We start from the raw sequence: 115,343 nt of genomic DNA on the forward strand, positions 1-115,343 counted from the left end.
CGCTGTGAGCTGTAACATAGTAATGTGAAATTGCACTGACAACCCCTGTGCGCCCACCAGTTCACGCCGTCCCGAGGGAGCCACCGTGACCGACACCCCCTCCGCGCCCCGCCCCGGCGCCCCCGCCCCGCTGCACACCGGCAGCCACGACCTTCCGGCGTCACCGGAGTTGTCCCGCTTCATGGCGGGCGGCTGGAGCCCCTCGCCCCTGCCCGGCTCCGACCGCGTCGGCGCGTACGCCGTCACCCCGGCCCGTCGCGCCCGGCTCTCGGCGCGCTTTCCCGGCGAGCGGCTGATCGTCCCGGCGGGCGGGCTCGCCGTCCGCTCCAACGACTGCGACCACCGCTTCCGCCCGCACAGCGCGTACGCCTGGCTGACCGGCCTGACCGGCGAGGACCAGGCCGGCCACGTCCTCGTCATGGAGCCCTCGGGCCCGCACGCCCACGAGGCGGTGCTGTACCTGAGGCCGCGCTCCCCCCGCACCGGCGGGGAGGAGGAGTTCTACCGCGACCGCCGGTACGGGGAGTTCTGGGTCGGCCGCCGCCCGGACCCGGCCGAGGCCGAGCGCCTCACCGGCATCCGCTGCGCCCCCCTGGCCGCCCTGGGCGCCGCGACGGGCCGCGACGCGGCATCCGATCCGGAGCTCGCCTCCGTGCTCTCGGAGCTGCGGCTGGTGAAGGACGCGTGGGAGGTCGGCCAGCTCCAACTGGCCGTCGACCACACCGCGGCGGGCTTCGAGGACGTCGTACGCGAACTCCCGCGCGCCCTGGCCCATCCGCGCGGGGAGCGCTGGATCGAGGGGGTCTTCGGCCGGCGCGCCCGGGCGGAGGGCAACGGCACCGGGTACGAGACGATCGCGGCCTCGGGCGCCCACGCCTGCGTCCTGCACTGGATACGCAACGACGGCCGGCTGGACCGCGGCGACCTGCTGCTCCTGGACGCGGGGGTGGAGGCCGACTCCCTCTACACCGCGGACATCACCCGCACCCTGCCGCTGTCCGGCCGCTTCTCCGCCGTGCAGCGGCAGGTGTACGAACTGGTGCTGGCCGCACAGGAGGCGGGCATGGCGGCGCTGCGCCCGGGCGCCGGATTCCGCGACTTCCACCGGGCCGCCATGGCCGTGATCGCGGACGGGCTCGCGCAGTGGGGCGTCCTCAAGGACGCCGGCGGCGACCTGCACCGGCGCTACACCCTGTGCGGCAGCGGGCACATGCTCGGACTGGACGTGCACGACTGCGCCAAGGCCCGTTCGGAGACGTACCTCGACGGGGTGCTGGAGGAGGGCCAGGTCCTGACGGTGGAGCCGGGGCTGTACCTCCAGCCGGACGACGAGACCCTCCCGCCGGAGCTGCGCGGCATCGGCGTGCGCATCGAGGACGACCTCGTCGTCACCGCGACCGGCGCCCGTCTGATGTCGGGCGGGCTGCCGCGCACGGTGGCGGGCATCGAGGAGTGGATGGGCACGCTGCTGGAGGACGCCGCGCGGTAGCGGGCCGGGCGGCGGGCGGGGCCGGGCGCTCCGGCGGCCGGGCGGACGCGGTCTGGCAAGATCAGAACGGGACGGCCTAGCCTCGGATGCCGAACGGTCCGACCGACAGCACGAAGAGGATTCCCGTGACTCTCAGCCGACGTGCCTCACTCGCCGCCCTGTCCGCCCTCGCCGCCGCCCCGCTCGTGGCGGGCGCCGCGGCGCCCGCCGGCGCCGCGCCCCGGCCCTCGACGGACCGGCCCTCGACGCACCGGGCGCTGCGCGATCTGGAGGAGGAGTTCGGCGCCCGGCTCGGCGTCTACGCGATCGACACCGGCAGCGGGCGGTGCGTCGCCCACCGCGCCGACGAGCGGTTCGCCTACTGCTCCACCCACAAGGCGCTGACCGCCGCCGCCGTGCTGGACCGCAACTCCCTGGCGGAGCTGGACGAGGTGGTGCGCTATTGCGCGGCCGACCTCGTGGCCAACTCCCCGATCACGGAGAAGCACGTGGACACCGGCATGACGCTGCGCGAACTGTGCGACGCCGCCGTCCGGTTCAGCGACAACACCGCCGGCAACCTGCTGTTCGCCGAACTCGGCGGCCCCAAGGCGTTCCAGGCCGCCCTCGCCGCCCTGGGCGACCGCACCACCCGCGCGGACCGCGTGGAGACCGCCCTCAACGAGGCCGTCCCGGGCGACCTCCGTGACACCAGCACCCCGCGCGCGCTGGTCGCGGACCTGCGCGCGTACGCCCTCGGCGATGTCCTCCCGGCCGACAAGCGGGCCGTGCTGGTCGACTGGCTCAGGCGCAACACCACCGGTGGCCGCCTCATCCGGGCCGGCGTTCCGGCCGACTGGCAGGTCGGGGACAAGACCGGCGCGGGCAGCTACGGGACCCGCAACGACATCGCCGTCGCCTGGCCCCCCGCCGCCGCCCCCGTCGTCCTCGCGGTCCTCTCCAGCCGCCCGGCCCGGGACGCCGCGTACGACGACGCCCTCATCGCCCGCGCCGCCCGCGTGGTCGTGTCCGCCCTGGCCTGACGGCGGGCGGCGGTACGGGCCCCGGCCGGGACGGGCGCCGGCAACCGCTACGGCAGCACCGCGATGCCGTCCAGTTCGACCAGGGCCTGGTCGTCCCAGAGCCGGACCACGCCGATGACCGCCATCGCCGGGTAGTCTCGGCCCGCCAACCGGCGCCACACGCGCCCCAGTTCGGCCGCGTGCTCCCGGTACGCCGCCACGTCGGTGGCGTACACGGTCACCCGGGCCAGGTCCACCGGCGCACCGCCCGCCGCGGCGAGGGCTGTCAGCAGGTTGGCGAGGGCGCGCTCGAACTGCTCCGGGAAGGTGGTCCCGACCACCTTCCCGGAGCCGTCGAGCGCGGTCTGGCCCGCCAGGAACACCAGGCGGCCGCCGGTCGCCGACACGGCGTGCGAGAAGCCCGTCGGCGGCGACAGCTCGCCGGGGTTGATCCGCTCCAGGCTCATCGGGCGGCCACCGCCCCGGCCGGCCGTACGGATCCGGGCCGCGACCCCGGCTCCGGCTTCGACCCCGGCTCCGGGAGCCGGGCGGGCAGGTCGCGGTACAGCTCCTTCGCGATGATCGTGCGCTGCACCTCGCTGGCCCCTTCGTAGATGCGCGGCGCCCGCACCTCCCGGTAGAGGTGTTCGAGCAGGTGGCCCCGGCGCAGCGCGACCGCCCCGTGCAGTTGGACCGCCTGGTCCACCACGTACTGGGCGGTCTCGGTGGCCAGCAGTTTCGCCATGGCCGCCCGGCGCGGCACGTCCGGGGCGCCGTCGTCGTGGGCCGCGGCCGCCGCGTACACGAGGAGCCGGGCGGCCTCGGTGCGGGTGGCCATGTCGGCCACCCGGTGCGCCACCGCCTGGAGGTCGCTGAGGGTCCCGCCGAACGCCGCCCGGCCCGCCGTGTGCGCGAGGGTGGCGTCCAGGGCGGCCCGGGCCATGCCGACGGCGAACGCGCCGACGCTCGGCCGGAAGAGGTTCAGGGTGTCCATCGCGACCCGGAAACCCCGCCCGGGCTCGCCCAGCAGGTCCTCGGGGCCCACCGGCACGCCGTCGAAGGCCAGGGAGCCGATCGGGTGCGGGGACAGCATGTCGAGGGCCTCGCCGGTCAGGCCGGGCCGGTCCGCCGGCACCAGGAAGGCCGATACGCCCTTCGCTCCGGCCCCCTCACCCGTACGGGCGAAGACGGTGTAGAAATCGGCCTCCGGGGCGTTGGAGATCCAGCACTTCTCCCCGTCGAGCCGCCAGCCGGTACCGTCGCGCGTCCCGTCGCGCGTGGCGGCCAGCGCCAGCGCCGCCGCGTCCGAGCCCGCCCCCGGCTCGCTGAGCGCGAAGGCGGCCACCGACCGGCCGGCCCGCACCGGCGGCAGCCAGCGCTCGCGCTGGGCGGCGCTGCCGAACCGCAGCACCGGGTGGGCGCCGAGGCCCTGGAGGGCGAGCGCCGTCTCGGCCTCCGTGCAACCGTGGGCGAGGGACTCGCGCAGCAGGCACAGGTCGAGCGCCCCCGAGGTGAACACCCGCTCCAGCAGGCCCAGCCCGCCCAGTTCCGCCAGCAGCGGGCGGTTGACCCGCCCCGGCTCGCCCCGCTCGGCCAGCGGCCGCAGCCGTCCGGCCGCCAGGGCGCGCAACTGGCCGCACCACTCCTCCTGGTCCGCCCCGAGCGCGAATCCGGTCATCCGAACACCCCGCATCTATCGCGTCCTGTTGACTGCCGTCACCGTCACGATACGCTCGTGCGGAGGCATCTCCCAGCGGTCGCCGGGGCGACCACACGGCCGGCTCCACCCCCATCCGGACCGTCTCAAGGGGGTCAACCCACCTTGGATCTCAAGCCCTCCGCCCACGTCGACACCTTCGCCCGGGACCATCTGCCTCCCGCGGACAGCTGGCCGGAACTCCTCTTCGAGCTGCCCGAACTGGCCTACCCGGACCGCCTCAACTGCGCGGCCGAGCTGCTGGACGCGACCATCGCCCGTCTCGGCCCCGACCGGCCTGCCGTGCGCGGCGGCTCCGGCGAGGCGTGGACGTACGGCGCCCTGCGCGAGCGAGTGGACGCCGTCGCCCACGTGCTCAGCGTCGACCTCGGGGTGGTCCCCGGCAACCGGGTGCTGCTGCGCGGCCCCACCGGCCCCTGGCTCGCCGCGTGCTGGCTCGCGGTGGTGAAGGCGGGGGCGGTCGCGGTGACCGTCCTGCCCCGGCAGCGGTCCCGGGAGCTGGCCGAGGTCTGCGCGCTGGCCCGGGTGCGGCACGCCCTGTGCCATGCGGACGTGCTGGACGACCTGGCCAAGGCCGAGGTGCCGGGCCTGCTGGTCACCCCGTACGGCGGCCCGGCCCCCGACGACCTGCTGCGCCGCGCCGAGCGGTACGCGGGCACGCCCTACCCGGCGGTGGAGACCTCCGCGGACGACGTGGCGCTGATCGCGTTCACCTCCGGCACCACCGGGCGGCCCAAGGGCTGCATGCACTTCCACCGCGACCTCCTGGCGGTGGCCGACACCTTCTCCCGCGGCGTGCTGCGGCCGGGCCCGCAGGACGTCTTCGCGGGCAGTCCGCCGCTCGGGTTCACCTTCGGCCTGGGCGGGCTGGTGGTGTTTCCGCTGCGGGCGGGGGCCTGCGCGCTGCTGCTGGAGGAGGCGGGCCCGCGGCACCTGCTGCCCGCCCTCGCCGAGCACCGGGTGACCGTGCTGTTCACCGCGCCGACGGCGTACCGGGCGATGCTGGACGCGCTGGGCCCGTACGACGTGGGGACGTACGACCTCTCCGCGCTGCGCCGTTGCGTCTCGGCCGGGGAGAACCTGCCCGCGGCCACCTGGCGGGCCTGGTACGAGCGGACCGGGCTGCGGATCATCAACGGGATCGGGGCGACCGAGCTGCTGCACATCTTCATCTCGGCCGCCGACGAGGACGTCCGGCCCGGTACGACCGGCCGGGTGGTGCCGGGGTGGCGGGCCCGGGTGGTGGACGCGGCCGGGCGGCCGGTCGCGGACGGCGAGCCGGGGCTGCTGGCCGTGCGCGGCCCGGTCGGCTGCCGCTACCTGGCCGACCCGCGGCAGGCGGAGTACGTCCGCGACGGCTGGAACCTGACCGGCGACACCTACGTGCGCGATCCGGACGGCTACTTCAGCTACGTCGCCCGCGCCGACGACATGATCGTCTCGGCGGGCTACAACATCGCGGGCCCGGAGGTCGAGGAGGCGCTGCTGCGCCATCCGGACGTGCTGGAGACGGCGGTGGTGGGCCGTCCCGACGAGCGGCGCGGCCAGGTCGTCGTGGCGTACGTGGTGCTCCGCGGGGGGTCGGCCCCGACCGAGGAGGCCCTGCGGGACCACATGGGGGCGGAACTGTCCCCGCACAAGTGCCCGCGGTCCTTCGTCTTCGTGCCCGCGCTGCCCCGCACGGCGACGGGCAAGCTGCAGCGCTTCCGGCTGCGCGATCTAGAGTGAACCCGTGGTCGAGCAGCACACCCCGCGATCCCTGATCGTCACGTTCTACGGCGCCTACGGGCGGTCCTTCGAGGGCCCGGTCCCGGTCTCCGCGCTGGTCCGGCTGCTGGGCGCGGCCGGCGTGGACGCCCCGTCCGTCCGCTCGTCGGTGTCCCGGCTGAAGCGGCGGGGCTTCCTGCTGCCCGCTCCCGCGGTCGACGGCGCGGCGGGGTACGCGCTCTCCGACGAGGCCCGCCAGCTGCTGGACGACGGCGACCGGCGGATCTACGGCGGCCCCAGGCCGTCCGACGCGTGGCTGGTGGCGGTGTTCTCCGTCCCGGAACAGGAGCGGCACAAGCGGCACCTGCTGCGCTCGCGGCTGGCCCGGCTGGGCTTCGGCTCGGTGGCGCCGGGCGTGTGGATCGCCCCGGCGGCGCTGGCGGAGGAGACCGGGCACACGCTGGAGCGCCTGCAGCTGACCCCGTACGTGGAGCTGTTCCGCGGCGCCCACCTCGGCTTCGCCCCGACGGCGGAGGCGGTGGGCCGCTGGTGGGACCTGGCGGCCCTGGCCAAGCAGCACGAGGAATTCCTCGACCTGCACGAACCGGGCCTGCGGGCCCTGCGGTCCGGCCCGGAGCCGACGCCGGAGGAGGCCTATCGGCGCTACCTGCTCGCCCTGGACACCTGGCGCCGCCTGCCGTACGCCGATCCCGGCCTGCCCCGCGCGCTGCTCCCGGCGGACTGGCCGGGTGAGCGGGCGGCGGCCGTCTTCGCGGAGCTGCACGCGCGGCTGCACGGGGCCGGGTCCCGGTTCGCGCGCGCCTGACCTGGCGCGGCTGACCGGGCGGTCCGGTCAGCCGCGCCCGGTCGGCGGGGGACGGCTGCCGGCCCGGTAGGGCGCGGGCCAGGGCGCGGCCGGCCCCGCGTAGGACTGCTCGGCGGCCGCGTGCAGGGTCCACTGGGGGTCGTACAGGTGCGGCCGGCCCAGGGCGCACAGGTCCGCGCGCCCGGCCAGGAGCAGGGAGTTGACGTCGTCCCAGGAGGAGATCGCGCCGACCGCGATGACGGGCACGCCGAGCGCGTTGCGGATGCGGTCGGCGTACGGGGTCTGGTAGGAGCGGCCGTACTCGGGGGCCTCGTCGGCGACGACCTGGCCGGTCGAGACGTCGATGGCGTCGGCTCCGCGGGCGGCGAAGGCGGCGGCGATCTCCACCGCCTCCTCGGCGGAGGTGCCGCCGGGGGCCCAGTCGGTGGCGGAGAGCCGGACCGTCATCGGCCGGTCCGCGGGCCAGGCCGCGCGGACGGCGTCGAAGACCTCCAGCGGGAAGCGCAGCCGGTTCTCCAGCGGGCCGCCGTAGGCGTCGGTGCGGTGGTTGGTCAGGGGCGAGAGGAATCCGGAGAGCAGGTAGCCGTGGGCGCAGTGCAGCTCCAGCAGGTCGAAGCCGCAGTCCGCCGCGCGGCCGGCGGCGGCGGCGAAGTCGGAGCGGACGGCCGCCCGGCCGGCGGCGTCGAGGGCGCCGGGGACGGCCGAGACGCCCGGCCGGTAGGGCAGCGGGGAGGCCGCGACCAGCGGCCAGTTGCCCTCGGGGAGGGGGTCGTCCATGCCCTCCCACATCACCCGCGTCGAGCCCTTGCGGCCGCTGTGGCCGAGCTGGACTCCGAAGGCGGTGCCGGGCGCGGAGGCGTGGACGAAGCGGACGATCCGCGTCCAGGCATCGGCCTGCTCCTGCGCGTACAGGCCGGTGCAGCCGGGCGTGATCCGGCCCTCGGCGCTGACGCAGACCATCTCGGTCATCACCAGGCCGGCGCCGCCGAGCGCCCGGGCGCCCAGGTGCACGAGGTGGAAGTCGCCGGGCACCCCGTCCTCGGCGGCGTACATGTCCATCGGGGAGACGACGACCCGGTTGCGCAGGGTCAGCCCGCGCAGGGTGAAGGGGGTGAACATGGGCGGTGTGCGCGGCTGGTCCGGGCCCTCTTCGGGGCAGCCGAAGTCCCGTTCCACGGCGCTGGTGAACCGCTCGTCGCGCAGTCTCAGGTTCTCGTGGGTGACCCGTCGGCTGCGGGTGAGGAGGTTGAAGGCGAACTGCCGGGCCGGCTGCGCGGTGTATCCGGCGAGCTCCTCGAACCAGCGCATGCTGGCGGCCGCGGCGCGCTGGGTGCTGGCGACGGCCGGGCGGCGGGCCGCCTCGTAGGCCGCGAGCGCGGCGGGCAGGTCGTCCGGTCCGGCACCGACGGCTTCGGCGAGGGCGAGCGCGTCCTCCACCGCCAGCTTGGTGCCGGATCCGATGGAGAAGTGCGCGGTGTGGGCGGCGTCGCCGAGCAGGACCACGTTCCCGTGGGACCAGCGGGTGTTGACGACGGTACGGAAACGGGTCCACGCCGAGCGGTTGCCGCGCAGCGGGCGGCCGCGCAGGGCCTCGGCGAAGACCTTGGCGCAGCGGGCCGCCGACTCGGCCTCGTCGCACAGGTCGAAGCCCGCCGCCCGCCACACCTCCTCGCGCATCTCGACGATGGCGGTGGAGGAGCCGGACGGGTCGTGGGGCCCGGGGCGGGCGTACGGGTAGGCGTGCAGTTGCATGACGCCGTGCCCGGTCTCGGCGATCTCGAAGCGGAAGGCGTCGAGGGCGAAGTCGGCGGCGAGCCAGATGTACCGGCACCGGCCGCTGGTCAGCGTCGGCCCGAAGTGCGCGGCCCCCGCCTCGCGGACGGCGCTGTGCACCCCGTCCGCGGCGACCACCAGGTCGAAGGAGTCGGCGAGGGTCCGGGGGTCGGGCGCGGGGGTGCGGAAGCGGAGCCGGACGCCGAGCCCGGCGCAGCGTTCGTGCAGGATCTCCAGGAGCCGGCGCCGGCCGAGGGCGGCGAAGCCGTGGCCGCCGGAGGTGAGGAGCCGTCCCCGGTGCACGACGTCCACGTCGTCCCAGCGGACGAACTCGGCGCTCAGGGCGGCGTGGACGGCGGTGTCGGCCCGCTCGATGCCGCCGAGGGTCTCGTCGGAGAGGACCACGCCGAAACCGAAGGTGTCCTCGGGCGCGCCCCGTTCCCAGACCTCCACACCGTGGCCCAGCCGGGCCAGGAGCGCGGCGGCGTACAGTCCCCCCGGTCCCCCGCCGACGACGGCCACGCGCACGGCGCTACCTGCCCTTCCACTCGGGCGGCCGCTTGCCGGTGAAGGCGGCGTGGAACTCGGCGTAGTCCCGGCCGTTCATCAGCAGCGCCTGGGTGGTGGCGTCGAGTTCCACGGAGGCGGCGAGCGGCATGTCGAGTTCGGCGGTGAGCAGGGCCTTGGTCTGGGCGTGGGCGAGCGCGGGTCCGGCGGCGAGGCGCGCGGCGAGTTCGGCGGCCCGTACGTGGGCCTTGCCCTCGTCGGTGAGCTCGCTGAGCAGGCCGATCCGCTCGGCCTCGGCGGCGCGCACGGGTTCTCCGAGCATCAGCAGCCGGGTGGCGTGGCCGAGGCCGACGACGCGCGGCAGCAGGTAGGCGGCGCCCATGTCGCCGCCGGAGAGGCCGACGCGGGTGAAGAGGAAGGCGAAGCGCGCGGTGGGGTCGGCGATGCGGAAGTCGGCGGCGAGCGCGAGCACGGCTCCGGCGCCGGCGGCGACCCCGTGGACGGCGGCGATCACCGGGAAGGGACATTCGCGGATGGCCCGGACCACCTGGCCGGTCATCCGGTTGAAGTCTAGGAGCTCGGCGGTGTCCATGGCGAGGGTGGCGCCGATGATCTCGTCCACGTCGCCGCCGGAGCAGAAGCCGCGGCCCTCGCCGCCGAGGACGAGGGCGCGCACGGACCGCTCGCGGGAGAGCTCGGCCAGCAGATCGCGCAGGTCGGCGTAGGCGCCGAAGGTGAGCGCGTTCAGCTTCTCGGGCCGGTCGAAGGTGACGGTGGCGACGCCGTCCTGCCGGGTGACCCGGAGGTGGTGCCACCGTTCGGTCGCTGTTGTGGAACCGGTGAAGGGACTCACCCGACCGACGGTATCACCGACCCGTGACTTCCGTCACAGAAACGCGACACGCGCGGTGCGGCCGATGGCACGGCCGGGCGGCGGTCGGGCGGCCCGGTGCGAAGGTCCCGGCGCGACGGGTCGGGCGGCCCTGTCCGGTTCCGCCGGGGTGCCCTACGGTTCGACATTTTGACTTCGTATCGTTGAATACGAACCCTTTGCCCGCGCCCCTGCCCCCGCGCCCCGCGCGCGCCGCCTGCCACGACCCCCCGGAACGGACGGACCCCGTGCCCGACGCCTCCGCCTGGCGGATCGCACTGCCCCACACGGCAGCCGCCGTCCCCCTGGCCCGCGCCCTCGTCCGCGCCGCGCTGGCCGAGGGCGCGGCGCCCTCGGCCGACGCCGACACGGCGGAGCTGCTGACCGCGGAGCTGGTGGCCAACGCGGTCGAGCACACCGCCGGCGGGGACCCGATCGAGCTGGTCGTGGAGCTGCTGGGCGGCGGCTGCCAGGTCGAGGTCCACGACGGCGACCCGCGGCCGCCGGGCGACCTCACGGCCCGCCCGGACGACACCCATCCCGACCCGTGGCAGGAGCACGGCCGGGGGCTGCTGCTGATCAGGGCCCTGAGCTCGGGCTGCGGGCACCGGCGCACCGCGCGCGGCAAGGCGGTGTGGTTCACCCTGCCGGCGCGGAGGGCGGCGGTATGACTATGCGGCCCCGGCCGCCGCGTCCGCGGCGCCGGGCCGGGCGAGGGTGGCGACGAGCACGGCCTTGATGGTGTGCAGCCGGTTCTCCGCCTCGTCGAAGACCACGGAGTGCTCCGATTCGAACACCTCGTCCGTCACCTCCAGGGAGTCCAGACCGTGCCGCTCGTGGATGCCCCGGCCGACCTCGGTGCCCAGGTCGTGGAAGGCCGGCAGGCAGTGCAGGAACTTCACGTCCGGGTTGCCGGTGGCGCGCAGCACGTCCATGGTGACGGCGTACGGGGACAGGGCGGCGATCCGCTCGTCCCAGACTTCCTTGGGCTCGCCCATCGAGACCCACACGTCGGTGGCGACGAAGTCCGCCTGGGCGACCCCTTCGGCCACGTCCTCGGTCAGCGTGATCCGCGCCCCGCTGGCGGCCGCGAGCTCGCGGGCCCGGGCGACGACGGAGACGGCCGGCCAGTAGGCCTCGGGCGCCACGATCCGTACGTCCATGCCCAGCAGCGCGCCGGTGACCAGGTAGGAGTTGCCCATGTTGAAGCGTGCGTCGCCGAGGTACGCGAAGGCGATCCGCTCCAGCGGCCTGCCGCTGTGCTCGCTCATCGTGAGCACGTCGGCCAGCATCTGGGTGGGGTGCCAGTCGTCGGTGAGGCCGTTGAAGACGGGCACGCCGGAGTGGGCGGCGAGCTCCTCGACGACCTGCTGGCTGTCGCCGCGGTACTCGATCCCGTCGAACATCCGGCCCAGGACGCGGGCGGTGTCCTTGACGGACTCCTTGTGGCCCATCTGGGAGCCGGAGGGGTCCAGGTAGGTGGTGTGGGCGCCCTGGTCGGCCGCGGCGACCTCGAAGGCGCAGCGGGTGCGCGTGGAGGTCTTCTCGAAGATCAGGGCGATGTTGCGGCCCTGGAGCGAGCGCCGCTCGGTGCCCGCCTTCTTGGCGGCCTTGAGCGTGGCGGCGAGCTCGATCAGGCCGCGGAACTCGGCGGCGGTGAAGTCGAGCTCCTTGAGGAAACTGCGGCCGACGAGGTCGGTGGCCATGGGGTCGCTCCAGCGTCACGGTGACAGGGGATGCTGGAAGTCTATACGATCCTCCGTATTGATATACAGGCCTGGGGTGCGCTCTTCACACCGACTGCGCTCTTCACACCGGGCGCATCTCCTCACACCCGGCGCGCCTCCTCACACGGCGTCCCGCTCGACCGGGCAGCTCATACAGCGCGGACCGCCCCGGCCCCGGCCCAGTTCGCTGCCCGGGATCTCGATGACCTCGATGCCCTGCTTGCGCAGGTGCGTATTGGTCGTCACGTTCCGCTCGTACGCCACCACCACGCCCGGCTCCACCGCCAGCACGTTGCACCCGTCGTCCCACTGCTCGCGCTCGGCCGCGTGCACGTCCTGCGTGGCGGTGAGCACCCGGATCGCGTCGAGGCCGAGGGCGGCCGCGATGGCCCGGTGCATGTGCTCCGGCGCGTGGTCGGTGACCTTGAGCTCCTGAGCGCCCGGCCCCGGCTCGATGGTGTAGGAGCGGAGCATCCCGAGCCCCGCGTACTGGGTGAAGGTGTCCGCGTCGACCATCGTCATCACCGTGTCCAGGTGCATGAAGGCCCGCCGCTTGGGCATGTCGAGCGCCACGATGGTGGTCGCCGACCCCGCGGCGAACAGCCCGCGGGCCAGCATCTCCACCGCCTGCGGGGTGGTCCGCTCGCTCATGCCGATCAGCACCGCGCCGTTGCCGATGACGAGCACGTCCCCGCCCTCGATGGTCGAGGGGTAGTCCGCCTGTCCCTGCGACCAGTAGTGGAAGGCCCCCGAGGAGGTGAAGAGCGGGTGGTGGCGGTAGATCGCCTCGAAGTGGACGGTCTCGCGCCGGCGGGCCGGCCAGCGCATCGCGTTGATGGACACCCCGTCGTAGATCCAGGCGGAGGTGTCGCGGGTGAAGAGGTGGTTCGGCAGCGGCCCCAGCAGGAAGTCGTCCAGGTCCAGGGCGTGGAAGCGCACCGACACCGGCTCGGCGTGCCGGTCCAGGTACTCGCGCTTGGTCATCCCCCCGACCAGCGCCTCGGCCAGCGCGGCCGAGGTCAGTCCGTCGAACGCGGCCCGCAGGTGGCCGGTGGCGAGGGGGCCGTACTCCTTCTCGTCGAACACCCGGTCGAGGACGAGGTGGCGGGCCTCGGGGATCTCCAGGGCCTCGCACAGCAGGTCGCCGAAGAGGTGGACCTCGACCCCCCGGTCGCGCAGCACGTCCGCGAAGCCGTCGTGCTCCTGCCGGGCCCGGCGGACCCACAGCACGTCGTCGAAGAGGAGCGCGTCCTTGTTGCTCGGTGTGAGCCGCTTCAGCTCCAGGTCCGGCCGGTGGAGGATGACGCGGCGCAGCCGCCCGGTCTCGGAGTCGACATGGAATCCCATGCCCTACACGTTCCCAGACCGAACGGCCTTTTGACCGCGCGTCGGCGCAGCGGTCTCACCGCACCGGTCTCAGCGCAGGCCGAGGAGGGCGGACGGGGCGCCGGTCAGTTCGGGCGCGATCAGGCCCAGCTTGGGGGCGGTCAGGTGCGGCAGCCCGAAGTCGGAGCCGTCCGGCATCGTCAGCGGGGCGCCGACGACCGCACCCGGGGTGCGGGTGCGCAGCGTGGTGGCCGGCGCGTCCAGGGTGCCCTCGCCGTCGGTCTCCGGTGTGCCCGCCAGGTTCGGGACCGGGGAGGCGATGAGGGTGTTGCCCAGCTCGGTGCCGATCGGGACCGAGGGGAGCAGGGGCGTCGGGAGCATGTCGCCCCGGTGGTGGCGGGGTACGTCGGGCGCTCCGACGACCGGCACCGGCACCCCCGTCGCCACGCGCGGGGTGTCCACGCCCAGCGTCGTCTCGACGGCGTCCAACGGGACACCGACCGGGACCGAGTCGGCCACGGCCGGGGTGGCCGCGCCGGCCGCGGCCATACAGGTCATGAGTACCGCAATGCTGCCGCGCGCGGTCATCTTCATAAGTGACGTTCCGTCCTTCCGGGGTCGCGGACATTCCGCTGCCCTGGATGAACGATCCCGCCGGTGGTTTTCCCGGCGTTCTCCGCGAAAGTTCCCCCATACGACCTAATTCGCGGCCGTACGGGGGCCCTTGCTTTACGTCACGTGCTGCGCGCGGCCGGGGCCGGGCTCACAGCCGCGGGTCCACCGGCTCCGACTCCAGGGCGAGCACCGCGAAGACGGCCTCGTGGACCCGCCACAGCGGCTCCCCGGCCGCCAGCCGGTCCAGCGCCTCCAGCCCGAGCGCGTACTCGCGCAGGGCGAGGGAGCGCTTGTGGCCCAGGAACCGGTCGCGCAGCCGCTCCAGGTGGTCCGGCCGGGTGTACTCCGGGCCGTAGACGATCCGCAGGTACTCGCGGCCGCGGACCTTGATCCCGGGTTGGACGAGCCGGCCGCGGCCGTCCCGGGCGTAGGCCTGGAGCGGTTTGACGACCATGCCCTCGCCGCCCGCGGCCGTCAGCTCCGACCACCAGCGCGTGGCCGCCCGCACCGACTCCGCGTCCCCGGTGTCGACCAGGACGCGGGCGGTGCCGCGCAGCAGGCCGGTGCCCGCCGCCGCGTCCGCCGCGACGAGGCGGTCCAGCCAGAACAGCTGCTCGTCGTGGGGCACGGCCGCCAGCGACCGCCCGGTCGCGGCGAGCAGTTGGAACGGCGCGAACCGTACGCCGTCGAGCCCGTCGGTGCTCCAGCAGTAGCGGCGGTAGGCGTCGGTGAAGGCGGCCGTGTCAGCGGACCGCCCGCGCTGGCGCTCCAGCAGCGCGCCCGTGTCCACGCCCCTGGAGGCCGCGGCCTCCAGGGCGCCGATGGCGCCGGGGAGGACGGAGCGGGCGGCCGCGCCGACGGCGGCGTACTGGTGCCGCAGCAGCCCGCCGGACTTCAGCGACCAGGGCAGGAGCTCCCCGTCGAGCAGCAGCCAGTCGGTCCCCAGCTCCTCCCAGAGGCCGGCGTCGGTGACGGCCGAGCGCAGCCGGGCCAGCACCTCTTCGGTGACCTCGGCGTCGGGGAAGAAGGCGCGTCCGGTGCGGGTGTAGACGGAGCCGGTCGGCCCGTCGACCCCGAAGCGCTCGCGGGCCGCGGCGGCGTCCTTGCAGACCAGGACCGTGGCGCGCGAGCCCATGTGCTTCTCCTCGCACACCACTTGGGCGATGCCGTCCTCGCGGTAGCGGGCGAAGGCCTCGGCCGGGTGTTCCAGGTGGCCGTCCTCCCGCGAGGTGGCCGTCGGCGCCATGGTCGGCGGCAGGTAGGGCACCAGCCTCGGGTCCACGGCGAAACGGCTCATGACCTCCAGGGCGGCGGCCGCGTTCTCCTCGCGCACGGTGACGTTGCCCAGGTGCCGGGTCTCGACGATCCGGCGGCCGTGCACGTCGGCCAGGTCGAGCGGGCGCCCGTCGTGGCCGCCCGGGGTCGCGGCGGCGAGCGGTGCGGCCGGTTCGTACCAGACCTTCTCGGCCGGTACGTCGACCAGTTCGCGCTCGGGCCAGCGCAGGGCGGTCATCCGGCCGCCGAACACGGCGCCGGTGTCGAGGCAGATGGTGTTGTTGATCCAGGTGCTGTCGGGCACCGGGGTGTGTCCGTAGACCACGGTGGCCCGGCCCCGGTAGTCCTCGGCCCACGGGTGGCGGACGGGCAGGCCGAACGCGTCGGTCTCGCCGGTGGTCTCCCCGTACAGGGCGTGCGAGCGGACCCGGCCGGAGGTGCGGCCGTGGTACTTCTCGGGCAGCCCGGCGTGGCAGACGACCAGCCGGCCGCCGTCGAGCATGTAGTGGCTGACCAGCCCGCGGATGAACTCCCGGACCTCCTCGACGAACTCCGCCGGCTCCCGCTCCAGCTGCTCGACGGTCTCGGCCAGGCCGTGGGTCCGCTGGACCTTGGCGCCCTTGAGATGACGGCCGAGCTTGTTCTCGTGGTTGCCCGGCACGCACAGCGCGGTGCCGGACTTCACCATGCCCATGACCCGGCGCAGGACTCCGGGACTGTCCGGGCCGCGGTCGACGAGGTCGCCGACGAAGACGGCCGTGCGGCCCTCGGGGTGGGTCCCGTCCGCGTAGCCGAGCTTGGCGAGCAGGGCCTCCAGCTCGGAGGAGCAGCCGTGGACGTCCCCGATGATGTCGAAGGGGCCGGTGAGGTGGGTGAGATCGTTGTAGCGCTTCTCCAGGACCACCTGGGCGCGCTCCGCCTCCTCGGCGGTGCGCAGGACGTGCACCGTGCGGAAGCCCTCCCGCTCCAGGCCGCGCAGCGAGCGGTGCAGGTCGCGGCGGTGGCGCCGGATGACGGCGCGCGGCAGCCCGGCCCGCTCGGGGCGGGCCGCGTTGCGTGCGGCGCAGACCGCCTCGGGCAGGTCGAGGACGATCGCGACGGGCAGGACGTCGTGGTCGCGGGCCAGCTGGACCAGGCCGCGGCGGGCGTCGGCCTGGACGCTGGTGGCGTCGACGACGGTGAGGCGGCCGGCGGCCAGGCGCTTGGCGGCGATGTGGTGGAGGACGTCGAAGGCGTCCTTGCTGGCGCTCTGGTCGTTCTCGTCGTCGGCGACCAGGCCCCGGCAGTAGTCCGAGGAGATCACCTCGGTCGGCTTGAAGTGCCGTCGGGCGAAGGTGGACTTGCCCGAACCGGTGGCGCCGATCAGCACGACGAGGGACAGGTCGGTGACGCGGAGCACCCGGGGGCGGCCGGCCGGGCCACCGGCGTCGGTGGCGGTGGCGGTGGCGGTGTCGGAGTGGGTGTCGCCAGGAGTGGCGGTCTCTGCGGTGGTCATGCGGCCTCGCCCTCCTTCGGGGTGTCGGTGGTGCGGGTACCGGTGGTGCGGGTGCCGGTGGTGCCGGAGTCGGTGGTGCCGGAGTCGGTGGTGCCGGAGTCGGTGGTGGCGTCGGAGTCGGTGGTGGCGTCGGAGTCGGCGTCCGCGTCGGCGCGGGTGAAGACGGCCATCTGGGTGGGCGGTCCGACCTCGGGGTCCTCGTCCCCGACGGGGACGAACACCACCCCGTACCCGTACCGCGCCGCGACCTCCGCGGCCCAGGCCCGGAACTCGTCTCGGGTCCACTCGAAGCGGTGGTCGCCGTGCCGGACGTGCCCGGCGGGCAGCGATGCCCAGCGGACGTTGTACTCGACGTTCGGAGTGGTCACCACGGCCGTGCGGGGCCGCGCGGAGCCGAACACCGCGTACTCCAGGGCAGGCAGCCGGGGCAGGTCCACGTGCTCGATGACCTCGCTGAGCACGGCCGCGTCGTAGCCCGCCAGCCGTTTGTCGGTGTAGGCGAGCGAACCCTGCAGCAGGCGGACGCGGGAGCGCTGCCGCTCGCCCATCCGCTCCGGACGCAGCCGCCCGGCCGCCAGGTTCAGGGCCCGTACCGACACGTCGACGCCCACGATCTCGGTGAACGCGGGGTCCCCCAGCAGCGCCTGGACCAGCTGGCCCTGTCCGCAGCCGAGGTCCAGGACCCGCCGGGCGCCGGCGGCGCGCAGGGCGGCGAGGACGGCCTCGCGGCGGCGCAGGGCCAGCGGAACCGGGCGCTCTTCGGTGTCGCGGTCCGCGTCGACGGCGTTGTCGAGCTCCTCGACCTCGCTGCCGTCGGCCTCGGCGAGCCGGACCAGTTCGAGGCGCTCCAGGGCGTCCTTGGTGAGCCGCTTGTGCCGGGCCAGGTAGCGGGCGGTGATCAGGCCGTTCTCGGGGTGGGCGGCGAGCCAGCCCTCACCGGCCCGCAGCAGCTTGTCGACCTCGTCCGGGGAGATCCAGTAGTGCTTGGCGTCGTCGAGCACCGGCAGGAGCACGTACAGCTGGCGCAGGGCGTCCGCGAGCTTCTGCTCCCCCTCCAGCACGAGCCGTACGTAGCGGGAGTCGCCCCACTCGGGGAAGTGCTCGTCGAGCGGGAGCGGCTCGGCCCGGACGAGGTCCCAGCCGAGCGGGCCGAACAGCCGGTGCACGAGCCCGGCGCCGCCGCGGGCCGGCAGGACCGGTATCTCGATCCGCAACGGACGTGCCTGTTCGGGCAGTTCGGGCCGGGCGGCGCACCGGCCGGCGAGCGCGGAGCGGAACACCGCGCCGAGCGCGACGGCGAGGAGCGAGGAGGCGGCGTACGGTCGGTCGTTGACGTACTGGGCCAGCGCCGCGTCGGGAGCTCCGCCCCGGCCCTTGCCCCGGCCGCGCCGTACGAGCGCCACGGGGTCCACCTCCAGCAGCAGCGCCGCCGTGCACCGCAGGTCCGTGGCCTCGGGGTAGAAGACGTGGGCGGTGCCGTGGGAGGTGGAGAACTCCTGCGCCTTGCCGGGATGCTTGTGCAGCAGGAAACCCAGGTCGGACGCGGGTCGTTCGGGGGAGCCGGTGGTGGAGATCGTCAGGAACACACGGCCGATTGTGGCTGGCCACCGGCCGTGTCTGCCCCCTATTTTCCGGCGGCCCCGAGCCGCGGGCCGCTCGCGGCGCCCGGCCCGGCCGGGGGCAGGCGGCCGCCCAGTCGCGCGATGTCCGCCGGGGTGACGCGGCAGCAGCCGCCGAGGAGGCGGGCGCCGGCGCGGTACCAGTCGGCGAGGGGCCACGGCGGGGACGGGGCGGCCGGGGGGTGCCAGGTGGCGGTGGCCGCGTCCCAGACGGAGCCGTCGTTGGGGTAGGCCAGCAACGGCTTCGCGGTCACGGAGGCCGCGGCTTCGAGGGCGGGCAGCACCTGGGCCGGGTCACAGCAGTTGACGCCGACCGCGACGACCTGCGGTGACCGGGCGGCGAGGGCGAAGGCCTCGTCGAGCGGGGCGCCGGAACGGGTGCGGCCGTCGGCGACGGTGTAGCCCAGCCAGGCCGCGGCCCCCGTCTCGGCGAGGACCAGCAGCAGGGCCTCGGCCTCGTCCGGGTCGGGCACGGTCTCCAGGGCCAGCACGTCGGGGCCCTCGGCGAGCAGCGCCTCGATCCGCGGGCGGTGGAAGTCGGCGAGCCGGCGCACGCTCAGCCCGTAACGGCCGCGGTACTCGGACCCGTCCGCGAGCACCGCCCCGTACGGGCCCACCGAGGCCGCCACCCACACCGGGTGCGGCGCCGCGTCGGCGACGCGGGCGGCCAGGCGCACGCTGCGCCGCAGCAGCCCGGTGGTCGCCGCCCGGTCGAAGCCGCGGGCGGCGAAGGCCTCGTAGCCGACCTGGTAGGCGGCGGTGGTGAGCACGCGCGCGCCGGCCCGCGCGTACGCGCTGTGGGCGGCCGCCACCTGTTCGGGCCGCTCGGCGAGCACCCGGGCGGTCCACAGGTCGCCGGAGAGGTCGCAGCCCTGGGCGGCGAGCTGGTTGCTCAGCCCGCCGTCCAGCAGCACGGCCCCCCGGCCGAGGGCCTCGGCGAGCGGGCCGGACGCGCGTGTCATCGGTGGGTTCCCTTCGGTCGGGTCAGCGCAGCTGGGACAGGACCGAGGCGGAGATCAGCTCCAGGTGGTCCAGGTCGTCGAGGTCCAGCAGCTGGAGGTAGACGCGGGAGGCGCCGACCGCCTCGTAGGCGCCGATCTTCTCGACGACCTCGGCCGGGGAGCCGGCCAGGCCGTTGGCCTTGAGCTCGTCCACGTCGCGGCCGATGACGGCGGCCCGGCGGGCCACTTCGGCGTCGTCCTTGCCCACGCACACCACGAGGGCGTTGGAGTAGACGAGGTCGCCGGCGGCCCGCCCGGCCTCGGCCGCGGCCTCCCGGACCCGTCCGAACTGCCGCTCGGTGTCCGCGATCGACGCGAACGGCATGTTGAACTCGTCCGCGTACCGCGCGGCGAGCCGCGGGGTGCGCTTGGCTCCGTGGCCGCCGATGAGGACGGGCACCTTGGCCTGGGCCGGCTTGGGGAGCGCCGGCGAGTTCTCCAGCCGGTAGTGCCGGCCCGTGTAGTCGAAGGTGGCTCCGGCCTCGGTGGCCCACAGGCCGGTGACGACGGCCAGCTGCTCCTCCAGCCGGGCCATCCGCTCCGCCGGGAAGGGGATGCCGTACGCCTTGTGCTCCTCCTCGAACCAGCCCGCGCCGAGGCCCAGCTCGACGCGGCCGCCGGACATCTGGTCCACCTGGGCCACCTGGATGGCGAGCACCCCGGGCAGCCGGAAGGTGCCGGCCGTCATCAGGGTGCCCAGCCGGATCCGGCTGGTCTCGCGGGCCAGGCCCGCGAGGGTGATCCAGGCGTCGGTGGGGCCGGGCAGGCCGTCCGCCGATCCCATGCGCAGGTAGTGGTCGGAGCGGAAGAACGCGTCGAAGCCGAGGTCCTCGGTGGCCTTGGCCACGGTCAGGAGGGTGTCGTAGCTCGCACCCTGCTGGGGCTCGGTGAAAATGCGGAGATCCATACCCCCATCCTGCCTTCCCGCCCCGGCCGGGTGAATCCGCGCCCACCGGACGGGCCGCCACCGGGCCCGCCAGTGACCAGCCAGGACACGGCTCGTTTCTCGGACGGAGCCGGACCGCCCGGCCCGCGCGCCGCGGCCTCCCGCCGGTGCGTCCACCGCCCCCTTCCGTCCCGGAAGGGCCAGGGCCGAGGAGGCCGCCATGTCCCACGAGGCCGTGTCGCAGACCCCCCGCACGACAGCACAGACCGGACAGCCCGGACACGATCACACGGGCCGCGCCTGCGTGGTGCCCGTCCAGGGCGGTGCGCCCAAGGGCCTGCTGCAGCAGATGGAAGAGCTGATGGCGGCGCTGAACGCCGACCTCTCCCAGCTCGACGCCGACCTGCAGTCCTCCACGGACCGCACCATCGAGAGCAGCAGCCCCTCCTCCCCGTCGTACTGACCGCTCCCCAGGTCCCGTCGCGCGCGGCGGGACCACGCCCCGCCGGGCACCGCGGCACCACCCGCCCGCCGGCCCGGCGACCCGCCTGCCCTGCCACCGCCGGCGCCCGCACCGCACCGCACCGCACGCACCGGCCCACGCCGCCCCGCCGCTCAGAGCACGCCCGAGGCCGAACCCCGTTCCCGTACCGTCATCTTGCGCAGGATCGCCCGGACCCGGTCGCTCGACTCGTCGGCCGCGTCGATCGACTCGATGCACTGCCAGTACAGGGCCTCGTCGTCCGTCCCGCAGGCCACCCCGACCAGCGCTATCCCCACTTCACCGAGGAGTGCCTGGAGTCCGAGCAGTGCCTGCCGGACGTCGGAGACCCCGGCCAGCTGCGCCGCTCTCGGCGGCCGCTCCGGGGCGCTGCCCTCGCCGCGCAGCGCGGCCCGGTCCAGCACCCCGCACCCTCTGCCTCCCGCTTCGCCCAGTCCCCGTGCCTCCGCTCTCAGCTCCGGCGGTCCGGTGACCGCCAGATAGCCGCCTATGCCCTGCGCGAGCGCCTGTGCCTGCCAGGCCTCGCTCACGATGTCCCACGCAGCCCCGCTCTGTGCCAGCGTGTGCCGGCCGGCCGCGATGAGCCGTACCGCATCCATATGCCGTCCCCCGTCCGCACGACATCCGCCGTTCTCATCACTACCCAGCGTGAGGGCAATGCGCCAGTAAAGCCAGGGGTATTCGGAAATTGTGGACACAAACGTGATTGTGGACGAGTCCATCACTCCGAAGAGTGACGATTGAGGCCCTGACCATCCGTCACCGGGAAGCGGAGCTCGTTCCTTTCGATCTTCGCGGCGAGCGCATCCAGCACATCCACCCCGAGAACCTCACAGAACTGCAGCAGATACGCCAGTACGTCGGCCACCTCGTCGGCGACCCGGTGAGCGCTCTCCGGCTGCTCCATCACCCGCGCCGACTGCTCCGGCGTCAGCCACTGGAAGATCTCGACCAGTTCGGCCGCCTCCACACTGAGCGCCACCGCCAGGTTCTTGGGCGTGTGATAGGGGGCCCAGTCGCGGGCGGCCGCGAAGTCGGCCAGCCGCCGCTGGAGCCGGTACAGCCGCTCCTCGTCGCGCGGCCCGGACCGGCCGTCGCGCGGCTCGGGCCCGTCGCCACCCGGCCCGGACCGGTCGGGGTGCGGCGCGGGGTGATCGTGGTGCGGCAGGTCGGACTCGTCGTTCATGGGGACAGGTCTACCACCGTGACGCCCGCGAGCCCGCGCGCCGTCGCGGCGGTGGTCTCCCCCACCGCCGCGGCCAGCCGCACGTGGCCCCGGCCGCAGCACAGCAGGGCCAGCCTCAGCAGCTCCGCGCTCTGGCCGCGGTCCATGTCCCGGTCGAGACCGTCGGCCAGCACGGTCATCGCCTGCTGCGCGGAGAGCAGTTCGGCAGCCGGGTCCATCGCCAGCACCCCCGGCCCGGTCAGCAGGACGAGGGCGAGCGCGAGGAACCGGAGCTCACCGGAGCCGAGGCGGCCGAGCTCCGTGGCGGGCCGGCCGTCACCCCGGTCCAGTACCGCGCGGAGCAGCCCGTCCCCGGCGGCCCGCACCTCCAGCCCGGCGACGGGTCCCGCGCAGGCCGTACGGGCGGCCTCCGACAGCAGCGCGTGGCGGGTGCCGCACTCGTGCCGCGTCCGGCGCAGTACGTCGGCCAGGTTGGCGCAGTCACCCCTCAGCAGGCCCTCCCCCGCAGGCACGGGCGCGCGCATCCGCTCGGGGCGCGGGTCGCAGGGGAACACCGAGCGCAGGGCCACCACCACCTGCTCGGCGGCGGCCAGCACCTGCCGCTGCCCGACGGTGGAGCCGGCCACCCGGAGTGGGAGCAGGGCGGTGCCCAGCCGGTCGTCGGGGAGCGGGGCCCTGGTGACGCCGATCGCGCCGCCGGTCAGCCAGGCCGCCTGGACCGAGCGGCGGCCCGGGTCGCGCAGGGCGGTGCCGAGCAGGACCTGGCCGTCCTGCGAGAGCCGTTCGCCGACGATGCGCAGGGCGGGCTCCGCCTGGACGGCGAGGTCGAGCCGGACCGGTCCGGCGGGGCCGTCCACCGTGCATCCGATGCGGAAGCCGCGGCGCTGCTGGGCGTCGGGGCGGGCCCGCTCGGGGACGCGGGCGGCCGGATCGGGGAAGGCCTCCTCCAGGGTGGCGCCGGAACCGAGCGCGGCCAGCGCGGCGTATGCGGCCAGGACCTGGGACTTGCCGCTCCCGCTCGGGCCGGCGAGGAGGGTGACGGGGCCGAGCGGGAAGGAGGCCGACCGGTGCACACCGAAGGCGGAGAGCCGTAACCCGGTCACCACGGGCCGGTGCCGCGCCCCCGCGATCAGCTCGCGCACCTGACCGGCGGCCGGGTCCGCGCCCGGCCCGGCAGCCCGGCCGCTCGCCTGCGCCGGCACCCGCCCGGCCCCCGCAGCGGAACCGGCAGCAGCGGCTGAAGCCCTGGCTTCAACCCCCGTGGCGGCGGCCACAACGGGGTCGGCGACAACGGCTTCGGTCAGGACAGGTTCGGTGACGGCAGGTTCGGTGACAACGGGGTCGGCGACAACGGGGTAGGCGACAACGGGTGCAGGGTCGATCACGGCCGGGGCGGAGCCCGGGGCGGTGTCCAGGGTGGCGTCCATGCGCGGACGGTACGGGCCGTCGGGCACCACCCGGACCCGGCGAACCGTTCCGTCGTGGCGACCTTCCTACGATCGGGGGACGGCCGCGGCCGCGATCCCCTCGACCTCGGTGCCGACCGGTGCCAGCAGGAAGACGTTCCGGTCCACCCGGTGCATCCCGCTGCCCAGTCCGAAGACCACGCCGCTGCTGAAGTCCAGGATGCGCTTGGCCACTTCGCCGTCCGCCCCCGTGAGGTCGAGCAGCACCGGGATCTGCGCGATCAGGTACTCCGCCACCTCCCGCGCGTCCGCGAAGATCTGTACCCGGATCACCACGAAGCGCCGCTGCTCCGCCGCCGACGCCCCGGGCGCCGTGGGGATCGTGCGGTGGTCCACCCGGGAGGGCCATTCGTTGCGACTGCGCAGGGGGACCACCTGCGCGAGCCCCTCCCACTGTTCGTCGGTGACGTCGTACCTGCTCACCGGACCGCCCCGGCCGTGCGCTTCATGTGCATCCCGCCATCCTCTCGCGTTTCACCCGTTCAGCCCAACAACGACACGAACCGGCCGCACTGTCCCCGGCGGGGGCTGTAGGTTAGGTTAGGCATACCTAACCCACTCGGGACGATGGAGAGATCCGCATGCGCATGTCCGGTGCATCCGCCACCCCGGCCGCCGACCCCGCACCCGCCGCCGCACGGCCCACCGACGCCGAACGGGTGCGGTCGGTCCTGGCCGCCGCTCACTCCATGACCGTGGTCGTCGACGGCCTCCGGACCGAGGTGCGCCACCTCGACGACAGCGACGTCCTGGGCCGGCTGCACCTGCACCCCGCCGCCCCGGCGGCGGGCAACCCGCTCGCCGCCCTGGACGACGAACGCCCCTCGATCCGGCTGGAGTTCACCGACATCGCACCGACCCCCGCGCGCGACCGGGTGCGCGCCCGGGTCGCCGTCCTGGGCCGCCTGCTCACCCCGTACGCCGAGGCGAGCAGCGGCGACAGCACCTGCATGGAGTACGGCCAGGCGATCCTGGAGACCTCGGAGGGCTTCTCGTCCATCGACCTCGCCGAGCTCGACGCCGCCTGCCCCGACCCCCTCGCCCCGTACGAGGCCGGGATGCTCACGCACCTCCTCGACGACCACCCCGACCTGGTCACCCTGCTGCTGCGGCTGGTCGACCCGCTGCCCGCCACCGGTATCCTGCGCGCACTGCCCGTGGCCCTGGACCGGTACGGGATCACCCTGCGGCTGGAGGAGCGGCGCGGCCACCGCGACGTACGGCTGCCCTTCCCCTCGGCGCTCGACCACGTCGAGCAGTCCGGCGCCCAGATCCAGGCCCTCTTCAGCGCGGCGCGGCGGCGTTCGCACCGCAACACCCTGCCCGCCTGAGCGGCTGCCGGGAAATAGCCCCACGACGCGCCCCGTTGACCGTGATCATGAAGGCCATTGCGTACGACGCGAACGGAACTCCCGCCGGTCTGAGGCTCGTTGACGTCCCCGATCCCAAGGTCGGGCCGGACGAGGTGCTCGTCCGGGTCAAGGCCGCCGGGGTCAACCGGTGCCGGGGGCCGGCGCCAGGCGGGCCCGCGGCGCCCCGGGGCCGGCCGTTACGGGGCCGCGCTGAGCGCGGCGGTGCCGTGCGCGGCCCGCAGGGCGCCGGCGAACTCGTCGACGGCCTGGAAGAGGTCGAGCTCGGCCTCGGGCCGCAGCCGGTCGGGGCCGGCGCCGCGCTCGACGGAGGAGTCCAGCACGAAGCGTCCGGCGGTGACGTGCCCGGCGCCGAGGGCGGCGAGCACGGGTCGCAGCGCGTAGTCGATGGTCAGGACGTGGGCGAGGCTGCCGCCGGTGGCCAGGGGGAACACCGTCTTGCCGGCCAGTCCGTCCTGCGGGAGCAGGTCGAGGAAGGCCTTGAGCAGGCCGGAGTACGCGGCCTTGTAGACCGGGGTCGCGATGACGAGGCCGTCGGCCTCGGCGACCGCCTCCAGGGCACGGCGGATCTCGGGCTCGCCGCGCCGGGCCGAGAGCAGGTCGGCGGCGGGGAGCTCGCGGACGGAGAGGTGCGCGGTCGTGAAGCCGGCGTGGGAGAGGCGGCGCAGCACGTGGTCGGCGACGACGGCGGTACGGGAGTTGAGGGAGGGACTGCCGGTGATGGCGAGCAGCTGGGGCACGGTGGGTCCTCGGGTGTCGTACGGGGTGGGACAGGGCGGGCCGGGCGGGTGCGGGTCGCACGGGCCGGCGGCACGGGGCCGCCGACGGGCCCGGGGTCAGGCGTCCGGGCCGGTGGAGGCGCCGGAGGGGATGCCGAAGGCGGGGGCCGGAACGGTCTCGGGGCTGATCAGCCGGGACGGCCGGCCGTCGGGGCCGACCGGGACGTCGCCGTCGACGGTGACGCGGCGCAGGGTGCGCTCGTGGTCGTCGGAGTCGTCCACGCCGTAGTGCTGGGTGGCGCGGTTGTCCCAGATCGCGACGTCGCCGGCCCGCCACTGCCAGCGCACGGTGTTCTCGGGGCTCTCGACGTGCGCCTGGAAGAGGTCCTGGAGGATCCGCGAGTCCCGGCCGGTCAGGCCGCTGATGCGCTGGACGAAGTTGCCCAGGAGCAGGGTGCGTTCACCGGTCTCGGGGTGGACGCGGACCACCGGGTGCTCGGTGAGGAAGGTGGTCGAGGTGAAGACCTCGCGGTACTGGGCCAGGGCCTCCGCGGGGGCGTCGGGCCGCAGGGCGGCGTAGTCGTAGGCGTTCGAGTGCACGGCCCGCAGTCCGTCGGCGAGGGCGCGCAGCGGCTCGGGGAGGTGGCTGTAGGCGGTGGCGGTGTTGGCCCACAGGGTGTTGCCGCCGTACGGCGGTATGGTGACGGCCCGCAGGATGGAGAAGGCGGGGTAGGCGGGGACGAAGGTGACGTCGGTGTGCCACTGGTTGGCGCGGGCACCGTGCTCCGAGTCGATGCCGAGGGCGTAACGGCCGTCGGCGGACGGCACGGTGGGGTGCGCGACCGGCGCTCCGAGCAGCCGGGCGAAGGCCTCGTGCGCGGCCTCGTCGAGGTGGCCCTGGTCGCGGAGGAAGACGACCTTGTGGGCGAGGAGGGCATCGCGGATCTCTGCGACCGTCCCCTCGGACAGGTCGCCGCCGAGCCGCACGCCACCGATCTCGGCGCCGATGCGGCCGCCGATCCGGGTGACGGTGGTGGTGGTCTGGGTGGCGGTGGCCATGGGTGCTCCCCGGGCAGGGCTACGGCATGTTTCCGCAGCGGAAGGAGTGGGCCGCGCGTGCGGGCCGCGGAAGGGCGCGCGGCACGCGGGACGGACGGAGCGGGCGGAGCTCAGACCCGGCGCGGGGCCGGACAACGGCCCTGACACCCGCCCGGCGCGCTACCGCTGCCGAGGGTGTGGAGCCGCGGGGCGAGGTGCTCGAACGCGGACATGTCGGGAGCCTGTCAGCGCCCCCACCCTCGGTCAACCCCTCCCGCCGGCCCCGCCTAACACCCCCCGCACCCCCTGCGACCAGGCATTTTCCCTCCATCCACCTCCGCCGGACGGCCGAAACCAGTGGCCTGATTTCACAGCCCCGCAACGCCCCGGCCACGCACCCGCGAACCACCCCCGCCACGGCCGTGAACCGCGCCGGCCCACCGCGGACGACCCGGCCCGACCGGGGCCCACGCTTCCATCCGCTCTTCCGTGCCCCCTCCCCCCTCACCTGAGAGGGGGAGATCACATCCGGTGGTTCTGGTCGTTGCCCGGGCACCCCCCTAGCATTCGAGCCATGACGGTCCTGCCTGATGACGGGCTCTCCTTGGCCGCCGAATTCCCTGACGCGACGCATGAGCAGTGGCAGCGCCTGGTAGAAGGCGTGCTGCGCAAGTCGGGCAAGGAAGTTTCCGGCGGGGCAGCGGAGGACGCGTTGTCCACCACGCTCCAGGACGGGCTCATCACCCGTCCGCTGTACACCGCGCCCGAGAAGGCTCCCGACACCGGCTTCCCCGGTTCCGCCCCCTTCGTCCGGGGAGGCAGGGCCGAGGGCAACGCCGTCGGGGGCTGGGGCGTGCGCCAGCGTCACCTCGGCACCGACCCCGTACGGGTGAACGAGGCCGTCCTCGCCGACCTGGAGAACGGCGTCACCTCCCTCTGGCTCGTCCTCGGCCGCGGCGGCCTGCCCGTCGACGGCCTCGCCCGCGCGCTGGAGGGGGTCTACCTCGACCTCGCCCCGGTCACGCTGGACGCCGGAGCGGAGCACGCCGACGCCGCCACCGCGTTCCTGGAGCTCTGCGCGGCGCGCGGCACCGCCCCGGCGGACGTGCGCGCCCGGCTCGGCGCCGACCCGCTGGGCCACGAGGCCCGCACCGGCGAGGCCCTCGACACGGCGGCCGCGGTTGCCTTGGCGCGCACCGCCGCCGAGGGGTACCCGCAGGTCCGGGCGGTGACCGTGGACGCCCTGCCGTACCACGAGGCCGGCGGTTCGGCCGCCGAGGAGCTGGGCCTGTCCCTGGCCACCGGCGTGGCGTACCTGCGCGCCCTCACCGGGGGCGGGCTGAGCACCGAAGCCGCCCTCGGCCAGCTGGAGTTCCGCTACGCCGCGACCGCGGACCAGTTCCTCACCATCGCGAAGCTGCGCGCGGCCCGCCGGCTGTGGGCCCGCGTCGCCGAGGCCTCGGGGGCCCCGGAGGCGGGCGCCCAGCGACAGCACGTCGTCACCTCGCCGGTGATGACGACCCGCCGCGACCCCTGGGTGAACATGCTGCGCGCCACCGTCGCCTGCATGGCGGCGGGCGTGGGCGGCGCGGACGCGGTGACCGTGCTGCCCTTCGACCACGCGCTGGGCCTGCCCGACGCGTTCGCGCGCCGCATCGCCCGCAACACCTCCACCATCCTGGTGGAGGAATCGCACCTGGCCCGGGTGATCGACCCGGCCGGCGGCTCCTACTACGTGGAGCGCCTCACCGACGAACTGGCGCACGCCGCCTGGGCGTTCTTCCAGACCGTGGAGAAGGCGGGCGGCCAGGCCGCCGCCCTGCGCTCGGGCCTGGTCGCCGAACGCCTCGCCGCCACCTGGGCGGAGCGGTCCCGGAAGCTGGCGCAGCGCCGCGAACCGATCACCGGGGTCAGCGAGTTCCCGCTGCTGTCGGAGAAGCCGGTCGTACGCGAGCCCGCGCCCCCCGCACCCTCCGGCGGCCTGCCGCGCGTACGGCGCGACGAGGCGTACGAGGTGCTGCGCGCCCGCAGCGACGCACACCTGGCGGCCACCGGGGCCCGGCCGCGGATCTTCCTGGCGGCGCTGGGCCCGGCGGCCGCGCACACGGCGCGCGCCACCTTCGCCTCGAACCTGTTCCAGGCGGGCGGCGTGGAGCCGGTCCACGACCCGGTGTCGGTGACCGCCGAGACGGCCGCGGCCGCGTACGCGGCCAGCGGCGCCGACGGTACGGCCGTGCTGTGCTCCAGCGACGCCCTGTACGCGGAGCAGGCGGCGGCGGTGGCGGCCGCCCTGCGCGCGGCGGGCGCGACGACGGTGTTCCTCGCCGGGAAGCCGGGAACCGCCGAGGAGGCGGTGGACGCGTACGTCTTCGCCGGCTGCGACGCGGTCGCCGTGCTGTCCCGCGTGCTCGACCGGATGGGAGTGACGTCGTGAGCAGCATCCCCGATTTCTCCGAGCTCGCCCTGGACGGCGCCGGCCCCTCGGCCGGCTCCGAGGAGCAGTGGCGCGCCGCGGTCAAGGAGTCCACCGGGACCGCCCCGGCCGACCTGCTGTGGGAGACCCCCGAGGGCATCGGCGTGCAGCCGCTGTACACCGGGCGGGACCTGGAGGGCCTGGACTTCCTGCGGACCTATCCCGGCGTGGCCCCGTACCTGCGCGGGCCGTACCCGACGATGTACGTCAACCAGCCCTGGACCATCCGCCAGTACGCCGGCTTCTCCACGGCCGAGGAGTCGAACGCCTTCTACCGGCGCAACCTCGCCTCAGGCCAGAAGGGCCTGTCGGTCGCCTTCGACCTGCCGACGCACCGCGGCTACGACAGCGACCACCCGCGCGTGACCGGCGACGTCGGCATGGCCGGCGTGGCGATCGACTCGATCTACGACATGCGGCAGCTGTTCGACGGGATCCCGCTCGACCGGATGTCGGTGTCGATGACGATGAACGGCGCGGTGCTGCCCGTCCTCGCCCTCTACATCGTGGCGGCGGAGGAGCAGGGCGTCTCCCCCGACAAGCTCGCCGGGACCATCCAGAACGACATCCTCAAGGAGTTCATGGTCCGCAACACCTACATCTACCCGCCCAAGCCCTCGATGCGGATCATCTCCGACATCTTCTCCTTCACCTCGCAGAAGATGCCCCGGTACAACTCGATCTCCATCTCCGGCTACCACATCCAGGAGGCCGGGGCCACGGCCGACCTGGAGCTGGCGTACACGCTGGCCGACGGCGTGGAGTACCTGCGGGCCGGGCAGGCCGTCGGGCTGGACGTGGACGCGTTCGCACCGCGCCTGTCGTTCTTCTGGGCGATCGGCATGAACTTCTTCATGGAGGTCGCGAAGCTGCGCGCCGCCCGCCTGCTGTGGGCGCGCCTGGTGGGGCAGTTCGACCCGAAGAACGCCAAGTCGCTCTCGCTGCGCACCCATTCGCAGACCTCGGGCTGGTCGCTGACCGCGCAGGACGTCTTCAACAACGTGACGCGCACCTGCATCGAGGCGATGGCCGCGACCCAGGGGCACACCCAGTCGCTGCACACCAACGCCCTGGACGAGGCCCTCGCCCTGCCCACCGACTTCTCGGCGCGCATCGCCCGCAACACGCAGCTGCTGCTCCAGCAGGAGTCGGGCACCTGCCGGTCCATCGACCCGTGGGGCGGCAGCGCGTACGTCGAGAAGCTGACGTACGACCTGGCCCGGCGGGCCTGGCAGCACATCCAGGAGGTCGAGGCGGCCGGCGGCATGGCGCAGGCCATCGACGCGGGCATCCCCAAGCTGCGCGTGGAGGAGGCCGCGGCCCGCACCCAGGCGCGGATCGACTCCGGGCGGCAGCCGGTGATCGGCGTGAACAAGTACCGGGTGGCCACAGACGAGGAGATCGACGTACTGAAGGTCGACAACTCCTCGGTGCGCAGCCGGCAGATCGCCAAGCTGCGGCGGCTGCGCGAGGAGCGCGACGAGGCGCACACGCAGGACACGCTGCGGGCGCTGACGAACGCGGCGGGCAGCGGCGAGGGCAACCTGCTGGCGCTCGCGGTGGACGCGGCCCGCGCCAAGGCGACCGTGGGCGAGATCTCGGACGCGCTGGAGAAGGTGTACGGGCGGCACGCGAGCCAGATCCGTACCATCTCGGGTGTGTACCGCATGGAAGCAGGCGCGTCCCCGTCCGTGGAGCGCACGCGCGCGCTCGTGGACCGCTTCGAGGAGGCGGAGGGCCGGCGTCCGCGCATCCTCGTCGCGAAGATGGGCCAGGACGGCCACGACCGCGGACAGAAGGTGATCGCCACGGCCTTCGCCGACCTGGGCTTCGACGTGGACGTCGGCCCGCTCTTCCAGACCCCGGCGGAGGTGGCCCGCCAGGCCGTCGAGGCGGACGTCCACGTCGTGGGCGTCTCGTCGCTGGCGGCCGGCCACCTGACCCTCGTACCGGCGCTGCGCGAGCAGCTGGCGGAGGAGGGGCGCGAGGACATCATGATCGTCGTGGGCGGGGTCATCCCGCCCGCGGACGTGCCCACGCTGCTGGAGATGGGTGCGACGGCCGTCTTCCCGCCCGGCACGGTCATCCCGGACGCCGCCCACGACCTGGTGACGCGGCTGGCCGCGGACCTGGGCCACGAGCTGTAGGCGGCCGGGGCCATGCCGCCGAAGATCGACATCGACGCGTACGCCAAGGGCGTGCTCGACGGGAAGCGCGCGTACGTGGCGCGCGCGATCACCCTGGTCGAGTCCACCCGGGCGGAGCACCGGGCCTTGGCGCAGTCCCTGTTGACGGAGCTGCTGCCGCACGCGGGGCGGGCGCGGCGGATCGGTATCAGCGGGGTGCCGGGGGTGGGGAAGTCCACCTTCATCGACGCGTTCGGCACGATGCTGACCGGACTGGGCCACCGGGTCGCGGTCCTGGCCGTGGACCCGTCGTCCACCCGGACGGGCGGCTCCATCCTCGGTGACAAGACGCGGATGGAGCGGCTGGCCGTGGACCCGGCGGCGTTCGTCCGCCCGTCGCCCTCGGCGGGGACGCTGGGCGGCGTCGCGAAGGCCACCCGCGAATCGATGATCGTGATGGAGGCGGCGGGCTACGACGTGGTCCTCGTCGAGACGGTCGGGGTGGGCCAGTCGGAGACCACGGTCGCCGGCATGGTCGACTCCTTCCTGCTGCTCTCGCTGGCCCGGACGGGCGATCAGCTCCAGGGCATCAAGAAGGGCGTCCTGGAGCTGGCGGACGTCCTGGCGGTCAACAAGGCCGACGGCCCGCACGAACGCGACGCCAAGGCCGCCGCCCGCGAACTGTCGGGCGCGCTGCGCCTGATGCACCCGGCCGACGCGGCGTGGACCCCGCCGGTGCTGACGTGCAGCGCCCGGGAGTCGGCGGGCCTGGACGAGGTGTGGAACCGGCTGGAGCAGCACCGGACGCTGCTGGAGGCGGGGGGCCGGCTGGCGGCGAAGCGGGCGGCCCAGCAGGTGGAGTGGACCTGGTCCATGGTCCGCGACGCCCTCCTGGAACGCCTGCGCGCGAACCCGGCCGTACGCGAACTGGCCCCGGCCCTGGAAGCGGCGGTCCGGGCAGGCACCCTGACCCCCACCTCGGCGGCGGACACCATCCTGTCCGCGTTCACCCGCCCCTGACGGCAACGGCGCCGGGGCGGGAGTGGTGGGGCGGGGGTGGTGGGGCGGGGGTGGTGGGGCTAGGCCCCGACGAGGACCGCTCCGTCGGCCCCCAGCGCCTGCCGCAGCAGTCCGACGCGCCGCCCCCCGTCGGCACTGCCCAGCAACGCCGACAGCACCGCGATCCGCGTCTGCCCGGCCCGCAGCGTCCCGGCCGGCACGGCCCCGGCCGCGACCAGGTCCACGGCTCCGCCGTGCGTGTAGATCTCGGTGACCGGCCCGGCAGCGACCCGCGTGGTGAGCGCGACGAGCACCCCGTTCGCGACGGCGGCCCGCACGGCGTCCACGATCTCCGGGGTCGCGTTCCCGGCCCCCGTGCCGACCAGCACGATGCCGCTCGCGCCCGCCGCCACGGCGGCGTTCAGCAGGACCGGGTCGCCGTCGGCGTGGTGCATCACCATGTCGACCCGCGGCGGCACCTCGGGCATCGCGGGCAGCGGCAGGCTCTCGGGCCGCTGCTGCCCGCGCAGCACCACGACCTTGCCGAAGCCGACCTTGCCGAGCGGTTCCCGCGACGGGTCGGCGAACGCGTCCAGGGCCACGGCCTGCGTCTTCACCGTCCCGCGGGCGGCGTGCACCCGGCCCGCGAACACGATCAGCACCCCCAGCCCGCGCGCGGTCGACGCGGTCAGCAGGGCGTCGTACAGGTTCCCGGGCCCGTCCCCGTCCTCGCTCCCCATCGGCAGCTGCGACCCGGTGAACACCACCGGCCGCTCGTCGTGGTGGTGGAGGTCGACGAGGAACGCCGACTCCTCCAGGGTGTCGGTGCCGTGGGTGACGACGATGCCGTCCACCCCGGGGTCGGCGAGCACCTCGTGCACGGTGCGCAGCAGGGTCAGCTGGTGGGCGGTGGTGAGCCGCGGGCTGTTCACGCTGAACAGGTCGACCAGCTCGACGGTGATGCCCTCGGGCAGCGGTGCGGTGGCGACGACCTCGCTGCCGTCGGCGTCCGCGGCGAATCCGGAGCCCTGCCAGCGGCTGGCTATGGTCCCGCCGGTGCTGATGACGACGATCCGTCCCATGGCCGTGGCCCTTCCCTCAGTCTCGTACGCGCAGACGACAGTCGGCAATGATAGAGAGATCTACGCGCAATGCGATTGCCAATCTGACCGCACCTGTCACATTGGGTACGTAATAATTGCGCGATGGACGCCATTGACAGAGATATCTTGCGCGAGCTCCAGGCCGACGGCCGACTCAGCAACCAGGAGCTCGCCCAGCGCGTGGGCCTGACCCCCTCCCCCTGCATGCGCCGGGTCCGCCAGCTCGAACAGGACGGGGTGATCCAGGGCTACCACGCCGTGATCGACCCGGAGGCGGTGGGCCGCGGCTTCGAGGTCCTGGTCTCGGTCGAGGTCCGCCGCGACCGCGAGGCGGTCGAAACCTTCGAGGCGGCCCTCCAGGAGATCCCCGACGTCATCGAGGCCTACCGCCTCTTCGGCAGCCCCGGCTGCCTGCTCCGCATCGCGGTGGCGGACCTGCGCGCATACGAACGCCTGTGGATCGAGAAGCTCACGGCCCTCACCGGGGTCACCGAGGTCAACTCCCAGATCATCATGAAGCGCATCAAGGAACCCACGGGCCTGCCCGTCTGACCGCGGAAAGCCGACCGGGACACCGCCCGCCCCCGGAACGACCGCCGCCACGTCGCCGGGCAGTACAGAAGCAGGCCGGCCGGAAGCGGGGCCGGCCCGACCCGAGCCCCGCACCCCGCCAATCGAGCCCGGCTCAGGCGTCCTTCACGACCCGCTCAAGGATCGCCACGCACTCCACGTGGTGGGTCATCGGGAACAGGTCGAAGACGCGCAGCGTGCGGACCTTGTAGCCGTTCTCCTTGAAGTAGCCCAGGTCGCGGGCCAGGGCCGCCGGGTCGCAGGCCACGTAGGCGATGCGGCGCGCCGAGAGGCCCGCGATGTGGCGGACCGTCTGCTTGCCCGCGCCCGCGCGGGGCGGGTCCAGGACCACCAGGTCGCACTCGGTGATGCCGGTCTTCGGGAGGATCTGCTCGACCTTGCCCTGCTCGATCCGGACCCGGGGGAAGTCGGCCAGGTTGTGCCGGGCGTCCTCGACCGCGCGCTTCGTGGACTCGATGCCGAGCACCGCGCCCGTCTCGCCGAGCCGTTCCGCCAGCGCGCCCGCGAAGATGCCGACCCCGCAGTACAGGTCGAGGGCCATCTCGCCCTTGCGCGGCATCAGGCCCTGCATGACCGCCTTGATCAGGGTGTCCGCGGCCTGGGGGTGGACCTGCCAGAAGCCGCCCATGCCCACGCGGTACGTACGGCCGTCCGCCCGCTCCCGTACGAAGGGGCGGCCGTGGACCCGGTGGACCCCGCCGTCCTTCTCCTCGACCCGCAGCACCGACACCGGCTTGTCCAGCTCCACCAGGGGGAGGCGGCCGCCGGGGCGGGGGGTGAGGACGACCTGGCGGTCCTGGGAGCCGGTGGCCGCGATGGCCTCGACCGTGGCCATCTGGGGCCAGTCCTGCTTCTCGATGCCCAGCTCGCTGACGCCCGGCGCCGCGATCATGCAGTGGTCGATCAGCTCGATGTCGTGCGAGCGGTGCCGGCGCAGGCCGGCGTTGCCGTCCTCGTCGATCGCGAACTGCACGCGGGTGCGCCACTGCGGGACCTCGCCGGCCGGCAGCTTGTCGCCCTCGGCCGGCATGACCGTGCCGTCCCAGCCGGCCTCCTCGGGGGTCAGTCCGGCGAGCCGCTTGAGCTGCTCGGCGACGACCTCGCCCTTGAGCCGGCGCTGGGCGCCGGGCTTGGCGTGCTGCCAGTCGCAGCCGCCGCACTTGCCGGGGCCGGCGTACGGGCACGGGGCGGCGACGCGGTCCTTGGAGGCGTCGAGCACGGTGATCGCGTCGGCGCGCAGGAAGCGGGAGTCGGTGTCGCCCTCGGTGACCTTGGCGACGACCTTCTCGCCCGGCAGGGTGTGGCGGACGAAGAGGACCCGGCCCTCGGCGGTCCGGGCGATGCAGTGGCCGCCGTGCGCGACGGGGCCGACCTCGACCTCGTACTCCTCCCCGACCAGTGACTGCTTCTCGATCTGCTCGGTCATGGTGGGGAGACTCCAAAAAATAAACGGGAACGGCCGGACGACCGACCCACCAGTTTACGTGGATCCCGTCCGACCGTTCGCCACCCCTGCCCCGCCCCGCGGCCCTACTTCGCCGCCGGGTCCTTCGGCGGCCGCGGCGTGTCCACCGGGCCTCGGCGGACGGCGCCGGGCGGGCTCCACTCCTGGCGCTTCTTGGCCCGGCGCTTCGCGAGCTCCGAGGACTCCAGCTGGTAGGGCACCGAGGTGACCATCACACCGGGGGTGAACAGCAGCCGGCCCTTGAGCCGCAGCGCGCTCTGGTTGTGCAGGAGGTGCTCGTACCAGCGGCCGACGACGTACTCGGGGATGTACACGCTGACGGCGTCGCGCGGGTTCTCGCTGCGCAGCCCCTTCACGTACTCGACGACCGGGCGGGTGATCTCCCGGTACGGGGAGTCGAGGATCTTGAGCGGGACGTTGATCCCGCGCTGTTCCCAGTCCGCGCGCAGCGCCTTGGTCTCGGCCGGGTCGACGCTGATGCTGAGCGCTTCCAGGGTGTCCGAGCGGGTCAGCTTGGCGAAGGCCAGGGCGCGCAGGGTGGGCTTGTGGACCTTGGAGACCAGCACGATGGAGTGCACCCGCGAGGGCCGCACGCTGTCGTCGCTGGGGCCTTCGGCGGCCGCGATCTCGTGGGCGACGCGGTCGTAGTGCTTGCGGATCGCGGTCATGGTCCCGTAGAAGATCACCATGCCGAGGAGGGCCACCCAGGCGCCGTGCGTGAACTTGGTCGCGAGGACGACGACCAGGACCATGCCGGTGAAGAAGGCGCCGAAGGTGTTGATGGCCCGGGAGCGGTGCATCCGGCGGCGGACGGCGACGTCGCGCTCCGACTTCAGGTGCCGGTTCCAGTGCCGGACCATGCCGATCTGGCTCAGCGTGAAGGAGACGAAGACACCGACGATGTAGAGCTGGATCAGCTTCGTCGAGTCGGCGTCGTAGAGCCACACGAGCAGCATGGCGGCGCCGGCCAGGAGCACGATGCCGTTGGAGAAGGCGAGCCGGTCGCCGCGGGTGTGCAGCTGGCGCGGCAGGTAGCGGTCCTGGGCGAGGATCGAGCCGAGCAGCGGGAAGCCGTTGTACGCGGTGTTGGCGGCCAGGAAGAGGACCAGCGCGGTGGCCGCGGCCAGGACGATGAAGAGGAAGCTTCCGTCGCCGAAGACGGCTTCGGCGACCTGCGAGATCACCGGGTGCTGTACGTATCCGGAGCCGACGGGGGTGCCGTCCTGGAGCAGGTCGGTGGCGGGGCTCTCGGCCATCTTGACGTCGGTGGCGAGCGCCAGGCCGATGATCCCGCAGAACATGGTGACGGCCAGACCGCCCATGAGGGCGAGGGTGGTGGCCGCGTTCTTGCTCTTGGGTTTGCGGAAGGCGGGGACGCCGTTGCTGATGGCCTCGACGCCGGTCAGGGCCGCACAGCCGGAGGAAAAGGCTCTCAGCAGCAGGAAGACGAGTGCGAATCCGGCGATCCCCTGGTGTTCGGGTTTGATCTCCAGATCCGCGGTCGGAGCCTTCATGGTGTCGTCGAGCACGATGCCCTTGAACGCACCCCAGGCGATCATGACGAAAACCGCGCCGACGAAGACGTACGTCGGGATCGCGAAGAGGTTCCCGGATTCCTTCACGCCGCGCAGATTCATCAGCGTGAGCAGCAAAATCATGATCATCGCCGAGAGCACCTTGTGCTCGATGACGAAATGCACCGCGGAGCCGAGGTTCTCGACTCCGGAGGAGATGGAGACGGCGACGGTCAGGACGTAGTCGACGAGCAGGGCGCTCGCGACGGTGAGGCCGGCCTTGGGCCCGAGGTTGGTGTTGGCGACCTCGTAGTCACCGCCGCCGCTGGGGTAGGCGTGGACGTTCTGCCGGTAGGAGGCCACCACGGTGAACATCAGCACGACGACCGCCGCGGCGATCCACGGGCTGAAGTGGTACGCGGAAACACCCGCGATCGACAGGACCAGCAGGACCTCGCCCGGGGCGTAGGCCACGGAGGAGAGCGGGTCGGACGCGAACACGGGTAGGGCGATCCGCTTGGGGAGGAGTGTTTCTCCCAGGCGGTCGCTGCGTAGCGCCCGGCCGATCAGGATCCGTTTGGGCACGTCGGTCAGTTTGGACACGGAGAGGATCGTAAGCGTTCGAAATCAGGCTGACGAACCCCCACCCCCTCTTACCCCGATCCCGCCGCAATTCCTCCCCCGCTGCACCGCAAGACACCCCGCCCCCGACCGCCCGTGTGTAGCTTGGGCCGTGGTCTGAGACCCTGTTAAGCCAGAGCATGCAATGAGGCTGGGAACCAGCGAGTCGCTGACAGCCGGAAGGACGGCCGTGCACATCGTCATCATGGGCTGCGGAAGAGTGGGCTCCGCCCTCGCGCAGACCCTGGAACAGCAGGGGCATACGGTCGCCGTGGTCGACCAGGACCCCACCGCATTCCGCCGGCTGGGCGCCGGCTTCGGCGGCCGCCGCGTGACCGGGGTCGGCTTCGACCAGGACACCCTGAGGGAGGCCGGGATCGAGGACGCGGGCGCTTTCGCGGCCGTCAGCAGCGGTGACAATTCCAACATCATCGCGGCCCGCGTGGCCCGGGAGATGTTCGGGGTGGAGAACGTCGCGGCCCGGATCTACGACCCCAAGCGCGCCGAGGTCTACCAGCGCCTGGGCATCCCCACCGTCGCGACCGTGCGGTGGACCGCCGACCAGATGCTCCGCCGGCTGTTGCCGTCGGGCGCGGAACCGCTGTGGCGCGACCCGAGCGGCGGTGTGCAGCTCGCCGAGGTGCACACCTCGGCCGCCTGGATCGGCCACAAGGTCAGCAAGCTCCAGGAGGAGACCGGCGTCCGCGTCGCCTTCCTCACCCGTCTGGGCGAGGCGATGCTGCCCACGTCCGCGACGGTGCTCCAGGAAGGCGACCTCGTCCACGTGATGATGCGCACGGACGAGATCGGCAAGGTCGAGGCGGCGTTCGCCGAAGGACCCGAGGAGGCACACGCATGAGGGTCGCGATCGCCGGAGCCGGCGCGGTGGGCCGCTCCATCGCGGGAGAGCTGCTGGAGAACGGCCACGAGGTGCTCCTCGTCGACAAGGCCCCGACCGCCATCTCGGTGGAGCGGGTCCCGCAGGCCGAGTGGCTGCTGGCCGACGCCTGCGAGATCACCTCGCTGGACGAGGCGGCGCTCCAGCGCTGCAACGTGGTCATCGCGGCGACCGGTGACGACAAGGTCAACCTGGTCGTCTCCCTGCTGGCCAAGACCGAGTACGGGGTGCCGCGGGTGGTGGCCCGCGTCAACAACCCGAAGAACGAGTGGCTCTTCAACGAGTCCTGGGGCGTCGACGTCGCCGTCTCCACTCCCCGTCTGATGTCGGCCCTGGTCGAGGAGGCCGTCAGCGTCGGCGACCTGGTGCGGCTGCTGCGCTTCAGCCACGGCGACGCCAACCTCGTCGAGCTGACCCTGCCGTCCGACTCCTCCGTCGCCGGCACCCAGATCAGCGAGATCTCCTGGCCCGAGGACACCTCGCTGGTCACGATCATCCGGGGCAACCGGGTCCTCACCCCGCACGGCGAGGAGACGCTGGAGCCGGGCGACGAGCTGCTCTTCGTGGCCGCCCAGGCCCGTGAGGAGCAGTTGGAGGTCCTCCTCCAGGCCCGCCGCCCGTAGCCGCGGGCCCCGTCCGTACGCCGAACCCGTTGCGCCGTACGCCGAAGGGGGCGGGGGGACCGACCGGTCCCCCCGCCCCCTTCGCCCTGCCCGCCCCTCCCGCGCCCGGCCCGGAGCCGCAGCCGGGGTCCGGGACACGGACGGACGGGTCGGGGATCCGGCGTCAGACGCCCGGTTCCTTCGTGGCGGCCCGCGCCGCCTTGGCCGCCTTGGCCGCGGCCTTGGCCTCCTTCTCGGCCTGCTCCTCGGCCTCCCACTCCGCGATCACGTCGATCGGCGGCGGGGCCTTCGCGAGGAACATCCAGGTGAAGTAGACGGCGAGCACCATCGGCGGCAGCTTCAGCGCGATCAGCACCCAGCCGAGCTGGGTCGCGTCCCCCCACCAGTACAGCGGGAAGAGGATCGCGTACTTGGCCAGGAAGATCAGCCCCCACGCCAGGCTGGCCTTGGTGTACGCCTTCTTGCGGCCGGGGTTGCGGGTCCGCCAGGAGAGGTTCTCCTTGAAGACCGGGCCCAGGATCACGCCCAGCAGCGGGAAGCCCACCAGCGCCGAGATCGTGAAGGCCGCGCCCAGGCCGACGCCGTAGATCATGCCCGGCAGGTAGAAGCCCTTCGCGCTGCCGGTGAAGAGCGCGAAGGCCACGCCGACGCCCACGCCGAAGACGCCGCTGAAGGCGTGCTTCACCGTGTCCTTGCGCAGCAGCCGGACGATCACCAGCAGGACCGCGACCGCGCCCGCCGCGATGGCGGAGAGCTTCACGTCCTTGTTGATCGTGTAGATCATCACGAAGAGCAGCCCGGGGAGCATCGTCTCCACGGTGCCCCGGATGCCCCCGAAGGCGTCGAAGAGCGCCGCCTGCGTCACCGCCTTCTGGTCCTCGGAAGGGGGCGGGGGGGTGCCGGGCTCTGGGGTGGTCGGTTTGTCGAGTGACGTCACCGGTTACTGCTCCTGTCCGAGCGGTCGGAGTTCGTACTTCGGGTTGAAGAGCACCCGGCGGCCATGGGACATGGAAATGCGTCCGGAGGCGATCATGCGGCGGCCGGGCTCGATTCCCACGATCGAGCGACGCCCGAGCCAGACCACGTCCAGCGGAGCCGAGCCGTCGAACAGCTCGGCCTCCAGCGCGGGTACGCCGGCCCGGGGACGCAGGGTGACCGTACGCAAGGTACCGGTCACCTTGACTATCTGGCGGTCGTCGCAGTCGCAGATCCGCAGGCAGCCCGCGGCTTCTGCGTCCTCCTGCAGCTCCGCCGAATGCAGCTCCTCCTGCGAGGTCGACAGCCGCTCTATCATCCGGCGGAACCGGCCCGACGGCCTGACCGGCTTCACGGGCTTCACGGGACGCGGTTCAGCACTCATACAGGAAGCGTACCGGCGCGCCGTCTACCTCTCGAAGCGGTAGCCCATGCCCGGTTCGGTGATGAAGTGCCGCGGGTGCGAGGGATCCGCCTCCAGCTTGCGGCGCAGCTGCGCCATGTACACCCGCAGGTAGTTGGTCTCCGTGCCGTACGAGGGCCCCCAGACCTCCTGCAGCAGCTGCTTCTGGCTGACGAGCCGGCCCGTGTTGCGCACCAGCACCTCCAGGAGGTGCCATTCGGTCGGCGTGAGGCGGACGTCGCGGCCCTCGCGCACCGCCTTCTTGGCCGCCAGGTCCACCGTGAAGCCCTCCGTCTCGACGAGCACCTCGTCCTCGCCGGTGCCGGCGGCCGGCTCGGCCCGGCGGACGGCGGCGCGCAGCCGGGCCAGCAGCTCGTCCATGCCGAAGGGCTTGGTCACGTAGTCGTCGGCGCCCGCGTCGAGGGCCTCCACCTTCTCGTCGGAGCTGTGCCGGGCGGACAGGACCAGGATCGGCACGCGGGTCCAGCCGCGCAGGCCCTTGATCACCTCCACCCCGTCCATGTCGGGCAGCCCGAGGTCGAGGACGACCACGTCGGGGTGGCGGGCCGCCGCGAGCTCCAGGGCGGTGGCCCCGTCCGCGGCGGCGTCGACCTCGTACTTGCGCGCCTTCAGATTGATCACGAGGGCTCGGACGATCTGCGGCTCGTCTTCCACCACGAGCACCCGGGTCATTGGGGTCCTGCCTTCTGTCGTGTCCGATCACGGTCGTGATCGCGTTCCACTATGTCCGTACCGGGGCCGGTACGGGTGGCGCTGCTGTGTCCTTCGGCGTCCATCAGCATCCGCTCGGCGCTCCCGCCGGGGGCCGCCGTGCGCAGGGTGAGGACCATGGTCAGGCCGCCGCCGGGGGTGTCCTCGGCGGTCAGGGTGCCGTCCATGGCCTCGGCGAAGCCGCGGGCGACCGCGAGCCCGAGGCCCACGCCGGCTCCGCGCGGGGCGTCGCCGTGCCGCTGGAAGGGCGCGAAGATGCGGTCCTTGGCCTCGTCGGGCACGCCCGGCCCGCGGTCGACGACGCGCACCTCGACCCGGCTGCCGAGGGTGCTCGCGGCCACCAGCACCGGTTCTCCGCCCGGGCTGTACTTGACGGCGTTCTCGACCACGTTGGCCACGGCCCGCTCCAGCAGCCCCGGATCGACCGCGACCATCGGCAGCGACTCGGGCACGTCCAGCAGCACGCTGTCCTCCGGTACGCCGCCCAGCGCCATCGGGACCACCTCGTCGAGGTCGATCGCGCGGATCAGCGGGGTGACGGTGCCGGTCTGGAGCCGGGACATGTCGAGCAGGTTGCCCACCAGGTGGTCGAGCCGGTCGGCGCCGGCCTCGATGCCTTCGAGGAGCTCGGCCCGGTCCTCCTCGGACCACTCCACGTCGTCCGAGCGCAGGGAGGTGACGGAGGCCTTGATGGAGGCCAGCGGGGTGCGCAGGTCGTGGCTCACGGCGGCCAGCAGCGCGGTCCGGATCCGGTTGCCCTCCGCCATCCTGCGGGCCTCCTCGGCCTCGCCGACCAGTCGCTGCCGGTCCAGCACCACGGCGGCCTGGGCGGCGAAGGCGCCGAGCACCCGGCGGTCCTCGGCGGGCAGCACCCGGCCGGACAGGGCCAGGGCCATGTGGTCCCCGATCGGCATGTCCACGTCCGCGTCCTCGGGCCGGTCCACCGGGCGGGGACCGACGCTCCCGGCCCGGTTCCAGGGCTCGACGTCGCTCTCCCGCTCCAGGAGCGCCACGGACTCCATGGCGAAGGTCTCGCGCACCCGCTCCAGCAGCGCGTCCAGGGTGGTCTCCCCGCGCAGCACGCTGCCGGCCAGGAAGGAGAGGATCTCGGACTCGGCGCGCAGCCGGGCGGCCTGGTGGGTGCGCCGGGCGGCCAGGTCCACCACCGAGGCCACCGAGACGGCGACGCCGAAGAACACGGCGATGGCCATGATGTTGCGGGGGTCGGAGACGGTGAACCGGTGCAGCGGCGCGGCGAAGAAGTAGTTCAGCAGCAGCGAGCCGAAGGCGGCCGAGGCCAGCGCCGGCCACAGCCCGCCCAGCAGCGCGGCCGCGACGGTCAGCGCCAGGAACAGCAGCATGTCGTTGGCGAGGCCGGGGTCCGCGTCGATGTGGGTCAGCAGCAGGCACAGCAGGACGGGGAAACCGACCCCGACCACCCAGCCGGCCACGATCCTGGGCCGCCCGAGGCGGGCCGCGGAGCGGACCACGGGCAGGCCGCGCCCCTTGGCGACCTCCTCGTGCGTGACGATGTGCACGTCGAGGTCGGGCCCCGAGTCCCGGGCCACGCTCGCGCCGACGCCCGGCCCGAAGACGTACTGCCAGGAGGGTCGGCGGCTGGAGCCGAGCACGATCTGGGTGGCGTTGACGCCCCGGGCGAACGCGAGCAGCGCGTCGGGGATGTCGTCGCCTATGACGTGGTGGAACGTTCCGCCCAGGTCTTCGACGAGGGTCCGCTGGACCGCGAGCTCCTTGGGCGAGGCGGCGGTGAGGCCGTCGCTGCGCGCGATGTAGACGGCGAGGATCTCGCTGCCCGAGCCCTTGGCCGCCATCCGGGAGGCCCGCCGGATGAGCGTGCGCCCCTCCGGCCCGCCGGTCAGCCCGACGACGATGCGCTCGCGGGCCTGCCAGGTCGAACGGATGTCGTGCTCGCCGCGGTACTGCTGGAGGTATTCGTCGGCCCGGTCGGCGACCCACAGGAGGGCGAGTTCGCGCAGCGCGGTGAGGTTGCCGGGGCGGAAGTAGTTGGACAGGGCCGCGTCGACCTTGTCCGGCCGGTAGATGTTGCCGTGGGCCATCCGGCGGCGCAGGGCCTGCGGCGACATGTCGACCAGTTCGACCTGGTCGGCCCGGCGCACCACCTCGTCCGGCACGGTCTCCCGCTGCCGGACCCCGGTGATCGACTCGACCACGTCCCCGAGGGACTCCAGGTGCTGGATGTTCACCGTGGACACGACGTCGATGCCGGCCCGCAGCAGCTCCTCCACGTCCTGCCAGCGCTTGGCGTTGCGCGAGCCGGGGACGTTGGTGTGCGCGAGCTCGTCGACGAGGGCGACGGCCGGGGCGCGGGCCAGGAGCGCGTCCACGTCCATCTCGGTGAAGGCCGCGCCGCGGTGGACCAGCGTGCGCCGGGGCACCTCTTCGAGGCCGTGGAGCATCACCTCGGTACGCGGCCGGCCGTGGTGCTCGACGAAGCCGACGACGATGTCGCCGCCCCGTTCGACCCTGCGGTGGCCCTCGGAGAGCATCGCGTAGGTCTTGCCCACACCGGGCGCCGCGCCGAGATAGATCCTGAGCTTGCCGCGTCCCATGCGCCCATTCTCGGGGACGTCCGCGCAGTTCACGTACCGATGCGGGGTGCGCGACCGATCCCTGACGCATCCCTGACGCCGCCGCGCGGCGCGCGTGCGAAAGCCGGTGGGCCGCCCTCCAGGGGGAGGGCGGCCCACCGGCTTCGAGTGGTGTCGGCGCAGGTCAGCGGACCTCGGTGATCTCCGGTCCGCGCTCCAGCTGGCCCATGCCGCCGCCGAAGCGGGAGCCTTCCTGCTCCTCCGTCTGGACGCCGTCCGGCACCATCTGGGCGTCGTTCGGCAGCTTCAGGACGATCGGGTCGCGGGGGGCCATCGGGCCCTCACCGCGCACGACGACCGTGTCCCGGAAGATCTGCTCCAGCACGCCGGCCGACTCGGGGCGCACCGCGCCCTGGCCGGAGATGACACCGCGCAGGAACCAGCGCGGACCGTCGACGCCGACGAAGCGGACCAGCTGGGCGCCGGTCTGCCCGTCCGGGAGGGCCACCGGGACCTGGGCGCGCAGCTCCCAGCCCAGCGGGCCCTCGGCCTCGTCGATGATGCCGCCCTGCTGGGTGATGCCCGAGGCGATCTCGTCGCGGACCTCGCCCCAGATGCCTTCCTTCTTCGGTGCGGCGAAGGCCTGCAGCTGTACGGCGCTGTCGTTCAGCACCACGGTCGCGGCGACGATCGCGTCACCGGCGACCTCGACGCGCAGCTCCATGCCCTCGACACCGGGCACGAGGATGCCGCCCAGGTCGACCCGGCCGTCGGCCGGGTCCCCGAGGACCTCGGTGGCGTCCCAGGGGCCGTCCGGCCGGGGGGCCGGGGGCAGGTTCATCCGGCGCGGCTTGGCGGCGCCGTCCTGCTCGTCGGCGTCGTCACGCTCATCGGCGCCCGTGGCGTCGACGACCTGCTCGGCCGCGCCGCCGTCCTGGGCGGAGTCGTTCTTCTTGCGACGTCCGAACACGTCACTGTCCTTCCCGGTCGGTAACGACCGAAGCGTAGCCATTCCCACCCTGCTGACCAGTGCCGGATCCGGCCACGGCCGCATGACCGCCGGTGGAGCCGAAACCCCCCTCGGCCCGGGCCGAGCCGGGAAGTTCCGCCACCTCGTGGAAGCGCACCTTCTCGACCCGCTGGACAACCAGCTGGGCAATGCGGTCGAAACGCTCGAACCGGACGCTCTCGCGAGGGTCGAGATTGACCACGATCACCTTGATCTCCCCACGGTACCCGGCATCCACCGTCCCCGGGGCATTCACGAGCGCGAGCCCGCAGCGGGCGGCCAGGCCCGACCGCGGGTGCACGAAGGCCGCGTACCCGTCGGGCAGGGCGATCGAGACCCCGGTGGGCAGTACGGTCCGCTCGCCGGGAGCGAGCTCGGCGGCCGCGGTGGTCACCAGGTCGCAGCCGGCGTCGCCGGGGTGGCCGTAGGCGGGCAGCGGCACCTCGGGGTCGACGCGCCGGATCAGCACGTCGACCGGATGGCGGGGCGCGTGGTCGCTCTGGGACATCAGGGGTTCACCTCGAAGGCGCGTGCGCGCCTGACCTGGTCCGGGTCGGCCATCGCCGCCCGGATCTCCTCGGGCCGTCCGTTGTCGGTGAAGTGCTCGACCTTCACCTCGATGAAGAGGGCGTCGGCGCGCACGGCGACCGGGCCCTGCGGGCCGCCTATCCGCCCGACGGCGGTGGAGTAGATCTTCCGCCCGGCGACGGCGGTGACCTCGGCCTCCAGGTACAGCACCGTGCCCACGGGCACGGGCCGTAGGAAGTCCGTCTCCAGCCGGCCGGTCACGGCGATGACCCGCAGCAGCCAGTTCAGCGAGCCCAGCGTCTCGTCGAGCGCGGTGGCCAGCACCCCGCCGTGCGCGAGGCCGGGAGCGCCCTGGTGCGCGGACCTGACGGTGAACTCGGCGGTGACGCGCACGCCCTCGCCCGCCCGGGCCTCCAGGTGCAGCCCGTGCGGCTGGCCCCCGCCGCAGCCGAAGCAGTGCTCGTAGTGCGCCCCGAGGAGCTCGCCGGGCGCCGGGGCGTCGGGGTGCCGGACCGGTGCGGCGGCGTCGGCCGGGGGCGTCAACGCTGTGTTTCGTCCACTCACAGCCGCAGACCTTACCCGCGCCGCTACCCGCCGGTCGCCTCGTGGCAGGCTTGGCCGCATGCAGCCCTCCCCCGCGCACCACGACGAACGCCTGACCGCCCCCCGCACCTGGTGGGGCATGGCCGTACTGATCGGACTGGCCTGCGCGCTGATGCTGCTGCCGCTGGGCACGCTTCCGCTGCTGGCGGGGCTGGTCGGGGGCACCGCGCTGGCCGGGCTGCTGGTGAGCTCGTACGGCTCCGCGCGCGTGCGCGTGGTGAACGGTGCGCTGGCCGCCGGAGAGGCCCGCATCCCGGTGGCGGCGCTGGGCGAGCCCGAGGTGCTGGACCCGGAGGAGTCGCGGGCCTGGCGCACGTACAAGGCCGACACCCGCGCCTTCATGCTGATGCGCAGCTACGTGCCGACGGCGGTGCGGGTCGCGGTGACCGACCCGCAGGACCCGACCCCGTACGTCTACGTCTCGACCCGCGAGCCGGAGGCACTGGCCTCGGCGATCCGCGCGGCCAAGGGCTAGCGCCGGCCCGGACCGGGTCGCGCGGGCGCCGGCCCGGGGTCGCGGGCCCCGGGTGCGCTCCGGAGGCTCAGTCCTCCGGTTCCGCGGCCTCCAGTGCGGCCCTGGTGGCCTCGGGAAGGGGCTGCGCGGGGCGCTCCAGGGGCGGGAGGTCGGGCAGGGCGTCCCAGGCCACGGCGCGGCGGCGCAGGTCCGTACGGACCTTCTCGGCGACTTTGCGGGTGTCGCGGCGGTTCATGACCGCGCCCACGGCCGCGCCGACCATGAACGGCATCAGGTTCGGCAGGTTGCGGAACATCCGCTTCATGATCTGCTGGCGCAGTTCTCGCTTCATCTGGCCGCCGAGCGCCGCGTTGAGCGTGGTCGGCTTGGTCAGGTCGACCCCGCGCTCCTCGGTCCACGAGGTGAGGTAGGCGACGCTGCGCTGCTTGAGGGTGCCGGGCGGTCGCAGCCCGTAGACCTCGTGGAGTTCGGCGATGAGCTTGATCTCGATCGCCGCGACGCCCGTGATCTCGGCGGCCAGTTCGGCCGGCATGGCGGGCGGGACGGGCAGCATGGCGGCGGCGCCGATGCCGGCGCCCACCGTGGAGGTGGCGTTGGCGGCGCCGCTGATCAGCTTGTCGGCCAGCTGATCGGGGCCGAGGCCCGGGAACTGCGCGCGCAGGGTCGCGAGGTCCCGAACCGGAACGCGCGGAGCGTTCTCGATGATCCGGTCGGTGATGTACAGGACGACGTCCCTGACGCCTTCGCCGCCCTTGCGTACACCGTCCCTGACGGATTTCAGCCGACGAGCCCCGGACCTGTGCCGGGCTCCCTCGTCGGTCTCGGTGTCCGACGGCACCGCGGGTGCGGTGTCGGCGGTCACGGCTGTCGCCTCAAGGGCGGAGCCGCCGGGGGCTGCGGGACCCGTTCCCGGGTCCGTGGGCGCCACCTGCGTCTCCGCCGGTTCACCAGACTTCCGGAAGCGTCGCTTCCGGAACGGTGTCGAGCCAGCCACGGCCGACGCCTCTCAGTCGCAGTCGCGACAGATCGGCTGACCGTTCTTCTCCCGCGCGAGCTGGCTGCGGTGGTGCACCAGGAAGCAGCTCATGCAGGTGAACTCGTCGGCCTGCTTCGGCAGCACCCGTACGGCGAGTTCCTCGTTGGAGAGGTCCGCGCCGGGGAGCTCCATGCTCTCGACCGAGTCGTACTCCTCCATGTCGGCGGACGAGGACGACTTCTCGTTGCGTCGGGCCTTCAGCTCTTCAATGCTGTCGTTGTCGACGTCGTCGTCGGTCTTGCGTGGGGTGTCGTAGTCCGTTGCCATTGTTCGCTCTCCCCCTCTGGGTGTTAGCGGTGTCTCAGCGCACGTAACGCGCGAGAGGCCGGACTTGTGCCCGACCTGAGGCGGAGATTTTGCCTCACATCAAGGTCTGTTACTCAATCGACACCCAGCCGCCCACGTGAAGGAGTGCGTGGCTGGGATGACGACCGGGACCGTACACGGTCCGGGGGCGGTCTTGCACAAACGCCACCCCGTGTATTTCCCGCCATCAGGGGGGCCGGAAACCCGGACTTCCCGGGCTTTCCGGCCTCCCCGGAGTCACTGAACGCACATGCCCCGACACCCGCCCATGTGATCGATCACACAAGGGCAACTGTCTTCACATGCCACGAATTCAGCCGAAAGCGAACACGGGGCGCGGCTCTCACAAGGGAAGAGTGACACGCATCACGAGGCCACCGCCTTCCCGGGGGGTCGCCTGGATGCGGCCGCCGTGTGCGCGCGCCACGGAGCGCGCGATGGACAGGCCGAGCCCGACACCCTTGTCACTGCCCGTGCGCTCGGTACGCAGCCGCCTGAAGGGCTCGAAGAGGTTGTCCACCTCGTACGCGGGAACCACGGGACCCGTGTTCGATACCAGGAGGACCGCCTGGCCGTGCTGCGCCTCCGTGGTCACCTCGATCCAGCCGCCCTCCGGCACGTTGTACCGGACCGCGTTCTGCACCAGGTTGAGCGCGATCCGCTCCAACAGCACCCCGTTGCCCTGGACGACCACCAGCGCGCGCTCGCCCCCGATCTCGACGCCCTTGGCCTCGGCCTCGCCGCGCGCCTGGTCCAGGGCGCGCGAGGCGACCTCGGCCAGGTCGACCGGCTTGCGCTCCACTATCTGGTTGTCGCTGCGCGCCAGCAGCAGCAGCCCCTCGACGAGCTGCTCGCTGCGCTCGTTGGTGGCCAGCAGGGTCTTCCCCAGCTGCTGGAGCTCCAGCGGGGCCCCCGGGTCGGAGAGGTGCACCTCCAGCAGGGTCCGGTTGATCGCGAGGGGCGTGCGCAGCTCGTGCGAGGCGTTGGCCACGAACCGCTGCTGGGCCGTGAACGCCCGCTCCAGCCGGTCGAGCATCTCGTCGAAGGTGTCGGCGAGCTCCTTGAGCTCGTCGTCCGGCCCGTCCAGCTCGATCCGCCGGGTCAGGTCGGAGCCGACCACCCGGCGGGCGGTACGGGTGATCTTGCCGAGCGGCGAGAGGACCCGGCCGGCCATCGCGTAGCCGAAGGCGAAGGCGATGATGCTCAGCCCCAGCAGGGCCATCAGCGACCGGCTCAGCAGGTCGTCCAGCGCGTGCCGGCGCTGCTCCAGGACACAGGCGTTGATCGCGGCGTTGAACTGGTCGAGCGGCTGGCCTTCGCCGCCCACGCCCGGACAGGTGCTGCTGGTGACCCGGACCTCGACGCCGCTCACGATCTTGAACGGCAGGGCGTTGCCCTCCCGCAGGGCCTGCGCCGCCAGCAGGTAGATGATCGACAGCAGCAGGATGCCCGCGATCAGGAACATGCCGCCGTACAGCAGGGTGAGGCGTATCCGGATCGTCGGCCGCAGCCAAGGGAAGGGACCCTCGGGCTGGCCGGGGTCCCAGGTCGGTTTCGGTGGCGCCGAAGGTGGCGCCGGGCTGGCTGCCACGCGCGTCAGATCCGGTATCCCGAGCCGGGCACGGTCACGATGACCGGCGGCTCGCCCAGCTTGCGCCGCAGGGTCATCACGGTGACCCGGACCACGTTGGTGAAGGGGTCGGTGTTCTCGTCCCAGGCCTTCTCCAGCAGCTGCTCGGCCGAGACGACCGTCCCCTCGCTGCGCATCAGGACCTCCAGCACCGCGAACTCCTTGGGCGCCAGCTGCACCTCCCGGCCCTCGCGGAAGACCTCGCGCCGGTTCGGGTCCAGCTTGATGCCGGCCCGCTCCAGCACGGGCGGCAGGGCGACGGTCGTACGCCGTCCCAGCGCCCGGACGCGGGCGGTCAGCTCGGTGAAGGCGAAGGGCTTGGGCAGGTAGTCGTCCGCCCCGAGCTCCAGCCCCTCCACGCGGTCGCTGACGTCGCCGGAGGCGGTCAGCATCAGCACGCGCGTGGGCATGCCGAGCTCCACGATCTTGCGGCAGACGTCATCGCCGTGCACGAGCGGGAGGTCCCGGTCGAGCACGACCACGTCGTAGTCGTTCACTCCGACGCGCTCCAGGGCCGCGGCGCCGTCGTACACGACGTCCACGGCCATGGCCTCCCGACGCAGTCCGGTGGCCACCGCATCGGCGAGCAGCTGCTCGTCCTCGACGACGAGTACGCGCACGTCGTTGTCCTTCCTCAGAGCCCAGAAGGGCACACGTGTGTTGCGTCGTCCATCCTGCCCGTTTCGGCCGTAAACCGGCTGTAAGACGCCGCACGGGCGGGACGCGCGGGACGGGAGCGCGGGACGGGGGGCTCGGATTCACCTCCCCGCCGAGGTTTCCCGCGCCGGGGCGCCGGGGAGGACGTCAGAACACCCCATCCACTCCCTGACGGCGGACAGCCACGTGCCGCCGACCCACGAAGAGGGGGCGCCACCATGGACGCATTCACCACGGGTCTCCTGCAGCGCATCAGGACCACGCAGTCGGACCTTCGGCAGGCCCGCGAGGCGGGCGACGACTTCCTCGTGGAAGTGGAACAGGCGGAGCTGGAGGACCTCCAGCGCCTCGCCGCCGAGCACGGCGTTCCGGTCACCGCCGCCGTACCCGCCTGCTGACGTCCCCCGCCGTCCGCCCGGGCGGCCGTACCTCCCGCCCGACCTCCTCCCGACGACCTCCGCCCGGCAGCCGGCCCGTCCCCCGCGGTCCGCGCGACGCCGCGACGGCCCGACCCGACCCCGGACGCACGACGGAGTCCCGGCCGCCCGCGAAGGCGGCCGGGACTCCGTCGTGTCCGTACGTCGGGGGCGGGTGGGCCGGCCCGGTCAGTCGTGCCAGGCCCCCGCCTCGTCCAGCAGCGGCTGCAGCGAGCCGAAGACCGCCGGCGTGGCCGCCAGGGCCAGCTCCCCGGAGGCCGGCTCGCCCGGTCGGCCGCCGGTCAGCGCGCCCGCCTCCCGGGCGATGAGCTCCCCGGCCGCCAGGTCCCACGGGTTGAGCCCGCGCTCCCAGTACCCGTCCAGCCGCCCGGCGGCCACGTCGCACAGGTCCACCGCCGCCGAGCCGCCCCGCCGGATGTCGCGCACCAGCGGCACGATCCGCCGCGCCACCTCGGCCTGCTGCACCCGCCGGCCGTGCACGTACGCGAACCCGGTGGCGACCAGCGCCTGGTCCAGCGGCGCCGCCGCGCGGCAGGCCAGCCGGACCCCGCCGCGCCAGGCCCCGCCGCCCAGCAGCGCGTGGAACGTCTCCCCGCGCAGGGGCACCTCCACCACGCCCACCACGGTCTCGCCCCGGTGCTCCGCCGCGATCGACACGCTCCAGGCCGGCAGCCCGTAGAGGTAGTTCACGGTGCCGTCCAGCGGGTCGACGATCCAGCGCACCCCGCTGGTGCCCGGGACGTCCGCGCCCTCCTCGCCGAGCAGCCCGTCGTCCGGACGGCGCCGGGCCAGGACCCCGGCGATCAGCTCCTCCGCCGCGATGTCCATCTCGGTCACCACGTCGATCGGGCTGCTCTTGGTCGCCGCGACCGCCAGGTCGGCGGGCCGGCCGTCGCGCAGCAGCGCACCGGCCAGCCGGGCGGCCTCCAGGGCCACGTCCAGCAGTTCCGCCTTCAGCTCTTCACAGACCACGGTCGGCCCCTCTCCCCGCTCGTTCGGCGTGCGCCCGGCTCCCGGGCCGCACGGACTGCTCGGCGCACGGGCCCCTCGGCGCACGGGCCGCTAGGCGTACGGGCTGTCCGCGCCCGCCGCCGCCGGCCGGGGCGCCCGCGCCGGGCAGCAGCCCACCGGGCACAGGTCGTGACCGGCCCCCAGCCGCCCCAGCGCGCACCGCTCCGCGGCCTCGCCGCGCTCGGTGGCGGCCCGCTCCAGGACGAGTTCGCGCACGGCCGCGGCGAACCGCGGGTCGGCCCCGACCGTGGCCGAGCGGGCGACGGGCAGGCCCAGTTCGGCGGCCTTGGCCGTGGCCTCGGTGTCCAGGTCGTACAGGACCTCCATGTGGTCCGACACGAACCCGATCGGCACCATCACGGCCGCCGCGGCCCCCGCGCCGTGCAGCGCCTCCAGGTGGTCGCAGACGTCCGGCTCCAGCCACGGGATGTGCGGGGCGCCGCTGCGCGACTGGTAGACCAGCTGCCAGGGCAGTGCGGTGCCGGTCCGGGCGCGGACCGCGTCCGCGATCATCTCGGCCACGTCCAGGTGCTGGCGGACGTACGCCCCGCCCTCGCCGCCGTCCGTGTGCTCCTCGACCGGCCCCGAGGTGTCGGCGGACGCGACCGGGATGGAGTGCGTGGTGAACACCAGGTGCGCGTCCGCCCGTACCTCCTCGGGCAGCGACTCCAGCGAGGCGAGCACGCCGTCGACCATCGGGCGGACGAAACCGGGGTGGTTGAAGTAGTGCCGCAGCTTGTCGACGCGCGGCAGCTCCGCGCCCTCCTCGGCGAGCACGGCCAGCGCGTCGGCCAGGTTCTCGCGGTACTGCCGGCAGCCCGAGTACGAGGCGTACGCGCTGGTCGCGAGCACGGCGATCCGGCGGCGCCCGTCGGCCGCCATCTCCCGGAGCACATCGGTCAGGTAGGGGGCCCAGTTCCGGTTGCCCCAGTACACCGGCAGGTCCAGTCCGTTACCGGCGAAGTCCTTGCGCAGCGCGTCCAGGAGTTCGCGGTTCTGCCCGTTGATCGGGCTGACCCCGCCGAAGCCGAAGTAGTGCTGCCCGACCTCCTTGAGGCGCTCCCGCGGGATGCCCCGCCCGCGGGTGACGTTCTCCAGGAACGGGACGACGTCGTCGGGACCCTCCGGGCCGCCGAAGGACAGCAGCAGGAGGGCGTCGTACGGGGCGGCGGGCCCGCCGGCGGGCGGGGGGAGCTGGTCTGACATGCCCCGAATCCTGCCATCCGGCTCCCCCGGGCGGAAAGCGACCGGCCCCCGGTCCCACCTCCACATGAAGGTAAGGTCACCCTTACTTCTTGTCTGTATTCTCCCCGTGCGGGTGCCTTGTCGGCGGTCGTAACCTGTATGGGCCGATCACGTCCCCCACGGAGGGCTTGTGCCCAGTCCCTACCGCGCGATCTTCGCGGCCCCAGGCGCCAAGGGGTTCAGCGCCGCCGGACTCCTCGGCCGGATGCCGCTCTCCATGGTGGGCATCGGCATCCTGACGATGATCACCGAGCTGGGCCGCAGCTACGGCCTGGCCGGCGCCCTCACCGCCACGATCGCCCTGTCCGCCGCCGTCGTCGGCCCGCAGGTCTCCCGGCTGGTCGACCAGTACGGCCAGCGGCGGGTGCTGCGGCCCGCGACGCTGATCGCGGTCACCGCGGTCACCGGGCTGCTGCTCGCGGCGGCCAACGGCTGGCCGGACTGGATGCTCTTCGCCTTCGCGGTCGCCGCGGGCTGCGTCCCCAGCGTCGGGTCGATGGTCCGGGCCCGCTGGACCGCCATCTTCCGCGACACCCCCCAGCTGCACACGGCGTACTCCTTCGAGTCCATCGTGGACGAGCTCTGCTTCATCGTCGGGCCGCCGCTGGCCGCGACCCTGTCCGCCGGCTGGTTCCCGGAGGCCGGCCCGCTGGTCGCCGTCGTCTGCCTGGTGGCCGGGGTCTGGTGGCTGACGGCCCTGCGCGCCACCGAGCCCGAGGCCCACCCGCGGCACGCGCAGTCCGACACCTCCTCCGCCCTGCGCGCCCCCGGCCTGCAGGTGCTCGTGGCCACCTTCGTGGCCACCGGCGCCGTCTTCGGCTCCGTCGACGTGGCCACCCTCGCCTTCGCGGCGGAGCAGGGCAGCAAGTCCACCGGCGGCCTCCTGCTGGCCCTCTACGCCGCCGGATCCTGCCTGGCGGGCATCGTCTTCGGGGTGCTGCACTTCAAGGGCCGGGCCGAACCGAGGTGGCTGCTGGGCATCTGTGCGATGGCCGTGAGTATGATCCCCCTCCTACTGGCCGGGAACCTCGCGCTTCTGGCCGTGGCGCTCTTCGTCTCGGGCCTCGCCATCGCTCCCACGATGATCACCACGATGGCCCTGATCGAGGCGCACGTACCACACGCGAAGCTGACCGAGGGCATGACCTGGATCAGCACCGGCCTCGCGGTCGGCATCGCGCTGGGGTCCTCCGTGACCGGCTGGGTCGTCGACTCGGCCGGGGCGCGGACCGGGTACGTCGTCTCGCTCGCGGCGGGGACCGCCGCGGCCGCGGTCGGGTTCGCGGGTTACCGCCGGCTGAAGAGGCCGGCGCAAGGGGAGGAGCCAGCTACCGATGGGGACGGCGACAGCAGGGAAGGACGGCGCGGCGACCGCGTGGCGTAACTGGGCGGGGAACGTCACCGCCGCACCGGTCCGCGTGGTGGCCCCGGCCTCGGTCGAGGAGCTCCGGGAGGCGGTCCGCCGGGCCGCCTCGGAGGGCCTGCGGGTGAAGGCGGTCGGCACCGGCCACTCCTTCACGGCGGCGGCGGCGACGGACGGGGTGCTGGTGCGCCCGCAGGCGCTGGCCGGGATCACCGCGGTCGACCGGGCCGCCGGCACCGTGACGGTGGCGGCGGGAACGGTGCTGAAGGACCTGAACCGGGCGCTCGCCGCTCAGGGCCTCTCGCTCACCAACATGGGCGACATCATGGAGCAGACGGTCTCCGGCGCCACCAGTACCGGAACCCACGGCACCGGCCGCGACTCCGCCTCCATCGCCGCCCAGATCCGCGCCCTGGAGCTGGTCACCGCGGACGGCCGGCTGCTGACCTGCTCGGACAAGGAGAACCCGGAGGTCTTCGCGGCCGCCCGGGTGGGCATCGGGGCCCTCGGCATCGTCACCTCGCTCACCCTGGCCGTCGAGCCCCTCTTCTTCCTGACCGCCCGTGAGGAGCCCATGGGCTTCGACCGGGTGACCGCGGAGTTCGACCAGCACGTCGCGGAGAACGAGCACTTCGAGTTCTACTGGTTCCCGCACACCGGCAACTGCAACACCAAGCGCAACAACCGCAGCCAGGGCCCGGCCGCGCCGCCCGGACCGGTGAGCGCCTGGGTCGAGGACGAGCTGCTGTCGAACGGCCTCTTCCAGGCCGTCAATTCCCTGGGCCGCGCCGTCCCGGCCACCATCCCCGCCATCGCCCGCGTCGCCAGCCGCGCCCTGTCGGCGCGCACCTACACGGACATCCCGTACAAGGTGTTCACCAGCCCGCGACGGGTCCGCTTCGTGGAGATGGAGTACGCCCTTCCGCGCGAGAACGCCGTCGCCGCCCTGCGGGAGCTGCGCGCCCTGGTCGACCGCTCGGACCTGCGGATCAGCTTCCCGGTGGAGGTGCGGACGGCGCCGGCCGACGACATCACGCTGTCGACGGCCTCGGGCCGCGACACGGCGTACGTCGCGGTGCACATGTACCGGGGCACCCCGTACCGGGCCTACTTCACGGCCGCCGAGCGGATCTTCACCGCGCACGGCGGCCGCCCCCACTGGGGCAAGGTGCACACCCGTGACGCGGAGTACCTGGCGCGGGCCTACCCCCGGTTCGGCGAGTTCACCGCGCTCCGGGACCGACTGGACCCGGACCGGGTGTTCGGCAACGACTACCTCAGGCGCGTGCTCGGCGCCTGAGCCCGCCGTCCCCGGCCGGCCTCCGCTCAGGGGGTGGCCGACCGACCGCCCGCGCCGGAGCCGCCGTCCCCGGACGGCGGCGCGGCCGGGGCGGAGGGGGTCGCGGACCGGCCGGGCTGCGTGGAGGCCGGCGGGCCGGACGGGGTCGGGGAGGTCTGCGGCGTGCTGGGCGTCGCCGGCGGGCTCGGACTCCCGGAGGGCGTGGTCCCCGGATCGGTGCCCGGCGACCGGCCGCCGTCGCCGTCCGTCGATCCGGACGGACGGGGGCTGCCCCCGGGCCCGGGGGTCTTCCCGTCCTCGTCCTCCCGCGACGTGCCGCCCGGCTCGCCCGCCGGCGGGTCGGGCTTGTGGTCGCGGGCCGTGCCGGCGCCGCCGGTGAGCAGGGTGCGCCCGTCCGAGCTGACCGAGGTGCCGGCCACCGCCTCGTACGTGCCGAGACCGCCGATCGCGAGGGCGAAGGCGGCGCCGGAGGCGACGGCCGTCCGCTTCCAGCCGCGCACCCGGGTGCCGTGGACGGTGGCCGAGCCGAACTCCTCGTCCGGCGCCCCGGCCGGGTCACCGGCGGACGGGACGGTGCGCAGCAGCACGGTGCCTTCCGGGGTCTCCTCCCGGACGACGACCGGCACCCGGCGGGCCCTGGGGCGGGCGGTCTCGCGGAGCTGATCACCGGTGCGCCGGAAGAAGTGCTGGATGACGGGACCGCCCGCGGTGGCCACCACGCTGACCACGCCGGCGCCCAGGATGGTCCCGTAGACCCCCATCTGGGAGGCGAGCAGCGCCGCGGCCACGGTCGCGAGCGAGCTGCCGGCCACCTGAGCCGCGCTCAGGTCGAGCTTCTTCTTCCCCGGTTCGACGTCGTGCGCCGTCTTCTGACCCATCGCCATCCCCTGTGTGTTCTGCCTCTCCCGCGCCGGAAGCCTTCAGCAGGTACAGACAGCTGAGCGAAACGGAAAGTTCCGTTTCTGCGGATTCTGTGAAGCAAGACACCCGCAAACGGACACGCATGCAGGTCGGGCCCGTCGGAGGGCATGCCAACTGCCGCCGTCCGGGAGAACTTCGGCGGCGCGGCGGTCCACCCAGGTGGCCCGAATGGAGTACTGTGGCGAGCCCTGGGGCCGTCCTTCCTTTCGGATGTCCGGACTCGGGAGAGGGAGCCGAAGGATGCAGAACGGCACTCAAAGACCGGTGATGCCGCGGTATTGCACGGGCGCCTGCTGCGCACAGTAACCGATCGGTCACTGTGCGTACCCAACAGGTAACCGTGCCATGACGGCGATCGAGGGCGCATGCCCGACACGCCGGTTTAACACGGCAAGGTTGTGGCAGGCTGCACCCGGGCAGGCCACACTCGACTAGCGGAAGCAGCGACGCACGTGACGTCGGCAGGCACCACCCGGGAGGTCCCCATGCCCGAACTGCGTGTCGTGGCCGTCTCAAATGACGGCACACGACTGGTGCTCAAGGCTGGGGACAGCACGGAGTACACGCTTCCGATCGACGAGCGGCTGCGGGCCGCCGTGCGCAACGACCGCGCACGCCTGAACCAGATCGAGATCGAGGTCGAGAGCCATCTCCGGCCCCGCGACATCCAGGCCCGCATACGGGCCGGTGCCTCCGCGGAGGAGGTCGCCCAGCTCGCCGGCATCCCCGTCGAACGCGTCCGCCGCTTCGAGGGCCCCGTGCTCGCCGAGCGCGCCTTCATGGCCGAGCGGGCCCGCAAGACGCCCGTGCGCCGTCCCGGCGAGAACACCGGACCCCAGCTCGGCGAGGCCGTACAGGAACGCCTGACGCTGCGCGGCGCCGAGAAGGAATCCGTCCAGTGGGACTCCTGGCGCCGCGACGACGGCACCTGGGAGGTCCTCCTCGTCTACCGGGTCGCCGGCGAGCCGCACGCGGCGAGCTGGACGTACGACCCTCCGCGCCGGCTCGTCGTGGCCGTGGACGACGAGGCCCGCTCGCTGATCGGCGAGGCGGACGACCTGCCCGCGGCGCCGGAGCCGAGCTTCCCGTTCGTGCCGAGGATCGCGCGGCTGCCCCGCGACCGGCCGCTGGACCGCGCCCTCGACCGCCAGCTGGAACGACCGGCCGCGCCCGATCCGGAGGAGGAGCGGGACACGCTGACCAGCCTGCTGGAGGCCGTGCCCAGCTTCCGCGGCGACCTGGTCGTCCCGGACCGCGCGGAACCGATGGTCGAGGAGCCGGAGGTGGAGGAGCCGCCCGCTCCGGCCGCCTCGGCGGGCGCCGGCACGGCGTACGCCGACGTCCTGATGCCGCGGACGGTCGCGGGACACCGCGACCGGCTGACCGGCACCACCGACCGCCAGGCCGAGGCCGACGGGGTCCGCCCCGGACGCCGTGCGGCGGTGCCGAGCTGGGACGAGATCGTCTTCGGCACCCGGCGCAAGAAGCAGGAGTAGCGCCGGGCACCGCTCGGCGTACGACGGCGCGCCGCCGCCCGGGAGCTCCGGGTAGCGGCGCGCCGTCGTGTCCGGGGGTCTCGGACTACTGGGGGTCGGGGCCCGTGGCCACCGGGCGCTCCGGGTCGGCGGACCACTCCGACCAGCTGCCCGCGTACAGGTCGGCGTCGAGGCCCGCGACCTCCAGGGCCAGCACCTGGTGGGCGCCGGAGACCCCGGAGCCGCAGTACACGCCCACCGGCGTCCCGTCCGTCACGCCGAGTGCGGTGAAGCGGGCGCGCAGCGCGTCCGCCGCCAGGAAGCGGCCGTCCGGCCCGACGTTCTCCGTGGTCGGGGCCGACAGCGCGCCCGGGATGTGGCCTCCGACCGGGTCGATCGGCTCGACCTCGCCGCGGTATCGCTCCCCCGCGCGGGCGTCCAGGAGCACTCCGGCGCGGGCGCGCGCGGCCGCGCCGTCGGCGTCGAGCAGTCCCGCCACCCCCGGAGTTGGCTTGAAATCGCCCTCCGCCGGCGTCACCCGGTCGGCCGTCACCGCGCCGCCCGCCGCGGTCCAGGCGGCCAGGCCCCCGTCCAGCACCCGGACGTCGGCGTGACCCGTACGGCGCAACAGCCACCAGGCGCGGGCCGCGGCCCACCCCTGGCCGCCGTCGTACACGACCACCGGCGCCCCGGACGAGACGCCCGCCCGTCGCATCACCGCCCCGAAGGCCTCCGGGTCCGGCAGCGGGTGGCGGCCGCCCGACCCGGCCGGACCTGCCAGTTCGCGGTCGAGGTCCACGTAGACGGCGCCGGGCAGGTGCCCGGCCTCGTACGCGGGCCGCTGGTCGGGGCCGCCGAGCTGCCAGCGGACGTCGAGCAGCACGGGGGGCCGGGAGCCGGCCAGCTCGTCCCTCAGTCCGGCGGCGGAGAGGATCGCAGAGGTCGCAGTCATGCGGCCATCTTCCTCCCCGTCCGTCACCCGCGTAACAGGCCCGTCATCGGGGGGCCGTACCGTTCCGGTCATCTCTGGCCCGGCCCCGGCCGATGCGGCCCGGTCGGGGCGCGCCGAGCCCTCCGGGGTGGAAGCATCGGCCACGGCAGGCGCTACGACGGAGGAGACCGCTGACATGACCGAGGCAGTGAAGGCGACGCGGCGCACGCCCGGCACGCCGTGCTGGGTGAGCCTGATGGTGCACGGCCTCGGCACGACCGAGGAGTTCTACGCCGAGCTGTTCGGCTGGGAGTACGCGCCGGGTCCGGAGCAGCTCGGACCCTACGTCCGGGCCCTGTTGGACGGGCGCGAGGTGGCGGGCATCGGCGAGATGCCGCCGGACCGGCACCTTCCGGTGGCCTGGACGACGTACCTGGCCACGGACGACGCCGACGCCACCGCCGAGGCGATCCGCTCCTGCGGCGGCACGGTCGCGGTGGGCCCGCTGGACGCGGGCATCGCCGGGCGGGTGGCCATCTGCTCCGACCCGTTGGGAGCGATCTTCGGGATCTGGCAGGCGCAGACCCACCTCGGCACGCGGACGCACGGGGGGCCGGGCACACCGGTCTGGAACGAGCTGGTCACGCAGGACACCACGGCCGTCGGCAAGTTCTACGAGCACGTCTTCGGCCACGAGGCGCAGGCGCACGCCACGGCCTCCGACGACTTCGACTACCTGACCCTGTACCTGGAGGACCGGCCGGTCGCCGCCGTGCACGGCGTCGGGCGCTCGCTGCCGCACGACCGGGGCCCGCACTGGATGGCGTACTTCGAGGTGGAGGACCCCGACGCGGCGGCCGAGCGGGTCGTGGACCTCGGCGGCCGGATCGTCGAACCGCCCCGCGAAGGGCTGAGCGGACGGCTGGCGGTCGTCGCCGACCCGGAGGGCGCGGTCTTCACCGTCGTGCGGTCCCGGCAGCGGAGCTGAGCCGGGGCGGCCCGGAGGCGGCCCTCAGCCGTGGTTGACGGGCAGGACGTCCGGGGAGAGGGCGCCGGCGCGGGCCGTGGCCGAGGTCATGCGGCGGCGGTGGTGGCGGCGGCAGAGGACCTCGTAGCCGATCTCCTCCGCCGGGCGGTTGACGTCGCCGACCACCACCTGGGCACCTTCCACGACCATGTCCCCGCCGACCGTGCGGGCGTTGTGGGTCGCGCGGGCGCCGCACCAGCACAGGGCCTCGACCTGGAGCTGTTCGATGCGGTCGGCCAGCTCGATCAGGCGCTGCGAGCCGGGGAACAGCTTCGTGCGGAAGTCCGTGGTGATGCCGAAGGCGAAGACGTCCATGTCGAGGTCGTCCACGATCCGGGCGAGCTGGTCGATCTGGACCGGCGCCAGGAACTGGGCCTCGTCCACGATCACGTAGTCGGCCTTGCCGCCCTTGGACAGCTGGGCCACCAGATAGGCGTACAGGTCCATGTCCTCGGGCGCCTCGACCGCCTCCGTCACCAGACCGAGCCGCGAGGACAGCTTGCCCGAACCCGCCCGGTCGTCGCGGGTGAAGATCACGCCTTGGAGCCCCCGGGCGTCGCGGTTGTGGGCGATCTGGAGCGCCAGGGTGCTCTTTCCGCAGTCCATCGTTCCGGAGAAGAACACCAGCTCGGGCATGGGAAGTACGGGACCTTTCGAAGCATGGGAGGGACGAAGCGTGGGCGGGAAGGGGGGCGGGGCGGGTCAGGAGCGGATTTCGAGCAGCGGGACGAGCTGCTCGGCGGCGGTCATCGAGCCGTGCATGCCGACGAGGGCGGACTCGTTGGGCTCGTTGCGCGAGGCGGTGATGGCGACGTCCGCCTGGGCGGCCGCGACCACGTCGCCGATGCGGGCCGCCACCCGGTCGTCGCACTCCCCGGGCGCGCCGAACCAGCCCAGTTCCAGGGCCTCTTCGCGGCTCGCCACCCAGAAGCGGTCGCCGAGCACCTCGCGCCAGACGGTCAGCACGTCGGCCTCGGCACCCGGGACGGCGTACACGTGCCGGGCCCGGCCCTCGCCGCCCAGCAGGGCCACGCCCGCGCCCAGTTCCCAGTCGTCGTCGTAGTCGATCCGGGCGTCCTCGTCGAAGGGGACGTCGACCATGCCGTGGTCGGCGGTCACGTACAGGGCGGTGCGCGGCGGGAGTTGGCCGGCCAGACGCTGCACCAGCCGGTCGACGTACATGAGCTGGCCGCGCCAGGCGTCGGAGTCCACCCCGTGCCGGTGGCCGGCCCCGTCGAGCTCGCTGTAGTACGTGTACACGAGCGAGCGGTCGCCCGCGGCCAGCCGCTCGGCCGCCAGGTCCATGCGCTCCTCGCCGGTCATCCGGCCGAGGAAGGTGCCGCCGCTGAGGGCGACCTTGGTGAGGGGGGTGGTCTGGAAGGCGGGCGAGGACACCTGGGCCGTCGCGACGCCGGCCTTGTCGGCCAGCTGGAAGACGGTCGGGTACGGCTGCCAGGGCCGGGGCGCCGTCCAGGGCTGCCAGCGGAGCTGGTTCATCAGCTCGCCGGTGGCCGGGTTGCGCACCGCGTAGCCGGGCAGTCCGTGCCGGGCGGGCGGCAGGCCGGTGCCGACGGAGGCCAGGGAGGTGGCGGTGGTCGCCGGGAAGCCCGCGGTGATCGGGCGGCCGGTGCCGCCGCGCGATCCGGACAGCAGGGAGGTGAGGAAGGGGGCCTCGTCCGGGTGGGCCTTGATCTGCTCCCAGCCCATGCCGTCGACGAGGAAGACGCAGTTGCGGTCGGCCGGGGTCAGCTCCGCGATCGAGGCGGTGAAGCCGGGGACGCCCTGGCCGGCGACGAGCGTCGGCAGCAGGTCGGCGAGCGAGCCGGAGCCGTAGTGCGGGACGGGCGCGCCTGCGAGGTCCAGGAGCTCCGGTTCGTCCGCCCAGTTCTGCGCCGCGGAGTACGCCATCAGCGGGCGGAGGGGGCGGACGTGGCCGCCGTCGCTTCGCTGAGCGCCTGGGCGAAGACCAGCGTCTGGCGCACGGCCTCCGGGCCGTCGCCCGCCTCGCTGACGCGCAGGCTGAGGTCGTCGGCGGTGGAGTTGCCGGTGTAGCCGTGGTCTGCGTCGCAGTTGGCGTCGCCGCAGGCGGCCGGCTCCAGGTCGATCCGGGCGACCGCGCCCCAGCCGATCGTCAGGACGACCTCGCGGGGCAGGGTGCCGGGGGTGTAGGACTCCGGGTTGGCGACGACGCGGCTCAGCACGACCGAGGAGATGCTGGAGAGCTTGACCGACTCGGTGGAGGTGGTCGCGTACGGGGAGGGCGAGCCGGCGTCGGCGGCCTGCTCGTCGGTGTGGCTGACGATGAAGCGGTTGCCGGTCAGCACCAGCACGGTGACGTGGCGGCGGACCTCGTTGGAGTCGAAGGTCGTCTCCTGGTGGACCAGGTAGGACGAAATCGGCTCGCCGCCCACCGCGGCCTCCACGGCCTCGGCCACGAGGGCCGGGTAGTAGCCGCTGCGCTCGATCGCCGTGCGCAGCCCCTGGGTCGTCGTACCGGATTTCGCCATGGGGTCCATCCTAAGGCCCGTCCGGGGCACCCCGGCCGCCCCGGACGCGCTCGGCGCCCTCAGTAGCTGGGCAGGGTCCGCGGGCCGCGGTCGCCGCGGGCCGGCGGGTGGGCGACGCGGACGGCGGCGCTGAGGACGGAGAGGCCCTCGGCGGCGACCACGACCGGCTCCAGCGACACCCCGACCACCTCGGGGTGGTCGTCGACGAGCCGGGACAGCCGCAGCAGCAGCTCTTCCAGGGCGGCGGTGTCCACGGGGTCGCTGCCGCGCCAGCCGAAGAGGAGGGGGGCGGCCCGGATGGAGCGGATGAGGGCGGCGACGTCCCGGTCGGTGGCGGGGACCAGGCGGTGGGCGGTGTCGCCGAGCAGTTCGGAGGGGACGCCCGCGAGCCCGAAGGAGAGCACGGCGCCGGCCGCCGGGTCGATCACGGAGCGGACCAGCGTGTCGACGCCGCGCGGCACCATCGACTGGACCACGGGCTGGAGCTCGGCCGGCTTGCCGAGGGCGCCGGTGAGCTCCGCGTACGAGCGCCTCAGCTCGGCCTCGCCCGTGAGGTCGAGCCGTACGCCGCCCAGGTCCGCGCGGTGGCGCAGGTGCGGGGCGGTGGTCTTGAGGGCGACCGGGTAGCCGAGGACCGCGGCGGCGCGGGCGGCGGCGTCGGGGCTGGGGGCGGGCAGGGTGGGCAGGACGCGGATGCCGTAGCGGCCGAGCAGTTCGCGGCCGGCCCGCTCGTCGAGGGTGAGCACGGCGCCGCCGTCGACGTCGGCGAGCAGCGCGGCCAGCTGGGCGGCGGCCCCGGCCTCGTCGATGTCCTCGTAGGCGGGGACCTGGCCGGAGTCGGCGAGGGCGCGGCGCCACTGGCCGTAGCGGACGGCCTCGGCGACGGCCTTGACGGCGCGCTCGCCGGCCGGGTAGGCCGGGATCCGGGTGGCGGCCGGGGGGCGGGCACCGGTGGCGGCGGGGCCCGGGGCGGCCGCCGGGTCGGAGGCGGCCGGGCCGGCGGGGGTGCCCGGGCGGCCCGCGGCGCCGGGTGCGGCGGGCGGGGGCGGCGGGACCGGGCGGGGCAGGGAGGCCCGTGCGGCGGACAGGGCCTCGACCAGTTCGCCGAGCTCCACGTGGACCACGGCCACCGGCTTGCCCGGCACGGCGGCGACGGCGTCCCGCAGCGCGTCCGCGAGGGCGTCGGCCGGGGCGTGCTCGCCCACCCACGGGATGGCGGTGACGATCACCGCGTCGCAGTCGTCGGAGGCGAGCGCGGCCGCCAGCGCCCCGCGGAAGTCGTCCGGGGCCGCGGCGGTGGTCAGGTCGCGCGGGGGCAGCGGGCGCAGCCCCTGGGCGAGGCAGGCGTCGTAGGTGAGGACGCCGAGGGACTCGGAGTTGCCGAGGATCGCGATCCGGGGCCCGGCCGGGAGCGGCTGGGAGGCCAGCAGCAGGCCGACGTCCACCAGCTCCGTGACCGTGTCGACCCGGATGACGCCGGCCTGCCGCAGCAGGGCCGAGACGGTGGCCTCGGGCAGCCGGGTGCCGGGGACGACGTGGCCGGCGGGGGTGTGGCGGCCGCCCTTGGCCACGACGACCGGTTTGACGGCCGCGGTCCGGCGGGCGAGGCGGGTGAACTTGCCCGGGTTGCCGAGGGTTTCCAGGTAGAGCAGGCCGACGTCGGTGGCCTCGTCCTCGTACCAGTACTGGAGGATGTCGTTGCCCGAGACGTCCGCCCGGTTGCCCGCGGAGACGAAGGACGACAGCCCCTCGCCCCGGCGCAGGAGGGCGGAGAGCAGGGCGATCCCGATGGCCCCGGACTGGGTGAACAGGCCGATCCGGCCCCGGGCCGGCATGGGCGCGGGGGCCAGCGAGGCGTTGAGCCCGACCTCCGGCGCGGTGTTGATCATGCCGAAGGCGTTCGGCCCGATCAGCCGCATCCCGTACGAGCGCACCTGGCGGACGAGTTCGCGCTGGCGGGCGAGGCCGGCCGGGCCGCTCTCCCCGTACCCGGCGGACAGCACCACGAGCCCCTGCACGCCGTGCGCTCCGCAGGCGGCCACGGCCTGCGGCACCCGGTCCGCGGGGACCGCGACCACCGCGAGGTCGACCGGGGCCCCGATGGCCTCGACGCTGCGGTAGGCGCGGACGCCGTCGAGCAGGTCGGTGGCGGCCTCCTCGTTCACGGCGTAGAGGTGGCCGTGGAAGCCGCTGTCGCGGAGGTTGCGCAGGGCTGCGGCGCCCACGCCCCCGCCGGAGCGGCTGACGCCGATCACGGCGACCGAGCCGGGGGCCAGCAGCCGCTGGAGCGAGCGGGCCTCGGCGCGCTGTTCGCGGGCGCGCTGGACGGCGAGGGACTCGGCGGTGGGTTCGAGGTCGAGGGTGAGGTGGACGGAGCCGTCCTCGAAGCTGCGCTTCTGCTGGTAGCCGGCGTCGGTGAAGACCTTGATCATCTTGTTGTTGGCGGGCAGCACCTCGGCGGCGAACCGGCGGATGCCGCGCTCGCGGGCGACCGCTCCGATGTGTTCGAGGAGCGCGGAGGCGACGCCGCGGCCCTGGTGGGCGTCCTGGACGAGGAAGGCGACCTCGGCCTCGTCGGAGGGGCCGGTCGCGGACCGCCCGTCGGAGCCGATGCGGTCGTAGCGGACGGTGCCGATGAACTCCCCGCCGGTGGTCGCGGCGAGGCCGACCCGGTCCACGTAGTCGTGGTGCGTGAAGCGGTGCACGTCCCGGTCGGACAGGCGCGGGTACGGGGCGAAGAAGCGGTAGTACTTCGACTCGTCGGAGACCTGTTCGTAGAAGCTGACCAGGCGGCCCGCGTCCTCGGTGGTGATGGGCCTGATCCGGGCGGTGCCGCCGTCGCGCAGGACGACGTCGGCTTCCCAGTGGGCCGGGTACGAGGGGTCCGACTCGGTGGTCATGGGGCCACCTTACGGCGGCCGGCGGCCGGGCCGCGTGCGCGCGGCGCGTTAGGCGACCCGGGGCAAACCAGTGCAAGCTGTGGAAGGTCGAACGGCGCCGGATCCGGGCCGAAAGTCGGTCTGGAGCATTCGGGACGTCGTGAGAGACTGGTCTAGACAACCGTAAGAACCTGAAGGGCATCACCATGGCAGAGCGCCGCGTCAACGTCGGCTGGGCCGAGGGCCTGCACGCTCGTCCCGCCTCGATCTTCGTCCGTGCGACGACCGCTTCCGGCGTCCCGGTGACCATCGCGAAGGCCGGCGGCGACCCCGTCAACGCCGCTTCCATGCTGGCGGTCCTGGGCCTGGGCGCCCAGGGCGGCGAGGAGGTCGTCCTCGCCTCCGACGCCGAGGGCGCGGACGCCGCGCTGGACCGCCTCGCGAAGCTGGTCGCCGAGGGTCTCGAAGAGCTCCCCGAGACCGTCTGACCCTTCGGGTTCGAGCCACCCGCCCGCACGACGAAGCCGCGGCCCCCGCTCGGGGGCCGCGGCTTCGTCGTGCCGCACGGACGTGACGCCGCGCGCCGATTCGACCCGCCGCGCGCATACGAATACCGAATCCGGCGCACACATTCCCCTCGCCGCCGAATGCGCACCGCGTGCGGACCGAATTCACAGCGCCCGGGAATTGATACGGCGGCGCACGGACACCGCTCTTTGTATACGGCCCTTGTTAATGACGGCCACTCGGAATGTTTACGGCAGGTTGCGAACCGCTCACCGCCGGCCGGGGCCGCGGCCGGTGCGCCGCCGCGGCGCGGTCCGCGTGCGCCGCGGTGAGGGCCCGGGCCCGCTCCGCGTCCCCGCGGGCCACCGCGTCCACGATCGCGCCGTGCTCCGCCCAGGACTCCACCGGCCGGGCCGGGGCCCCGACCACGTACATCCACGCGACCTTGTGCCGCAGCTGGGTGAGCAGCGCGATCAGACCGGGGCTGCCGGAGGCCTGGGCCAGCGTCTCGTGGAACCACCCGCCCAGCGCCCGCAGATCCTCCCCCTGCCCCCGCCTGGCCCGCTCCTGGCCCAGCCGGACCAGCCCGCGCAGCACCTTCAGGTGGGCCTCGGTGCGCCGCCGGGCCGCCCGGGCCGCCGCCAGCGGCTCCAGCAGCGTCCGCACCTCCAGGAGGTCGGCCGCCTCCTGCGCGGTCGGCTCGGCCACGCAGGCGCCCGCGTGCCGGCGCGTGGTCACGAACCCCTCGGACTCCAGGGTGCGCAGCGCCTCGCGGACCGGGACGCGCGAGACGCCGTACCGGCGGGCCAGCACCTCCTCGGTCAGCCGTCCGCCCGGCTCGAAGACACCGGAGACGATGTCGTCGCGGATTGCCGTGCATACCGCGTGCGCAGGAATACGCAAGACCGAACCTCCGCCTATTTCCGACTCCCGTACCGGATGCCGTCGCTTCGTGCTGCGACTCTATTGCAACACACGACAATTTCCGAGAGCGGCCGGAAAAGCGAAACGTTCGCAAAAGACCCCGGCTCGCGGTGCGAGCCGGGGTCTTCGGTGAAGCGGGGGGGGTGCGCCCCGGGGGTCAGAGGCTGACGTTGTGCGAGCGCAGGTACGCGAGCGGGTCGATGTCCGAGCCGTACTGCTCGCCCGTGCGGGCCTCGAAGTGCAGGTGCGGGCCGCTGGAGTTGCCGGTGGAGCCCGAGCGGCCGATCTGCTGTCCCGCGGTGACCTTGTCGCCGACGGAGACGCTCAGCGAGAGCATGTGCCCGTACTGGGTGTAGGTGCCGTCGTTGTGCTTGATGACGACGTTGTTCCCGTACGCGCCGCCCCAGCCCGCCTCGACCACGGTGCCGGCGCCGACCGCGTGCACGGAGGTGCCCTCGGCGGCGTGGAAGTCGATGCCGGTGTGGCTGCCGGAGGACCACATGCCGCCGCCCGCGTGGTACTGCGTGCTGACGTAGGAGCCGTCGACGGGGGCCACGAAGGTGTTGAGGCGCTTGCGCTCCTCCTCGCGGGCCGCGCGCTCGGCCGCGTCGCGCTCGGCCTTCGCCTTGGCCTCGGCGAGGCGCTTGGCCTCTGCGGCGCGCTGCTTGGCCTCGGCCTCGGCCTGGGCCTGCGCGGCGGCGTGCTCGGCCGCGCGCTGCTGGGAGGCGGCCTGGTTCTGGATCTCGCCCGCGAGGTCGTCGGCGACGACGACCGCGTTGTACCCGGCGTCCGGGATGGCGTGCTGGGTGTTGTCCGCTGCGAACGCCGGAGCTGCGACGGCCCCGACGACACCGGTGGTCGCGAGGGCGGCTATGCCGGCGTAACCGGCGGTCTTGCGGCTCAGACGGCTACCGCCGCGGTGCTTGCCGGAGCCGGCGGGGGTGCTGCCAAACGCCATGAAGGGGTCGATCCTTTCCTTCCCTCTCGCCTACCGGGTTAGCTGACGGGTTCGGAGCAGGAAGGTCTCCTACGGGCTTCCTCTTGCGAGGCGGCCCGATTCACCCCAGGGACTTGTGTGGGTCCCCGGCTCCCCAGGCTCGCGCCTGACGGGGACTCGGCGATCGCTGTCCGGTGCCGCGGGTGCGGCGGGCACAACTGACGAACAGCACGGCCGACGCTAGGCGGATCATGAGCGGATCACCAAACAGACGTAGGCTTTTGTTACCTACGCCACATCACATAAAAGCAACGACGCCACCAAACAGACAAAAGGGGCCCCGGCCGACGTGCGGCCAGGACCCCTCGCGCGGACGTCAGTTGCCGACCACGCTCACCTCGCCGATCCCGAGCGCGCGGACCGGCGCCTCGATCTGCGCCGCGTCGCCCACCAGGACCGTGACGAGCCGGTCCGCCGGGAAGGCCTTCACGACCGCCGACGTCGCCTCGACCGTGCCGGTTTCGGCCAACTGCGCGTAGAGCCGCGCCTGGTAGTCGTCCGGCAGCTCCTGCTCCACCTGGTCGGCGAGGGTGCCGGCGACCGAGGCCGCGGTCTCGAACTTGAGCGGGGCCACGCCCACCAGGTTCTGCACCGCCACGTCGCGTTCGGCGTCGGTCAGACCGCCCTCCGCGAGGGTGCGCAGCACCTTCCAGAGGTCCTCCAGCGCCGGGCCGGTGTTGGGGGTGTCCACCGAGCCGCTGATGGCCAGCATCGAGGCGCCCTTGCCGTCGGCGGTGGAGCGCAGCACCTGCCCGAAGGCGCGCACGCCGTAGGTGTACCCCTTCTCCTCGCGCAGCACCTTGTCCAGGCGGGAGGTGAGGGTGCCGCCCAGGCAGTACGTGCCGAGCACCTGGGCGGCCCAGACGCGGTCGTGCCGGTCCGGGCCGATCCGGCCGATCAGCAGCTGCGTCTGGACCGCGCCGGGCCGGTCCACGATGACCACGCGGCCGGTGTCGTCGGCGGTCACCGGCGGCACCGGCCGGGGGGCCGCCGAGTCGCCCGTCCAGGTGCCCAGGGTGTCGGCCAGGACGGTGTCCAGGTCGATCCCGGTCAGGTCGCCGACGACCACCGCGGTGGCGGTGGCGGGGCGTACGTGGGCCTCGTAGAAGGCCCGCACGGCCGCGGAGTCGATGCGGGCGACCGTCTCCTCGGTGCCCTGGCGCGGGCGGGAGATCCGCAGGGTGGCCGGAAACAGCTCCTTGGAGAGCTGCTTGGCGGCGCGGCGCTGCGGGTTGGCCAGCTCGTGCGGGATCTCGTCGAGCCGGTTGCGGACCAGCCGGTCCACCTCGGCGTCGGCGAAGGCGGGGGCGCGCAGGGCCTCGGCGAGCAGGCCGAGCGCCTTGTGCAGCCGGGAGGCCGGGACCTCCAGGGAGACCCGCAGGCCGGGGTGGTCGGCGTGCGCGTCGAGGGTGGCCCCGCAGCGCTCCAGCTCGGCGGCGAACTCCTCGGCGGAGTGCTTGTCGGTGCCCTCGGACAGGGCGCGCGCCATGATGGTCGCCACGCCGTCCAGGCCCTCGGGTTCGGCGTCGAGCGGGGCGGCGAGGTTGATCTCGACCGCGACCACCTGCTGGCCCGGGCGGTGGCAGCGCAGCAGGGTCAGGCCGTTGGACAGCTCACCGCGCTCGGGGGCCGGGAAGGCCCACGGCTGCGGCTCGCCGGCCTCCGGGCGCGGGTGGAAGGTCATCGTGACGGCTGCGGTGTCGCTCACTGCTCCGCCCCTTCGTTCTCGTCGTTCTCGTCGGTCCCGGCTGCCGCGTCCGGTGCGGCCAGCGGCTCGTAGACCAGCACCGCGCGGTTGTCGGGGCGCAGCCGGGCCGCGGCCACGGCCTGGACCTCCTCCGCGGTGACGGCCAGCACCCGCCGGACGGCGGTCAGGGCGAGCTGCGGGTCGCCGAACAGCACCGCGAAGCGGCACAGTTCGTCGGCGCGGCCGGCCACCGTGCTGAGCCGGTCCAGCCATTCGCGCTCCAGCTGCGCCTGGGCGCGCTCCATCTCCTCGGCCGTGGGGCCCTCGGCGGCGAACCGCGCGAGCTCCTCGTCGACGGCCGCCTCGATGTCGGGCACCTCGACCCCGCCGGAGGTCTTCACGTCCAGCCAGCCCAGCGAGGGCGCCCCGGCCAGCCGGAGCATGCCGAAGCCGGCCGCGACGGCCGTCTGGTCGCGGCGCACCAGGCGGTTGTGGAGCCGCGAGGACTCGCCGCCGCCGAGCACGGTGAGCGCCACGTCGGCGGCGTCGCACTCCCGGGTGCCGTCGTGCGGGAGCCGGTAGGCGGCCATCAGGGCGCGGGCCGGCACCTCCTCGACGATCTCCTCGCGCAGCTCGGCGCCCATGACGTCGGGCAGCGCGCCGTCGCGCGGCGGCTGCTTGCCGTCGTGCGCCGGGATCGAGCCGAAGTACTTCTCGACCCAGGCGAGCGTCCGCTCCGGGTCGATGTCGCCGACGACCGACAGCACCGCGTTGTTGGGCGCGTAGTACGTGCGGAAGAAGTGGCGGGCGTCCTCCAGGGACGCCGCGTCCAGGTCGGCCATGGAGCCGATCGGGGTGTGGTGGTACGGGTGGCCCTCGGGGTACGCGAGGGCCGTCAGCCGCTCGAAGGCCGTGCCGTACGGCACGTTGTCGTAGCGCTGGCGGCGCTCGTTCTTGACGACGTCGCGCTGGTTCTCCATGGACTCCTCGTCCAGGGCGGCCAGCAGCGAGCCCATGCGGTCCGCCTCCAGCCAGAGCGCGAGCTCCAGCTGGTGGGTCGGCATCGTCTCGAAGTAGTTGGTGCGCTCGAAGCTGGTGGTGCCGTTGAGGGAGCCGCCGGCCCCCTGGACCAGCTCGAAGTGCCCGTTGCCCGGTACGCTCGCCGAGCCCTGGAACATCAGGTGCTCGAAGAGGTGAGCCAGACCGGTGCGCCCCTTGACTTCGTGGCGCGAGCCGACGTCGTACCAGAGGCAGACCGCGGCGACCGGGGTCAGGTGGTCTTCGGACAGCACCACGCGCAGGCCGTTGGCCAGCCGGTGCTCGGTCGCTGTCAGGCCGCCGGAGCCGGCCTGGGCTGTGGCCGTGTGACCCATGGGCATGTGGTCCCTTCGATCGCGATGCAGAGATTTCCGTCAGACCTGCCACTGTATGCAAGCGCGTCGACAGCCGGAGAAGTTCCCGGGTCACACCTGGGTCGGAGTCGGCGTTGTCGGCGGCTCGGGCCACAATGGTCCGCGTCAGACCCCCAGCACCCCATCATTCTTGGTTAAGGAGCCGCGCAGCGATGGCCCGCCGCAGCACGAAGACCCCGCCGCCGGAGGATTTCGAGGAGAAGATCCTCGACATCGACGTCGTCGACGAAATGCAGGGCTCCTTCCTCGAGTACGCGTACTCGGTGATCTACTCCCGCGCCCTGCCCGACGCCCGGGACGGCATGAAGCCGGTCCACCGCCGCATCGTCTACCAGATGAACGAGATGGGCCTGCGCCCCGACCGGGGGTACGTCAAGTGCGCCCGCGTCGTCGGCGAGGTCATGGGCAAGCTCCACCCGCACGGCGACGCCTCGATCTACGACGCCCTGGTGCGCATGGCGCAGCCGTTCTCCATGCGGCTGCCGCTGGTGGACGGGCACGGCAACTTCGGTTCGCTCGGCAACGACGACCCGCCCGCGGCCATGCGCTACACCGAGTGCAAGATGGCCGACGCCACGTCACTGATGACGGAGTCGATCGACGAGGACACCGTCGACTTCACCGCCAACTACGACGGCCAGGAGCAGGAGCCGGGCGTACTGCCCGCGGCGTATCCGAACCTGCTGGTCAACGGCGCGTCCGGGATCGCGGTCGGCATGGCCACGAACATGCCCCCGCACAACCTGGGCGAGGTCATCGCGGCCGCCCGCCACCTGATCCGCTACCCGGCGGCGGACCTGGAGGCGCTGATGCGCTTCGTGCCGGGTCCCGACCTGCCCACGGGCGGCCGGATCGTCGGCCTCGCCGGGATCAAGGACGCGTACGAGAACGGCCGCGGCACCTTCAAGATCCGCGCGACGGTGGCCGTGGAGAACGTGACGGCCCGCCGCAAGGGGCTGGTCGTCACCGAACTGCCCTTCACGGTCGGCCCCGAGAAGGTCATCGCGAAGATCAAGGACCTGGTCGGCTCGAAGAAGCTGCAGGGCATCGCCGACGTCAAGGACCTCACCGACCGCTCGCACGGCCTGCGCCTGGTCATCGAGATCAAGAACGGTTTCCACCCGGAAGCGGTACTGGAGCAGCTCTACAAGCTGACGCCGATGGAGGAGTCCTTCGGCATCAACAACGTGGCGCTGGTGGACGGCCAGCCGCTGACGCTGGGCCTCAAGGAGCTGCTGGAGGTCTACCTCGACCACCGCTTCGAGGTCGTCCGGCGGCGCAGCGAGTTCCGCCGCACCAAGCGGCGCGACCGGCTGCACCTGGTCGAGGGCCTGCTGGTGGCGCTCATCGACATCGACGAGGTCATCCGGCTCATCCGCGACAGCGAGAACTCCGCGCAGGCCAAGGCCCGGCTGATCGAGCGGTTCTCGCTGAGCGAGATCCAGACCCAGTACATCCTGGACACGCCGCTGCGCCGGCTCACCAAGTTCGACCGGCTGGAGCTGGAGTCCGAGCGCGACCGGCTGAACGGCGAGATCGACGAGCTCACCGGCATCCTGGATTCCGACACCGAGCTGCGCAAGCTGGTCTCCGCCGAACTGGCCGCGGTGGCCAAGAAGTTCGGCACCGAGCGGCGTACGGTCCTGCTGGAGTCGGCCGGTACCGCGATCGCCGCCGTGCCGCTGGAGGTCGCGGACGACCCCTGCCGCGTGCTGCTGTCCTCGACGGGCCTGCTGGCCCGTACGGCCAACGGCGACCCGCTGCCGGAGGAGGAGGACGGCTCCCGCGCCAAGCACGACCTGATCGTCTCGCAGGTCGCGGCGACGGCGCGGGCGGACATCGGCGCGGTCACCTCGTACGGGCGGCTGCTGCGGCTCTCGGTGATCGACCTGCCCCAGCTGCCGGACACCCACGCCGCGCCGAACCTGGCGGGCGGCGCCCCCTTCTCGGAGTTCCTCTCCGCGCTGGAGGCGGACGAGAGGCTGATCTGCCTGACCTCGCTGGACGAGTCCTCGCAGGGGCTGGCCCTCGGCACCGAGCAGGGCGTGGTCAAGCGCGTCGTGCCGGACTACCCGGCCAACAAGGAGGAGCTGGAGGTCATCACCCTCAAGGACGGGGACCGGATCGTCGGCGCCGTCGAGCTGCGCACGGGCGAGGAGGACCTGGTCTTCATCACCGACGACGCCCAGCTGCTCCGCTATCCGGCGGGCCAGGTGCGCCCGCAGGGCCGGCCGGCCGGCGGCATGGCGGGCATCAAGCTGGCCGACGGTGCCAAGGTGATCCACTTCTCGGCCGTGGACCCGGCGCGGAACGGGGTGGTGTTCACCGTGGCGGGCTCGCACGGCACCCTGGACGACTCGGTGACCTCGGGGAAGCTGACCCCCTTCGACCAGTACCCGCGCAAGGGCCGGGCCACCGGCGGTGTGCGCTGCCAGCGGTTCCTGAAGGGCGAGGACGTCCTCGTACTGGCCTGGGCGGGCGGCTCCCCCGTCCGTGCGGCCGGTGCCAACGGCGCTCCGGCCGCGCTGCCCCCCGTCGATCCGCGGCGGGACGGCTCGGGGGCTCCGCTGCCCGCGACCGTGACGGCGCTGGCGGGCGCCGTGCTGTAGACCCACGCCGCGCACGCCGCACCCCGTCGCCCGTGGGGTGTCCGGTCCCGGGACCGGACACCCCACGGGCGACTACTGTTTTCCCGGAGTACGCGGTGGGGGGAGAACACAGCTGATGAGCCGTCGATCGAGCAGCGGACTGATCGGGACCTGGGCGCAGGAGCAGCGCCGGCAGCAGCAGGACCGGCTGGTCCGGCAGCGGGAGGCCGAGCGCCGGCAGCGGTCGGACGAGCGGGACGCGGCCCGCGGCAACCGGCAGCGCCGCGAGGCCGAGGCCCGGCGCGGGACCGAGCGGATCGACGCCGAGGTGGACGCGCTGCGGAACCTGCTGGTCGCGGGCTGCCGTACGCCGGCGTTCCGCACGGCCGCGCTGGGCCGGCCCGAGCAGCTGGAGCCCTTCGACCCGGGCGCGCTGGCGCACCCGGTGCCGATGCCGCGCCTTGAGGACTTCCAGGGTCGGAGCAGCGGCTGGACCCTCGGCTCGGGCCAGCGGGCCCGTGCCGAACAGGAGGCGCACGCCCACTACGCCCAGGCCTGGCAGGCGGCGCACGCCGCGGAGGCGCAGCGCCGCGAGCGGCTGGCGGCCTACCGGCAGCAGTACGACCGGTGGGCGGCGGAGCAGCTCGCCGGGGTCCGGGCGCACAACGACGGGCTCGCCGAGCTGGCCGGGGCGCTGCGCGCGGGCGATCCGGAAGCGGTGGTGGAGTACTTCTCGGCCGCCCTGTACGCCTCGGCGGCCTGGCCCGAGGCGCTGCCGAGGCGGCTGGCGGCGGCGTACGACCCGGCCGTGCGCCAGCTCGTACTGGACTGGGAGCTGCCGGCGTACGCGGTGGTGCCGCAGGCCAGGGCGGTGCAGTACCTGCCGAGCACCGACCAGGACAAGGTGAAGCCGCGCCCGGTCACGGAGCGGCGCGCGCTGTACCGGGACGTGCTGGCGCAGTGCGTCCTGCTGGTCCTGCGCGAGCTGTACGCGGCGGACGAGTTCGCCGTGCTGGACTCGGTGGTGGTCAACGGCTTCGTGGACTGCCCCGATCCGGTGACGGGCCACGACGCCCGGTTCGTCCTCGCCACGGCGGCGGCGACGCGCACCGCCTTCTCCGGACTGCGGCTCGAACAGGTCAGCGCGGTGGACTGCCTGGTCGACGGCTTGCGCGGGCAGCTCTCGGCCCGGCCCGACCAGCTGACCGCGGTCCGTCCGGGACGCCGGCCCGACGAGGTCGGCTCGGTCGGCGGGGCGGGCGGGCCCGCCGGGCGGGGGGACGGCGGGGAGGACGAGCCGGACCTCTTCGCCATGGACCCGATCGCCTTCGAGCACCTGGTCGCCGAGCTGTTCCGGGCGATGGGCATGGAGGCGGTGACCACGCAGCGGTCGGGCGACGGCGGCGTGGACGTCGAGGCGCTGGACCCGGCCCCGATCCGGGGCGGACGGATCGTGGTGCAGGTCAAGCGCTACCGCAACACCGTGCCGCCCACGGCGGTACGGGACCTGTACGGGACGGTCCAGGACGCGGGGGCGAACAAGGGGGTGCTGGTCACCACCTCGTCCTTCGGACCGGGGTCGTACACCTTTGCCAACGGCAAGCCGCTGGAGTTGGTTCCCGGCGCCGAACTCGTGGACCTGCTGCACCAGTACGGTCTGCGGGGCAGGCTGGGCGGGACTCCGGGCGGCGCCCCGGCGGCGCGCCGGACACCGCGGTCGGCACCGGCCGCGGCTTCGACACCGGAGCCCGGGTCGGACCTGCCGGCCGACCACAACGTGCTGGGCATGTCCTGGTCGGGGGCGGTCGCGCTGGACGTGTGCGCGCTGGTCTGCACGGGCGGCCGGGTGCTCACCGAGGACCACTTCGTCTTCTACAACAACCCCCGGACCCCGGACGGTTCGGTACGGGCCCATCCGCACGCGGCGCCCGACCGGGCGGCGCTCGCGGTCTCCTTCGACGGCCTGCCCCGGGAGGCCGACCGTCTGGTGCTGGTGGCCGCCGTCGACCCCGAGGCCGATCCCCACGCCGACCTGGCCGGGTTCACGGACGCCCGCATACGGCTCCTGGACGCGGGTGGTGCGGAGGCCGGGCGGTTGGAGGTCTCGGACGGCCGGGCGGGCGAGACGGCCCTGGTCCTCGGGTCGTTCCGGCGCCGGGCGAGCGGCGACTGGGACTTCGTGATCGGCGGCAAGGGCTACCGGGGCGGCCTGGAGGACCTGTTGCGGGAGTTCGGCGTGGACGTGGCCTGACCCGCGGCCGCTCCGGGAAGGGGACCCGTACCGGCACCCGGACCGGGCAGCGGCGTGGCGGGGCGCGGCCCGGTCACGCGTCCGGGTCGGGGTCCGGCTCCGGGGCGAAGTGGTCCGGCTCCGGGTCCGGGGCGAAGCGGTCCGGGTCCGGGGCGAAGTGGTCCGGCTCCGGGTCCCGGTGGTCCCCCTCCGGCGCCGGGCCTGGTTCCGCGGGCCGGGCGGCGTACCGCAGCACCCCCCACATGCTCTCGGGCCGGCCCTCGTGCGGAGCCGGCTCGCGGCAGGCCTCCAGCGCGCCGAGCAGCGCCTGCCCGTCGGTGCCGGAGCCGATCAGGACCAGTTGCGTCAGCCGTTCCTCGCCCCTCCCCCACGGCCGCGGGTCGAAGCGGAGGAAGCGGCCGACCGCCTGGACCTCGTAGCGCTCCTCGTAGCCGGGGACGCCGAAGTAGACGTAGCCCTTGATCCGGTAGAGGCCGGGCGGACGGCCGTCGAGGAAGTCGATGAACCGGCGCGGCGAGAGGGCCTGCGCGGAGACGAACTCGACGCTCTCGTAGGCCGCGTGCACATGACCGCCGTGGTCGTCGTGGCCGTGCCCGCCCTCGGCGTCGGCCTGTGCGAGCAGGTCCTCGAAGGAGAGCTGCCCGCGGGTCTCGGTCCAGGGCCGCCGGTCGAAGAGCAGCTCGGGGTCGATCCGTCCGTGGTCCACGCCCACGACCGGTGTTCCCGGGACCGTGAGCGCGGCCAGCCCGGCCTCGACGCGGGAGCGCTCGGCCGCGTCCACCCGGTCGGTCTTGTTGAGCACCACGAGGTCCGCGACGGCGAGGTGCCGGTCGGTCCGCGGGTGCCTCGCCCGGGTCGCCTCGAACTCCGCCGCGTCCACGACCTGCACCATGCCGCCGTAGCGGACGTCGGGGTTCTCGTTGGCCATCAGCATCCGGATCAGCTCCTCGGGCTCGGCCAGCCCGCTCGCCTCGATGACGATCACGTCGATGCGGTGCACGGGCGCGGCCAGCTTCTCCAGGTACGCGTCCAGCTCGCTGCCGTCGACGGCGCAGCACAGGCAACCCCCGCCGAGGGAGACCATCGAGTCGCCGAGCTGGCCGGCCACCGCCATGGCGTCGACCTCGATCGAGCCGAAGTCGTTGACGACGACCCCGATCCGGGTGCCGCCCCGGTGGGCGAGGAGGTGGTTGAGGAGGGTGGTCTTGCCGGAACCGAGGAATCCGGAGAGGACCACGACGGGGAGGGGCTGCCTGCTGTTCACCCGGCCGATCGTAGTCAGCCGAGCGCGGGCACCGGTTGCGGCGGGGTGGGACCGGTGTAGCGGGCGGCCGGGCGGATGATCTTCGAGTCGGCGGCCTGTTCGAGGACGTTCGCGCTCCAGCCGATCACCCGGGCAGCGCAGAAGGTCGGGGTGAACATCGCGCGCGGCAGTCCGCACAGCTCCATGACGACCCCCGCGTAGAACTCCACGTTGGTGTGCAGTTCGCGGCCGGGCTTGAGCTCGGCGAGGATCCGTTCGACCTGGCCCTCCACCTCCACCGCGAAGTCGACCAGGGGGCCGCCGAACTGCAGGGCGATCTCGCGCAGCATCCGCGAGCGCGGGTCCTCGGTGCGGTAGACGGGGTGCCCGAAGCCCATGATCCGGTCGCCCGCGAGGACCCGTTCGCGGATCCACGGCTCGATCCGGTCCACGGTCCCGATGGCGTCCAGGGTGTCCAGCGCGCGGCTCGGGGCGCCGCCGTGCAGCGGACCCGACAGCGCGCCGACCGCACCGGTCAGGCAGGCGGCGACGTCCGCTCCGGTGGAGGCGATCACACGGGCGGTGAAGGTCGAGGCGTTGAAGCCGTGGTCCACGGTGGACATGAGGTAGCGCTCGACGGCGCGGGCGCGCACGGGGTCGGGTTCGCGGCCGGTCAGCATGTACAGGTAGTTGGCCGCGTACGGGAGGTCCGCGCGCGGTCCGACCGGCTCCAGTCCCTGTCCCAGCCGGTGCAGCGCGGTGAGCAGGGTGGGTACGGCGGCGCAGGCGGCCAGCGCGTCCGCGGCGCGGCCGGCCGGGTCGAGGTCGAAGACGGGGCGGAAGCCTGCGGAGGCACCGAGCAGCGAGAGCGCGGTCCGCAGCCCGGCGAGCGGGCCGGACGCCGCGGTGGCGCGGGCGAGCGCGGGCAGGGCGTCCCGTAGCTCGGCGGGCAGGACCCGTAGCGGGGCGATCTCGGCGGCGAAGGCGTCCCGCTCGGCGGTGTCCGCCGGGAGCGTGCCGCGGAACATCAGGTGCCACACGTCCTCGAAGGAGCGATCGGCGGCGAGTTCGACGGCCGAGTACTGGCGGTAGTGGTAGAAGCCCTCTCGGCCCCGGACGTCACCGAGCTCGGTGTCGGTGACCACGACTCCCGCGAGACCGCGGGGTACTGCGACGACGGTATCCATGGCTCGACCATCGATGATTGATGCGATCGATGTCAATATTGATCGAATCAATGTGTATAGGGTGATGTGCATGGACGAAGAGCGACGGCTCACCACCCGGCAGGCCGCCGAGGTGCTCGGGGTGAAGCCCGCGACCGTGTACGCCTACGTCAGCCGCGGACAGCTGGCGAGCCGACGCGATCCGGTCGGCCGGGGCAGCAGCTTCGACGCGCGCGAGGTGGAGGCACTGGCCCGGCGCAGTCGGCGCGAGGCGGCGGGCCCCGCCGGCGAACCGTCCGTGCGCACCGCGCTGACCCTCATCGAACCCGACCGCTACCACTACCGGGGCGTCGACGCGGTCGGCTTGGCCTCGCGGTACCGCTTCGAAGAGGTCGCCGAGTTCCTGTGGACCGGGATCCTCCCGCACGGCGCGCGCTTCACCGCTCCCGCCGGGACCCTGGCCGCCGCCCGGCGCGCGGTGGACGCGCTGCCCGCGGAGGCCGGGCCCGTCGACCGGCTGCGCGTGGCCACCGCGGCCGCGGCCGTCACCGACCCGCTGCGGTTCGACCTCGCCCCCGAGGCCGTGCTCGGCGCCGCGCGCTGCCTGATCCCGACACTGGTCGGCGCCCTGCCGGCGCGGGGCACGGCCCCGTGGCCCGGGGACGGCCGCACCGCCCGGCAGTTGTGGCCCCGGCTGACGGCGCGGGAGCCCGACCCGGACGCGCTGGCCGTGCTCGACCTGGCGCTCGGGCTCCTCGTCGACCACGACCTGGCCGCCTCGACCCTGGCCGTACGGGTGGCCGCGTCGGCGCGGGCCCATCCGTACGCGGCGGTGTCGGCCGGACTCGGCGCCCTCGAAGGGCCCTTGCACGGGGCGGCCGGCCGGCTGGCCCACCGGATGCTCGCCGAGGCCATGGAGCGGGGTGGCGCCGCGCCGGTCGTCGCCGACCACCTGCGGGCCGGGCGGCGGGTGCCGGGCCTCGGGCACCGGCTCTACCCGGGCGAGGACCCCCGGGCGCGCGCCCTGTTCGCCCGGCTGGAGGCGCTGCCGCAGGCCGGACCGGCGCTGGCCGCCGCCCGGGAGGTGGCCGCCACCGCGGCGGCGCGCCGGCCCGGGCTGCACGCCAACGTGGACCTGGCGCTGGCCGTGCTGACGGTGTCGTGCGGGATGCCGCCCGAGGCCGGGGAGACCGTCTTCGCGGTGGCGCGCACGGCGGGCTGGATCGCGCACGCCCTGGAGGAGTACCAGGAGCGGCCGCTGCGGATGCGGCCGAGCGGGCAGTACCACGGGCCCCGCCCGCCACAGCCGATGCCGTGACGGGCGGGGCCCGCCGCGGGCACCGTGGCGGGGAGGGGCGGTCGCAGGAGGCGGTCGGCCGGCGGTCCGGCCGCGGCGTCAGGTCCGCAGCCAGACCGCCGTGTCCTGGGGGAGCAGCCCCGCGTCGTCCAGGGCGGAGCTGGCCAGCACGACGTCGGTGTGGGCCGGCAGCGGCACCGGCCCGCCGGACAGGTTGGCCACGCACACCAGCCCGTCGGGCCGGGTGAAGGCCAGCACCCCTTCGGGCGCCTCCAGCCACTCCAGCGAACCGCCCCCGAAGCCGGCCGCCGCGCGGCGCAGCCCGAGGGCGGTCCGGTAGAGGGTGAGCATGGATCCGGGGTCGCCGGCCTGCCGGTCGGCCGCGTAGGCGGGCCAGTCCGCGGGCTGCGGGAGCCACGCGTCGTGCCAGGGCTCCGCGGTCCACGGCAGCGGTACCCGGCAGCCGTCGCGGCCCGGATCGGTGCCCCCCGAGCGGAAGTGCATGGGGTCCTGGATGCGGCCGATCGGCACGTCGGCCTCGGGGAGGCCCAGCTCCTCGCCCTGGTAGACGTACACGGCGCCGGGCAGGGCCAGCGTCAGCAGGGCCGCGGCGCGCGCCCGGCGGGTGCCGAGCTCCAGGTCGGTGGGGGTGCCGAAGGCCTTGGCCGCGAAGTCGAAGCCGGTCTCCGCGCGCCCGTAGCGGGTGACCGTGCGGGTGACGTCGTGGTTGCACAGCACCCACGTGGCAGGCGCCCCGACCGGGGCGTGCTCGGCGAGGGTCTCCGTGATGGAGGTGCGCAGCCGCCCGGCGTCCCACGGACAGCTGAGGAAGGAGAAGTTGAAGGCGGTGTGCAGCTCGTCGGGGCGCAGGTAGCGGGCGAAGCGCTCGGAGTCGGGCAGCCAGACCTCGCCGACGAAGATGCCGTCGTACTCGTCGGCGATGGCGCGCCAGGAGCGGTAGACGTCGTGCAGCTCGTCGCGGTCGATGTAGGGGTGGATCTCCCCGGGCCACGGCTCCGGGGAGCGTCCGGCCAGGTCGGGCAGGGCCGGGTCCTTGGCGAGCAGGGCCGCGGAGTCGATCCGTACGCCGGCCACCCCCCGTTCGAACCAGAAGCGCAGCACTTCCTCGTGTTCGCGGCGCACGGCCGGGTGGTCCCAGTTGAGGTCGGGCTGCTGCGGGGTGAAGAGGTGCAGGTACCACTCCCCGTCCGGCACCCGCGTCCAGGTCGCGGCCCCGTTGAACTGCGAGGGCCAGTCGCCGGGGGGCAGTTCTCCGTGCTCGCCGCGTCCGGGGCGGAAGTGGAAGAGTTCCCGTTCCGGGCTCCCGGGGCCGGCCGCGAGGGCGGCCCGGAACCACGCGTGCCGGTCGGACACGTGGTTCGGGACGATGTCGACGATGGTGCGCAGCCCCAGCCCGCGGGCTTCGGCGATCAGCTTCTCGGCTTCGGCGAGGGTGCCGAAGGCGGGGTCGATGGAGCGGTAGTCGGCGACGTCGTAGCCGCCGTCGGCGAGCGGGGAGAGGTACCAGGGGGTGAACCACAGCGCGTCCACGCCGAGTTCGGCCAGGTAGGGCAGGTGGGCCCGGACGCCCGCGAGGTCACCGGTGCCGTCCCCGTCGCCGTCGGCGAAGCTGCGTACGTACACCTGGTAGATGGCGGCCGAGCGCCACCAGTCGGCGGCGTCGTCGGGCAGGGGAAAGTCAGCCACGGAGGGGTCCTTTCACAGGGGGCGGCCGGGCGCGGCGGCGGCGTGGGGCCTGCGGGGCGTCAGCCCTTGAGGGAGCCCGCCGTGAGACCGCTCATGATGTTGCGCTGGAAGATCAGGAAGATGACGAGCGTGGGCGCCGAGGCCATCGCGAGTGCGGCGATGAGATGGTTCTCGGGCACTCCCGTGGCCAGTGAGTAGATGCCGACGTTGAGCGTCTGCAGGGCGGGGTCCGGGAGGGTGAGCATCGGCCAGAGGAAGTCCTTCCAGACGCCGACGATCGCGAAGATCGACACCACGCCGAGGATGGGGCGCGACATCGGCAGGACGATGGAGCGCAGGGTGCGGACGGCGCTCGCCCCGTCGATGGCGGAGGCGTCCAGGATCTCCTGCGGTATGGAGTCGAAGAACCGCTTCAGCAGGAAGATGTTGAAGGCGTTGGTGACGGACGGCAGCCAGATCACCCAGGGCGTGTTGAGCAGGTTCCGCTCGATGATCGGCATGTCGAGGACCGTGAGGTACTGCGGTACGACGAGGACGGTGGCCGGGATCATCAGGGTGGCCAGCATCATCCCGAGCACGGCCTTGCCGAGGACGGGCCGCAGTTTGGAGAGGGAGTAGGCGGCGCCCACGTCGAGGACGAGCTGGAAGGCGAGGGCGCCGAAGGCGTAGTAGAGGGTGTTGAAGAGCAGCTTGGCGAGGTCCATGACCTTCCACGCGGCCTCGTAGTTGGCGGTGTGCAGGGAGTCGGGCACCAGGGTCGGCGGGACCTGGGCGAACTCCTCGGTGCTCTTGAGGCCGTTCGCGACCATCCAGTAGAGGGGTCCGAGGAAGACCAGGGTGAAGCCGGCCACGACCAGGACGAGCACGGTCCAGTAGAGGATCCTGCCCCGGGTGCGGCCGAGTTGGGCCGGCGATATCAGCGTGCGCTCTGCCATGTGAAGTACTCCCTGGGCGGGTTCCCGGTCAGTTCTCGTTGTCGCGGCTCAGGCGGACGTACAGGGCGGAGAAGCCCGCGAGCAGGACGAGCAGGCACAGGCCGAGAGCCGCGGCGCCGCCGTACTGGTTGAAGCTGAAGGCGTACTGGTAGATGAGGACGACGACCGTGGTGGTCGAGCCCTCGGGGCCGGCGCCGCCGGTGAGCAGGAAGGGTTCGACGAAGACCTGCATCGTCGCGATGATCTGCATCAGCAGCATCAGCGAGAGGATGAGCTTGGTCTGCGGGATCGTGACGTGCCAGACCTTGCGCAGCAGACCGGCGCCGTCGAGCTCGGCGGCCTCGTAGAGCTCGCCCGGGATGCCCTGGAGCGCGGCCAGGTAGATCAGGGTGGCCCCGCCCATGTTCATCCAGGTGGAGGCGATGACCACGGAGAGCATCGCGGTGTCGGTGGACTGCAGCCAGTCCTGCGCCGGGAGGTGCAGGAATTCCAGTACCCGGTTGAAGAGGCCGTAGCCGGGGTCGTAGAAGTACTTGAAGAGCAGGATCGAGGCCACCGGCGGCATCATCACCGGCAGGTAGACGAGCAGTCGCAGGTAGCCCTGTGCGTGGCGGAACTCGTTCAGCACGAGCGAGACCACGAAGGGCACCACGAAGCCGAGGGCCAGCGCGAGGCCGGTGAACAGCAGGGTGTTGCGCCAGGCCTGCCAGACGTTCGGGTCGCCGAAGACGTAGGCGAAGTTGTCCCAGCCGACCCAGCGGGTGGCGCCGCCCTCGGTCTTCTGGAAGGCCAGCAGGAACTCCCGGACCATCGGGTACCAGGAGAAGAAGGAGAAGCAGAGGACGGCGCCGATCAGGAAGCCGTGGGCCGTGAGGTTCCGCTTGAAGGCCCGGAGGAACTCCGCGCGGGAGTCACGGGGCAGGGTGGGGGCCGACATCGCCGCTCGCTCCTTGGTGGGTGGTCGCCCCGGCGGCCGCCTCGGCGGGCCGGGGGTGGGGCGGGTGGGACCGGGGCGGGTGGGGCCGGTGGCGGGGAGGCACCGCCGGACCCACCCGGGCCGCTACTGGTTCCCCAGGACCTGGTTGACCGCCTTCTCGGCGTCCCCGAGGAGCTGGGCGGGGTCGGCGTCCTTGTTGGTCAGGACGCCCGACATCACCTTGTCGAGCACCTTGTAGACCTCCTGCGCCTTCACCGGCTCCGGCTTGCCGGGGACCGGGTGGTCCAGGAAGGGCTTGAAGTTGGCGACCGGCATGGTGGCGCTCGCCGCCTTCAGTTCGTCGTCCTTGGCCTTGCTGGCCCCGGTGAAGAAGGCGGGCTGGGGCAGGCCGACCGGCAGGCCGTCGGCCTTGCTGCGGTCGTACCGGAACTGGCCCTTGCCGACCGCGAGGGTCTTGAAGTTCAGCCAGGCGATGGCGGCCTTGACCTTGTCGGGCGAACTGCCCTTCTTGATCATGTAGCCGTTGCCGCCGGCCAGGGTGGCCGCGCCGCCGGGGATGGGGCCCATCCCGAAGTTGTCGTACTTGGCGCCGAGCTGCTGGACCATGTACGTGATGTCGTCGGGCGCGGCCAGGAACATGCCGAGCTTGTCCGATGCCATCTGCTTCTGCAGGTCGCCCCACTTGAGCAGCTGGGTCTTGCCCATGCTGTCGTCCTCCCAGCGCATGGCGTGGAGGTTGTCGACGATCTGCCGGCCGGTGGGGTTGTTGAAGGCGGCCTTGCCGTCGGCGCCGACGATGTCGCCGCCCATGCCGTACATGGTGGCCGTGTAGTGCCAGCCGCCCGTGTTCTCCACGCTGTACTCGCCGAAGCCGGCGACGCCGTTGCCCAGCGCCGCGATCTTCTTGGCGGCGGTGCGGACCTCGTCCCAACTGCGCGGCGGGGAGTCGGGGTCGAGGCCGGCCTGCTGGAAGAGCTTGCGGTTGACCAGCAGGCCCATCGTGTAGTTGCTGGTGGGGACGCCGTAGAGCTTGCCGTCGCGCTTGAGGACGTCCATGACGTTCTTGTCGATGTCGTCGAGCGCGGGCACCGAGGCCGGGGTGACGTACGCCGAGATGTCCTGGACCCCGTCGTTGTCGAGCACCTGCTGGAGGTCGGTGAAGTACGCGTAGAACACGTCCGGCTGGGACTTGGCCTTCAGCATGGCGGTGAACCGCGGGGGCTCCAGGCACTGGCCGGGGGTGGAGCGGCCCTCGATCGTGACGTTCGGGTACGTCTTGTTGAACTCCGCCACGTCCTCCTTCCACTCCTTGAGCTCGGCCGCCTTGGCCGCGGGCGGCATGCAGTCGATGGAGAGGGTGACCTTGGTCTTCGGGTCGAGCGGGGTGGTGGCGTCGGTGGAACCGCCGCTGGCCTGGGGCTTGTCGTCGGCGCTGCTGCTCGTACCGCAGGCCGCGAGGGCGGTGACGGCGAGCGCGGAGGCGAGGGCGGCCGCGACGTTGCGGCGGACGTTGGTTCTCATCGGTGGTCCCCTTCGAGCATCGAGCAGGAGGCGTGGGGGCGAGCGCGGCACACTCAACCACCACCCACAGATGAACGCAATATCTCGCGCAGATTTCGTAAGAGATTGACAGCAGGATGTCGGGCCGGGAACGCAGAAAGGGCTCCGGAGCGTCCGATCGGACGCTCCGGAGCCCTCGACGGCGTGCGCCGGAGGTGCGCGGACTAGCCGCGGGGGGCCTGTGCGGTCGAACCGCGCACGACGAGTTCGGGCTCGAAGAGCAGCTCGCCGGGTTGTACGGCGGCCCCCTGGATCTGGGCGGTGAGCAGCTCGACCGCGGCCCGGCCCATGGCCTCGATGGGCTGGCGGACGGTGGTCAGCGGGGGCTCGGTGCAGTTCATGAAGGCCGAGTCGTCGTACCCCACCACGGAGACGTCCCGGGGCACGTCCAGACCGCGGCGGCGCGCGGCCCGTACGGCTCCCAGGGCCAGCGGATCGCTCGCGCAGATGATTCCGGTGATCCCGCGGTCCAGCAGCCGGGAGGTGGCCGCGTGGCCTCCCTCCAGGGAGAACAGGGCGCGCTCCACATGGGCGGCGGGCAGCTCGGTGCCGGCCGCGGCGGCCACCGCCTGGGCGGCCACCAGCTTGCGCAGCGAGGGCATGTGGTCGGGCGGCCCCAGCACCAGGCCGATCCGCTCGTGGCCCAGCGAGGCCAGGTGGCGCCAGGCCTGCTCCACCGCGACGGCGTCGTCACAGGCCACGCAGGGGAAGCCGAGGTCGTCGATGGAGGCGTTGATGAGCACCACCGGAACCTTGCGCTCCGACAAGAGGCGGTAGTGCTCGTGCGGGGCGTCGGCCTGGGCGAAGAGTCCGCCCGCGAAGACCACCCCGGACACCTGCTGCTGGAGCAGCAGTTCCACGTAGTCGGCCTCGGAGACCCCGCCGGTGGTCTGAGTGCACAGCACCGGGGTCAGCCCCTGCTGGGCCAGCGCACCGCCGATGACCTCGGCGAAGGCGGGGAAGATGGGGTTCTGCAGCTCGGGCAGGACCAGTCCGACCAGCCGGGCCCGCTCGCCGCGCAGTTGGGTGGGCCGCTCGTATCCGAGGACGTCGAGGGCGGTGAGCACGGACTGTCGGGTCGCCTCCGAGACGCCCGGCTTGCCGTTGAGCACCCGGCTGACCGTTGCCTCGCTGACCCCCACCTTCTTCGCCACTTGAGCAAGTCGTCGCGTCATGAGCGCAAGAGTAGCGCAAGGAATGCAAGTTCCTTGCAGTTCGATTACGGCCAGTTTGACGCATGCGCGCGCGGCCCGGAAGGGGTCGCGCGCGACGGCCGGACGGCGGACGGGATGCTCCCGGGGAGCCCCGCCCGCCGTCCGGCGGCGGATGTGCGCGTGGTCGCGCCGTCGTGCGGACGGGCCGCTACGGCAGCTGGTTGATCCTGAAGGTGGAGGTGGTGTTCCGGACGTCCACCGCGTTGTCGCTCGTCTTCAGGTTGTGGATGGTGACCTCGCCGACCGCCGGACCCTGCCCGGCCTCGGGCATCTCGTTCGCCCAGAGGCCGAATCCGGACTTCGCGTCGAAGGCGTCTCCGCTCTTCCTCGCCCCGGTGATGGTGATGTCCCGCAGGATGGTGTCCTTGATCGGGTTGACCGGCTGGCCGCCCACGTACTGGGTCTGGAACATGATGCCGCTGTACGTCGGATCGACGATGTCGACGTTGTTGATCCGGATCCCCTGGAAGACCTTCGAGGCGGAGAAGATCCAGATGCCGGGGAAGGTCTGCGCGCCCCAGAAGTGGCCGCCGGACCGGACGATCGAGATGTTCTCGAAGGTCGTCGGATCGGTCCCGAACCCGTTCATCGGGTACCCGAAGTCCAGCGAGCTGATCGTGATGCCCGAGTAGACGAGGGTGTCGGCGATGTGGATGTTGCGGAAGGTGTTGTTGAAGCCGCCGTAGACGGCCACGCCCGCCGCACGCCAGGTCAGGATGGTGGTCAGGTTCTCGTAGACGTTGTTCTTCATGTCCGCGCCGCCCGCGTCGATCGCGGAGAACAGCGCGAAGCTGTCGTCACCGGTGGCCCGCGCCTCGTTGTTGGTCACGAGGTTGTCCGTGCTGCCGTTGGTCATGTTGATGCCGTCGGCGAACATGTCGCGGATGCGCGAGTTCTTGATGGTGATCCGGTCGGTGTTGGCGCCCCAGTACAGGCACACCATGTGCTCGTTCCAGATGTTGTCGATGGTGATGTCGGAGACGTTGGCGAAGTCGAATACCTTGCCCGGGCCGTCGATGCGCGAGGTGTAGTTCCCGAAGTACGCGAAGCCAGCGAAGGACGAGCCCTTGGCGGTGCCTTCCGCGCGCCAGCCGATGTCGGTGTTGTCCTGGGAGGACGGGGCGTGGAAGCGGGTGAACCACGGTCCGGCGCCGACGACCTGCACGGCCTTGCCGTACACCTGGAACTTGCCGGCCGTCTGGTAGTCGCCGGGCGGCAGGTAGACGCCGACGAGCTTGCCGGTGGTGTCCATGCGGACCTTGTCCAGGGCGTTCTGCACGTCCTGGTGGGTGAAGCCGGCGGGCACCGTGTAGGTCGCCGGGTCCGGGTTGGGGATCGCGGTGGCCTGCTCCAGGCTCACGAAGTCGATCGCGTAGGTGGAGGTGTTGGCCGCGTCCTTCTGGAGGCGGATCCTGCTGCCCGGCGGGACGGTCTCGCCCAGCTGGATGTTGGCCTCGTCGTAGATGTGGCGCGGTGCGCCGGAGCCCGGCGAGTTGCCCGGCGAGGCCTCGGCTCCGTAGAGCCAGGCGTACTTGGAGGTCAGCGGCAGGGTCTTCTTGAGGGTGCCGTTGACGTAGACGTTGATGGTGGAGTCGATGCCGCCGCCGCCCGGCGCGTCCGGGATGGAGAAGCGGGTGACCAGCGTGTTGGTGGCGGCCCGGGTGGTGAACTCGACGTACTCGCCCGTCGCGTCCAGGTTGACCGCCTTGCGGCCGGAGGCCTCGCCGGCGATGTCGCCGATGGTCCGGTTCGGGCCGACGACGCCGGCTCCGCCGCCGACGACCCCGTCCTCCGCCTCGTACATGTCGAAGGGCATGTTCGCCCCGCGGCCCACGAAGAAGGACCTGCTGGAGGTGTTGTTGACGCGCTTGACCGGAAGCTCGTTGGCGTCGTCGGCGAGGACGACCTTCACGGTGTACCTGCCGTTCGCCGCGGGCCAGCTGCCGAGCGCGATCGGCGCGGTGGAGGCGCCCGCCGCCAGGGCGCCGCCGAAGGAGCCCGTGAACGTGCGCACGGTGGCGCCGCCCGCGTCCTGGAGGGTGAGGGTGACCGCGTGCGTGCCGGCCGCGGCCGCCACGGTGCCCTGGTTACGCACGGTGACGGTGAAGGCCACCGGCTGGCCGGCGGACGGGGCGCTCGGCGACCAGCCGACCGCCGAGGCGACCAGATCGGAGCTGTCGACGGGCCGTACCACCAGCGGTGATCCGGTGCGGCTGTTGTTGGTGTCGTTCTGCTCGACGACCGTGTCGGCCTCGTCGACGACGGCGCTCAGCGGGTACGTGCCCGCATCGCGCGCACCGATCCCGGCCGTGACGGTGACCGTCGCGCCGGCGGCCAGCGCGGGCACGGCCGCGGTGGCGACCTTCGTGCCGCCGAGCTGGAAGGTGACGGCCGTGGCGGGGGCCGGGGCCGGGCCGCTGTTCTTGACGGTGGCGGACAGCGTGACCGGGTCCGACTCCACCGGGGCGGCCGGGGCGGCGCTCAGTGCGGTGACCTCCAGATCGGGGTTGGGCGCGGGGACGCCGATGACCTGGAACTCGGCGATCTGACCGTTGGAGGAGCCGGTGTTGGAGGTGAAGCGCAGCTGGACGTCCGCGACGCGGGCGCCCAGCGGGATGGTGACGGTGTTGCCGGAGGCGGGGTTGAAGGCGTAGTCCTTGGCCGCGACCAGGCCGGTGACGCCCGAGGCGCTCTGCTCGCGGCCGAGGACCTGGATGTTCTGGGTGCGGGCGCCCCAGGCGGCGTCGGGGTTGAGCTTGAGGACGAGCCGGTCCACGTCGGCGTTGGCGCCGAGCTTGACCGTCAGCGTGCTCGGGTAGGCGCCGGCCGCGCCCTCCCAGTAGGTGCTGGTGCTGTTGTCGTTGGCGTTCTCCGCGACGAAGGTGTGGATCACGGAGGAGCCGGTGACGGGCTTGCCCACGGCCAGGTTGGAACCGCCGCCCCCGGAGCCGTTGCGGGTCACCTGGTTGCTGTCGCCGGAGCGGTTGCCCGCGGCGTCCTTCGCGCGGACGACGTAGCCGACCGTGGCGCTGGCGGGCTGGGCGTCGGTGTAGGTGGTGACGTTGCCCGCGACCGTGGTGCGCAGGACGTTGTTCGCGTAGACCTCGTAGCCGGTGACGCCCACGTTGTCGGTGGAGGCCTGCCAGGTGAGCTTGATCTGGCCGGCGGCCGGCTCGGTGAGGCTCAGGGAGGCCGGCGCGGTCGGGGCCTGGGTGTCGCCGCTGTCGCCGGCGCGGGTGACGGTGTTGCTGTTCGGCGACTGGTTGCCGGCCGCGTCCCTGGCCCGGACGAGGTAGGTGACGGTGGCGCCGGCGGGCTGGGTGTCGGTGTAGGTGGTGACGTTGCCGGCCACGCTGGTGCGCAGCTGGTTGTCGGCGTAGACGTCGTAGCCGGTGACGCCGACGTTGTCGGTGGCCGCCTGCCAGGTGAGCTTGATCTGGCCGGTGGCGGGTTCGGTGTAGGCGAGCGCGGTGGGGGCGGTCGGCGCCTGGGTGTCGCCGGTCTGCGGGCCGTAGATCTCCAGCTCGGAGAGCTGGCCGCCGGGCTGGACGGAGTTGAGCGATATCAGGACGCGGACGTAGCGGGTGGTCGCCGCGTCGAAGGAGAGGGTGACGGCGTTGTTGCCGGCCGCGTTGAAGTCGTAGGCCTTGGACGCGGTGAGGTCGGTGAAGTCGGAGCCGTTGGCGCTGCCCTGGAGCTTCAGGGTCTGGGTGCGGGGGCCCCAGTTCTCGGGCAGGCGCAGCACGACGCGGTCCACGCGCACGGAGGCGCCGAGGTCGGCCTGGATCCACTGCGGCAGGGCGTTGTTGACGCTCTCCCAGTAGCTGGCGCTGTTGCCGTCGTTGGCGTTGCCGGGGACGTAGACCTGCGTGTTGCTGCTGGCGGTCAGGGTCTTGCCGAGCGCCAGGTTGGCCGAGGATTCGCCGGGTGCGCGGACCTCCAGCTCGGAGAGCTGGCCGGCCTGCCACCCCGTGTTGGCGGTGATGTTGATCCTGACGTACCGGGTCTGGGTGGCGGGGAGGGTGATGGTCACCGTGTTCCCGCTGCCCTGGCCGAAGGTGTAGGTGGCCGAGTTCACCAGGGTGCTGAAGGCGGTGCCGTCGGCGCTGCCCTGCACGGACAGGGTCTGATTGCGGCTCTCCCAGGCGGCGGGCAGCTTGAGCACCACCTGGTCGACGCGGGTGGTCGCGCCCAGATCGGTCTGCACCCACTGCGGGAAGCCGCTCCCGGCGCTCTCCCAGTACGTGGACTGGTCGCCGTCGGTCACGTTGGCGGCGGTGTACGCGCCGTTGGCACTGCTCGCGGCCGCGGGGCGGCCCGCGGCGATGCTCGGTCCGCCGGCGGCCGCGGCGGTCAGGGCCGGCCAGCCCGTCATCAACAGGGCGGTGCTGATGAGGGCGGCCAGGGCCCGCCATCTCCAGTTGAGCCTTCTCATATGTCCTCGTCCCTCGGGCATGAGTTTTCTGAACCAGGTGAGATAGGAATTTGCGTCGTGCGGTGCGAGAGTTGCAGAGCACTGCCGAATCGTCTACACCCTGGACCGCACTTTCGCACCGTCATTCCTTGCGCAAGCTGGGCGCAATTGACGCAAGCGATTTGCGTGGACGAGGGAAATTCCGCTTGTGCCCGAGTCGACCTACCGTTGCTTCTCATGCGGTTCCCCCTCATGAGCGCTCGGCGCCTCGGGCTGCCCAGACGGGCCGCCTACCAGATCCTCCTCACCCAGCTGGCCATCGCCGGCGGGGTCGTCGCGTTGGCCACCGGCCTGTTCCTGGCCCCGCTCGGCGCACAGCTCGACGACCAGGCCATGCGGCGCGCCCTGGCCATCGCGCAGAGCGCCGCGGCCGATCCGTCACTGGCCGCCGACCTCCTGGAAGCAGGCCCCTCGGCCGACGGCCCGGTGCAGTCGGCGGCCGAGCGGATACGCCGGGCGACCGGTGCCGAGTACGTGGTCGTCGTCGACCTGAACGGCATCAGGCGCTCCCACCCCAGCGCCGACCGGATCGGCCTGCCCGTCTCCACCGATCCGGGGGACGCCCTGGCGGGACGCGAGGTCATGGAGATCGACGACGGCACCCTGGGCCGCTCCGCCCGCGGCAAGGTGCCGCTCCTCGCCGCCGACGGGGAGATCGTCGGCGCCGTCTCGGTGGGCATCGCCTACGACAGCGTCCGCGACCGGCTGCTGGGCGCCATCCCCGGACTGCTGGCCTACGCGGGCGGCGCCTTGGCCGCGGGCGCCCTGGCCGCCTACCTGGTGTCCCGCCGGATCCAGCGGCAGACCCGGGACCTGGCCTTCTCCGACATCGCCGGCCTGCTCGCGGAGCGCGAGGCCATGCTGCACTCCATCCGCGAGGGCGTCATCGGCCTCGACCGGCACGGCCGCGTCCGCCTGGTCAACGACGAGGCGACCCGCCTGCTGGGACTCGCCCCGGACTCCGCCGGCTCCCTGGCGGGGCGCCCGCTGGACGACGTGCTCGGTACCGGCCGCACCACCGACGTCCTCTCGGGCCGCGTCACCGGCCGCGACCTCCTGACCGTCCAGGGCCCGCGAGTCCTGGTCGCCAACCGGATGCCCACCCAGGACGGCGGCGCCGTGGCCACCCTGCGCGACCGCACCGAACTGGAGCACCTGGGGCGCGAGCTCGACTCCACCCGCGGCCTGATCGACGCCCTGCGCGCCCTCGACCACGAGCACGCCAACCGCCTCCACACCCTCCTCGGCCTGCTGGAGCTCGGCCTGCACGAGGAGGCGGTGGAGTTCGTGACCGAGGTCGTCGGCGTGCACCGCAGCACCGCCGAACAGGTCACGGAGAAGGTCCACGACCCCCTGCTGGCCGCCCTCCTCGTGGGCAAGGCGACCGTGGCGGCGGAGCGCGGGGTCCCCCTGCGCCTCGCCCCGGCCACCCTGCTGCCCGACCGCCTGGTGGACCCGGGCGGACTGGTCACGATCGTCGGCAATCTGGTCGACAACGCCCTGGACGCCGCCGTCGGCTCGGCGGCGCCCCTGGTCGAGGTGGACCTGCGCGCCGACGGCCGCACGGCCGTCCTGCGGGTGCGCGACAGCGGGCCCGGCGTGCCGGAGGCGCAGCGCGAGGAGATCTTCACGGAGGGCTGGTCGACCAAACAGGCCCGGGCCCACCGCGAACGCGGGCTGGGCCTGGCCCTCGTACGCCGCCTCGCGGAGCGTCAGGGCGGCACCGCCCGGGCCGGCGAAGCAGCGGACGGAGGGGCGGAGTTCTCCGTCGTACTCCCGGAGGCCCTGCGGTGAACGGGACCCCGATCCACGTATTGGTCGTCGACGACGACGTGCGTGTTGCCAGGATCAACGCGGCGTACGTGGCGAAGGTTCCCGGTTTCCGGGTCACCGCCCAGGTCCACTCGGCCGCCGAGGCCTTCGCCTTCCTCACCGCCCACCGGGTGGACCTGATCCTCCTCGACCACTACCTGCCCGACGAGAACGGCCTCGACCTGGTCCGCCGCCTGCGCCAGCTCGGCCACGGCACCGACGTCATGATGGTCACGGCCGCCCGCGACCTCGCCACCGTCCAGAGCGCCATGCGCCTCGGCGCCCTCCAGTACCTGGTCAAGCCCTTCACCTTCACCGGCCTGCGCAGCCGGCTGGAGGCGTACGGCGCGCTGCGCCGCACCCTGGAGACCGGCGGCGAGGCCGAGCAGGCCGAGGTGGACCGCATCTTCGGAGCCCTCGCGGCCGCCGGCTCCCCCAACGAGCTGCCCAAGGGCCACTCCCCCACCACAGCGGAGCTCGTCCGCCAGGTGCTCCGGTCCGCCGACGGCCCGCTGTCCACGCAGCAGATCGCCGACCGGGCCGGCATCAGCCGCCAGACCGCACAGCGCTACGTCAAACTCCTCGACCGCGCGGGCCGGGTCACCCTGGCCCTGCGCTACGGCGAGACCGGCCGCCCGGAGCACCGCTACACCTGGGTGCCCTCGGAGGGCGCCTGAGCGGCGGCGCTCCGGACCGCCTCAGACCGCTCCGGCACCGGTCAGCGACCGGACCTCGGTCTCCGCGTGCTTCGCCAAGTCCGGTTCCTCGACCGAGGTGACGGTGCCCAGCCAGCCCGCCAGGAAGCCCAGCGGGATCGAGACGATGCCCGGGTTCTGGAGCGGGAACAGCTGGAAGTCCGCACCCGGGAAGAGCGATTCGGGGCTGCCGGACACCACCGGCGAGACCACCACCAGTAGCATCGCCGGCACCAGCCCGCCGTACACCGACCAGACGGCTCCGCGCGTCGTGAACCCGCGCCAGAAGAGCGAGTACAGCAGCACCGGCAGGTTGGCGGACGCGGCCACGGCGAAGGCCAGACCGACCAGGAAGGCCACGTTCAGGTCTTGGGCGAGCAGGCCGAGGCCGATGGCCGCGGCCCCGATGCCGACGGCTGCGGCCCGCGCCACCGCGACCTCGCTGCGCTGCCGGGCGTGCCGGCGCTTGAGCGAGGCGTACAGGTCGTGCGCGACGGAGGCCGAGGAGGCCAGGGTGATCCCGGCGACCACGGCGAGGATGGTGGCGAAGGCGATGGCCGCCACGACGGCGAACAGCACCGCGCCCCCGGTGGAGCCGGCGCCCCCGCCGAGGTGGGCGGCCAGCAGCGGTACGGCCGTGTTCCCGGAGGCGTTGGACGCGCGCACCGCGTCCGGCCCCACCAGAGCGGCCGCACCGAAGCCGAGCACGATGGTCATCAGGTAGAAACCGCCGATGAGCGCGATGGCCCAGACCACCGACCGGCGCGCGGCGCGCGCCGTGGGCACCGTGTAGAAGCGCGAGAGGATGTGCGGCAGCCCGGCCGTGCCGAGGACGAGCGCGAGGCCGAGGCTGATGAAGTCGACCCGGGAGGTCCAGTCGGCGCCGTACTTCAGCCCCGGGCCCAGGAACCGCATCCCGTGCCCGCTGCGGTCGGCTGCGCTGGTGAGGAGCTGGTCGAAGTTCCCGTGGAAACGGAGCAGGACGAGCACGGTCAGGGTGATCGCGCCGCCCATGAGCAGGACGGCCTTGACGATCTGGATCCAGGTGGTGGCCCGCATGCCGCCGAAGGAGACGTAGACCACCATCAGCGCGCCCACCCCGACCACGGTCAGGGTGCGGGCGGTACCGCCCGAAGTGCCGAGCAGCAGGGCGACCAGACTGCCCGCGCCGACCATCTGGGCGACGAGGTACAGCACCGAGACGACGACGGAGGAGGCACCGGCCGCGATCCGGACCGGCCGCTCGCTCATCCGGGCGGCGACCACGTCGGCGAGGGTGAACCGGCCGCAGTTGCGCACCAGTTCGGCGACCAGGAAGAGCACGACCAGCCAGGCGACCAGGAAGCCCACCGAGTACAGCATGCCGTCGTAGCCGAACAGGGCGATCAGGCCGGAGATGCCGAGGAAGGAGGCGGCGGACATGTAGTCGCCCGCGATGGCGAACCCGTTCTCCAGCGGGGAGAACAGCCGGCCGCCCGCGTAGAACTCCTCCGCGGAGCCGTGCCGGTTGCGGCTGACCCAGGTGGTGATGCCCAGGGTCACCGCGATGACGAGGCTGAAGAGGATCAGCGCGAGGGTCTGGTGCTCGGTGTTCACCGGCCGCTCCCCGTCGCCCGGGTGCGCTCCTGGTCGCGCTCCTGCTCGAAGACGGTCCAGCGCAGGTCGAGCGCGGCCCGGTCCCGGCGCAGCCGTGCGTGCCGGGCGTACGCCCAGGTCAACAGGAAGGTGCTGAGGAACTGGCCGAGTCCGGCCAGCATCGCCACGTTGACCGCACCCGCCACGGGCCGGGCCATGAACTCCGGGGCCGCGGTCGCGGCGACGACGTAGGCGACGTACCAGAGGAAGAAACCGATGGTCGCCGGGACGACGAACCGCCGGTACCGGCTGCGGACCTCCTGGAAGGCGGCGCTGCGCTGCACTTCGAGGTAGATGTGGGACGCGCCGGGCGCGGGCCGGCCGCTCTGGGCCGGGATCGGCGGGGAGGTGTCCCCGCCCTCGCCCCAGCCGACGGCCAGCGCGTCGTACCAGGGGTCGTCGAGCCGGATCGTTCCGGCATCCCGCCCTTCGTGCTTCTCCACCGAACTCTCCTTGTCCGCCGCCGCATTGGCCGCGTGGCACAAGGATGTGGTCATTGGTGGCTTTCCGGACTCATCTGCCGCCGCCCTTCACCCCATCAGGTGAGGGAGCGAAGGGCATCCGTGTGCCTTGCCGACAGCGGAGTTGACGGCGGCGGCCGGTGGCGGGCGGCCGGCCGGTCAGGCGTCGATGCGGGAGCGGTCCAGGGTCGCCGCGGAGCTGGTGATGAACTCCTTGCGCGGGGCCACCTCGTTGCCCATCAACAGGTCGAACGCCTGCTCGGCCCCCTCCAGGTCGCCGATGTTGATCCGGCGCAGGGTGCGGAAGCGCGGGTCCATGGTGGTCTCCGCCAGCTGGTCCGCGTCCATCTCGCCGAGGCCCTTGTAGCGCTGGATCGAGTCCTTGTACCGGATGTTCTTGCGCTGGTACTCCAGCAGCGTCCGGCGCAGCTCGGCGTCCGAGTACGTGTAGACGTACTTGTCCTGGCCCTTCTTGGGCTGGACCAGCTCGATCCGGTGCAGCGGCGGCACGGCCGCGAAGATCCGCCCCGCCTCGACCATCGGGCGCATGTACCGCTGGAAGAGCGTGAGCAGCAGGCAGCGGATGTGCGCGCCGTCCACGTCGGCGTCGACGAGCAGGACGATCTTTCCGTACCGGGCGGCGTCGATGTCGAAGGTCCGGCCCGACCCGGCTCCTATGACCTGGATGATCGCCCCGCACTCGGCGTTCTTGAGCATGTCCGAGACCGAGGACTTCTGAACGTTGAGGATCTTGCCGCGGATGGGCAGGAGGGCCTGGAACTCCGAGTTCCGGGCGAGCTTCGCGGTGCCCAGGGCGGAGTCGCCCTCGACGATGAAGAGCTCGCTGCGGTCCACGTCGTCGCTGCGGCAGTCGGCCAGCTTGGCAGGGAGCGAGGAGGACTCCAGGGCGGTCTTGCGGCGCTGCGCCTCCTTGTGCTGGCGGGCGGCGATCCGGGTGCGCGCGGCCGCGACGATCTTCTCCATCACGGAGCGGGCCTGCTGCTTGTCGTCGCGCTTGGTCGAGGTCAGGAAGGCCTTCAGCTCCTTGGCGACCACGGCCGCCACGATTCGCGTCGCGGCCGAGGTGCCGAGCACCTCCTTGGTCTGGCCCTCGAACTGCGGCTCGGCGAGCCGCACGGTGACGACGGCCGTCATGCCCTCCATCGCGTCGTCCTTGACCACGTCGTCCTCCGCGACGCGCAGCAGCTTCGCGGAGCGCAGGACCTCGTTCACGGTCTTGGCGACCGAGCGCTCGAAGCCGGAGACGTGGGTGCCGCCCTTGGGGGTGGCGATGATGTTCACGAAGGACTTGACATTGGTCTCGTACCCCGTGCCCCAGCGCAGGGCGATGTCCACGCCCAGCTCGCGGGTGACCTCGGTGGGGGTCATGTGGCCGCGGTCGTCGAGGACGGGGACGGTCTCCTTGAACGTTCCGGTCCCGGTCAGGCGCAGCACGTCGCAGACGGCCTTGTCCTGCGCGAGGTACTCGCAGAACTCGCTGATGCCCCCGTCGAAGCGGAAGGTCTCCTCCGTCTTGCCGGCGCCGTCGATCCCCCGCTCGTCGCGTACGACCAGGGTCAGGCCGGGGACGAGGAAGGCGGTCTGGCGGGCGCGCTGGTAGAGCGTCTCCAGGTTGAGCCGGGCGTCCTTCAGGAAGATCTGGCGGTCGGCCCAGTAGCGGACCCGGGTGCCGGTGCGGCCCTTGGGTACCCGTTTGACCTTGCGCAGTCCGTTGGCCGGGTCGAAGGGGCTGTCGGGGCCCTGCTCGGTGAACATCCCCGGGACGCCGCGGCGGAAGCTGATGCCGTGGGTGGCGCTGTTGCGGTCGACCTCGACGTCGAGGCGGGCGGAGAGCGCGTTGACCACCGAGGCGCCGACGCCGTGCAGGCCGCCGGAGGCCGCGTACGACCCGCCGCCGAACTTGCCGCCGGCGTGCAGCTTGGTCATGACGACCTCGACGCCGGACAGGCCGGTCTTGGGCTCGACGTCCACGGGGATGCCGCGGCCGTTGTCCCGGACCTCCACGGAGGAGTCCTCGTGGAGGATGACCTCGATGTGGTCGCAGTACCCGCCCAGGGCCTCGTCGACGGAATTGTCGATGATCTCCCACAGGCAGTGCATCAGGCCCCGGCTGTCGGTGGACCCGATATACATGCCGGGGCGCTTGCGGACGGCCTCCAGCCCTTCGAGGACGAGCAGGTGCCGCGCGGTGTAGTTGGAACCGTCCCGGTCTGCTCCGGACAGCAGCGCGCTGGAAGGCACGGACGTGTCGGCGGTCACGCAGTTCGCTCCTCGCTGAATTTCTTTTCTGGCCCGGTCGGGCGCAGAGCTGGCTGGGGTGCCGGTGGAAGGGTACCGAGGCCTGGTAGAGCCGATGCAACGCCATCCACGCGTGCGCCTCAGCCTAGTGCAGGTCCGCACGGATGTTCGATCCCCCGTGGGGGTGAAGCAAACATCACGTTCCCTTCCAGGCATGAACCATTTAGTGTTCGGGCACGTCCTCATGAACAACCTGGCACTCACGCCAGGCAGGATGGAACTGCAACAAGCGAACGACTGACAACGCGAAACCGTAAAGCAACGCAATACGGCTCCTTCGCCGCCAACCGGCAGCAGCCGGCCAGCTTCGGAAGGAAGTTTCGAGGAAAAGCCGCGAGCGGGAACGTTTTCGGCCTGGTTGGATGTTGACCCTGGTACGACAGCTCGTCGAGCTAGAGAAGAGGCGACGTGACTACTGTTCTGACACCCGCGACCCCGCTGACGGCCGCTGACCGATGCGACCGTTGCGGCGCCCAGGCATATCTGCGCGTCGTCCTGCTGAGCGGCGGTGAACTGCTCTTCTGCGCCCACCACGGCCGCAAGTTCGAGCCGGAACTCAAGAAGATCGCCGCGGAAATACAGGATGAGACCGAGCGGCTCACGTCCGCTCCGGCAGCCCCTGCCGAACCCGAGGACCGCTGACACAAGGCCTGCACCTCACATCCGACGAGCCAGGACCGGCCAGGCCGGTCGACGGGCGGTACCCCTGAGACCCGGGGGCGCCGCCCGTACTCACGTCGCCGTCCGCTCCCCCGCGCGGGAAGCGGACGGCGGCGGGCTCGCGTCCCGGGCGCACCAGGGCGCCCCGAACCCGTTCCGTGCGGGTTCGGGGCGCCCTGGCGCGTCCGGCTGCCCCCGTCGGCTATCCGGTCCGTTCTGCGGCGTGCCCCTCCACGGGCCCTGTGGCCGCTCCGGAGCCGCTCCGGACGGCCGCGGCGACCTCCCGCCCGCCGCCGCTCTCCGAGCCCGTCACGAAGCCGGTGAGCGGCGCGATCCGCGTGTAGACCCCCGGACTGTCGGCCCGCCCGCAGCCGCGGCCCCACGACACCAGCCCGATCAGCCGCCCCTGCGCGACCAGCGGCCCGCCGCTGTCCCCCTGGCAGGCGTCCTTGCCGCCCCGCCCGTCCCCGGCGCACACCATGGACTCCGCCCGGTACTGGCCGTCCGCGTCCCCCGGGTAGGCCCGCTCGCAGACCTCGTCCGCCAGGACGGTCACCGGCGCCGCACGCAGCCCGTACGCGTAGTCACCGAATCCGCTCGTGTCGCCCCATCCGTAGACCGCCGCCTCGGTACCGGGCGCGTAGGCGGGGTGCCCGGCGGCGGCCACGGGGAGCACGTAGTGCGCCGGCACCGCTTCGGCGAGTTCCAGTACGGCCAGGTCCCCGGCGTTGCTCACGGGGTCGTAGGCCGGGTTCACCCGGGCGCCGCGCACGGCGATCTCGCGGCCGTCGGCCGCCCGCAGTTCCGTGCGCCCGGCGACGACCCGGAAGTCCGCCACGGACTCGACGGGCCCGCCCAGCACCTCGCGGCCCAGGCAGTGGGCCGCGGTCACCACGGTGGTCGGGGACACGATGACGCCCCCGCAGAACTGTCCGCCCCGCGTACCCCCGAACCGGTCACGGCTGGCGAGGGCCACCACCCAGGGGCTGTCGGCGGCCTTCACCGGCTTCCCGCCGATGACCACGCTGTCCGCGGCCGCCAGCGGCGCCTGGGCCAGCGGCGCCGCGGCCGTGCCGGCCGCGAGGGTCAGCGCGCCCGCCAGAGCGCGGGCGAAGGGACGACGCATGAGGCCTCCTGACTCCGAGTGTGCATGACTCCACCCAGAGTGGGATGCCCGGTGGCCGAGCGCACCCGCGCGACCACCGGCAGCGGCCCCCGCCGCTCAGTCCAGGTAGTCGCGCAGCACCTGGGAGCGGGAGGGGTGGCGCAGCTTCGACATCGTCTTCGACTCGATCTGGCGGATCCGCTCGCGCGTCACGCCGTAGACCTTGCCGATCTCGTCGAGGGTCTTCGGCTGGCCGTCCGTGAGGCCGAAGCGCATGGAGACCACGCCGGCCTCGCGCTCGCTGAGGGTGTCCAGGACCGAGTGCAACTGCTCCTGCAGCAGCGTGAAGCTCACGGCGTCGGCCGGGACGACGGCCTCGGAGTCCTCGATGAGGTCGCCGAACTCGCTGTCGCCGTCCTCGCCGAGCGGGGTGTGCAGGGAAATCGGCTCGCGGCCGTACTTCTGGACCTCGATGACCTTCTCGGGGGTCATGTCGAGTTCCTTGGCCAGCTCCTCCGGGGTGGGCTCGCGGCCCAGGTCCTGGAGCATCTGGCGCTGCACGCGGGCGAGCTTGTTGATGACCTCGACCATGTGGACCGGGATGCGGATGGTCCGGGCCTGGTCGGCCATGGCCCGGGTGATCGCCTGCCGGATCCACCACGTGGCGTACGTGGAGAATTTGTAGCCCTTGGTGTAGTCGAACTTCTCGACGGCGCGGATCAGACCCAGGTTGCCCTCCTGGATCAGGTCCAGGAAGAGCATGCCGCGGCCGGTGTAGCGCTTGGCGAGGGAGACCACGAGGCGGAGGTTGGCCTCCAGCAGGTGGTTCTTCGCGCGGCGCCCGTCCTCGGCGATGATCTCCAGCTCGCGCTTGAGCTTGGGCGCCAGCTTGTCGGAGTTCGCCAGCTTGTCCTCGCCGAACAGGCCCGCCTCGATGCGCTTGGCGAGCTCGACCTCCTGCTCGGCGTTGAGGAGCGGCACCTTGCCGATCTGCTTGAGGTAGTCCTTGACCGGGTCGGCCGTGGCACCTGCCACCACGACCTGCTGGGCCGGGGCGTCGTCCTCGTCGTCGGAGATGACGAAGCCCTTGTTCTCCCCGCCCTCCTCCTCTTCGTCGCCCTCGGCCTTGGCCGCGTCGGGACCCTCTTCGGCGGTCTCGTCGTCGCCGTCGTCGGAGTCCTTCTTGGAGGCGGTCTTCTTCGCTGCCGTCTTCTTCGCCGCGGTCTTGCGCGCGGGCGCGGCCTTCTTGGCCGTCGCCTTCTTGGCCGCCGTCTTCTTCGCCGCGGGCTCGGTTCCGGTCTCCTCCACGAGGGCGTCCGCGGCCTCGGGGGCGGCTGCCGGGGCGGTCGGCGCCTCGGTGGCGACGGCCCGCGCCGCGGTCGTCTTCGCCGCGACGGTCTTGGTCGCCGTCCGCTTCGCCGGGCTCTTCGCTGCGACGCTCTTGCGGGTGGCGCGCTTCGGCGACTCCGCGGCACTGACCATCAGCGTCACACCCTCTTCCTCGAGGATCTGGTTGAGGCTGCGCAGAACATTCTTCCACTGGGTCGCAGGAATCTGGTCAGCCTCGAAGGCCCGACGCACGTCATCGCCGGCGATCTGCCCCTCGGCCTTGCCTCGCTCGATGAGCGCCATCACAGACTCGGAATCGGCGATCTCCGGCGGGAGCGTACGGGATGTGCTGGCCGACACGAACAACCTCTCGGAACGATGGAAACGGCTTCCGACCCCGGGCCTGGTGGTGCTGGACCGGAGCCGACGACCACCGACTGGGGATGGGCCGGCGGCGCGGGCAGGGGCCGGGGAGCTGCTCAGCACCCGCAAGGGCTGCTGCATTCCCTCCGTCGGCCATCACCTCTTAGGTCATCGCGTGACCTCGCGGAGCGTTACGCCCAATCTTCGTGGCCCGAGTCACATCCCGTATGCCGCAATGCCCGTCATACGGCCATTCGCGTGGCTACGGACCCTCGCGCGAGCACCGTCCCCGCGGATCGGGCGGTCGTGCGGCGGGACGGGAGCCGAGCATCGGGCCCCGCCGGTGCGGGATCGGCGCCTGACGGGGCGCGCCGGGCACCGGGCGCGCGGGGCGCCGGACGGGCCCGGACACCGGTGTCGCCGGACCCGAACGGGCCCGGCGACATGTCGTGCACACCTCCGCGCCCCCGCGCGTCGGCCCGTCAGTGCTCGCGCGGGGCGGGCACCACGCGCTCGACCTCCGGGTGCACCGTCAGCAGCTGGCGCATGGCGTTCTCCGCGCCCGTCGAGTCGCCGGCGGCGATGGCCTCGACCATGCGGGCGTGGTGCGCGACGCCCGCCTCGCTCGGGCGGTCGCAGGCGGTGATCGGGCTGCCGGAGACCTGGAGGGCGGAGGAGACGATGCCGGACAGGTGCTCCAGCATCCGGTTGCCCGCGACCTGGATGAGGAGCGCGTGGAACTCGTTGTCGGCGCGCGCGAAGGTGAGGGAATCGCCTTGGCCGAGGGCGTGGCCCATGATCTCCACCATGTCGGCGAGCCGCTGCTGGACGTCCGGGCGGCCGTGGCCGGCGGCGAGGCGGGCCGCGAGCGGCTCGATGGTCCAGCGGAGCTCGCCCAGTTCGCGGCGCTGGTCGTCGCGCTGCGGCCCGAAGGCGCGCCACTCGATGATGTCGGGGTCGAGCAGGTTCCAGTCGGCGACCGGACGGACCCGGGTACCGACGTTGGGGCGGGCACTCACGAGGCCCTTGGCCTCCAGGACCCTCAGGGATTCGCGGACGACCGTCCGGGAGACCTCGAAACGCTGGCCGATCTCCTCGGGGACCAGCGGGCGGTCCGCGCCGAGGTCACCGGAGACGATCATCTGTCCGAGTTGCTGGACGAGTTGGCCGTGCAGCCCGCGGCCGCGGCTGCCTGCCGCGCGGCGGCCGACACGTCCCAACTCGACATCGGCTCCGTCCCAGTGGGGCACTCCGACGCGGTCGGAGCCGGAGGCCTCCGCGTAGGGGTAGCGGTCGAGTTCGCCCGAGCCGGCGAGGCCGGAGTCGGCATGGCGGGCGGCGGTCATCATGGCGTGCGCAAGGGTACTCACGAATCCTTTGTCGGCCGCGCCTCCACCGCCCTTGAGGTCTTTGCTGAAAAGCACACGAAAGGGTGATCGGTGCCACCTACGCAATTGACGACTTATCGTAAAGAACCGGGCCTTTTGCGGGGAGTTGCGGTCCGGTTCGCCCGAGGCGGGCCACAACGGTCCCGCCCGGACTCCTCCCGTGCCGGAACGGTCACCAACGGACCCTGCTGCGCAGTCCGGTGAACCCATAGGCGCACAACAGGACCATCAGCGACAAGGCCAGCGCGGCGCCGACGGGTTGGGCCAACACCCGCAGGGCGCCCAGCAGCACCCGGTCCGCCTCCGGCGGCCACTGCACCCAGGACAGGTTCCGCAACCGCGGGCCGAGCCCGCCGACCGGGTACGCCGTCGGGCCGTCCAGCACCCGGCGCACCATCGGAACCACCACGACCGGTACGGCCAGCACCGCGGCCAGACCTGCCGTGGCCGACCGGAAGACCCCGGAGGCCAGCACGCCCGCCCAGGCGGAGCCGACGAGCAGTCCGGCCCAACTGGCCGCCGGGGCGAGCCACTCCACCGGCGCGCGCAACGGCCCGCTGTCGAAGACGAGGGCCAGGGCGGCGGCATCGGCCACCACGACCGAGGCTCCGAGCAGCAGGGCGATGGCTCCGCAGACGCCGAGTTTGGACGCGAGCAGCCCCATCCGGCGCGGCAGCGTCCCGCGGTCGGCGGCCAGCGCGGGATAGCGGTACTCCTCGCCGAACGCCAGCGCACCGAGCAGTCCCGCGCCGAGCGCGGCCGGCGGCAGCGGCAGCAGCGCCGGCCAGGCGGCGAGCAGACGGTTCTGCGGCGTGTGCCCGACGCGGGCGAGCGCGAGGGTGGTGAGGACGGATGCGGCGACGACCAGCGCGGCGGTGAGCAGGGGCGTGGCCGTACCGAAGACGCGCAGCAGTTCGTAGCGCAGGGGCCGCAGCGGTCCGCCGAGCCGGCGCACGACCGATGCGGGCCCTCGGGCGCCGTCACGCGGATGCTCCGGCGCCGCCTCGGCGCGCGCACCGGGAACGACCGCCGCCTCCGGGCCCGTGGCGGGGAACCCGGCACGGGCCTGCGGCACAGAGGTCGCGCCCGCCCCCGCGTCGCCGGTCTCGTCGGCGAGCTGGTGGACGAGGACGCCGTGCCGGAAGACCGCCTCGCCGACCTCCGCGCAGTTGCTCCCGTAGACCGACAGCCGGCTGCCGCTCTCGGCGACGATCTCGACGGCGCGGCGTGCGGCGCGGGCCTCGCGACCCAGTACGTCGGCCAGCCGGGCCGCGTGCGGGGTGCGTACGGCCACCCGCGGCCGCAGCCTCGTCCGCGCGAAGTCGGCCGCGTCCTGGTCCGCGACCAGCCGGCCCGCCTGGATGCTGACGACCCGGTCGGCGCTGCGCGCGGCCTCCTTGGCGTCGTCGGTGGTGAAGAGGACCACTCCGCCGAGGGCGGCGTGGCCGCGCAGCAGTGCGTGCAGCCAGCCCCGTTCGCGGGGCGAGAGGCCTGCGGCGGGCTCGTCGAGGAGCAGGGTGCAGGGGTCGGCGAGGAGCGCGGAGGCCAGCGCGACGCGCCGCTCCATGCCGAGCGAGAGGGAGCCGAGCCGCTGGTCCCGCAGCCCGGCGATGCCGACGACCTCCAGCATGGTGTCGGCCCGGGAGGACGGCACCCCGGCCGCCGCGCACAGCATCCGCAACTGGTTGCGGACGGTACGGGAGGGGTTTCCGGGGACGTCGCCGAGCAGCACGCCGACCTCGCGCCCTGGGTATGCGATCCGGTGCAGGGGACGGCCGCGGAAGTAGGTGACGCCGCGGCCCGGTTCGAGTTCGAGCATGAGCCGCAGCGCGGTGGTCTTGCCGGACCCCGGCTCGCCGAGCAGGGCGGTGACGCTCCCGGGGCGGGCCTCGAAGGTGAGGTCGTCCACGACGGGCGGGGTATGGGGGCGGGATGAGCTGGTCAGTCCGATGGCCTGGAGCATCGCTTCTCTCGCGGGGGGTGAGACCGCTTTGCGGCAGCGTGGATACCACCAGCAAGATAGCGCGATATGTCCGATTTTCGGGGCAACCGGTCCGATGGACTGTCGATAGTGCCGCCGCGGGAGGAGGCCGGCTGTCAGACCTCCGGTCGCAGCATCGGCGGATTGAGCAGGGTGGCCCCGCCGGCCCGGAACAACTGCGCCGGCCGCCCGCCCTGACGGGTCGTCGTCCCACCGGACGGGACCAGGAACCCGGGGGTGCCGGTGACCTTGCGGTGGAAGTTCCGCGGGTCGAGGGACACGCCCCAGACGGCCTCGTAGACCCGCCGCAACTCGCCGACGGTGAACTCGGGCGGGCAGAAGGCCGTGGCCAGGGAGGAGTACTCGATCTTCGAGCGGGCCCGCTCCACACCGTCCGCGAGGATCCGGGCGTGGTCGAAGGCAAGTCCGGTGGAGGCCTGGTCGGCGGAGAGCAGCTCGTCGACGGGGGCCCAGCGGGCGCTGTTGGCGTCCCCTCCGGCCGTGGGCGCGGGGAGGTCCGGAGCCAGTACCAAATGCGCCACGCTGACGACGCGCATGCGCGGATCGCGCTTCGGATCGCCGTAGGTCGCCAGCTGTTCCAGGTGCGCGCCGTTGTCCACTCCGGGTGCGGTGGGGTCGTGCGCGCACAGCCCGGTTTCCTCGGCGAGCTCGCGCGCGGCGGCGCCCGCCAGGTCCTCGTCCCCGCGCACGAATCCTCCGGGCAGCGCCCAGCGGCCCTGGAACGGCTGCTCGCCCCGCCGGACCACCAGCGCCCAGAGCGCGTGGCGCCGCACGGTGAGCACGACCAGGTCGACGGTGACGGCGAAGGGCGGAAAGGCCGACGGGTCGTAGGGCGACATGCCGCGATCATAGTCGTCTGCCTGACGATAAACAGCGCTTTGGTGACCTTGAGGGTCCCGGTCCGACGGCCGGGCACCCCCCGCAGCCCGAACCGGGCCGAGGAGCACCCCCCCGACAGCGATCCGCGCCCCGGAGGGCACCACCCGCCCGCTCCGGTCCGCGCCGTCCACGAGAACCTGATGCGGCCGTCGCGTCGGGACTGCGGCCCGGCTGCGGGCCGAGAGCGGCCGCCTACCCACCGAGTTGGAGCGCATCGGCGGCCTCCTCCACCATGCCCAGGCCGAGCCGGCTGATCCGAACGGCGAACGGCTCTCCGGACACGCGCAGTCCCGACAGGCGGAGGGCGCCGAGGGGGGCACCGGGCAACGGGACGACGGCGACCGTACCCGCGGGGGCGTCGGGGCGGATGCCGACGAGCGCGGCCAAGGCATGGATCCCCGCCGCCGCGGCCAGCGCGGCCGGTCGGCAGGCCGCCGGGTGCGGCAGCGGAGCGCTGCCCAGGGTGCGCTGCTCGGCGGCGAACATCTCCGGCAGCCGGTACCCGAAGTTCTCCGCCGCGTCCAGCAGTCCCCGGAGCAGCCCGGCTGCCTCCTTCTCGAACCCGGCCTGCGCCAGGCCGGCCACGGCGACGGCGCTCTCGTACGCCCGGACCGCACCGGACCGGTGACCGAACGGGTTGTGCCCGGGCTCCCGGACCGCCATGCTCCGCAGTCCCCAGCCGGAGTCCAAGGCGGGGGCTCCGAGCAGCCGGGCGACCTGCTCGGTGCGGGTCCGGTCCAGGAGCCCGGGCGCGAACCGGCCGCCGCCGAGCAACCCGGTATCGAGCAGGTGGGCGGCCGCACCGGTCAGCCGGGGAAGGGGCCGTCTGTCGGGGTGCAGGGCGGCCGCGGGCCGGCCTCCGTCCGGGCCGTCGATCCAGAACCCGGTGCGGAACCGCTCCCGCAGCGCGGCCGCCCACTGCCGCCATTCCTCGCCCCCCGGCCGCCCGCACCCGTCGAGGAGACCGGCGCCGAGGAGGGCGGCCCGGTGGGCGTGGGCCTGGGTCTCGCAGCGCCGCGGCCCCGGGTCGGGGTCGGCCAGGAAGCCGTCCGCCCCGAGGGCGCCGCGCAGCCAGTCGAGGCAGCGCTCCGCCGCCGGAAGGAGCAGGGCGACCTCGTCCTCGGGCATGCCCCAGAGCCGGGCTTCGGCGAGCACGGCCGGGAAGGCGAGGGTGGCCTCCGTTCCCGTGCACCCGGGCGGCAGTTGCGGGCCCGCCCCGCGCAACGGCCCGGGGATCTTCCCCGCGCCCGGTCCGCGGCCGCCGGCCTGGGAGCGGGCCAGGATGCGCAGGGTGGCCGCGGCCAGCCCGGTACCGAGCGGCAGTGCCATCCGGGCGGCCCACAGCGACTCCGCGGGGGCGAGCCCGAGCCGCCACGGAACACCCGCGGCCGCGAAGGCGTCACCGGGCTCTTCCCGATCCCTCAACAGCAGTGCGCCGAGATCCTCGACGCTCGTTCGGAACCATGCCTCGGCCCTCGGGTCGTCGCCTTCGGCCACGGCGTCGGACAGCGGGTTCGCCACCTGCCCGGCGCCCGCCCGGGTCACGCGGTCCTGCGTGGTCCGCAGCTCGATGGTGCGGGATTCGCCGGGGCCCAGTTCGAGCTGCCAGCGCAGCAGACCGGCCGAGGCCAGCGCGTCGTCCGGGGCGGGTTCGGCGGCCGTGACGGCCTGGGCTTCGCCTGTGCTCCAGCGCAGGCCGGCCGCATGGACGGCGGCGGGCAGTTCCGCGCCGGCGGCCCCCGCCGCGACCGAGGCCAGTTCGGCCAGGTCCGTGCCGAGCAGTACCTCCACCGGAATCCGCACCGGCCGGGCGGTGAAGCTGCGCAGGGTGATCCGCTCGGTTCCGTCCGCGTGCCGCACCCGCTCGACGCCGATGTCGGGGTCGGGACCGGGGTCGGCTCCGGTGCGCACCGTGGCGCTGAAGGAGGCCCGGTCGGCGCCGAGACGGCATCCTCGGACGGCGACGGGCTCGCGCCCCGCGACGCGCAGGACGCACCGTGAGAGCAGTCGGCGTCCGGCCCGGTAGACCCCGTCGATCCCCCGCCCGGTCAGCTGGCCGTGCTCGGGCGAGATGGCCAGACAAGGGGCGGCGACGCAGATGACGGAGTCGTGCACGGGGGGCAGCTCGGGCCGGCGGGCGGCGGGCACACCGGGTGGGCGGGGGGATGCGGGGTGGGGCATGCGTCGCCTTGTCTGCGCTCCGGTCGGTTCGGCTGGGCGGCGGCTCGGCCGGTCCCCCACCGCCCCACAGCTGAACGCCCGCACCCCCGTACCGGTCACGGGCCCCGCCGCCGGCCTGCGGCAGCCGGGACGCAAGAGGTGTCGCACCGGCGCCCTCGCGGCTCGCCAGAGCCGGCCCAGGCAGACACATCCCGCGACGGGCCGGCGGCGGCTCATTGCCCGCTCCCGGCGGGGCGGCGGGAGTCGCGGCCGGACGTGATGCGCCTACGGCGGCCGGGGGGCCTGCCTGCTGCCGGACGCCGACGGCTCCGCGGTTCGCGGCGGCGCCGCTCCTCCCGCAGGCACTGCCGCAGACCCTCCGGGTCGATGCCTTCGTTGCAGGCGTGGTGGAGCAGTTGGGCGAAGCGGTAGTCCGCGTCCGCCTCCAGGGCCATCCCGAGGGCGATCCGTGCGGTGGGTTCGTCGCCCGTTGACCAGGAGACCCAGCCCGCGAGGGTAAGGGGTGCGGCGGCATGCTCGGTGTAGGCGCCGACAGCGCGCCGGGCCAGTGCCCGCCACAGCCGCAGGGCGGGTGCGGCCTCGTCACCCTCCATCCACTCGGCGGCCCTGTCCCGGGTCTCGCGGTCCTGGAGGCCGAGGATCAGCGCGGCGGCCTCGTCATGGGTCAGCAGGCCGTCGTCGCGGTCGTCGGCGCCGCGGCGTCCCTGCGCGGGCGGGGCGAGCGTGATCCGCCGCATGAGGGTCCGCGCCAGCGCCAGGGTTTCGGCGGCGACCTCCTCCCGGGTGGCTCCGTCCAGGATCTTGGGCACCAGGGCGATGGCCGCTTCGTCGAGGGCGCGCTCCATCGCGTCGGCCTCGGGTCCCGTCAGCGGGGCCAGGCGGCCTTCGATGTCCTTGAGGGAGCCCCTGACCTGGAGTCCGGCGAAGGTGGCCGCGGCGGCCATCACCGAGGTGCCCACCGCGGCGAGCCGGGTGCCCTCGGCAGGGCAGCACCGGGCGTCGGGGCACACGTAGGACCACAGGCGCCCGGCGGAGAGGCACACGGCCTCCAGGACGGGCACCTCCAGTGCTCCGCATGCCAGTCGGACCCGCTGGGCGAGCGGGCGCAGCCGGGTCATCACCCGCTGACCGGTCTCGTCCTCGCCGGGCTCCTGGCACAGGAAGAGGACGATGCCGTCCGGTTTGCCGCCGCGTCGCTCGCTGCCGCGGATGAGACAGTCGGCGGTCTGCTGTGCGGTCTCCTCCCATTCGTCGGGAGAGACCGGAATGCCGACGCGGAGCCGGCCGCCGAAGCGGCCGCCCTCGCCGTGGACGGCCACCATCACCAGGGAGTCGGTCGGGTGGAAGCCCAGCATGTAGGGCAGTGCGTCGGCCAGCTCGGCCGGGCTCCGCAGGGTGATCTGCGGGCCTGCGCCGGAGGGCTTCCGGGAGGCCGAGGGACGGTCGGACGGGACGTGTGGTTCGTGGTTGTTCGTCATGTCCCGAAGGTCCCGTCCGCGGACGAATCCGGAAAGCCCTGTGGATAACTGTTGAAGGTTGGATTTCCACAGGCCGAGGCCGCCATTGGCGCGATGTCACAGCCATCGGGTTGCATGGGGGCATGAACCCAGACCTGAGGTCCTCTGCCGACTCCGTCCTAGCCCGTCTCGTGGGCGATCCCACGGGCACCGCTCGGCTGCGCGAGGACCAGTGGCTGGCGATCGAGGCCCTCGTCGCGCACAAGCGGCGGGCGCTGGTGGTGCAGCGCACGGGCTGGGGCAAGTCGGCGGTGTACTTCGTCGCCACCTCGCTGCTGCGGGCGAGCGGCGCGGGCCCCACCGTGATCGTCTCCCCGCTGCTCGCGCTGATGCGCAACCAGGTCGAGGCCGCCGCCCGGGCCGGGATCCGCGCACGCACCATCAACTCCGCGAACCCCGAGGAGTGGGAGGGGATCCAGGCAGAGGTGGCGGCCGGCGAGGTCGACGTCCTGCTGGTGAGTCCCGAGCGGCTCAACAACCCCGATTTCCGGGACCAGGTCCTCCCCAAGCTCTCCGCCGCGACCGGCCTGCTCGTCGTGGACGAGGCCCACTGCATCTCCGACTGGGGCCATGACTTCCGCCCCGACTACCGCCGCCTGCGGACCATGCTGGCCGACCTCCCGCCGGGCGTCCCGGTCCTGGCCACGACGGCCACGGCCAACGCCCGCGTCACCGCCGACGTCGCCGAACAGCTGGGCACCGGGGCGGGCACGGACGCACTGGTGCTCCGGGGGCCGCTGGACCGGGAGAGCCTGAGCCTGGCCGTACTGACGCTGCCCGACGCGGCCCACCGGCTGGCCTGGCTCGCCGACCACCTGGACCAGCTGCCGGGCTCCGGGATCATCTACACGCTCACCGTGGCGGCGGCCGAGGAGGTCACCGCCTACCTGCGCCACCGCGGGCACACCGTGGCCTCGTACACCGGCAAGACAGAGAACGCCGACCGCGAGCAGGCGGAGAACGACCTGCAGGCCAACCGCGTCAAGGCCCTGGTCGCCACTTCGGCCCTGGGCATGGGCTTCGACAAGCCCGACCTCGGCTTCGTCGTGCACCTCGGCTCACCCTCCTCCCCCATCGCCTACTACCAGCAGGTCGGTCGCGCCGGCCGCGGCGTCGACCACGCCGAGGTCCTGCTGCTCCCGGGCCGTGAGGACGAGGCGATCTGGCAGTACTTCGCCTCCGTCGCGTTCCCGCCGGAACAGCAGGTCCGCCGCACGCTCGACGTGCTGGCCCAAGCCGGCCGGCCGCTGTCGCTGCCCGCGCTCGAACCGCTGGTGGACCTGCGCCGCACCCGCCTGGAGACGATGCTCAAGGTCCTCGACGTGGACGGCGCCGTCCACCGGGTCAAGGGAGGCTGGACCTCCACGGGCGAGCCGTGGGCGTACGACGCCGAGCGCTACGCCTGGGTCGCCCGCCAGCGGTCCGCCGAACAGCAGGCCATGCGCGACTACGCGGGCACCACCGGCTGCCGCATGGAGTTCCTGCGCCGGCAGCTCGACGACGAGGAGGCCGCGCCGTGCGGCCGCTGCGACAACTGCGCGGGGCCCCGCTTCACCGCTGACGTCTCCAGCACGGCTCTGGACACCGCCCGAGGGGAGCTCGGCCGCCCCGGGGTGGAGCTGGAGCCGCGCAAGATGTGGCCGACGGGGCTGGCGGCCGTGGGCGTCGACCTCAAGGGCCGGATTCCCGCCGGGGAGCAGGCCTCCACCGGACGGGCCCTGGGCCGGCTCTCCGACATCGGCTGGGGCAACCGGCTGCGCCCGATGCTCGCTCCGCAGGCTCCGGACCAGCCTGTTCCGGACGATGTCACACAGGCGGTCGTGGCGGTCCTCGCCGACTGGGCCCGCGGGCCGGGCGGCTGGGCCTCCGGCGCGCCCGACGCTCCGGCCAGGCCCGTGGCCGTGGTCGCCCTGCCCTCACGCAGCCGCCCCCAGCTGGTCTCCACCCTGGCCCAGCGGATCGCAGAGGTCGGCCGGATGCCGCTGCTCGGCACGCTCGCGTACACGGACCAGGCCCCGGAGTTCGGCCTGCCCTCCTCGAACAGTGCCCAGCGGGTCCGGGGCCTGCACCAGGCCCTGACCGTGCCCCCGGCGCTGGTGGAGGCTCTGGCGGAGGCGGACGGGCCGGTGCTGCTCGTGGACGACCGGGCCGAGAGCGGCTGGACCCTCGCGGTAGCGGCCCGGCTGCTGCGCCGGGCGGGAGCGAAGGGGGTGTTCCCGCTGGTGCTGGCCCTCCAGCCCTAGCCGAATGCGTCATTCTCGATGTACCGGGGCAAGGATATGAACGGCATACCGGCGAATTCCGGTCGGCGGCGGCAATTGCTCGTTGCCGCATGCTCGGAGGCCACGCGAGAATTGGAGTGCTCCCGCCCGGCTTCCCGGCACCCTCCCGGGCCGGGCCGCGGCGCGCCCACACTCCAGCCGTGCCCGCCGTCAGCGGGCGTGTACCCGAAGGGAGGACCGTGACCTTCGGATTCGCACCGCTCTCCTCCACGTCCCTCGCCATGACCACCGGCGGCCCCAGCCGGCACGGCAGGCTGCTCGAACCCGCCGAATGGACGGCGGCGGGCATCCCGCTGTTGCGCAATCCGCGCGAGATGGTCGGCGGTCTGCACTCCCGGCACCGGCCCGTGCCGTCGACCGCGGTGATCGCGGTCCTCGGCCCGGAGGATCGGCTGGTCGCGAGCGCCTCCTTCACCCAGCGGTCGGTCTCCGCCGACGGCTGGGAGTACCGCAACGCGCTGCTGTCGCACCTGCGCCGAGTACTCCCGCACGACCTGCGGCGCCGGACACCGGTCCGCACGGCGGTCCTGCTCTACTGCCGCGAGGGCGACGAGCGCTGGACCGAGGAGGACGGCGCCTGGATGTGGGGGCTGCGGGACGCCTGCACCCTGCACGGGCTGCGGTGCGGCGCGTACATCACGCTGACCCGCGGCGGCTGGCAGGTGCTAGGCGAAGGCCGGGGCGGCCGCCGGCCGAGCTCGGACTCCGCGCCCCAGCGGCTCGGCGACACCTCGGGCGAGTTCGCCCCGCTGGCGCTGCACACCCGCGGCGGTGCGAGCGACGCGCTGCGCCGGACGGCCGCGCGCTGAGACGCGGGTCGCGCACGGCCACCGAGGCGCACGGGGCGCCCGGGCGGGCCAAAGGCCGTACACCCGGAAGCCGGGCGTACGGCGGATCCGGCCGGGGGCTTCAGCGGGGCCGGCTCATCGCCCGCCCCGCCCCCCACCCGTACCGGCGTACGAGGCGTCAGACGCCCGCACCCAGTACGGAATTGATCAGCTGCGAGTCTCCGCAGACGATCAGCAGCGCACCGGCCCGCGCGAGCGCGACCGGAAGGGCGCCCGTGAGGACGTCGTCCGGTCCGCCGTTGACGGCGAAGACCACGACGGGACGGACGGCGGCGCGCTGGACCTGCGCCGCGTCCGCGTAGAAGACGTCGTCCCCGGCATCCTGCTGGGCCCAGTACGCGGCCTCGCCGAAGGACAGCTCGTGAGCGGCCCACGGGTGCGGGTCGCCGGAGGTGAGCACCAGGATCTCGCCGGGCGCTCGCCCGGTGTCGAGCAGCAGGTCGACGGCCTCTTCGGCCGCGTCCAGCGCGCCCTCGGCCGAGGCCGGGATCAGCTGGATCTGGGGCACCGACGCGGAAACGGACGGCGCGGCGGGAACGGGAACGGGTCCGGGCGTGGCCTGCGGCGCGCGCTGCGCGGGCGGGGCGGGCCGGACGGGACCGGGGCGGCCGGGCCGCGGTACGGCGGCGGGACGCGGACCAGGTACGGGGCGAGGGGTCTGCGCGGTGCGGCTGGCGGCCGGCGTGACGCGGGGACCCTGGGCACTCTCGGGAATCTGAGGCTCCTCGATGGCGGGATGAGAGGCAAGCGTTGACATCTATCAAACACCGGTACGAAACGTACCGGTCGGCGGCACATGCGTGCGATCAGAAATCGAAGCCGAGTTGGCCTCCGTTTTCCAGCTCCACCGATTCCTCGCTGCGGCGCACCTTCTTGAGGTGGCGCCACCGGGGCAGCGCGTCGAGGTACGACCACGACAGCCGGTGGTAGGGGGTGGGCCCCCGTTCCTCCAGCACCGCCCGGTGCACGGGTGAGGGATAGCCGGCGTTGGCGGCGAAGGCGAAGTCCTCGATGCCGCCCTCCGGTCCGCCGAGTTCGGCCATCATCCGGTCGCGCCGGACCTTGGCGATGACGGAGGCCGCTGCGACGGAGACGCAGGACTGGTCGCCCTTGATCACCGTACGGACCCGCCAGGGCGCCCCGAGGTAGTCGTGCTTGCCGTCGAGTATCACGGCGTCGGGCCGGACCGGGAGGGCCTCCAGGGCCCGCACCGCCGCGAGCCTCAGGGCCGCGGTCATCCCGAGCAGGTCGATCTCCTCCGGCGAGGCGTGACCGAGGGCGTGCGCGGTGACCCAGTCCTCCAGGACGTCGAGCAGCGCGTCGCGTCGCTTGGGGGTGAGCAGCTTGGAGTCGGTGAGTCCGGCCGGCGGCCGGCGCAGACCGGTGATCGCCGCGCACACGGTGACGGGACCGGCCCAGGCCCCTCGTCCGACTTCGTCTACTCCGGCTACGACCTTGGCGCCGGTGGTGGCACGGAGGGAGCGTTCGACGGCGTGGGTGGGTGCTTCGTACGGCATGGCGCCAGCAAGGTTACGCCGCCCCGCGCCGCCTGCACACCCCGGCCCCACGACCGACCGCGCGACCGGCGCGCGACCGACCGCACCACCGGCTCGCGACGGGCCCCACGACCGCCCCGCGACCGGCCCCGTTCCGCTGCGTCACGACCCCGGGATCACGGCGCCCCGCCCCCGACCCCGCGACCCCGCGACCTCACGGCCTCACGGCCTCACGGCCTCACGGCCTCAGCAGCGGCACCATCAGCCCGTCGATCATCGCCTCGATGTCCACCTCCGGCCATTCGCTGCCGCACACCTTCGACCGGTACATCATCATCGCCGGAATGGCGTCCACGACGAACGGACCGGTCGCGTCCGCCCGCACGTCCCCCCTCGCGACCCCCCGCCGCAAAAGCTCCGCGATCAGCCTCTGCGCCGGCTCGTGCAGCCCGGCCCAGATGACCCCGCGGAATCGGTCCGCGTGCACGTCATCGCATTCGTGAAGCACCGAGCGCAGCGCCTGACCCGCGAGCGAGTCCATGACGTCCCTCATCCGGACGCACAACAGGCGCAGGTCCTCGCGGACCGATCCGCCGTCGGGAATCTCCCCGATCCCCGGCAGCCCGGCCCGCAGGGCGTCGACCACCAGGTCGGCCTTCGAGGGCCACCGCCGGTAGAGCGCGGCCTTGCCGGTGTGGGCGCCGGCCGCGACCCCCTCCATGGTGAGCGCGCTCCACCCCACCGTGCCCAGCTGCTCCAACGCGGCGCCGAGGATGGCCCGTTCGAGTTCGGGGCCGCGTCTTCGCCCCGCTGCCGCCACCGTCCGGCCCGGACCCGTCATCTCTCCGCACCTCCGACCGGCCCGCACGTCCGTCGTACGTACTTTCAGCCTTAGTGAACGCTTGCGTTCACTAAGGCTCGGCTCCTACCGTGTACCCGCAGTGAACGGATGCGTTCACTATTTCACTTTGGGGGGTTCCTCAGTGACAAGCTCTCAACTCGCCAAACCCCGGATACCGGGCGCGGCCCGTCGGGAGGGGCGCCCCGGAGTGGCGCTCACCGTGATCGCCGCCTGCCAGCTCATGGTCGTCCTCGACGCGACGATCGTGAACATCGCCCTGCCCCACATCCAGACCGCGCTCTCCTTCAGCACCACCGACCTCTCCTGGGTGCTCAGCGCCTACACCCTCACCTTCGGCGGCCTGCTCCTGCTCGGCGGGCGGGCCGGCGACATCCTCGGCCGCCGCCGCGTCTTCATGACCGGCATCCTGCTCTTCACCCTGGCCTCGCTGCTGGGCGGCTTCGCCGAGGAGCCCTGGCAGCTGCTCGCCGCCCGCGCGCTGCAGGGGGTCGGCGGCGCCATCGCCTCGCCCACCTCCCTCGCCCTCATCACCACCACCTTCGCCGAGGGTCCCGAGCGGAACCGGGCCTTCGGCGTGTTCGCCGCCGTCTCGGCGGGCGGCGGCGCCATCGGCCTGCTGACCGGCGGCATGCTCACCGAGTGGCTCGACTGGCGCTGGGTGCTCTTCGTCAACGTGCCGATCGGCGTGCTGATCGCGGTGCTCGCCCCGCTCTACATCACCGAGTCCGAACGCCACCCCGGCCGCTTCGACGTCGCCGGGGCGCTCACCTCCACCGGCGGCATGGCCTCGCTCGTCTACGGATTCATCCGCGCCTCCGAGGCGGGCTGGCGCGACTCCCTGACGCTCGGCTCCTTCGCCGCGGCCCTGGTCCTGCTCGGGCTCTTCGTGCTCGTCGAGTCCCGCGCCCGCGAGCCGATCATCCCGCTGCGGATGTTCGCCGACCGCAACCGCGCCGGCACCTACCTGATCATGCTCGGCCTCGCCGCGGCGATGTTCGGCATGTTCTTCTTCATCGTCCAGTTCGTCCAGAACGTCCTGGACTTCTCCCCGATCCAGTCCGGCCTCGGCTTCCTGCCCGTGACCCTGGCCATCGTGACGGCCGCCGGCCTCTCGCAGCGCTTCCTGCCGCGCTTCGGACCCAAGCCGTTCATGGTCGCCGGCTCCGCGTTCACGGGCTCCGGGCTGACCTGGCTGACCTTCATCACCACCGACAGCTCGTACCTCTCCGGGGTCCTCGGCCCGATGGTGCTCTTCGGCTTCGGCATGGGCCTCAACTTCGTGACGCTGACCCTCACCGCCGTCTCCGGCGTGGCCCCGAGGGAGGCCGGCGCGGCGTCCGGGCTGCTCAACGCCAGCCAGCAGGTGGGCGGCTCGCTCGGCCTGTCCATCCTGGTCACCGTCTTCGGGACGGCCACCCGTACGGAGGCGGAGAAGCAGGTCCCGGCCTTCATGGCCCGGGCCGAGCCGGCGCAGTTGGCCGCCTTCGAGGAGACCGGTCGGCTGCCCGACCCCTGGGGCGACCTGGTGCTGACCCAGGGCATCTCGACCGCGTTCACCGCCGGCGTGGCGATGGCCGGGCTCGCCCTGGCCACGGCGCTGCTCGTGATCCGGGTCCGCAAGAGCGACCTGGAGGCCCTGAGCGGCGCCGCCGCGGAGGCCGGCCCGGCGGCCTGACAGGACGCGGCCGCGGGGCGGTTGCGCTCCCGCGGCGCGGCGGTCCGCGGGCCGTCAGTACCGGATGCGGCCGCTGCCGCCGAAGGTGCCGAGGCCCGCGCAGACCTCGTAGGGGGCCGTCACCGGCCGCTCGCGCAGGATCTGCCGGGCCCGGTACTCGCCGAGGCTCATCGCGTACCAGGGGATGCTCCCGCCCCGCGACAGCTCGTCGTTGATGCCGCGCAGTGCGCAGGAACGCCGGGGCTCCGGCAGCCCGTCGAGGGCGGGTACCGCGTCGGCCGACAGGGATTGGAGGTAGGCCAGGTCGATCTTGCCGTCCTGCTGGTAGCGGGACACGTTCCGCTCGGCGATCAGACCGTCCGGCGACAGCAGCCCGAAGGCGAGGA

Annotated in this window: 94 protein-coding genes and 1 riboswitch (1 of these 95 running past the window's edge); of the genes, 29 read left to right on the forward strand and 65 right to left on the reverse strand. The window is 73.3% G+C overall.

Going from position 1 to position 115,343, the window contains the following annotated elements; genetic code table 11:
- Positions 1-85: 85 nt before the first annotated feature.
- Complete coding sequence (locus CP968_RS08450) at positions 86-1,489, forward strand: aminopeptidase P family protein (protein ID WP_229886170.1); 1,404 nt, start codon at positions 86-88, stop codon at positions 1,487-1,489.
- Positions 1,490-1,608: 119 nt separating this feature from the next.
- Positions 1,609-2,511 (forward strand): class A beta-lactamase, encoded by a 903-nt coding sequence (gene bla, locus CP968_RS08455; protein WP_373304038.1) that lies wholly within the window; start codon positions 1,609-1,611, stop codon positions 2,509-2,511.
- Between the two features lie 47 nt (positions 2,512-2,558).
- Here the strand turns inward: bla and CP968_RS08460 are convergent, their stop codons facing one another.
- On the reverse strand, positions 2,559-2,957 hold the full coding sequence (locus tag CP968_RS08460) for a RidA family protein (RefSeq protein ID WP_150517409.1): 399 nt from the start codon (positions 2,955-2,957) through the stop codon (positions 2,559-2,561).
- Positions 2,954-4,168: an acyl-CoA dehydrogenase family protein gene (locus CP968_RS08465; protein ID WP_150517410.1), complete on the reverse strand. Its 1,215-nt coding sequence runs from the start codon at positions 4,166-4,168 to the stop codon at positions 2,954-2,956. Before CP968_RS08465 ends, CP968_RS08460 begins: the two co-directional genes overlap by 4 nt.
- 144 nt (positions 4,169-4,312) lie before the next feature.
- Between CP968_RS08465 and CP968_RS08470 the strand changes: the two genes are divergently transcribed.
- A complete protein-coding gene (locus CP968_RS08470) occupies positions 4,313-5,935 on the forward strand; it encodes an AMP-binding protein (RefSeq protein WP_150517411.1) in 1,623 nt (540 codons plus the stop codon).
- Positions 5,936-5,939: 4 nt separating this feature from the next.
- Positions 5,940-6,740, forward strand: coding sequence for a PaaX family transcriptional regulator (locus CP968_RS08475; RefSeq protein WP_150517412.1), 801 nt, complete (start codon positions 5,940-5,942; stop codon positions 6,738-6,740).
- Positions 6,741-6,767: 27 nt separating this feature from the next.
- On the opposite strand, the gene CP968_RS08480 is transcribed toward CP968_RS08475, so the two are convergent.
- Together CP968_RS08480 and CP968_RS08485 are read right to left on the reverse strand one after the other, a co-directional pair.
- Entirely contained in the window at positions 6,768-9,041 is a 2,274-nt protein-coding gene (locus CP968_RS08480; protein ID WP_150517413.1) for a bifunctional salicylyl-CoA 5-hydroxylase/oxidoreductase, read from the reverse strand.
- 4 nt (positions 9,042-9,045) lie between these two features.
- Entirely contained in the window at positions 9,046-9,873 is an 828-nt protein-coding gene (locus tag CP968_RS08485; protein ID WP_150517414.1) for an enoyl-CoA hydratase family protein, read from the reverse strand.
- Positions 9,874-10,139: 266 nt separating this feature from the next.
- Here CP968_RS08485 and CP968_RS08490 point away from each other — a divergent pair, with 266 nt between their 5' ends.
- Positions 10,140-10,562, forward strand: a complete 423-nt coding sequence (locus CP968_RS08490; RefSeq protein ID WP_150517415.1) for an ATP-binding protein — start codon at positions 10,140-10,142, stop codon at positions 10,560-10,562.
- Here the strand turns inward: CP968_RS08490 and argF are convergent, their stop codons facing one another.
- From argF to CP968_RS08525, 7 genes are all read right to left on the reverse strand, one after another.
- Complete coding sequence (gene argF, locus CP968_RS08495; protein WP_150517416.1) at positions 10,563-11,597, reverse strand: ornithine carbamoyltransferase; 1,035 nt, start codon at positions 11,595-11,597, stop codon at positions 10,563-10,565. It abuts the gene before it with no gap.
- Positions 11,598-11,738: 141 nt separating this feature from the next.
- Positions 11,739-12,965, reverse strand: a complete 1,227-nt coding sequence (locus CP968_RS08500) for an arginine deiminase (protein ID WP_150517417.1) — start codon at positions 12,963-12,965, stop codon at positions 11,739-11,741.
- A gap of 69 nt (positions 12,966-13,034) precedes the next feature.
- Positions 13,035-13,502 (reverse strand): hypothetical protein, encoded by a 468-nt coding sequence (locus CP968_RS08505; RefSeq protein ID WP_229886168.1) that lies wholly within the window; start codon positions 13,500-13,502, stop codon positions 13,035-13,037.
- Between the two features lie 205 nt (positions 13,503-13,707).
- Positions 13,708-16,329, reverse strand: coding sequence for a polynucleotide kinase-phosphatase (locus CP968_RS08510; RefSeq protein ID WP_150517419.1), 2,622 nt, complete (start codon positions 16,327-16,329; stop codon positions 13,708-13,710).
- Complete coding sequence (locus tag CP968_RS08515) at positions 16,326-17,915, reverse strand: 3' terminal RNA ribose 2'-O-methyltransferase Hen1 (RefSeq protein ID WP_150517420.1); 1,590 nt, start codon at positions 17,913-17,915, stop codon at positions 16,326-16,328. Before CP968_RS08515 ends, CP968_RS08510 begins: the two co-directional genes overlap by 4 nt.
- 38 nt (positions 17,916-17,953) lie before the next feature.
- Entirely contained in the window at positions 17,954-18,910 is a 957-nt protein-coding gene (gene mmuM, locus CP968_RS08520; protein WP_150517421.1) for a homocysteine S-methyltransferase, read from the reverse strand.
- Between the two features lie 22 nt (positions 18,911-18,932).
- Positions 18,933-19,856, reverse strand: a complete 924-nt coding sequence (locus tag CP968_RS08525; RefSeq protein WP_150517422.1) for an LLM class F420-dependent oxidoreductase — start codon at positions 19,854-19,856, stop codon at positions 18,933-18,935.
- 199 nt (positions 19,857-20,055) lie between these two features.
- On the opposite strand from CP968_RS08525, the gene CP968_RS08530 reads away from it, so the two are divergent.
- On the forward strand, positions 20,056-20,298 hold the full coding sequence (locus tag CP968_RS08530) for a hypothetical protein (RefSeq protein ID WP_150517423.1): 243 nt from the start codon (positions 20,056-20,058) through the stop codon (positions 20,296-20,298).
- Positions 20,299-20,450: 152 nt separating this feature from the next.
- Here the strand turns inward: CP968_RS08530 and CP968_RS08535 are convergent, their stop codons facing one another.
- The 4 genes from CP968_RS08535 to CP968_RS08550 all read right to left on the reverse strand — a co-directional run bounded on the left by CP968_RS08535 (position 20,451) and on the right by CP968_RS08550 (position 23,412).
- Complete coding sequence (locus tag CP968_RS08535; RefSeq protein WP_150517424.1) at positions 20,451-20,936, reverse strand: DUF6099 family protein; 486 nt, start codon at positions 20,934-20,936, stop codon at positions 20,451-20,453.
- 122 nt (positions 20,937-21,058) lie between these two features.
- The gene (locus CP968_RS08540) at positions 21,059-21,400 is read right to left on the reverse strand and encodes a nucleotide pyrophosphohydrolase (protein WP_229886194.1); all 342 of its coding nucleotides are present in this window, start codon (positions 21,398-21,400) and stop codon (positions 21,059-21,061) included.
- 119 nt (positions 21,401-21,519) lie between these two features.
- A complete protein-coding gene (locus tag CP968_RS08545; protein ID WP_229886166.1) occupies positions 21,520-22,950 on the reverse strand; it encodes an AAA family ATPase in 1,431 nt (476 codons plus the stop codon).
- Positions 22,951-23,016: 66 nt separating this feature from the next.
- Positions 23,017-23,412 carry a cell division protein SepF gene (locus CP968_RS08550; protein ID WP_048477630.1) on the reverse strand — a complete coding sequence of 132 codons (396 nt, stop codon included), beginning with the start codon at positions 23,410-23,412 and terminating at the stop codon, positions 23,017-23,019.
- Positions 23,413-23,570: 158 nt separating this feature from the next.
- On the opposite strand from CP968_RS08550, the gene CP968_RS08555 reads away from it, so the two are divergent.
- Entirely contained in the window at positions 23,571-24,320 is a 750-nt protein-coding gene (locus tag CP968_RS08555) for a DUF2470 domain-containing protein (protein WP_150517426.1), read from the forward strand.
- A 218-nt stretch (positions 24,321-24,538) separates the two neighbouring features.
- On the opposite strand, the gene ssuE is transcribed toward CP968_RS08555, so the two are convergent.
- Both ssuE and CP968_RS08565 read right to left on the reverse strand, forming a co-directional pair.
- Positions 24,539-25,099 (reverse strand): NADPH-dependent FMN reductase, encoded by a 561-nt coding sequence (gene ssuE / locus CP968_RS08560; protein ID WP_150517427.1) that lies wholly within the window; start codon positions 25,097-25,099, stop codon positions 24,539-24,541.
- Positions 25,100-25,195: 96 nt separating this feature from the next.
- Positions 25,196-26,137 (reverse strand): TauD/TfdA dioxygenase family protein, encoded by a 942-nt coding sequence (locus CP968_RS08565; protein ID WP_150517428.1) that lies wholly within the window; start codon positions 26,135-26,137, stop codon positions 25,196-25,198.
- 553 nt (positions 26,138-26,690) lie between these two features.
- On the opposite strand from CP968_RS08565, the gene CP968_RS08570 reads away from it, so the two are divergent.
- From CP968_RS08570 to meaB, 3 genes are read left to right on the forward strand one after another with little or no spacing between them, the layout of a single operon-like run.
- Positions 26,691-28,550, forward strand: a complete 1,860-nt coding sequence (locus CP968_RS08570) for a methylmalonyl-CoA mutase family protein (protein WP_150517429.1) — start codon at positions 26,691-26,693, stop codon at positions 28,548-28,550.
- Positions 28,547-30,736 carry a methylmalonyl-CoA mutase gene (gene scpA / locus CP968_RS08575; protein WP_150517430.1) on the forward strand — a complete coding sequence of 730 codons (2,190 nt, stop codon included), beginning with the start codon at positions 28,547-28,549 and terminating at the stop codon, positions 30,734-30,736. The genes CP968_RS08570 and scpA overlap by 4 nt, the downstream gene beginning before the upstream one ends.
- 12 nt (positions 30,737-30,748) lie before the next feature.
- A complete protein-coding gene (meaB, locus tag CP968_RS08580; RefSeq protein ID WP_150517431.1) occupies positions 30,749-31,735 on the forward strand; it encodes a methylmalonyl Co-A mutase-associated GTPase MeaB in 987 nt (328 codons plus the stop codon).
- Between the two features lie 59 nt (positions 31,736-31,794).
- On the opposite strand, the gene CP968_RS08585 is transcribed toward meaB, so the two are convergent.
- Positions 31,795-32,796 (reverse strand): asparaginase, encoded by a 1,002-nt coding sequence (locus CP968_RS08585; RefSeq protein ID WP_150517432.1) that lies wholly within the window; start codon positions 32,794-32,796, stop codon positions 31,795-31,797.
- A gap of 123 nt (positions 32,797-32,919) precedes the next feature.
- On the opposite strand from CP968_RS08585, the gene CP968_RS08590 reads away from it, so the two are divergent.
- Positions 32,920-33,369, forward strand: coding sequence for an Lrp/AsnC family transcriptional regulator (locus CP968_RS08590; RefSeq protein ID WP_150517433.1), 450 nt, complete (start codon positions 32,920-32,922; stop codon positions 33,367-33,369).
- Between the two features lie 133 nt (positions 33,370-33,502).
- Here the strand turns inward: CP968_RS08590 and CP968_RS08595 are convergent, their stop codons facing one another.
- Together CP968_RS08595 and CP968_RS08600 are read right to left on the reverse strand one after the other, a co-directional pair.
- Positions 33,503-34,834: a class I SAM-dependent RNA methyltransferase gene (locus CP968_RS08595; RefSeq protein WP_150517434.1), complete on the reverse strand. Its 1,332-nt coding sequence runs from the start codon at positions 34,832-34,834 to the stop codon at positions 33,503-33,505.
- A 104-nt stretch (positions 34,835-34,938) separates the two neighbouring features.
- Positions 34,939-36,990, reverse strand: coding sequence for an APC family permease (locus CP968_RS08600; RefSeq protein ID WP_150517435.1), 2,052 nt, complete (start codon positions 36,988-36,990; stop codon positions 34,939-34,941).
- A gap of 208 nt (positions 36,991-37,198) precedes the next feature.
- Here CP968_RS08600 and CP968_RS08605 point away from each other — a divergent pair, with 208 nt between their 5' ends.
- Together CP968_RS08605 and CP968_RS08610 are read left to right on the forward strand one after the other, a co-directional pair.
- On the forward strand, positions 37,199-37,867 hold the full coding sequence (locus tag CP968_RS08605; RefSeq protein ID WP_150517436.1) for a potassium channel family protein: 669 nt from the start codon (positions 37,199-37,201) through the stop codon (positions 37,865-37,867).
- Positions 37,864-38,529 (forward strand): potassium channel family protein, encoded by a 666-nt coding sequence (locus CP968_RS08610; protein WP_150517437.1) that lies wholly within the window; start codon positions 37,864-37,866, stop codon positions 38,527-38,529. The genes CP968_RS08605 and CP968_RS08610 overlap by 4 nt, the downstream gene beginning before the upstream one ends.
- A 163-nt stretch (positions 38,530-38,692) precedes the next feature.
- Here the strand turns inward: CP968_RS08610 and CP968_RS08615 are convergent, their stop codons facing one another.
- The 7 genes from CP968_RS08615 to CP968_RS08645 all read right to left on the reverse strand — a co-directional run bounded on the left by CP968_RS08615 (position 38,693) and on the right by CP968_RS08645 (position 45,310).
- The gene (locus CP968_RS08615) at positions 38,693-39,466 is read right to left on the reverse strand and encodes a DUF3159 domain-containing protein (RefSeq protein WP_150517438.1); all 774 of its coding nucleotides are present in this window, start codon (positions 39,464-39,466) and stop codon (positions 38,693-38,695) included.
- Positions 39,467-39,469: 3 nt separating this feature from the next.
- Positions 39,470-39,889, reverse strand: a complete 420-nt coding sequence (locus CP968_RS08620; protein ID WP_150517439.1) for an OB-fold nucleic acid binding domain-containing protein — start codon at positions 39,887-39,889, stop codon at positions 39,470-39,472.
- 24 nt (positions 39,890-39,913) lie between these two features.
- Positions 39,914-40,600, reverse strand: a complete 687-nt coding sequence (locus CP968_RS08625; RefSeq protein WP_150517440.1) for a response regulator — start codon at positions 40,598-40,600, stop codon at positions 39,914-39,916.
- Complete coding sequence (locus CP968_RS08630) at positions 40,597-43,230, reverse strand: sensor histidine kinase (RefSeq protein WP_150517441.1); 2,634 nt, start codon at positions 43,228-43,230, stop codon at positions 40,597-40,599. Before CP968_RS08630 ends, CP968_RS08625 begins: the two co-directional genes overlap by 4 nt.
- Before the next feature lie 163 nt (positions 43,231-43,393).
- Positions 43,394-44,179: a DUF3710 domain-containing protein gene (locus CP968_RS08635; RefSeq protein WP_150517442.1), complete on the reverse strand. Its 786-nt coding sequence runs from the start codon at positions 44,177-44,179 to the stop codon at positions 43,394-43,396.
- A gap of 1 nt (position 44,180) precedes the next feature.
- Positions 44,181-44,726 (reverse strand): dUTP diphosphatase, encoded by a 546-nt coding sequence (dut, locus tag CP968_RS08640; RefSeq protein ID WP_150517443.1) that lies wholly within the window; start codon positions 44,724-44,726, stop codon positions 44,181-44,183.
- The gene (locus tag CP968_RS08645) at positions 44,726-45,310 is read right to left on the reverse strand and encodes a PaaI family thioesterase (protein WP_150517444.1); all 585 of its coding nucleotides are present in this window, start codon (positions 45,308-45,310) and stop codon (positions 44,726-44,728) included. The genes dut and CP968_RS08645 overlap by 1 nt, the downstream gene beginning before the upstream one ends.
- Before the next feature lie 58 nt (positions 45,311-45,368).
- Between CP968_RS08645 and CP968_RS08650 the strand changes: the two genes are divergently transcribed.
- Positions 45,369-45,824 (forward strand): DUF3093 domain-containing protein, encoded by a 456-nt coding sequence (locus CP968_RS08650; RefSeq protein WP_150517445.1) that lies wholly within the window; start codon positions 45,369-45,371, stop codon positions 45,822-45,824.
- 67 nt (positions 45,825-45,891) lie between these two features.
- Here the strand turns inward: CP968_RS08650 and CP968_RS08655 are convergent, their stop codons facing one another.
- From CP968_RS08655 to CP968_RS08670, 4 genes are all read right to left on the reverse strand, one after another.
- A complete protein-coding gene (locus CP968_RS08655) occupies positions 45,892-46,818 on the reverse strand; it encodes a hypothetical protein (RefSeq protein ID WP_150517446.1) in 927 nt (308 codons plus the stop codon).
- Positions 46,819-46,830: 12 nt separating this feature from the next.
- The gene (locus CP968_RS08660) at positions 46,831-47,127 is read right to left on the reverse strand and encodes a DUF4193 domain-containing protein (RefSeq protein WP_150517447.1); all 297 of its coding nucleotides are present in this window, start codon (positions 47,125-47,127) and stop codon (positions 46,831-46,833) included.
- A 382-nt stretch (positions 47,128-47,509) separates the two neighbouring features.
- Entirely contained in the window at positions 47,510-48,757 is a 1,248-nt protein-coding gene (locus tag CP968_RS08665) for a sensor histidine kinase (protein ID WP_150517448.1), read from the reverse strand.
- Between the two features lie 5 nt (positions 48,758-48,762).
- Entirely contained in the window at positions 48,763-49,416 is a 654-nt protein-coding gene (locus CP968_RS08670) for a response regulator transcription factor (protein ID WP_030036265.1), read from the reverse strand.
- A gap of 255 nt (positions 49,417-49,671) precedes the next feature.
- Here CP968_RS08670 and CP968_RS08675 point away from each other — a divergent pair, with 255 nt between their 5' ends.
- Positions 49,672-49,851, forward strand: coding sequence for a hypothetical protein (locus CP968_RS08675; protein WP_150517449.1), 180 nt, complete (start codon positions 49,672-49,674; stop codon positions 49,849-49,851).
- 207 nt (positions 49,852-50,058) lie between these two features.
- Here the strand turns inward: CP968_RS08675 and CP968_RS08680 are convergent, their stop codons facing one another.
- Both CP968_RS08680 and CP968_RS08685 read right to left on the reverse strand, forming a co-directional pair.
- Positions 50,059-50,862: an inositol monophosphatase family protein gene (locus CP968_RS08680; protein WP_150517450.1), complete on the reverse strand. Its 804-nt coding sequence runs from the start codon at positions 50,860-50,862 to the stop codon at positions 50,059-50,061.
- 90 nt (positions 50,863-50,952) lie between these two features.
- Positions 50,953-52,107 (reverse strand): ferrochelatase, encoded by a 1,155-nt coding sequence (locus tag CP968_RS08685; protein WP_150517451.1) that lies wholly within the window; start codon positions 52,105-52,107, stop codon positions 50,953-50,955.
- Positions 52,108-52,276: 169 nt separating this feature from the next.
- On the opposite strand from CP968_RS08685, the gene CP968_RS08690 reads away from it, so the two are divergent.
- A complete protein-coding gene (locus CP968_RS08690; RefSeq protein WP_150517452.1) occupies positions 52,277-53,530 on the forward strand; it encodes an MFS transporter in 1,254 nt (417 codons plus the stop codon).
- On the forward strand, positions 53,481-54,809 hold the full coding sequence (locus CP968_RS08695; protein WP_150517453.1) for a D-arabinono-1,4-lactone oxidase: 1,329 nt from the start codon (positions 53,481-53,483) through the stop codon (positions 54,807-54,809). Before CP968_RS08690 ends, CP968_RS08695 begins: the two co-directional genes overlap by 50 nt.
- 26 nt (positions 54,810-54,835) lie before the next feature.
- On the opposite strand, the gene CP968_RS08700 is transcribed toward CP968_RS08695, so the two are convergent.
- Positions 54,836-55,687, reverse strand: a complete 852-nt coding sequence (locus CP968_RS08700; RefSeq protein WP_229886164.1) for a hypothetical protein — start codon at positions 55,685-55,687, stop codon at positions 54,836-54,838.
- A 495-nt stretch (positions 55,688-56,182) separates the two neighbouring features.
- On the opposite strand from CP968_RS08700, the gene sepH reads away from it, so the two are divergent.
- Positions 56,183-57,226, forward strand: a complete 1,044-nt coding sequence (sepH, locus tag CP968_RS08705; protein ID WP_150517455.1) for a septation protein SepH — start codon at positions 56,183-56,185, stop codon at positions 57,224-57,226.
- 85 nt (positions 57,227-57,311) lie between these two features.
- Here sepH and CP968_RS08710 read toward each other — a convergent pair whose 3' ends face one another.
- A complete protein-coding gene (locus CP968_RS08710; RefSeq protein WP_150517456.1) occupies positions 57,312-58,157 on the reverse strand; it encodes a sulfurtransferase in 846 nt (281 codons plus the stop codon).
- 175 nt (positions 58,158-58,332) lie between these two features.
- Between CP968_RS08710 and CP968_RS08715 the strand changes: the two genes are divergently transcribed.
- Positions 58,333-59,124: a VOC family protein gene (locus CP968_RS08715; protein ID WP_150517457.1), complete on the forward strand. Its 792-nt coding sequence runs from the start codon at positions 58,333-58,335 to the stop codon at positions 59,122-59,124.
- Positions 59,125-59,148: 24 nt separating this feature from the next.
- Here the strand turns inward: CP968_RS08715 and CP968_RS08720 are convergent, their stop codons facing one another.
- The 4 genes from CP968_RS08720 to CP968_RS08735 all read right to left on the reverse strand — a co-directional run bounded on the left by CP968_RS08720 (position 59,149) and on the right by CP968_RS08735 (position 64,570).
- Positions 59,149-59,799 carry a thymidine kinase gene (locus CP968_RS08720; RefSeq protein ID WP_150517458.1) on the reverse strand — a complete coding sequence of 217 codons (651 nt, stop codon included), beginning with the start codon at positions 59,797-59,799 and terminating at the stop codon, positions 59,149-59,151.
- 66 nt (positions 59,800-59,865) lie between these two features.
- On the reverse strand, positions 59,866-61,071 hold the full coding sequence (locus CP968_RS08725) for an alkaline phosphatase family protein (protein ID WP_150517459.1): 1,206 nt from the start codon (positions 61,069-61,071) through the stop codon (positions 59,866-59,868).
- Positions 61,071-61,679, reverse strand: coding sequence for a DUF5998 family protein (locus CP968_RS08730; RefSeq protein WP_189828875.1), 609 nt, complete (start codon positions 61,677-61,679; stop codon positions 61,071-61,073). Before CP968_RS08730 ends, CP968_RS08725 begins: the two co-directional genes overlap by 1 nt.
- Before the next feature lie 50 nt (positions 61,680-61,729).
- Positions 61,730-64,570 (reverse strand): bifunctional acetate--CoA ligase family protein/GNAT family N-acetyltransferase, encoded by a 2,841-nt coding sequence (locus CP968_RS08735; protein WP_150517461.1) that lies wholly within the window; start codon positions 64,568-64,570, stop codon positions 61,730-61,732.
- Between the two features lie 185 nt (positions 64,571-64,755).
- On the opposite strand from CP968_RS08735, the gene CP968_RS08740 reads away from it, so the two are divergent.
- A complete protein-coding gene (locus CP968_RS08740) occupies positions 64,756-65,037 on the forward strand; it encodes an HPr family phosphocarrier protein (protein ID WP_150517462.1) in 282 nt (93 codons plus the stop codon).
- A gap of 244 nt (positions 65,038-65,281) precedes the next feature.
- Here CP968_RS08740 and CP968_RS08745 read toward each other — a convergent pair whose 3' ends face one another.
- The 4 genes from CP968_RS08745 to CP968_RS08760 all read right to left on the reverse strand — a co-directional run bounded on the left by CP968_RS08745 (position 65,282) and on the right by CP968_RS08760 (position 70,037).
- Positions 65,282-65,959 (reverse strand): GntR family transcriptional regulator, encoded by a 678-nt coding sequence (locus CP968_RS08745; protein ID WP_150517463.1) that lies wholly within the window; start codon positions 65,957-65,959, stop codon positions 65,282-65,284.
- 178 nt (positions 65,960-66,137) lie between these two features.
- Positions 66,138-66,938, reverse strand: a complete 801-nt coding sequence (locus CP968_RS08750) for a M23 family metallopeptidase (RefSeq protein ID WP_150517464.1) — start codon at positions 66,936-66,938, stop codon at positions 66,138-66,140.
- A 12-nt stretch (positions 66,939-66,950) separates the two neighbouring features.
- Positions 66,951-67,110, reverse strand: a riboswitch (cyclic di-AMP (ydaO/yuaA leader).
- Positions 67,111-67,293: 183 nt separating this feature from the next.
- Positions 67,294-68,661, reverse strand: a complete 1,368-nt coding sequence (locus CP968_RS08755; RefSeq protein ID WP_150521812.1) for a M16 family metallopeptidase — start codon at positions 68,659-68,661, stop codon at positions 67,294-67,296.
- 20 nt (positions 68,662-68,681) lie between these two features.
- Positions 68,682-70,037 carry a M16 family metallopeptidase gene (locus CP968_RS08760; protein ID WP_167536777.1) on the reverse strand — a complete coding sequence of 452 codons (1,356 nt, stop codon included), beginning with the start codon at positions 70,035-70,037 and terminating at the stop codon, positions 68,682-68,684.
- A gap of 191 nt (positions 70,038-70,228) precedes the next feature.
- Between CP968_RS08760 and CP968_RS08765 the strand changes: the two genes are divergently transcribed.
- Positions 70,229-72,685 (forward strand): DNA gyrase/topoisomerase IV subunit A, encoded by a 2,457-nt coding sequence (locus tag CP968_RS08765; protein ID WP_150517466.1) that lies wholly within the window; start codon positions 70,229-70,231, stop codon positions 72,683-72,685.
- Positions 72,686-72,800: 115 nt separating this feature from the next.
- The gene (locus CP968_RS08770) at positions 72,801-74,915 is read left to right on the forward strand and encodes a restriction endonuclease (RefSeq protein WP_189828874.1); all 2,115 of its coding nucleotides are present in this window, start codon (positions 72,801-72,803) and stop codon (positions 74,913-74,915) included.
- 73 nt (positions 74,916-74,988) lie between these two features.
- On the opposite strand, the gene CP968_RS08775 is transcribed toward CP968_RS08770, so the two are convergent.
- Together CP968_RS08775 and CP968_RS08780 are read right to left on the reverse strand one after the other, a co-directional pair.
- On the reverse strand, positions 74,989-76,179 hold the full coding sequence (locus CP968_RS08775; RefSeq protein WP_150517467.1) for a CobW family GTP-binding protein: 1,191 nt from the start codon (positions 76,177-76,179) through the stop codon (positions 74,989-74,991).
- A gap of 14 nt (positions 76,180-76,193) precedes the next feature.
- Positions 76,194-77,345, reverse strand: a complete 1,152-nt coding sequence (locus CP968_RS08780; RefSeq protein WP_150517468.1) for a citrate synthase — start codon at positions 77,343-77,345, stop codon at positions 76,194-76,196.
- 70 nt (positions 77,346-77,415) lie between these two features.
- Between CP968_RS08780 and CP968_RS08785 the strand changes: the two genes are divergently transcribed.
- Positions 77,416-78,642: a citrate synthase gene (locus CP968_RS08785; RefSeq protein WP_229886162.1), complete on the forward strand. Its 1,227-nt coding sequence runs from the start codon at positions 77,416-77,418 to the stop codon at positions 78,640-78,642.
- Between the two features lie 78 nt (positions 78,643-78,720).
- Here the strand turns inward: CP968_RS08785 and CP968_RS08790 are convergent, their stop codons facing one another.
- The 6 genes from CP968_RS08790 to CP968_RS08815 all read right to left on the reverse strand — a co-directional run bounded on the left by CP968_RS08790 (position 78,721) and on the right by CP968_RS08815 (position 89,409).
- Positions 78,721-80,328 (reverse strand): glycoside hydrolase family 13 protein, encoded by a 1,608-nt coding sequence (locus tag CP968_RS08790; protein WP_229886160.1) that lies wholly within the window; start codon positions 80,326-80,328, stop codon positions 78,721-78,723.
- 59 nt (positions 80,329-80,387) lie between these two features.
- On the reverse strand, positions 80,388-81,263 hold the full coding sequence (locus CP968_RS08795; protein ID WP_150517470.1) for a carbohydrate ABC transporter permease: 876 nt from the start codon (positions 81,261-81,263) through the stop codon (positions 80,388-80,390).
- A gap of 28 nt (positions 81,264-81,291) precedes the next feature.
- Positions 81,292-82,200, reverse strand: a complete 909-nt coding sequence (locus CP968_RS08800) for a carbohydrate ABC transporter permease (RefSeq protein WP_150517471.1) — start codon at positions 82,198-82,200, stop codon at positions 81,292-81,294.
- Between the two features lie 123 nt (positions 82,201-82,323).
- A complete protein-coding gene (locus tag CP968_RS08805; protein ID WP_150517472.1) occupies positions 82,324-83,721 on the reverse strand; it encodes an ABC transporter substrate-binding protein in 1,398 nt (465 codons plus the stop codon).
- A gap of 203 nt (positions 83,722-83,924) precedes the next feature.
- Entirely contained in the window at positions 83,925-84,935 is a 1,011-nt protein-coding gene (locus CP968_RS08810) for a LacI family DNA-binding transcriptional regulator (RefSeq protein WP_150517473.1), read from the reverse strand.
- Between the two features lie 187 nt (positions 84,936-85,122).
- A complete protein-coding gene (locus CP968_RS08815; protein WP_150517474.1) occupies positions 85,123-89,409 on the reverse strand; it encodes a discoidin domain-containing protein in 4,287 nt (1,428 codons plus the stop codon).
- Between the two features lie 231 nt (positions 89,410-89,640).
- Here CP968_RS08815 and CP968_RS08820 point away from each other — a divergent pair, with 231 nt between their 5' ends.
- Both CP968_RS08820 and CP968_RS08825 read left to right on the forward strand, forming a co-directional pair.
- Positions 89,641-91,242, forward strand: coding sequence for a sensor histidine kinase (locus tag CP968_RS08820; RefSeq protein WP_229886159.1), 1,602 nt, complete (start codon positions 89,641-89,643; stop codon positions 91,240-91,242).
- On the forward strand, positions 91,239-91,937 hold the full coding sequence (locus CP968_RS08825; protein WP_150517476.1) for a response regulator: 699 nt from the start codon (positions 91,239-91,241) through the stop codon (positions 91,935-91,937). The genes CP968_RS08820 and CP968_RS08825 overlap by 4 nt, the downstream gene beginning before the upstream one ends.
- 21 nt (positions 91,938-91,958) lie before the next feature.
- Here CP968_RS08825 and CP968_RS08830 read toward each other — a convergent pair whose 3' ends face one another.
- The 3 genes from CP968_RS08830 to CP968_RS08840 form a co-directional block, all read right to left on the reverse strand.
- Entirely contained in the window at positions 91,959-93,551 is a 1,593-nt protein-coding gene (locus CP968_RS08830; RefSeq protein WP_150517477.1) for a solute symporter family protein, read from the reverse strand.
- The gene (locus CP968_RS08835; protein WP_373304034.1) at positions 93,548-94,033 is read right to left on the reverse strand and encodes a DUF485 domain-containing protein; all 486 of its coding nucleotides are present in this window, start codon (positions 94,031-94,033) and stop codon (positions 93,548-93,550) included. The genes CP968_RS08830 and CP968_RS08835 overlap by 4 nt, the downstream gene beginning before the upstream one ends.
- Positions 94,034-94,210: 177 nt before the next feature.
- The gene (locus CP968_RS08840) at positions 94,211-96,331 is read right to left on the reverse strand and encodes a DNA gyrase/topoisomerase IV subunit B (protein WP_150517479.1); all 2,121 of its coding nucleotides are present in this window, start codon (positions 96,329-96,331) and stop codon (positions 94,211-94,213) included.
- 447 nt (positions 96,332-96,778) lie between these two features.
- Between CP968_RS08840 and CP968_RS08845 the strand changes: the two genes are divergently transcribed.
- Entirely contained in the window at positions 96,779-97,012 is a 234-nt protein-coding gene (locus CP968_RS08845) for a DUF7455 domain-containing protein (RefSeq protein WP_150517480.1), read from the forward strand.
- Positions 97,013-97,232: 220 nt separating this feature from the next.
- On the opposite strand, the gene CP968_RS08850 is transcribed toward CP968_RS08845, so the two are convergent.
- The 7 genes from CP968_RS08850 to CP968_RS08880 form a co-directional block, all read right to left on the reverse strand.
- Positions 97,233-98,156 (reverse strand): serine protease, encoded by a 924-nt coding sequence (locus CP968_RS08850; protein WP_150517481.1) that lies wholly within the window; start codon positions 98,154-98,156, stop codon positions 97,233-97,235.
- Between the two features lie 96 nt (positions 98,157-98,252).
- Positions 98,253-99,824 (reverse strand): RNA polymerase sigma factor, encoded by a 1,572-nt coding sequence (locus CP968_RS08855; protein WP_280116683.1) that lies wholly within the window; start codon positions 99,822-99,824, stop codon positions 98,253-98,255.
- A 485-nt stretch (positions 99,825-100,309) separates the two neighbouring features.
- Entirely contained in the window at positions 100,310-101,251 is a 942-nt protein-coding gene (locus tag CP968_RS08860; protein ID WP_280116684.1) for a FadR/GntR family transcriptional regulator, read from the reverse strand.
- Between the two features lie 136 nt (positions 101,252-101,387).
- On the reverse strand, positions 101,388-103,178 hold the full coding sequence (locus tag CP968_RS08865) for an ATP-binding cassette domain-containing protein (RefSeq protein ID WP_150517484.1): 1,791 nt from the start codon (positions 103,176-103,178) through the stop codon (positions 101,388-101,390).
- A gap of 134 nt (positions 103,179-103,312) precedes the next feature.
- The gene (locus tag CP968_RS08870) at positions 103,313-104,056 is read right to left on the reverse strand and encodes an NUDIX hydrolase (RefSeq protein ID WP_150517485.1); all 744 of its coding nucleotides are present in this window, start codon (positions 104,054-104,056) and stop codon (positions 103,313-103,315) included.
- 232 nt (positions 104,057-104,288) lie between these two features.
- Positions 104,289-106,277, reverse strand: a complete 1,989-nt coding sequence (locus tag CP968_RS08875; RefSeq protein ID WP_150517486.1) for a glycogen debranching N-terminal domain-containing protein — start codon at positions 106,275-106,277, stop codon at positions 104,289-104,291.
- Between the two features lie 212 nt (positions 106,278-106,489).
- Positions 106,490-107,755 (reverse strand): DUF4192 domain-containing protein, encoded by a 1,266-nt coding sequence (locus tag CP968_RS08880; protein ID WP_150517487.1) that lies wholly within the window; start codon positions 107,753-107,755, stop codon positions 106,490-106,492.
- Between the two features lie 122 nt (positions 107,756-107,877).
- Here CP968_RS08880 and CP968_RS08885 point away from each other — a divergent pair, with 122 nt between their 5' ends.
- A complete protein-coding gene (locus CP968_RS08885) occupies positions 107,878-110,037 on the forward strand; it encodes a RecQ family ATP-dependent DNA helicase (RefSeq protein ID WP_150517488.1) in 2,160 nt (719 codons plus the stop codon).
- Between the two features lie 218 nt (positions 110,038-110,255).
- On the forward strand, positions 110,256-110,885 hold the full coding sequence (locus CP968_RS08890) for a hypothetical protein (RefSeq protein WP_150517489.1): 630 nt from the start codon (positions 110,256-110,258) through the stop codon (positions 110,883-110,885).
- Between the two features lie 157 nt (positions 110,886-111,042).
- Here the strand turns inward: CP968_RS08890 and CP968_RS08895 are convergent, their stop codons facing one another.
- The 3 genes from CP968_RS08895 to CP968_RS08905 all read right to left on the reverse strand — a co-directional run bounded on the left by CP968_RS08895 (position 111,043) and on the right by CP968_RS08905 (position 113,261).
- Positions 111,043-111,681, reverse strand: coding sequence for a hypothetical protein (locus CP968_RS08895; protein ID WP_150517490.1), 639 nt, complete (start codon positions 111,679-111,681; stop codon positions 111,043-111,045).
- A gap of 49 nt (positions 111,682-111,730) precedes the next feature.
- The gene (locus CP968_RS08900) at positions 111,731-112,441 is read right to left on the reverse strand and encodes a ribonuclease HII (protein ID WP_150517491.1); all 711 of its coding nucleotides are present in this window, start codon (positions 112,439-112,441) and stop codon (positions 111,731-111,733) included.
- Positions 112,442-112,658: 217 nt separating this feature from the next.
- Complete coding sequence (locus tag CP968_RS08905) at positions 112,659-113,261, reverse strand: TetR/AcrR family transcriptional regulator (protein WP_150517492.1); 603 nt, start codon at positions 113,259-113,261, stop codon at positions 112,659-112,661.
- Positions 113,262-113,403: 142 nt separating this feature from the next.
- Between CP968_RS08905 and CP968_RS08910 the strand changes: the two genes are divergently transcribed.
- Positions 113,404-114,957 carry an MFS transporter gene (locus CP968_RS08910; RefSeq protein WP_150517493.1) on the forward strand — a complete coding sequence of 518 codons (1,554 nt, stop codon included), beginning with the start codon at positions 113,404-113,406 and terminating at the stop codon, positions 114,955-114,957.
- A gap of 54 nt (positions 114,958-115,011) precedes the next feature.
- On the opposite strand, the gene CP968_RS08915 is transcribed toward CP968_RS08910, so the two are convergent.
- A protein-coding gene (locus CP968_RS08915) for a DUF4153 domain-containing protein (protein WP_150517494.1) crosses the window boundary here: on the reverse strand, positions 115,012-115,343 show its 3' end. It continues 1,507 nt past the right edge of the window; the window shows 332 of its 1,839 coding nt (coding positions 1,508-1,839); its start codon lies off the right edge, out of view; its stop codon occupies positions 115,012-115,014.

The organism is Streptomyces subrutilus (genome assembly GCF_008704535.1).
GTDB lineage: Bacteria > Actinomycetota > Actinomycetes > Streptomycetales > Streptomycetaceae > Streptomyces > Streptomyces subrutilus.

Coding starts and splice junctions, on each gene's coding strand:
- CP968_RS08610 (WP_150517437.1), top strand. CDS start 37,864: ATGAGGGTCGCGATCGCCGGAGCCGGCGCGGTGGGCCGCTCCATCGCG.
- CP968_RS08565 (WP_150517428.1), bottom strand. CDS start 26,137: ATGGCCACCGCCACCCAGACCACCACCACCGTCACCCGGATCGGCGGC.
- CP968_RS08660 (WP_150517447.1), bottom strand. CDS start 47,127: ATGGCAACGGACTACGACACCCCACGCAAGACCGACGACGACGTCGAC.
- CP968_RS08500 (WP_150517417.1), bottom strand. CDS start 12,965: ATGGGATTCCATGTCGACTCCGAGACCGGGCGGCTGCGCCGCGTCATC.
- CP968_RS08755 (WP_150521812.1), bottom strand. CDS start 68,661: ATGACCTTCCACCCGCGCCCGGAGGCCGGCGAGCCGCAGCCGTGGGCC.
- CP968_RS08905 (WP_150517492.1), bottom strand. CDS start 113,261: ATGACGGGTCCGGGCCGGACGGTGGCGGCAGCGGGGCGAAGACGCGGC.
- CP968_RS08585 (WP_150517432.1), bottom strand. CDS start 32,796: ATGGGACGGATCGTCGTCATCAGCACCGGCGGGACCATAGCCAGCCGC.
- CP968_RS08865 (WP_150517484.1), bottom strand. CDS start 103,178: ATGCTCCAGGCCATCGGACTGACCAGCTCATCCCGCCCCCATACCCCG.
- CP968_RS08795 (WP_150517470.1), bottom strand. CDS start 81,263: ATGGCAGAGCGCACGCTGATATCGCCGGCCCAACTCGGCCGCACCCGG.
- CP968_RS08675 (WP_150517449.1), top strand. CDS start 49,672: ATGGACGCATTCACCACGGGTCTCCTGCAGCGCATCAGGACCACGCAG.
- CP968_RS08880 (WP_150517487.1), bottom strand. CDS start 107,755: ATGACGAACAACCACGAACCACACGTCCCGTCCGACCGTCCCTCGGCC.
- CP968_RS08535 (WP_150517424.1), bottom strand. CDS start 20,936: ATGGATGCGGTACGGCTCATCGCGGCCGGCCGGCACACGCTGGCACAG.
- CP968_RS08725 (WP_150517459.1), bottom strand. CDS start 61,071: ATGGCGTACTCCGCGGCGCAGAACTGGGCGGACGAACCGGAGCTCCTG.
- CP968_RS08740 (WP_150517462.1), top strand. CDS start 64,756: ATGGCAGAGCGCCGCGTCAACGTCGGCTGGGCCGAGGGCCTGCACGCT.
- CP968_RS08460 (WP_150517409.1), bottom strand. CDS start 2,957: ATGAGCCTGGAGCGGATCAACCCCGGCGAGCTGTCGCCGCCGACGGGC.
- CP968_RS08720 (WP_150517458.1), bottom strand. CDS start 59,799: ATGCCCGAGCTGGTGTTCTTCTCCGGAACGATGGACTGCGGAAAGAGC.
- CP968_RS08710 (WP_150517456.1), bottom strand. CDS start 58,157: ATGACTGCGACCTCTGCGATCCTCTCCGCCGCCGGACTGAGGGACGAG.
- CP968_RS08555 (WP_150517426.1), top strand. CDS start 23,571: ATGCGCATGTCCGGTGCATCCGCCACCCCGGCCGCCGACCCCGCACCC.
- CP968_RS08625 (WP_150517440.1), bottom strand. CDS start 40,600: ATGACCCGGGTGCTCGTGGTGGAAGACGAGCCGCAGATCGTCCGAGCC.
- CP968_RS08570 (WP_150517429.1), top strand. CDS start 26,691: ATGACGGTCCTGCCTGATGACGGGCTCTCCTTGGCCGCCGAATTCCCT.
- CP968_RS08590 (WP_150517433.1), top strand. CDS start 32,920: ATGGACGCCATTGACAGAGATATCTTGCGCGAGCTCCAGGCCGACGGC.
- CP968_RS08885 (WP_150517488.1), top strand. CDS start 107,878: ATGAACCCAGACCTGAGGTCCTCTGCCGACTCCGTCCTAGCCCGTCTC.
- CP968_RS08620 (WP_150517439.1), bottom strand. CDS start 39,889: ATGAGTGCTGAACCGCGTCCCGTGAAGCCCGTGAAGCCGGTCAGGCCG.
- CP968_RS08870 (WP_150517485.1), bottom strand. CDS start 104,056: ATGTCGCCCTACGACCCGTCGGCCTTTCCGCCCTTCGCCGTCACCGTC.
- CP968_RS08900 (WP_150517491.1), bottom strand. CDS start 112,441: ATGCCGTACGAAGCACCCACCCACGCCGTCGAACGCTCCCTCCGTGCC.
- CP968_RS08800 (WP_150517471.1), bottom strand. CDS start 82,200: ATGTCGGCCCCCACCCTGCCCCGTGACTCCCGCGCGGAGTTCCTCCGG.
- CP968_RS08805 (WP_150517472.1), bottom strand. CDS start 83,721: ATGAGAACCAACGTCCGCCGCAACGTCGCGGCCGCCCTCGCCTCCGCG.
- CP968_RS08595 (WP_150517434.1), bottom strand. CDS start 34,834: ATGACCGAGCAGATCGAGAAGCAGTCACTGGTCGGGGAGGAGTACGAG.
- CP968_RS08850 (WP_150517481.1), bottom strand. CDS start 98,156: ATGCGTCGTCCCTTCGCCCGCGCTCTGGCGGGCGCGCTGACCCTCGCG.
- CP968_RS08810 (WP_150517473.1), bottom strand. CDS start 84,935: ATGACGCGACGACTTGCTCAAGTGGCGAAGAAGGTGGGGGTCAGCGAG.
- CP968_RS08815 (WP_150517474.1), bottom strand. CDS start 89,409: ATGAGAAGGCTCAACTGGAGATGGCGGGCCCTGGCCGCCCTCATCAGC.
- CP968_RS08525 (WP_150517422.1), bottom strand. CDS start 19,856: ATGGATCTCCGCATTTTCACCGAGCCCCAGCAGGGTGCGAGCTACGAC.
- CP968_RS08505 (WP_229886168.1), bottom strand. CDS start 13,502: ATGACCTGTATGGCCGCGGCCGGCGCGGCCACCCCGGCCGTGGCCGAC.
- CP968_RS08735 (WP_150517461.1), bottom strand. CDS start 64,570: ATGACCACCGAGTCGGACCCCTCGTACCCGGCCCACTGGGAAGCCGAC.
- CP968_RS08530 (WP_150517423.1), top strand. CDS start 20,056: ATGTCCCACGAGGCCGTGTCGCAGACCCCCCGCACGACAGCACAGACC.
- CP968_RS08695 (WP_150517453.1), top strand. CDS start 53,481: ATGGGGACGGCGACAGCAGGGAAGGACGGCGCGGCGACCGCGTGGCGT.
- CP968_RS08685 (WP_150517451.1), bottom strand. CDS start 52,107: ATGTCAGACCAGCTCCCCCCGCCCGCCGGCGGGCCCGCCGCCCCGTAC.
- CP968_RS08730 (WP_189828875.1), bottom strand. CDS start 61,679: ATGGACCCCATGGCGAAATCCGGTACGACGACCCAGGGGCTGCGCACG.
- CP968_RS08715 (WP_150517457.1), top strand. CDS start 58,333: ATGACCGAGGCAGTGAAGGCGACGCGGCGCACGCCCGGCACGCCGTGC.
- dut (WP_150517443.1), bottom strand. CDS start 44,726: ATGTCCCAGAGCGACCACGCGCCCCGCCATCCGGTCGACGTGCTGATC.
- argF (WP_150517416.1), bottom strand. CDS start 11,597: ATGGCCACCGACCTCGTCGGCCGCAGTTTCCTCAAGGAGCTCGACTTC.
- meaB (WP_150517431.1), top strand. CDS start 30,749: ATGCCGCCGAAGATCGACATCGACGCGTACGCCAAGGGCGTGCTCGAC.
- CP968_RS08760 (WP_167536777.1), bottom strand. CDS start 70,037: ATGGGTCACACGGCCACAGCCCAGGCCGGCTCCGGCGGCCTGACAGCG.
- CP968_RS08875 (WP_150517486.1), bottom strand. CDS start 106,277: ATGCCCCACCCCGCATCCCCCCGCCCACCCGGTGTGCCCGCCGCCCGC.
- CP968_RS08650 (WP_150517445.1), top strand. CDS start 45,369: ATGCAGCCCTCCCCCGCGCACCACGACGAACGCCTGACCGCCCCCCGC.
- CP968_RS08785 (WP_229886162.1), top strand. CDS start 77,416: ATGGACGAAGAGCGACGGCTCACCACCCGGCAGGCCGCCGAGGTGCTC.
- CP968_RS08770 (WP_189828874.1), top strand. CDS start 72,801: ATGAGCCGTCGATCGAGCAGCGGACTGATCGGGACCTGGGCGCAGGAG.
- CP968_RS08765 (WP_150517466.1), top strand. CDS start 70,229: ATGGCCCGCCGCAGCACGAAGACCCCGCCGCCGGAGGATTTCGAGGAG.
- CP968_RS08820 (WP_229886159.1), top strand. CDS start 89,641: ATGAGCGCTCGGCGCCTCGGGCTGCCCAGACGGGCCGCCTACCAGATC.
- CP968_RS08895 (WP_150517490.1), bottom strand. CDS start 111,681: ATGTCAACGCTTGCCTCTCATCCCGCCATCGAGGAGCCTCAGATTCCC.
- CP968_RS08545 (WP_229886166.1), bottom strand. CDS start 22,950: ATGGACGCCACCCTGGACACCGCCCCGGGCTCCGCCCCGGCCGTGATC.
- CP968_RS08700 (WP_229886164.1), bottom strand. CDS start 55,687: ATGGGTCAGAAGACGGCGCACGACGTCGAACCGGGGAAGAAGAAGCTC.
- CP968_RS08465 (WP_150517410.1), bottom strand. CDS start 4,168: ATGACCGGATTCGCGCTCGGGGCGGACCAGGAGGAGTGGTGCGGCCAG.
- mmuM (WP_150517421.1), bottom strand. CDS start 18,910: ATGACACGCGCGTCCGGCCCGCTCGCCGAGGCCCTCGGCCGGGGGGCC.
- CP968_RS08630 (WP_150517441.1), bottom strand. CDS start 43,230: ATGGGACGCGGCAAGCTCAGGATCTATCTCGGCGCGGCGCCCGGTGTG.
- CP968_RS08510 (WP_150517419.1), bottom strand. CDS start 16,329: ATGACCACCGCAGAGACCGCCACTCCTGGCGACACCCACTCCGACACC.
- CP968_RS08750 (WP_150517464.1), bottom strand. CDS start 66,938: ATGGCGTTTGGCAGCACCCCCGCCGGCTCCGGCAAGCACCGCGGCGGT.
- CP968_RS08780 (WP_150517468.1), bottom strand. CDS start 77,345: ATGGATACCGTCGTCGCAGTACCCCGCGGTCTCGCGGGAGTCGTGGTC.